Source organism: Micrococcus sp. IITD107 (assembly GCF_041927415.1).
In the GTDB taxonomy this organism is placed as follows: domain Bacteria; phylum Actinomycetota; class Actinomycetes; order Actinomycetales; family Micrococcaceae; genus Citricoccus; species Citricoccus terreus.
In genome coordinates, this window is sequence record NZ_JBHFFN010000005.1 from 113363 (window position 1) to 225409 (window position 112047).

A 112047-nucleotide genomic window follows, 5' to 3' on the forward strand; every position below is an offset into this window, starting at 1 on the left:
CATGATGATCCCTTCAAGACTGTGATCCGACTCACGTCGGTGCGACGACACCCAGTCTTCACTCGATATCCGCACAGTTCAGCCGACCGATGCCCCTTATTGAGCTCACTGAATTGGGCATGTGCACATATACTGGCCTGTATGGCGGACTCACCCCTGTTGGCGGAACCACTGCCAGGAGATCAACGGCGTTGGTCAGCGCTCCTGGACCGGATGGATCTGACGGCCCTGACTCATCGGTTTCTGGAGCAGGTGCGCGGGATCCCGGACTACGCGGACCCGCCTCTGCCGTGGGCCCAGATCTCGCAGGACGCTCTGGAGTCGTTCTCCCAGTTGGTCTCCTGCCTGCGCACCGGTGACTCGTCCCATTTGGCGAGCGTCGCCACCCAGGTCGGCGTGACACGGGCCCGCGCGGGGATCCCGTTGGCCTCGCTGCTCACCGCCATCCGCCTGGACTTCTCCCTGCTGTGGCAGGAGCTGATCGCGGTGGGCCGTCCGGATGAGGCGGCCATCCTGCTGCGGCATGCCTCGGTGGTCTCCGAGGTGGTGGAGAAGTACATCCAGCAGACCCAGCACGCCTATCTCACCGAGGAGAGGAGGATGGCCGACGATGTGGCCTCGGTCCGCCGCGGCCTGGTCGCTGAACTGCTCTCAGACCAGCCTCAGAGCCAGGACCGGCTCCTGCAGGTGGGTCAGCAGCTGGAGATCGGAGTGAACTGGAAATTCACGGTCTTCGCTGCCTTCGAGGATCAGACGGCGGGACTGCGCGTGGAGTCGGCCAATCTGGAGCGTCAGGGAGCTCAGGTGTTGACCGCTCACCATGGCAGTGCTCTGGTGCTCATCGCTCCGCACAACCCGGCTCAGGCTCCCCGCGAGCTGACGGCGGTCCAGGCGTTGCGGGTAGGCATGGTCGATCAGGTGACCGGGCTGTCGCGTCTGGGTGCTGCCGCACGCATGGCGGAGCAGTTGGCAACAGTGTTCGAGCCGCACGAGACCGGTGTGATGACCCCGGTGCGCGGTTGGTCCCGGCTGGTCCGACAGCAGGTCCTGCAGACACCGCTGGCGGGGATCATCACGCTGGACGGCTTCCAGTCGGCCTGCGGCCCGGCGGAGCGGGAGGCGATCGAGTCCACGGTGCGCTCCTTCCTGCTCACCGGCAGTGTGGCGGCCACGGCGGCCCAGCTGTACTGTCACCGCAACACGGTCACCAACCGTCTGCGCCGCTTCGCCGAGCTGACGGGGATCGACCTGATGATCCCGGCTCAGGCGGCGCGCGCGGTCATCGCCTTCGCCTGAGTCCTGGACGGACCTTCGTCCGGGGAGCGCACCGGGCGTGCACCTGGACGGCCTTCTCGTAGTGCCGCACCAGCGCCTCGGTGGACGCCCGCCAGGAATGCAGCTCGGACTCGGCCCGCGCCGCGGCGGACATCCTCGAGCGCAGACCACCGTCCGTGAGCACGCGGCTGAGGCGGTCCACCCAGCCCGGCACATCGGCTGGCTCCACCAGGAAGCCGGTGGCGCCGTCGTCGATCACGAAGGGGATCCCGCCCGCCCGGGCTCCCACCACCGGCACGCCCGAGGCCATGGACTCCAGCGCCACCAGACCCAGGGTCTCCGTGGTGGAGGGGAAGGCGAACACGTCCGCGCTGGCATAGGCCGCCGCCAGATCCGCCCCGGACAGGTACCCCGTGAAGGTGGTGGAGGCCGGATCCAGCAGGCGCTCGAGCTCGGCGCGGTGCGGGCCCGAGCCCACCATGGCCAGGCGGGCACCCGGCACGCGCTCGCGGACGCCGCGCATCACCTCCGTCAGGGTGTCCAGGTCCTTCTCCCGGCTCATCCGCCCCACGTACATCACCAGCGGCGCGTCCGGGTGACCGTCGGTGAGCCGGACGCGCATCTGCTCGGAGCGGTGCTGCGGACGGTAGCCCACGGTGTCCACGGCCTTGGGCCACAGATCCACCCGGCGGATGCCGACCTCCCGTGCGGCCTGGACCATGGGGCCGGAGGTGCACAGGTTCACCTCGGCCTGGTTGTGGAGCATGCGGATCCAGCTCTCGGCCGGATGCCGGGACCACCCCACCCGCAGCGACTCCGTGTACTGCGGGACATCGGTGTGGAAGCTGGCCAGCAGCGGAAGATCGCGCCGCCGGGCCGAGAGCACCCCGTAGGCGGCCAGCCACACCGGGTTCACCGTGTGCACCACGTGGGGGCGGAAGGACTGCATCCGGCGGGCGATGTTCGGCGTGGGGAAACCGACGGTGATCTCCGGGTAGAGCGGACGCAGTGAGGCACCGCGCACCCGCACCACCTCGAACCCGGCGTACTGGGCCGGCGGATCCCCCGGCGCGAAGAGCAGCACCTCGTGTCCCAGCTCGGCCAGCTGCTCCAGGGTGCGGGTGACCCGGGTGACCACCCCGTCGATCTTGGGGAGGAACACCTCGGTGAACATCGCGATCCGCATGGTCTCCTCGGTCCGGGGTGGGCAGGCACGGCGAGCCGACGGCGTCAGGCGCCGGCCGCCGTCGGGACGATCTCAGCCGGCCGGCTGGGCGGTGACCGAGGAGGGGATGCCCGCCTGCTGGTTCCGGGTCCAGGTGCTGGTGGCCGGGATGCGGTCCAGGTCCGCGCGGTCCCGGTACCGGCGGGCGATCTGCTCCACCTCGCGCAGCAGCCCCTCGGAGAGCGTGGTCGGTTCCAGGCCCAGGTCCAGGAACGCCTGGTTGACCACGTGCAGCTCGTTCTCGGCCGACTCGTGGCGCGGGTTGGGCACCATCTCCACGGTGGCCCCGGCGATCCGGGCGACCATCTCGGCCAGGTCCCGCACGCGGTGGGTCTCGGTCATCTGGTTGAAGATCTTGACCCGATCTCCGGCGGCCGGCGGGTTCTCCAGGGCGATCTGCACGCAGCGGACCATGTCCTGGATGTGGATGAACGCCCGGGTCTGACCGCCGGTGCCGTGCACGGTCAGCGGGTAGCCCACGGCGGCCTGCATCAGGAAGCGGTTGAGCACGGTGCCGTAGTCGCCGTCGTAGTCGAACCGGTTGATCAGCCGCTCATCCCGCTGGGTCTGCTCGGTGTGCGTGCCCCAGATGATGCCCTGGTGCAGGTCGGTGATGCGCAGGGCGTCGTTCTTGGCGTAGTAGGCGAACAGGTGCTGATCCAGGACCTTGGTCATGTGGTAGATCGAGCCCGGGTTGGTGGGGTACAGGATCTGCTGTGGGATCCGCTGCGGCTGCTCCTGGGTGGAGTCCTCCGCGCGCACCTCCACGTCCAGGTAGCCCTCGGGGATCTTCATCCCGGCGGTGCCGTAGCCGTAGACGCCCATGGTCCCCAGGTGCACCACGTGGATGTCCAGACCGGACTCCACCACGGCGCAGAGCAGGTGGTGGGTGGCGTTGACGTTGTTGTCCACGGTGTACCGCTTGGTGCGCGGAGACTTCATGGAATAGGGCGCCGCGCGCTGCTCGGCGAAATGCACGACGGCGTCCGGTTGCCACGAGCGCAGGAAGTCCAGCAGCGCCTCATAGTCCTGGGCGATGTCGATGAACTCGAACCCGATCCGGTTCCCGGAGACCTCCTCCCAGGCCGCTCGACGCTCGGAGAGCGGGCGGATGGGGGTGAGCGACTGGACCTGCAGCTGCTCGTCGATGGTGCGCCGGGAGAGGTTGTCCACGATGGTGACCTCATGGCCGAGGTCGGACAGGTGCAGGGACGCGGGCCAGCCACAGAAGCCGTCCCCTCCCAGGATCGCGATCTTCACAGCTGGACTCCTCTGCGCGTGGGCGGTGGGACTGAGACTAGCCAAGGCACGGTGGGGGAACGGTGAACCGCAGGTGTCCGCGCGATGGCGTTCTCGGACTCGATGCTCTCACCCCTGGTCAGGAGGGGGTGATCAGTGTCACAGGCGATGCGGAATAGATCCGGCGGGAGTACAGTTCTATTCAAAGTTGAACAAAACCGAGCGGCCGACGTGGTCGCCGATCTCACGAGGAGAACACATGACCACCCTGACCCCCGGCACCTGGAACCTGGACCCCACCCACACCGACGTCGCCTTCACCGTGCGCCACGCCGGCATCTCCAAGGTCCGCGGCACCTTCACCGCCGTGGAGGGCAACCTCACCGTCAACGATTCGTTCTCGGCCTCCTCGGTGGACATCACCATCGACATGGGCTCGATCAACACCGGTGAGCCCAACCGCGACGGCCACGTCAAGGGAGAGGACTTCTTCGATGTGGAGAAGAACCCCACCATGCGCTTCGTCTCCACCGAGGTCCGTGGCGAGGGCGAGGAGTTCACCCTGGTCGGCGACCTGACCATCAAGGGCATCACCCGCCCGGTCGAGCTGGAGGCCGAGTTCGGCGGCCAGACCGTGGACGCCTTCGGCATGACCCGCGCCGGCTTCGAGGCCAAGGGCGAGATCTCTCGCAAGGACTTCGACATCACCTGGAACGCACCGCTGCAGTCCGCCGCCGGCGGCGTGCTGGTCTCCGACAAGGTCAAGATCGAGATCGACGCCTCCTTCGTGCTCCCCGGTGAGGACGCCGCTCAGGCCTGATCCGAGTGCAGTGAGCTGAGCTGATCAGCTCGCCCCCGCAACTGGAGGTCAGTTGTCACGCCCATCGCCCCGTTCTCGGGACGGTGAGGTGGACAACTGACCTCCAGTTCGTTCTGGGGTGGGCGGGGGTGCGCCCTGGCGGTGGGTTGACGGCAGGTCTACTGTTCACGCTGTGCATGAGCACCCGAGCACTCTGAGGTCCTGGTGGCTGGCCGATCCCGTGCAGGATGAGGCGGGACCGAGCGGCCCGGGGGCCCGTCCGCACCCTGACCCTCACGAGGGGCATCCGTGGTGGCAGGTGATGTGCCTGTCCGGCCTCGACTACTTCTCCACGCTGGGCTACCAGCCGGCCATCGCGGCTCTGGCAGCCGGACTGCTCTCTCCTGTGGCCACGTTCGTGCTGGTGCTGGTCACCTTGGGTGCCGCTCTGCCCATGTACCGCCGGGTGGCGCGGGAGTCCCCCCATGGACAGGGCTCGATCGCGATGCTGGAGCGGCTGCTGCCCCACTGGCGCGGCAAGCTGCTGGTCCTGGTCCTGCTGGGCTTTGCGGTCACTGACTTCATGATCACCATCACGCTCTCGGCCGCGGACGCCTCTGCGCACCTGATCGCGAACCCCTTCGCTCCTCAGACTCTGGAAGATCACCAGCTGGGCGTCACGCTGGTCCTGATCCTCGGTCTGGTACTGGTCTTCCTGCGTGGGTTCCGGGAGGTCATGGGCCTGGCTGTCGTCCTGGTGGCCGGATTCCTGACCGTGAACGCCGCCGTCATCCTCACCGGCCTGTGGCGCATCGCCACCCAGCCGGCCGTCGTCGGGAACTGGTGGGAGAGTCTCTCCGCCGCCCAGGGCGACCCGGTGATGGCCGTGGCGCTGGCGCTGATCGTGTTCCCCAAGCTGGCGCTGGGACTGTCCGGGTTCGAGACCGGTGTGGCGGTGATGCTGCAGATCAGGGGAGGTGTGCACGACACCCGTGAACGGCCGGCCGGGCGGATCCGCGGGACCCAGCGGCTGCTGACCACCGCGGCCGTGACCATGTCCGGCTTCCTGTTCTCCTCCTCCCTCGTCACCACGCTGCTCATCCCGCACGAGCGGTTCCTGCCGGGAGGAGAGGCGAACGGGCGGGCGTTGGCCTATCTGGCCCACGAGTTCTTCGGTGACCTGTGGGGCACGGTGTACGACGTGCTAACGATCGGAATCCTCTGGTTTGCCGGTGCCTCCGCGATCGCCGGTCTGCTGAACCTCATTCCGCGGTACCTGCCCCGTGACGGCATGGCCTCGGAGTGGGTCCGTACCCCACGCCTTCTGGTGCTGATCATCGCCGTGGCCGCCGTGCTGATCACCGTGGTGTTCGACGCCTCCGTGGATGCCCAGGGCGGGGCCTATGCCACGGGGGTCCTGGTGCTGATGACCATGGCGGCGCTGGCCGTCACGCTCTCAGCTCGGCGCCGGGGGGAGCACCGAGGCGCGGTCTTCATGGGCGTGGTGACCACGGTGTTCGTCTACACCACGGTGGCCAATGTCATCGAACGGCCGGATGGCCTGCGAGTGGGATTGGCGTTCATCGGGGTGATCGTGGTGCTGTCCTTCCTCTCCCGGTTCCTGCGGACGGCAACCGTCCGGGGCATCGCCGTGGAGCTGGATCCGACCGCGGTGGCCTGGCTGGCGGAGGCTGCAGGGAAGGGACAGGTGCGGCTGATCGCCCACGAGACACGCCTGTCCCGGACGGAGTCGGCCAGCCGGTACCGGCAGAAGCTGCACCACATGCGCCTGGCCGCCAACATCCCCCATCCCTCCCGGGCACTGTTCCTGGAGGTGCGGGTTGCCGACTACTCCGACTTCATCACGCACACCACGGTTCGGGGTGTGGAACGCAGGGGCTTCCGCGTGCTCAGTGTGGACGGGACCAGCGTGCCCCGGACCACACCCGCCGACCGTGGGTGCACGTGGGCTGAGGCGGGTTGCGGGCCCGGGCGTGTGGGAAGGCTGTGGCGGTGCAGACGGGATGTCGGTAAAATTCTCCCGTTGACCTGTCCCCGAACACGGAGTTGAGAAACCCCAGATGAATCGATCACTGCCGCGCACCGGGTCGTCCGACGACCCGGGCGACAGTTGTAGTTGCACGTACGCCGAACCTGCTGATCTGACGCAGTCCGGCCCGAGGATCGGGGGCCGGAGGTGATCGACTCCATCCTGCTCCTGGTGGGCGGCCTGGCCGTGATCGGCGTGATCATCGCCGCCAACGGCTACTTCGTGGCCCAGGAGTTCACGTACATGTCCGTGGACCGGGTCCGCCTCCGGGCCGAGGCCAAAGCCGGAGACGCCGCCGCCGAACGGGCCCTGAAGGTCACCGGCCGCACCTCCTTCATGCTCTCCGGCGCCCAGCTGGGCATCACCGTGACCGGCCTGCTGGTCGGCTATGTGGCCGAACCGATGGTCGGCCAGGCCCTGTCCGACATCCTCGGCGGTGCGGGCATCCCGGCGGCCGTGACCATCGGCGTCAGCACCGTGGGCGTGCTGGCCCTGGCCACCGTGGTCCAGATGATCTTCGGTGAGCTGTATCCGAAGAACCTGGCCATCGCCAACCCCGGTCCGCTGGCCCGGGCGCTGGCCCGCTCCACGCTGATCTACCTGAAGGTGTTCGGCTGGCTGATCGTGGTCTTCGACAAGTCCGCCGATGCCCTGCTGCGTCTGCTGCGGATCGAGCCCGTGCATGACGTGGACACCACGGCCACCGCCGAGGACCTGGACCGGATCGTGGCCGACTCCCGTGAGAGCGGAGACCTGCCGGAGGAGTTCTCCATCCTGATCGACCGCATCCTGGACTTCCCGTCCGAGGACGTGGAGCACGCCATGATCCCGCGTGCCCGGGTGGATGTGGTCGGCCCGGAGACCACCGTGGGAGAGGTCCGTGCGCTCATGGCGCAGGCCCACACTCGCTACCCCGTGGTGTCCGCCCAGCAGGAGCCGCTGGGTGTGGTGCACCTGATCGACCTGCTGGAGCGTCCCGTGGACGACCCGGCCCCCGTCACGGAGCTGATGCGGGAACCCCTGGTGGTGCCCACGCTGATGCCCCTGCCGGACGCCCTCGAGGAGCTCTCCAGCACCCGGAATCAGATGGCTTGTGTGATCGACGAGTACGGCGGCTTCGCCGGGGTCCTCACCGTGGAGGACCTGGCCGAGGAGCTGGTCGGCGAGCTCACCGACGAGCATGACACCGACCCGGCCCCCGAGGTGGAGTCCGAACGCGATGACACCTGGCGCCTGGCCGGCGACGTCCACGTGGACGAGCTGGAGCGGGCCGTGGGACACCCGTTGCCGGAGGGTGACTTCGAGACCGTGTCCGGACTCGTCATCGCCGAACTGGGCGAGTTGCCCGAGGAGGGTCAGCAGGTGAGGATCGCGTTGCCGGACGATCCACGGGACCTGTCCCTGGACGAGCCGCTGCACCGCGACCTCATCGTCGAGGTGACCGAGGTCAGCCGTCACGTCCCCAGTGAATTGGTGGTGCGCCTGGAGGAGATCCCCGGCGCCCGGCCGGAGCCGTCGGAGATGGCGGACAGCGCAGATGAGAGCGAGGCAGGACGATGATGCAGAATCCCCTGATCGTCACTGCGGTGACCGCGGCGCTGATCGTGCTCAGCGCGATGTTCGTGATCATCGAGTTCTCGCTGCTGGGTGCTCGCCGCCATCGGCTGGAGGAGGACGCGCAGACCAGCCGCTCGGCCCGGTCTGCCCTGAGCAGCATCAATGAGCTCACTGTCATGCTCGCCGGGGCCCAGCTGGGCATCACGGTGTGCACCTTCGCGCTCGGTGCCGTGACCAAACCCGCTGTCGATGCCTGGCTCGGACCGGTCCTGAGCGGCTGGGGTGTGCCGGAACAGATCGCGGACACTGCCGCGTTCCTGCTCTCCCTGCTGTTCGTGACCTTCCTGCACCTGGTGGTCGGCGAGATGGCGCCCAAGTCCTGGGCCATCGCGCATCCCGAGACCGCGGCCAAGGTGACGGCCGGTCCCACCCGGGCCTACATCTGGTTCCTGCGTCCGCTGCTGATCTGGGTCAACAAGGTGGCCAATCGCCTGGTGGCCGCCAGCGGCGTGACCCCGGTGGATCGCGCCGCCGTGGGAGGCCAGGACGCGGAGACCATCCGCCATCTGGTGGAGCATTCGGCCTCAGAGGGCGCGCTGGAGCCGGAGTACCACGGTCAGCTGGCCGGGGTGTTCGAGCTGCAGGACCGGACGTTGGGTGATCTGCTGGACCGGCAGGCCACGCCCACGGCGGTGCTGCCGGACGCCACGGTGGCGGACCTGCAGGCCGCGGCCTCCCGCACCGGACACCTGCGCATCCTGATCGCCGACCCCCAGGGCGGTGCGCCGGGCGTGGTGCATGTACGCGACACCCTGATGGAACCCGTCGATCGCAGGGCCTCCGAGCTGGCTCGCCCGGCCTTCACCCTGCCTGCGCAGACCCCGCTGCATGAGGCCCTTGCGGCACTGCGTCAGCAGGGCGAGCAGCTGGTGGCGGTGATGGACCAGGACCGGTTCGTGGGTGTGGTCACCGTGGCCGACTTCCTGCAGCGGATCCTGGTGACCCCCAACGGGTCCGCCGGAACGGTCTGATCAACCACCTCAACCCAGAGGAACGACGACGGCCACGGCCTGACAGATCAGTCAGGCCGTGGCCGTTCGGTCACCAGGGTGAGGTCACCGGGGCGAGATCACTCGGCCCAGTCGGACTCCTGGATGACCTTGACGAAGTCTCCGCGCTCGAAGCCGGGCAGGAAGTGCTGGAGCACATCGGCCTTGACGTTGCCGAAGGTGGTGTCCGGGCGGTCCTTGAGGCCCTCGGTGAAGGCGGCCAGGATCTCCTTCTTGAAGTTCGGGCGGGGGTGGGCCTCCACCACGGAGGCGCGCTGCTCGTCGGTGATGGCGTCGTAGCCGATCCCCAGCACGTCCAGCTCCACGCCGCGGGTCACCAGGGCGACCTCCGGGGCCATGTGCAGCGGGATCTCCGGGGTGGTGTGCAGGGCGATGGCCTGCCAGACCTTGTCCGCTGCGTCCTCGGCGATGCCGTGGCCGGTCAGGAACTCGCGGGCCACGTCGGCGGCGTCGATCTCGAAGCGCTGGTGGGTGGTCCGGTACTTCTCGGTCAGGCCCAGGTCGTGGAACATGGCGCCCACGTAGAGCAGCTCGGGATCGTAGTCGAGGCCCTGCTCCTGGCCGCGCAGGGAGCCGAACAGGTAGACACGGCGGGAGTGGTTGAACACCAGGTCGGTGGCCACGTCGCGCACGAGCTCGGTGGCCTCACGGGCCAGGGTGCTGTCGGGGATGGTGATGCCGGCGATGGTCTCCGCCATGGCGGTCCTCCTTGAGTCATCGGGTTGCTGGACTGGTTCCAGCATGACTCGGGCGGCTACCGTGTTGCCATGTCTGATCGGCCAAGAGCACCTCGGAATCGGACATGACGCACCGGATCGGGATCGTCGTGTTCGACGGCATGACGCTGCTGGACGCCAGCGGTCCGGCCGAGGTCTTCCATCTGGCCCAGTGGTCGGGCGGACCGTACGAGGTGGAGTTCGTCTCGACCTCTGGTGGGCCCGTGGTCTCCACCTCCGGCGTCACAGTCGACTCGAGCGCCGTCGCGAACACCCCCGCCGGCCTGGACACCGTGCTCGTGGCCGGTGGACCCACCCTGGCCACCGACCCCGTGGATCCCTCCCTGCTGCAGACCGTGCGGCAGCTGGCCGAGCACGCCGGGCGAGTCGCCTCGGTCTGCACCGGAGCGTTCGTCCTGGCCGAGCTGGGCCTGCTGGACGGGCGTCGGGCCACCACGCACTGGCGCCATGCCGCCACCCTGGCCCGGCGATACCCGCGGATCAGCGTGGAGCCGGACGTCATCCACATCCGCGACGGACGGTTCCTCACCTCCGCCGGCATCAGTGCCGGGATCGATCTGGCCCTGGCCCTGGTGGAGGAGGACGCCGGGGCGGAGGCGGCCCGTGCCGTGGCGCAGGAGCTGGTGATGTTCATGCAGCGGCCGGGCGGCCAGTCCCAGTTCTCCGCCGCGCTGAGCGGTCCGCTCGCCCAGGACAGTGTGCTGCGCGAGCTGATGGAGTCCGTCCAGGCCGATCCTGCGGCCCAGCACACCGTCTCCGGGATGGCCGACCGTGCCGGGGTGAGTGTGCGTCATCTGAATCGGCTGTTCCGCGCGGAGACGGGGACCACGCCGTCCCAGTGGCTCGAGCGTGTGCGGCTGGATGCCGCCCGGGCGCTGATCCTGGAGGGGCACACCGTCACTCGGGTGGCCCAGCGCAGCGGATTCGGCTCGGATGAGACTCTGCGCCGGGCCTTCGCCCGCCAGTTGGGCACCACCCCCACGGCGTTCCGAGAGCGCTTCGCCACCACGGCACCGGGTGCCCGCTGGACCCTAGACTGACATCCGAGCCGACCGCACCCCACCCAGGAGGACCCGATGGCGCGCCGATCCGGCAAGCCCGCCCGCAGCGCCCGCCCTGCTCGGCCGGGCCGGTCCACGCAGGCGTCCCAAGCGCAGCGGCAGCTTCAGCAGAGAACCGCCTCGCGGAAGATCGGCTCGCCAGCTGTGCCGGACATCGTCCCGGAGACGCTCTTCCTGACCACCATCCCGGGCGCCACGCCCTCCAAATGGGTGGACCGGTTCACCTCGCGGGAGCGCCGGATCCAGCAGCTCCACCACGACGACGGCGCGCAGTTTCTCCTGCTGGCTCCCGGTGAGGAGGGGGCTGGGCAGCGAGGGCTGCCGATGGTCGGCTACCTCCGGTGGCCCCTGGACTCCACGCCGCAGGAGCACCTGCAGGCCGGCGGGATCGATCCGGACACGGTGCATGTGGTGCAGTTCTACGAGGAGTCCCCGGTGGTCTGCGTGGGCAAGGAGCACCTGCTCGCCGCGTGGGACGTGGAGACCGACGGCCCCGTCCCGGCCAGCGAGCTGGACCCGGAGGAGCTGATGGACCCGGCACGGTTCGCCCCGCCCATCCCAGAGGATCCCCTGGACGCCCCGGAGACTCCGGGTTCGGGCGAGCGGATGGCCGTGGAGATCGTCGCCACCGGCGTGGGGCACACGGTGCTGCCGGCCTCGGTGGCCCGCCAGTTCGGCCGCAAGGACGTGGTGGTCCTGCCGATGGTCCAGGCAGAGGCCCCGCAGGGGCACCCCGGCTGGCAGGTGGGCCTGGCCTGGCTGCGCGAGCTGGACTCGCAGCTGATCCAGGACTTCGTAGGGGCCGCCAAGGGCCGCCGCCCGGGCTCCTCGAGGGGCTGACATCAGCCGTCGAACACAGCAGATGACCACAGGAGGGGACGCCGTGGATCAGACGGTTCACACCACACCTTTGATCAGACCACAGTGGGGACGGGCGCTGTTCCTCGGCGCCCTGGGCCTGACCGTGGCCAGCATCATCACCATGCTGGTGGCCGCTCCGGACGGGGTGATCGCCTCCTCAGACTCCACCGCCGCCACCCCGGCCCTCTGGACGCTGCTGCTGCCCTCCGCGGCAGGCATCATGCTGACCCTCCTGCTGCCTCGGCGCCCTGAGCCTTTGCCGGCACAGGCCGTTGATCGCGGCCGGCTGATCGTCTCCAATTTCGGACTGCTGGTGCTGTTCCTGGTGTTCACCGCCGGCGCCGCCATGGTCCCCTGGCGCAACGAGGACTACATTCTGGCCAAGGCCGCCCTGCTGATCGCGCTGCCGGCACTGCTGGTGCTCACGGTGCGCCGATCGGTCCGCATCCACCGCGGATCCGGCGCCTGGCGCTGGTGGGCGCCGGCCGTCGTCGTGGTGGTCTGGTTCCTCCTGGCAGAGCTGGCACCGTGGAATCCGATCTACGACCCCGGGGAGGTGGACCCCACCTTCCTGATCATCGGTGCCACGGCCACGGCCCTCACGGCCGGCGTGGGGGAGGAGCTGTTCTTCCGCCGATGGCTGCAGACCCGGCTCGAGGCGGGGCTGGGAGTGTGGGCCGGGATCGGGGTGACCTCAGTGTTGTTCGGACTGATGCACCTGGGCAGCCACGGGACCGGGCAGATCTGGCTGGATGTGGCGCAGGTGATCGCCGTGCAGGGCACCTTCGGCTGGTTCGTGGGCGTGCTGTGGTGGCGCTACCGCAACCTGACGATGGTCATCCTGGTGCACCTGTTGAACAACGGCTGGGGCGTGCTGGTCCACCTGGCGCGCGGCTGAGTCAGTCCAAGCCGCCGTCTCTCACCCCCGGCCCGGATCCTCACCTCCCTGGGGAGGGGTGAGTTTCCGGGAAGAGGGTGCAAGACCGGACCTTCAGGTCCCTCCCGCCAGAGGTGGAGCCGATCGCGGCGAACCGGGCCCTGACCACCATGGACTTCTTCGAGTTCGCCGACGCCGGAGACTCCGACGGGGTGTTCTGGGGTTCCCAGACCGAGCGCTCGAGCCGGCCCCCTGCCGTCACCGCCGGTCAGCCCGGATCCAGAGCCGTCAGCACAGCGGCCGCGGTGGACTGCGCGTCTGCACCGGTCGGCACGGAGACGCCGTCCTCGTCCGGTTCGAGCGGCTCCATCAGCGCGATCTGGCTGGCCAGCAGGGAGGTGGGCATGAAGTGCGCTCGCCGGGCGGCCACCCGGGCGGCCAGATCCTCCGGGGAGACCTGCAGCTGCACCACCGTCACTGGGTGCCCGCAGCCGCGCAGCACGTCGCGGTAGGACCGCCTCAGCGCCGAGCAGGCGAGGACGGCGGGCAGCCCCAGATCGCCGAGCCGGCGCAGCTCCTGCGCAAGCCGGTCCAGCCACGGTGCCCGGTCCTCATCGGTGAGCGCGATCCCTTCGGCCATCCGGTTCCGGTTCTGCACCGTGTGGAACGCATCCCCCTCCAGCCACACGCGCCCCAGCTGTGTGGCCACCAGCCGCCCCACGGTGGACTTGCCGGAGCCGGACGGACCAGAGATGACCAGGTGCGCGCGCATCGACTCAGCCCAGGCGGCCCGGCTCGGAGGCGGTGTAGGTGTCCTCGTCCTCGGGGGAGACCGGCTCGGTGCCGCGGGCCCGGGCGATCGCGCTCATCAGGTGGTAGACGATCAGGGCCGCCGCAGTGCCCAGAGTGATGCCGCCGAACGTCATGCCGAAGGCCACCAGCTGGGGGTCGGCGATCGCGATGATCAGGCCGGCGCCGGCGGTCATCAGGAAGATGCTGTTGGAGAAGTCCACGCGGTTCTGCACCCAGATGCGCGCACCCATGATGCCGATCATGCCGTAGAGGATGATGCCCGCACCGGCGGCCACTCCTGCGGGGATGGTGTTGATCAGTGCGCCGAACTTGGGCAGGAACGCCAGTGCCAGCGCGGTGAACCCGGCCACCCAGTACGCGGCGGTGGAGTAGACGCGTGAGGAGGCCATCACCCCGATGTTCTCCGCGTACGTGGTGGTGCCCACGCCGCCGCCCAGGCCGGACAGGGTGGTGGAGAGACCGTCGGCCATCAGGGCCCGGCCATTGGAGGAGTCCAGGTCCCGCCCGGTCATCAGGCCCACCGTGCGCACATGGCCGATGTTCTCCGCGACCAGCACCAGGACCACCGGCAGGAACAGGAACAGCACGTCCGGGTGGAAGCCAGGGGTGTGGAACGGGGGCAGGCCGAACCAGTCCGCCTCGCCCACGGGGGTGAAGTCCACCTGGCCCTGCGCCAGCGCGATCAGGTAGCCCACCACGATGCCCAACAGGATGGAGAGCCGTCCCAGCAGCCCGCGGAAGAGCACCGCGCAGACCACGATCGCCAGAGCGGTGCCGAAGGTGGTCAGCGGGACGTCCTGCATGCCGGCGGTGGTGGCGCCGGCCAGATTCAGGCCGATCAGCGCCACGATGGTGCCCATCACCACCGGCGGCATCAGCGCGTGGATCCAGCCCACGCCAGCCCGCTGCACGATCACCCCGACGATGAACAGCGCAACGCCCGTGGACAGCACCCCGAAGAGCGCTCCACCCATGCCGTGCTGGTTCATGGCCGCACCGATGGGGGCGATGAACGCGAAGGAGCTGCCCAGGTAGGAGGGCACGCGTCCGCGCGTGATCAGCAGGAACAGCAGGGTGCCCACCCCGGAGAAGAACAGGGCTGCGGTGACGGGGAATCCGGTCAGCGTGGGCACCAGCACGGTGGCGCCGAACATGGCCATCACGTGCTGGACCCCGACGCCGGCCGTCTGGAACCAGCCCAGTCTCTCGCCAGGTGCCACCACCTCGCCAGGGGTGATCCGGCGGCCGTCTCCATGGACGGTCCAGGCCACGCCGAGGCGTTGGGCGAGGGTGCGGTTCTGCTCGGTCATGATGGCCTCTCGAGGGGACTGGGGAGGGCGGTCAGGCACGGTTTCGCGGCCCATCGGTAGGGTACCGTTGAAGCGTGGCAGACGTGGTGGCGGTGATCGGTGAGGCACTGGTGGATGTGGTGGTCTCAGACACCGCCGATCCCCGGGCCCACGTGGGCGGAAGCCCCCTGAACGTGGCCGTCGGACTGGCCCGGCTCGGCGAGGAGGTCCTCTTCGTGGGGCGCTGGGGTCAGGATGAGTACGGCACCATGATCGAACAGCACCTGCAGGCCAACTCCGTGCGCAGCGTGCTCGAGGCTGACCAGGCCCCCACCTCTGTGGCCACGGCCCGGCTGGACCCCACCGGCGCCGCCAGCTACGGCTTCACCATGGACTGGACCCTCCCGGCTGCGGCCGAGGTGGAGCACGGGCTCTCCGTGGACGGGGGTCTGACCCACGTGCACACCGGGTCCATCGCCACCATGCTCGAGCCCGGGGCCAGCACCGTGATGGAGCTGCTGGAGCGGATCGAACCCACGGTCACCATCAGCTACGACCCCAACTGCCGTCCCACCCTGGTCCAGGACCGTGCCGCCGCCCGGCGCCGGGCTGAGGAGATCGTGGCCCTGACGGACATCGTGCACGCCTCGGACGAAGACCTGAAGTGGCTCTACCCGGACCGCACCATCGAGGAGTCGATCGTGGCCTGGCAGCAGGTGGAGCCCGCCCTGGTGGTGGTGACCCGCGGTGCCCAGGACATCCTGTGCGCCACCGCCGAGGGGATCGTGCAGGTGCCCACCGTCCCCGTGGAGGTCGAGGACACCGTGGGTGCCGGAGACTCCTTCACCGCCGCGCTGCTCACCGCCCTGAAGGACCGGGGCCTGCTGGGCGCGGCCCACCGGGAGGCGCTGAACCGGATCAGCGTCCAGGACACGGAGGACGTCCTGCGCTATGCCGCGCGGGCTGCCGCGGTGACCTCCTCACGCCCGGGTGCGGACCCGCCGTCGCGCGCTGAACTGGACGGCTGAACCGCCGCCGGGCAGAAGCCCACCTCGTGCTGACGCCGATTGATGCCGTCCTGTCGCTCTGAGCGGGACGAGACCGGTCAGAGCGACATCTTCGCGACAATCCGTGCCGGTGGTGCTGCGCGGACGGAGAGCCGCTCCGTCAGCCCAACAGGCCCAGCAAACGCACTGCGTCCCGCTCGGACTCCAGTTCGGCCACCGTGGTGGCCAGGCGCTCGCCGGCCCCGGGCAGCAGCTCCTCGTCCGGCTCCAACCCGGGGACGATCTGCCACGCACCACCCTCGCTGACCACCGGGAACGAGCTGATCAGCCCATCGGGCACCCCGTAGGAGCCGTCGGAGACGATCGCCGCCGAGGTGCGCCGCCCCTGGGTGCCGTTGACCCAGTCGTACACGTGATCGATCGCCGCACTGGCCGCGCTGGCGGCGGAGGAGGCACCGCGCACCTCGATGATCTCCGCTCCACGCTTCGCCACCCGGGGGATGAACTCCTCGTCCACCCAGGCCCGCTCCACCAGCTCCAGTGCTGGGCGTGAGGACCCGTCCACGGTCACCGTGGCGTGGGTGAGATCGGGGAACTGTGTGGCGGAGTGGTTGCCCCAGATGGTGATGCCCTCGATGTCCCGCACGGCCGCACCGGTGTGTGCGGCGAGCTGGGAGACCGCGCGGTTGTGGTCCAGCCGGGTCATGGCGGTGAACCGCTCGGCCGGCACGTCCGGAGCATGCGCGGAGGCGATCAGCGCGTTGGTGTTGGCGGGGTTGCCCACCACCAGGACACGGATGTCATCCGCGGCGTGGTCGTTGATGGCCCGGCCCTGAGGACCGAAGATCCCGCCGTTGGCCTCGAGCAGGTCGGCGCGCTCCATGCCCTTCCCGCGCGGCCGGGCACCCACCAGCAGTGCCACCCCGGCGCCGTCGAACGCGCGCTCAGCGCGGTCGGTCACCGTGACGGAATCCAGCAGGGGGAACGCAGAGTCGGCCAGCTCCATGGCCGTGCCTTCAGCCGCACGGACGGCGTCCGGGATCTCCAGCAGGTTCAACCGAACCGGCACGTCCGGGCCGAGGAGTTGGCCGGAGGCGATCCGGAAGAGCAGGGCGTAGCCGATGTTCCCGGCGGCACCGGTCACGGTGACGGTCACGGGGCTGGCGGAGGATCGGGTGGCTGCATCAGTCAGGGTCATGGCCCCATCATTGCAGTCTGCTCTCGCCGTCGGTCCGGGGCAGGGGCCGTACGGCACACCTAGGATGGTGTGCATGCCTCCGACCGTCCCCGCAGCTCGCCCAGACCCCACGTCCACGGGTGCTCAGGACGTGCTGCGCCGCCGGCCCCGGATGATCGCCACGGACCTGGACGGCACCATCATCGGCTACGACCACACCCGGTCCGGGTTCATCACGCCCCGCACGGTGGAGGCCTTCCAGAGCGCGCACGACGCCGGCATCCAGGTGGTCTTCGTGACTGGCCGGCCGGTCCGGTGGCTGGCACCGCTGGAGGATGCCCTGGGACACGCCGGTCCGGTGATCTGCTCCAATGGCGCTGTCATCTACGACATGGCCGATCACACGGTGCTGGAGTCGCACCCCATGCAGCTGGAGACGGTCATGCAGGCGCGGGATCTGATCGCCACCCTGGATCCCAGTGCCGCGTTCGGGGCGGAGACCCCCTCCGGGTTCCACCTGGACTCCGGGTTCGTGGACCGGGAACGTGCCCACCCCGGGGACGACCGCGCCTGGTCCTACCACGTGGGACTGACCCTGGAGGACGTCCTGCCGGATCAGCCGGAGATCGTGAAATTCCTGGCCAAGACCCGGACTCAGGACCCGGACGCGTTCCTGGCCGACGTGCGGGACGCCCTGGGCGAGCTGCTGGCCGTCACCCACTCGGCTCCGGGGATGGCCCTGGTGGAGATGTCCCGCCCGGATGTGAACAAGGCCTCCACCTTGGAGCACTTCGCCGCCTCGCACGGCATCAGCGCCGCTGAGGTGGTGGCCTTCGGGGACATGCCCAATGACCTGGAGATGATCCACTGGGCCGGCACGGGAGTGGCCGTGAGCTCAGGTCACCCCACGCTGGTGGGTGCGGCGGATCTGGTAGCCGGTGCCTGTGATGACGACGGCGTCGCCCAGGTGATCGAGCATCTGCTCGCCTTGGACTGAGGTCGGGTGGGGTCAGGGGGGTCAGACCCCGCCTCGACTCACCGTTCGTGGGTGTAGGCCACGTGGACGTCGCAGGGGGCGTGGGCGATCACGTCGCGGGCGATGCTGCCGAGCACGCGGGTGAATCCCTGCACGCGCTTGTTGCCCACCACGATCATGTCTGCTTTGAGCGACTCGGCGGACCGGACCAGGGCCACGGCCGGGCTGCCGGGGGCGGCCTCGGGGACGATCTTCACCTCCGGCACCTGGGCCTGGACCTTGCGGGCCACCGCGCGGGCGGTCTTCAGGGCCTCGGTGTCACTGCTGTAGTGGAACTCGTCGTACCCGCTGTGGAAGACCTCGGACTCGAGCTTGCCGTAGGCGCAGATCAGGTGCAGCTCAGCGTCGAGGGCGACAGCCAGCTCGGCGGCCTTCTGTGCTGCGCGGAGGGCGGTGGCGCTGTCGTCCACGCCGGTCACGATGGTCTTGGTCACGGTGGTGCTCCCGTCGGTTCTCCCCGGTCAGGGGTGGAGGTTCTGCGTGCTCACGCCGGCGTGCGTCAGGGTGCGCACACGGCGGCGAGTACCGACCATCCTACTGTGACGCAGAGCACTCTGAAGCCTCTGCTTCGAGCTGACCGGGAGGTGGCGGCTCAGGTGTCCTCGCGGGCCAGTCGCGGTACGGTGCGCAGCTCCGGGCGCAGTCCGGCCTTGTCCGCGTAGAACCCACGGATCCGGTCCATGTCGGCGGCCACGTCTCCGGTCAGTCGAAGGGTCGGTCCCAGGCCGGTGGTGCCGGTGGTGGCATCCACGAACCCCAGGGTGACGGGCAGGTCCGCGGCGCGGGCGATCCGGTAGAAGCCGCTGCGCCAGCCGTTGCCGCTGCGGGTGCCCTCGGGGGTGACCACCAGCGCGAAGTCCTTCTCGGTGCGAGCCCGCTCCACCACGGCGTCCACCAGGCCGGCGGGGTTCTTCCGGTCCACGGGGATGCCGCCCAGGGCGGTCATGATCGGTCCGCCCAGGCCGCGGAACAGCTCCTCCTTGCCCAGCCACCGGACCTGGAGCCGGGCGTCCCAGGCGATGGCGAGCATCAGCACGAAGTCCCAGTTGGAGGTGTGGGGTGCACCGATCAGCAGGCGTGAGCCGCTCACGCGGGGGGACTCCCGGACCAGGGTCCATCGGCTGAACCGCCAGAAGGTCTCGGCCACGGCGGCCCGGATGGGCATGCGCGGGCGCGGGGAGGAGGATTCGGCGGGCTGCACGGGCAGCGGCGCATCGGGGGTGTTCACGCACTCACAGTAGTCGTGGCGGCCCCGCTAGGGTGACAGCGTGATCCGCCGCTCGCATCAGCCCTATCTCACCCAGTCCGTGCCCGGTCGCCAGGGATGGCCGCTCGCCTTCGCCCATCGCGGGGCGGACACCACCCGGGAGAACACCCTGGCCGCCTTCCGTGCGGCGGTGGAGCGCGGCTACGGCTACCTGGAGCTGGATGTGCGCACCTCGGCGGACGGGGAGCTGGTGGTCTTCCACGACGAGACCCTGGACCGCACCACCACGGGCACCGGGCCGCTCAGCGAGCGCACCTGGGCCGAACTCTCCGAACTGCTGGTGGTGCAGGACGAGGACGGCAGCCGGGTGGGCGGGGGAGAACCGCTGCTGCGGTTCGAGGACCTGCTGACCGCCTGGCCGGACGTGCACCTGAACGTGGACCTCAAGGATGACGCCGCAGCGCCGGTCATCGCCGAGCTGCTGGCCCGGCATGGGGCCTGGGACCGCGTCCTGGTCGCCTCGTTCCATGATTCCCGACGACGTCACTTCACTCGAGCGGCCGGCCGCCGGGTGGCGATGTCAGGAGGGGCCGCGGCCATCGCCGCCATGGTGCTGGCCGCCCCGGTGGGGCTGGCGCACTGGGTGGGGAGGCGTCTGGCTCACATCGACTGCGTCCAGGTCCCGGTGCGGCAGGGGCCGATCCCGATCGTGACGCCCCGGTTCGTGGCGCGCTGCCACGAGGCCGGACTGCAGGTGCACGTCTGGGTGGTGGACGAGCCGGCCGAGATGGAACGGCTGCTGGAGATGGGCGTGGACGGGCTGATGACCGATGACGTGGACGCCCTGGCCCGGGTGATGGAGTCCCGAGGCTTCTGGCCTCAGCACTGATCGTCCTCTGGCAGCAGGCCGTTCTCATCGAGCGCCCAGGCGCCCCGGTTAGCGTGGGACCATGCCTGAACAGTCACCCCAGACCGAGCACCCCGATCTCTCCTCGCTGCCGCAGATGCCCTTCGGCACCTCCTCGGGCAGCGCCCAGCACGATGACGATGAGCTTGAGGTGCCGGTGGACCCGGCCGTCCTCGCCCTCCCCGTGCCCCCTGAGGAGGCCGCCGTGGGGCAGGAGAGCCCGGTGGCCGCCGTCGGGAGGATGCGGCAGGCCGCGAAGGCGCGCCTGGCCCACCCGCGCCGGCACCGGGTGGAGCAGCTCAAGGGGCTGCGCCGGATGCTCGACGAGCGGTCCGAGGAGATCTGTACGGCGCTGAAGCAGGACCTGGGCAAGTCGGCCACCGAGGCCATGGTCACCGAGGTGCAGGTGACCCGGTCCGAGGTGGAGCATGCGCTGCTGCATCTGACGGACTGGATGGAGCCGGAGTCGGTCAAGGTGCCGTTGGCGCTGCAGCCGGCCAGCGCGAAGATCGAGCATCGCCCGTTGGGAACGGTGCTGATCATCGCTCCGTGGAACTACCCGGTGCAGCTGCTGCTGGCACCCCTGGTCGCGGCGCTGGCCGGAGGGAACACCGTGGTGCTCAAGCCCAGTGAGAAGGCCCCGGCCTCGGCCGAGCTGCTGGCCCGGATCATCCCGGAGTACCTGGACCCGAGGTCGGTGTCCGTGGTGCAGGGCGGTGCCGAGGTGGTGACCGAGCTGCTGGAGCAGTCCTTCGACCACATCTTCTACACCGGCGGGGAGAAGGTCGGGCGGATCGTCTACGAGGCCGCCGCGAAGCAGCTCACCCCGGTGACCCTGGAGCTGGGCGGGAAGTCGCCGTGCGTGGTGACCGAGTCCCGGCAGTGGGCCACGGTGGCGCGACGGATCGCCTATGGGAAGTTCACCAACGCCGGTCAGACCTGTGTGGCTCCGGACTATGTGCTGGCCGTGGGCGCGGAGACCCAGGCGGCGGTGGAGAAGCACCTGCCCCAGGTCATCCAGGAGTTCTACGGATCTGATCCGGCGGCCTCGGCGGACTACGGGCGGATGATCTCCGTGGAGCACGCCGAGCGGCTGGCCGGACTGCTGCAGGACGCGCTGGACGGCGGCGCACGGCTGGTCTCCGGCGGGACCGTGGACGTGCAGGGCAGGTACATCGAGCCGACCGTGCTGGCGGACGTGGACCCGGCCAGCGAGCTGATGTCCGAGGAGATCTTCGGCCCGATCCTGCCGATCCTGCGGGTGGAGACCTTCGAGGAGGCGATCGAGTTCATCACCGCGCGGCCCCACCCGCTGGCGGCCTACCTGTTCACCGATCGGCACCGCTACGCCAAGGCGTTCCAGGAGCGGGTGACCGCCGGAGGCATGGCCCTGGATGCCTGCCTGATCCAGCTGGCCCTGCCCACCCTCCCGTTCGGCGGCGTGGGCGCGTCCGGGATGGGCAACTACCACGGCAGGGCCGGTTTCGAGACGTTCACCCAGGCCCGCCCCGTCATGACCAAGACGGATCAGGTGGACACCCTGCGCATGGCCTACCCGCCGTACGGATGGATGAAGCGGCAGGCCCTCAGGCGGATGCTCTGACCGCGGGCCGCCCGGTCGGTCCTGGCCAAGGGCAGCGGCTGCGGCCATCCCGGCCCTCGGTGCGCTCGGCCAGTTGGTCGCAGTCAAGTTGGGCGAAGGCCGACATCGCCGTGAGCATCGACTTGTCCATAGATCCCCTGAAGGCGATCCCCTCGTTCGGGGACCGGAAGTGAATTCTCCGGATTCGAGGCGGTTGACGAGGTCGCGCACGCTGCCGCGGTGGGCGCCCAGTTCGACCGGCTGCTGGACTACGTGAGCGAGAAGCTCCCGGCGGTGGCCGAGCACCTCGGTGATGCCCGGGCGGATATCCTGGCCTTCACCACGTTCCCCAAGGACGTCTGGACCCAGATCTGGTCGAACAACCCGGCCGAGCGGCTCAACCGGGAGGTCCGTCGCCGCATCGACGCGGTGGGCATCTTCCCCCACCGGACGGCCATCGTCAGGCTGGTCGGGGCGGTGCTGGCCGAGCAGACCGAGGAATGGGCTTCAAGGGCGCCGCTACCTCGGCCTGGAGGCCTTGGCCCGCTGCCGCCTCACCCCCGTCGACGACACCGGAGACGAGGTGGACCCCGGCACCGACACGGCCCTCCAACTCAGCGCCTGGCCCCAGGAAGGATCCAACCGCTACACCACTACAAGGGACTTGACCCCATAGCCTCTGTCAGTCCCAGAGGGGCGGGTGACTATGCAACTTGATTCGGCACCGGCGTGACGGCTTGGAGCAAGCTGCCGTAGTCAGCGAGTTTCACCCTTGAATTCCGGCTGTCGCCGCCGAGGTGATGAGCGGAGGCCACCGCGGGTCTGGACTCGTCGGGGTTAGGAGAGCAGGATGACGTCGAGCCGGCGTGGGCCGTGGACGCCCTCGACACGTTCGAGCTCGATATCTGAGGTGGCCGAGGGTCCGGAGATCATGGTGATCGGCGCGGTGGGCTCGACCCGGGCCAGGGCCTCGGGGATCAGTTCCACCACCGATGCGGCCGGCACCACGCAGATGTGGTGGTCCGGGACCAGGCTGATGGCCCGGCGTCCCTCGTCGGGGCGGGCGGTGAGGAAGATCGTGCCGGTCTCGGCGCAGGACACGGTGGAGGAGGTGACCACGGCGTCCACGGCATTGAGTTCTCGGACCCCGAGCACCTGTCCGCGTTCATCCGTGGACTCCCGGATCATCTGGAGGGTGTCGGTGTCGGCCGGCAGCCAGGATGGGTCCAAACCAGCGGGGACCACGTACCGGGCGGATGAGCCCAGCAGCTCGGTGATGCGTGCCGGTAGGGTTTCCACGTTCTCGTGGTGGACCGTGGCCTTGTAGTCGACGAGCCGGTCCTCGAGCATCTCCAGGACTTCCGCGGCGGGCCGGTCTGAGACGGTGCGGTAGATGCGTTCCACCGTCCGGGCGGTGGGCTGGTCGGCCAGGGCGCCGCGGATGCGGGCCAGGATCTCGGTCTTGGCTTCGGTGCTCATCGGTCGCCCTCCTTCAACTGGTGCGGGTCGGTGGGTTGGGCTGGGTCGCCGCCGGGTACCGTCCCGTCTGCGCGGACCCGGTCCTGCGTTTCATCGGCGTGTTGGGCCCACCAGTTGCGGAACGACTCACGAGGCGGTGCTGGGATGTCGCGGACGTCGGTCCAGCCGCCGGCCATGCCGGGCAGCCAGCCGATGCGTCGGTCGTGGCCGGCCACGGCCCGGCCCAGGGGCAGGGCCCGCTCGGCCAGGGCCATGCGCCGTCCGGAGGACATCACCATCGAGGCGCCCTTCATCATCAGGTCCATCTCGGACGGCGGGTGCGGCAGCCGCTGGAACAACCGGCGCAACCGGCCCGGGGCTGGTCCCGACGCCGGTCCGGTGTTGCGGCCACCGCCGGTGTTCTCGGCGGCGGCTTGGGGGCCGGCCGGAGTTTGAAGGGCGGCGGTGGCGCCGTCTTCGGTGGGGACCGCGTCGACGGCGGGGCGCTGGCCGTGCTTGGTGCGCACGTCCTCGTCGCGCAGGTGCACGAGGATCTCGGGGATGTTGATTTTCACCGGGCACACGTCGTAGCAGGCCCCGCACAGGGTGGAGGCGTACGGCAGGGAGGCGTTCTCCGCCGAGGTGATCCCGGTCAGCTGGGGCGAGAGGATCGCCCCGATCGGGCCGGGGTAGGTCGAGCCGTAGGCGTGTCCGCCAGCCTGTTCGTAGACCGGGCACACGTTCAAGCAGGCCGAGCAGCGGATGCAGTGCAACGCCGAGCGGCCGGCCGGGTCCGAGAGCACCGCGGAGCGGCCGTTGTCCAGCAGCACCACGTGCACGTCTTGGGGCCCGTCCCCGGGGGTGACCCCGGTCCACATCGAGGTGTAGGGGTTCATCCGCTCACCCGTGGAGGACCGCGGCAGCAACTGCAGGTAGACCTCCAGGTCGGCGAAGGTGGGGACGAGTTTCTCGATGCCCATCACGGTGATCAGCGTCTCGGGCAGGGTCAAGCACATCCGCCCGTTGCCCTCGGACTCCACCACGGTCAGCGTGCCGGTCTCGGCGACTCCGAAGTTCGCCCCGGAGATCGCGACCTTGGTGGAGAGGAACTTCTCGCGCAGGTGGGCGCGGGCGGCCTCGGCCAGGTCGCGCGGCTCGGAGGTGAGGGTCTCGTCGGTCTCGGTCATCTCCCGCAGGAAGATCTCGCGGATCTCGTGGCGGTTCTTGTGGATGGCCGGGACCAGGATGTGAGAGGAACGGTCGTGGCCCAGCTGGACGATCAGTTCGGCCAGGTCGGTCTCGGTCGCGGTGATCCCGTGCTCGGCCAGGTGGCGTTCCAGGTCGATCTCTGCGGTGGCCATGGACTTGATCTTGATGGCCTCGGTGCTGCCGGTGGCCTGGACCAGGTTCGTGATGATCCGGTTGGCCTCGGCGGCGTCCCGGGCCCAGTGCACGGTGCCGCCGCGGGCGGTGACATTGGCCTCGAACTGCTCCAACAGCTCGGGCAGGTTCGCCATCACCGACTCCTTGAGGGCCGAACCGGCCGAGCGCAGCGCCTGCCAGTCCGGGAGCTCGTTGACCACGTTGGCGCGCTTGCCGCGGATCGTGTGGGTGGCGTGGCGGATATTGGCCCGCATCTGGGTGTTGCCCATCTCGGCCCGGGCCGCGGCCGGGAAGGCGGTCTCGGCGTGCAGGTTCCCCTGCCCGTGCACGGGGCGGACGGCGGGCATCCCGAGGGCGGTGCGGGTCATCGGCTCTCTCCTGAATCGGCGGCCACGGCCGCGGGGGCATCAATACTGGCCGAACCGGTGGCGGCTTGGGTCCGGTGGCGTCGTCCGGTCGGGCCGGGGATGGACAGCTCCACCGGCCCGGTCACCTCCAGCGGGTTCTGCCGGGTGGAGGCCAGGATCTCGGCGAAGTGCACGGTGGCAACCCCCGCACCGGTGCGGGAGATCGCCCCGCCCAGGTGCATCAGGCAGGAGGCGTCCCCGCCGGTGCAGACCTGGGCGCCGGTGGCGGTGATGTTGCCGATCTTCTCCTCGGCCATCGCCGCGGACACGTCCGGGTTCTTGAACGAGAACGTGCCGCCGAACCCGCAACACTCCTCGGCGTCGGGCAACTCGGTGAACTCCACCCCGGCCACCGAGCGCACGAGGTCCTTCTGCCGGTCACCCAGGCGCAGCAACCGCATCCCATGGCAGGACGGGTGATACGTCACCGTGTGCGGGAACCACGACCCCAGTTGCTCGGCGGCATCGGACACCCCGAGCACGTCCACCAGCAATTGGGAGAGCTCATACGTGGTCCCGGCCACCGCCTCGGCCCGTCGAGCCAGGTCCTCGTCCCCGCCGGCCCGGGCGACCATCGGTTGCTGGTGCCCCAGGGAGGCCACACAGGACCCCGAGGGCGCCACCGCGACGTCATAGTCCGCGGCACTGAAGGCCTTCACGTGGTTGCGCACCACCGGCAGCGCGTCCTGTAGGTAGCCGCTGTTGACGTGCATCTGGGAACAGCACCCCTGCCCGGGCGGGAACACCACCTCGTGGCCCAGCCGCTCCAGGACCCGCACGGTCGCCAGGGCGACCCGCGGGTACATCGCGTCCACGATGCACGTAGCAAACAAGGCGATTCTCATGGGACCTCCGTTGGCAAAAGAGGGGCTGGGACCGATCGAGCTCCTGTGGTCAGACCACTCTAGGCGAGTGATGGTCGCCACACAATCGCCCGCGTCGGGGCAGCCGCCCATTTCGGTGGGACGCGCGGGGGAGGTGCGGGCCTGCCGCGAGAGGGGAATCGGAGGGCGGTTGACGCGTGTGACTCACCTCATATACCGTCTGTGGCCTGACCACTGTGGTCAGTCCACATCTGACCGGTGTTGCCGGTTCCCCGACCGGCCCATCCAGGAGATCCGCGTGAGCACATTCATCGCGATGCCCGACGCCGTAGCCGGGAGCGTGGCGCTCTCTGCCCTCGTCGGCTCCCTGCCTCTGATCACGTTCTTCGTGCTGCTGTTGGTAGTGAAGGCCCGGGCGTACGTCTGTGGCGGGGTCGCCTTGCTGGTCGCCCTCGCCGTGGCCGTGGTCGGCTTCCACATGCCCGGGGACCTTGCCCTGCTCTCGGCCACCCAGGGGGCCGTGTTCGGGCTCTTCCCGATCGTGTGGATCGTGGTCCTGGCGCTGTGGTTCTACCAGGTGACCGTGCTCAGCGGACGGTTCGAGGACCTGCGGACCCTCTTCGATACCATCGGCGGCGGGGACCTGCGGATCCAGGCCATCCTCATCGCGTTCTGCTTCGGCGGCCTGTTGGAGGCTCTGGCCGGTTTCGGCGCTCCGGTGGCCATCACGGCCACCATGATCCTGGCCCTGGGGCTGAAGCCGTTGAAGACGGCCACCGCGGTGCTCATCGCCAACACCGCCCCCGTGGCCTTCGGCGCCGTCGGCATCCCCATCACCACCGCCGGCGTGCTGACCAACTTGGACCCGGCCAACATCGGTGCGGTCGTCGGACACCAGGCCCCGTTCTTGGCCCTGCTGGTTCCCTCCTTCCTGCTGCTGATCATCGATGGCTTCCGGGGTCTGCGCGAGGCCTGGCCGGCCGCCCTGGTCATCGGCGTCACATTCGCCGTCGCCCAGTGGTGGAGCGCCACCTACTTCTCCTACGAGCTCACCGACGTCGTCGCCTCGCTGGCCGGGCTGGCCGCCGCCGTAATATTCCTGCGGTTCTGGAAGCCCAAGGGCGCCGACGCGGTGCGCGACCGCCTGGGCGTGGCCAAGCCGGCCTCCCCGGAGTCCCTGACGCCGGCGCGCATCTGGATGGCGGTGCTGCCCTATATCCTCGTGGTCGCGGTCTTCGGCACCGCCAAGCTGTGGACGATCGGAGTGGATATCCCGGCGGCGCTGGCCGCCACGGACATCGCCATCCCGTGGCCCGGACTGGACGGGCGGCTGCTCAATGCCGACGGCGAGCCCATCACCAACACGGTCTACCAGTTCCAATGGCTCTCCAGCCCGGGCACCCTGCTGCTGATCGCCGGGCTGCTGGTGGGCCTGATCTACTCCCTCTTCAACGCCCACGGCAAGTTCCGGCTCTCCCTGGGCAACGCCGTGGCGGAGATTGGCAGGACGTTCTGGCGGATGCGCTTCGCGGCCCTGACCATCATGGCCGTGCTGTCGCTGGCCTACGTGATGAACTTCTCCGGCCAAACCATCGCCATGGGCACCTGGGTGGCCGGACTCGGTGCCGCCTTCGCCTTCTTCTCACCCGTCCTGGGCTGGATCGGCACGGCCGTGACCGGATCCGACACCTCGGCCAACGCACTGTTCGCCAACCTGCAGAAGACCGCCGCCCTGGAGGCAGGCCTGGACCCGCACCTGATGACCGCCGCGAACACCTCCGGCGGGGTGGTCGGCAAGATGATCTCGCCCCAGTCGCTGGCCATCGCGGCAACCTCGGTGGCCATGGAGGGCAAGGAATCGGCCATCTTCCGCTCCGTCATCTGGTGGTCGGTCGGCCTGCTGCTGCTGCTGTGCACCCTCGTGTTCCTGCAGTCCAACGTGCTGGCCTGGATACTGCCGGGCAACTGAGAACGTGCCCACAGCCAGTACGATGAGTCGGTCCACCTAGGCCCCGGAGATACCCATGCCCCCCACGTCCCGTACTTACACCGTCGTGCTCGAGTGGCTGGAGCAGCGGTTGAGGTCCGGGGAGGTCTCCGTGGGGGACAAACTACCCAGCGAACGTCAGCTCGCCGAGGAGTTCGCCATCTCCCGGGCATCGGTCCGCGAGGCCGTGCGGATCCTCGACGTCATGGGCTTGGTCCGCTCCGCGACCGGCTCCGGCCCCAGCTCAGGGGCCGTGGTGATCTCCGAACCGTCCTCCGCCCTGGCGTGGGCACTGCGGATGCACATTGCCACCCGGTCCCTTCCGGTCCGGGACATCGTCCAGACCCGACTCCTGCTGGAAACCCAGTCGGCCCGCCACGCCGCCGCCGCCCCGGACACGGAACAGCGCTCAGAAATCCTGAACCAGGCCGCCGAGCTGCTCGACACCATGGACGACCCGGACCTGCCTTCCGGGTGGTTCCACGAACACGACACCCAATTCCACACCCTGCTCAGCTCCCTGGCCGGAAACGTGGTGGTCGAAACCATCATGGATTCCCTCCGTCAGGCCACCATCAGCTATGTCCAGGAAACCGTCGCAGGCCTACCCAACTGGGCTGACGTGCGGTGCACCCTTCAAGACCAGCACAAGACCATCCTGGAAGCTTTCCGTGACAGACGAGGCCAGGACGCCGCCGCCGCCCTACACCACCACATCGCCTGGTTCTACAGCCTTAGCGAGTACCGCAACGGCACAAAAGACCAGGCCACCCCTGCTCCGTCGGCACGGATGTGCGAGCGGACGGCATAGAGGATCTGCCGGGACAACCAGTGGTGGTCAGTGTTCGGGAAGAAGCGCGGCAAGAACGGGAAGCGTCCTGGGCCGCCGGTCCACGACGAACTTGTGAAGCGGGACTTCTCCGCCGATGACGTCAACGAGCTGTGGCTGACCGAGATCACAGGGCACTGGGCTGACGAGGGAAAGCTCTACCTCTGTGCCATCAAGGACGTGTTCTCAGGCCGGATCGTGGGCTACTCCACGGACTCCCGGATGAAGGCGCCACTGGCGGTGAACGCCCTGGACAACGCCGTCGCCCGCCGCGGTGACGTCGCTGGCTGCATCGTGCATTCGTATAGAGGGTGGCAGTTTCGGCCGCGGAAGTTCGTACACGCTCTGAACCGTCACCACCTCATCGGCTACATGGGGCAAGTTGGTGCGGCCGGCGACAATGCGGCGATGGAGTCCTTCTTCGCGTTGCTCCAGAAGAACGTCCTGGACCGGAAGCGGTGGCGGACCCGCGACGAGCTCCGGATCGCGCTCGTTACCTGGATCGAACGCAAGTATCACCGCCGCCGTCGACAGGCCCGTCTGGGTCGATTGACCCCCATCGAATACGAGACAATCATGAACCCGGCCGTGAGCCTCGCGGCCTCACACCCCAACTGTCACCTGTTCGTGCGGCAGTCCCAAGCGTGAGGCCCGGTAGTTCGCACCCCAGAGGCCCGTTCCTTCATCCCCGGTTGGTGACTACAACGTCATGACCCACAACACCTAGGTCAGCTGATGACGGCGTCGACGATCGCCTGGGCCTCCTGCTGGACCTGCTTCAGGTGCTCGGGTCCGCGGAAGGATTCGGCGTAGATCTTGTAGACGTCCTCGGTCCCGGAGGGGCGCGCGGCGAACCAGGCGTTCTCCGTGGTGACCTTCAGTCCGCCGATCGCCGCGCCGTTGCCGGGGGCCTCGGTCAGCTTCGCCGTGATGGGCTCGCCCGCCAGCGTGTCCGCGGTGACGTCCTGCGGGGACAGCTTCTTCAGGGTGGCCTTCTGCTCCGGGGTGGCCGCGGCGTCGATCCGTGCGTAGGCCGGCTGCCCGTACTGCTCCACCAGCTCGGCGTAGTACTGCGAGGGGGACGTGCCGGTCACGGCCTGGATCTCGGCAGCCAGCAGGCACAGCAGCAGCCCGTCCTTGTCCGTGGACCACGGGGAGCCGTCGAAGCAGACGAACGAGGCCCCGGCAGACTCCTCCCCGCCGAACACCCCGGTGCCCTCCAACAGTCCGGGCACGAACCACTTGAAGCCCACGGGCACCTCGTTCAGGTCTCGTCCCAGCCCCGCGGCCACGCGGTCGATCATGGAGGAGGAGACGAGGGTCTTCCCGACGGCGGCGCTCGCCGGCCAGTCCGGCCGGTTGCGGTAGAGGTAGTCGATCGCCACCGAGAGGTAATGGTTGGGGTTCATCAGGCCACCGTCAGGGGTGACGATCCCGTGCCGGTCGGCGTCGGCGTCATTGCCGGTGGCGATGTCGAAGGGCGCCGCGGCGCCCGGGGCGACGTGCTCCGGATCCTGCGCGACGTCGTCGTGTCCGTCCTCGGTGGACTGGCCCGGGGTCATCCGCTCGATCAGCGAGGCCATGGCGTGGGGCGAGGAGCAGTCCATGCGGACCTTCCCGTCCCAATCCAGGGTCATGAAGCCCCACTGGGGGTCCACCTCCGGGTTCACCACCGTCAGGTCGAGCCCGTGGCGCTCGGCGATCTCCGCCCAGTACTCCACCGAGGCTCCGCCCATGGGGTCGGCGCCGATCCGGATGCCGGCCTCGCGGATCGCGGCCAGGTCCAGCACCTGCGGCAGGTCGGAGACGTAGCGATCCCGGAAGTCGTAGCGGCCCAGCGCCTCGTGCGCGAGGGCCTGCTCCAGCGGGATGCGCTGTACGTCCTTCAGGCCGCCGGCCAGCAGCTCGTTGGCGCGGGCGGCGATCCAGTCGGTGGCGTCCGTGTCCGCCGGGCCGCCGTGGGGTGGGTTGTACTTGAACCCGCCGTCCGTGGGCGGGTTGTGCGAGGGGGTGATGACGATCCCGTCCGCCGCGCCGGAGGGTTCGCCCGCACCGGCGTTGAGCACGAGGATGGCGTGGGAGACGGCCGGGGTGGGGGTGAAGCCGTCCCGGGAGTCGATCAGCGTGTGCACGCCATTGCCCATCAGCACCTCGAGTGCCGTGTCCTGCGCCGGACCGGAGAGCGCGTGGGTGTCCTTGCCCATCAGCAGCGGCCCGGTGATGCCCTGCTCGGCGCGGTACTCCACGATCGCCTGGGTGATGGCGGCGATGTGATCCTCGTTGAACGAGGTCTTCAGCGAGCTGCCGCGGTGGCCGGAGGTGCCGAAGGAGACCTTCTGCCCGGGATCGGCCGGATCCGGATGCTGCGCGAAGTACGCCGCGCGCAGCGCCTCCAGGTCCACGAGGTCCTCCGGCCGGGCCCGTGTGCCGGCGCGCTCAGCGGCCGGGGGGACGGTCTCTGCCGGGTTCTGCACGGTCTCCGGGGTGCTCTGCTCGCTCATGTCTCAACTCTTCCACGTCCGGGAAACTCCCGGTAGACATTGCGTGACCTGCGGCGATCATGACCGTGGGCTCAACGCCCAGTGCAGGATCACGCCCAGCTGCACGAACCCGGCCACCACGGCAGCCAGCGCACCGAGCGGCGGGCCGGCCAGCCAGGCTGCCACGATCCCCGCCAGGCCCACCCCTCCCACGGCCACCGCCAGGCGCAGCAGCATGGGCTCGCGGAACGCCACGGCGAACGGCGCGAAGTGGGCACCCACCACGCACGCGATGACGGCCGGCAGCACATCAGCCCGGTCCGCTCCCTCCAGCAGTGTCCGTCCCAGGGAGATCAGGCCGAGCATGGCGGCCACGGCGAGCAGGTAGATCAGCCCGGCCAGTCGATGCGGACGCTGCGGCTCGCCCAGGGGCAGCGGGCGCAGGAACAGCCGCCACAGGCAGGATGCCGCCAGGATCACCGCAAGGACGCTCAGGATCACGGACCACGGTGAGCCGAGTTCCGCCGAGTAGGACAGCACGAACACGACCCCGCCGATCAGACCGACCAGGGACCCCAGTCTGCGGGGATCTGCCGGGTGCACCCCGCGCCGCATGCGCTCGTGGAATCCGTGGTGTCCCACGGTCTCGGTCTGCAACTTCGTCATGGCCCCTCCTGGCGTGCGGCGGGCCCTTCTGGCCGGCCCCGGTCCATACTGCCCTGGAGGGGCGTGCAGGCGCACCTTCACTGGGTCCTGACGAGCCACCGAGGCACCCGCAGGCCGGCTCAGTCGCAGTGGCAGGCGCCGGAGGCGGAGCGCTGGGTGAAGCAGGACGTGCAGACGCCGTGGTCCCTCTCGGCGGCGCGGGCCGCGGCCGACCGTTCATGGGTGCGGTTCACCGGGTGGGTGAACCCCCACAGGTTCTTGCGGGAGGCCGGCCAGACGTCCTGCTCGGGTCCGCTGAAGGTGCGGGCCTCCTCCTCGCTGACGAAGCCGGTGCTGTAGCCGTAGCGGATCTGCAGGGGTGGCCCGTCTGGGCGGACGGCCTTGAGGTAGCCGGCGCGGTCTTCATAGTGGGTGAATCCGAGGGCCTGGGCGTAGGCGCGGATCAGGGGGCGGTTCTCCAGGGGGATGTTCCACTGCTCGAGGGCGTGGTCCAGGTTCTCGTACCGACGATGGGAGTCTTCGGAAGTGCCCATGTCAGCAGGCCAGGCAGGGCCGGGCCGGGTGCCACCCTCCGGTGGTCTGCCCGGTCACGGCGTCCACCAGGGCAGCCAGGTGGGCGTCCCGACGGCGGCCCTCCTCGTCACAGCGGACCTCACCGTCTCCACAGCGCAGGGTCCACAGGAACCCGTCGCGCACCGGGGACGGAGGGAGGGTCTCTGCGGTGGTCTCCCGCCCGGCGATCCGGTGGACGGCCTGGGCGGCAAGCAGGTCTCGAAAGTAGCGTGGGGCACGTCGGGGTTTTTCAGATGGGCAGTGTAGGAACTCCCATCTTCGGAAGACCTCGACCTCTGACCAGCTACCGACGTGCCTCCCTGTACAGAAGCACCGCCTTCACCTCGGATTGTGAAGAGCCCCCAATCCACCGATTCATGAGCCAAGTCGGCCCCAAGACTCGTCCTGGCACTCCGTGACGGACCAGGTCGTCCTATATACCCCGCCTGGGTATCCGTCCCACTAGCGTGATCCGGTGGCGTGCATCACGGCGCGGCACCGCAGAACCGGCAGAGGGAGACGCTGATGGGCACGGCCGCCAGCACAGCATGGGTGAGCCTGGACGGGGCGGGTCCTGTCTGGGCCGGGCGAGAGGAGTCCCCCGCCTGGGCCGCACCGTTCCTGGACGCCGCCGCCTCCGCCCACGGCTCTGCCGAGCCCATGATCGAGGCCGTCCGAGCGCTCTCCGCCCAGGACACCGCCGCCCTCCCGTTCCCCGGCGAGGGCCGCACCCTCGAGCTCTGGGAGCTGCTGGCCAGCACCGCCGCCGTGGACCTCAGCTCCGCGCGCGTGCTCGAACCGCACCTGGACGCCCTGGCCATCCTCCGCCAGGCCGGGATGGACGCCCCCACGGGCCTGCTCGGCGTGTACGCGTCCGAGTCCGGTGGGATCACCCCCACCGCGAGCCCGACGACGGCCGGAGACTTCCAGGTCAGCGGCACCAAGCCCTGGTGCTCGCTGGGCGCCGAGTGCTCCGCCGCGATCGTCACCGCCCAGGAGTTGGGCGCGGAGGCGGACGGTGAGCTGCTGGAGGTGGGCCGCCGCGCCTTCCTGGTGGACCTCTCCCACCCCGGGGTCTGCCACGGTGACGGGGTATGGCCTGCGCTCGGGCTGGCCTCGATCGTCAGCACACCGCTGGAGTTCGAGCAGGTCCCCGCCGCCCCGGTGGGCGGGGCCGGCTGGTACCTGACTCGGCCCGGTTTCGCCTGGGGCGGGATCGGGGTGGCCGCCGTCTGGTTCGGCGGCGCCGTGCACCTGGCCCGGACCCTGCACCGCTCCCTGGTGAAGGCCCAGTCCTCCGGCCGCACCCCGGACCAGGTGGGCCTGGCCGCCCTCGGCCGGGTGGACCGCCTCCTGAGTGGAGCCGCCGCCCAGCTGTCCGCGGCGGCCGCCGCCATCGACTCCGGCGCGCTCATCGGCCGCGCAGCCGAGTTGGCCTCCTTCCGCCTGCGGGGCGCCGTGGCGGACCTGTGCGCCGAGGTGATGGACGTCGTCGGGAAGGCCACCGGCCCGGGGCCGCTCACCGCGGATGCGGACCATGCCCGCGCCGTGGTGGACCTGCAGGTCTACATCCGCCAGCACCACGCGGACCGGGACGACGCCCACCTGGGACGGCTGCTGCTGGAGGACACGGACGCCGGCGGGGAGGGTGCATGAGCTTCTCCCATCTGGACGACGGGACGCCGGAGACCGCCTGGCAGGACGCCGGTCTGGCTGAGCTCGAGGAGGTGCCGGGCTGGAACCAGGCCGGGCCGGACACGCTGCTGGTCCTGGCCGTGGCCCACCCGGACGATGAGACCCTGGGCGCCACGGGGCTGATCCGCAGCGTGCTGTGCGCCGGCGGTCGCGTGGAGCTGATCCTGTGCACCGCCGGCGAGGGCTCCCACCCGGACTCGCCCACGCACACCCCGGAGCAGCTACGCCGGATCCGCCATGCCGAGATGCTGGAGGCCGCCGAGGCGCTGGGCCGGGATGCCGAGGGACGGCTGGAGCTGCACCAGCTCGGCCTGCCGGACGGGCGGCTGGCTGAGCACACCGAGCAGATCGAGGCCGCCGTGCACCGTGCCCTGGACCGGGACCGCTCCGGCGCAGACGCGGCAGGATCCTCTGCCGGCCCCGGCCCCGCCGCCAGCCAGCCGCTGCTGGCCACCCACTACCGTCTGGACGGCCACACCGACCATGAGGTGCTGGGCCACACCCTGGCCGCCGTGGCCGCCGAGCGCGGACTGGCCCTGTACGAGTTCCCCGTCTGGTACTGGCACTGGGCGGACCCGCAGACCGAGCACGCCTGGCGGCACTGGACCCGGTGGCCCCTCGACGAGGAGGCCCAGGCCGTCCGGCTCGCAGCCCTGCACGCCCATCAGAGCCAGACCCGGCCGCTCTCGGACGCCCCCGGGGACGAGGCGATCGTGGGCGTGGGCATGTTGGAGCACTTCCTGCGGCCCTTCGACGTGGTCCGCCGCACCGCCCCGGACAGCGCCGACTCCTCCCGGGCCGCGCGGATCTTCGACCAGCTCTACCGGGACCACGAGGACCCGTGGAGCTACCTGACCAGCTGGTACGAACGGCGCAAACGGCTGATCACCATGGCCGTGCTGCCCCAGCGGCGGTACGGGACCGTGGTGGAGGTGGGCAGCTCGATCGGCGTGCTCACCGCCGAGCTGGCCGGCCGCGCCGAGCGGGTCCTGGCCCTGGAGGCCTCCGAGCTGGCGGTGGAGCGCTCGCGGGCGCACCTGGCCGAGCACCGGCACGTGGAGGTCCGCCAGGCGGTGCTGCCGCAGGACTGGGCGGCGGCCGTGCCGGAGGGCCGGCGGGTGGACCTGGTGGTGCTCTCGGAGGTCGGGTACTTCCTGCAGCCCGATGAGCTGCGGACCGTGCTGGACCAGGCCGAGTCCGCCCTGACCCTCTCCGGTCAGCTGGTGCTGTGCCACTGGCGCCATCCCATCCAGGGCTGGCCGCTGGACGGGGACAGCGTGCACGGGCTCATCAGCGCCGACCCCCGGTTCCGCCGCGTGGTGGAGCACCGGGAGCGCGACTTCACGGTGGAGGTCTACGCCCGGGTCTCCGCCGCGCAGCGGGCCGTGGTGGTGGTCCCGGCGCACAACGAGCAGGACCTGCTGCCCCGCTGCCTGGCCGCCCTGGCCCGCGCGGCGGACCGGTGGGAGGACGTCCACGGGCAGGGCACCGTGCTGGTCACCGTGGCGGTGGACCACTGCACGGACGCCACGGTGGAGCGCGCCCGTGAGGTGGCCGCGGGGGACGGCCGGTTCCACGTGCTGGAGCTGGATGCGCGGTCCGCCCAGGAGACAGGCCTTCCCGACGGCGGCACGGTGGGTGCCGCTCGGGACGCCGGCCTGCGCTGGGGCGTGGCTCGCATGGCCGGGGCCGGTCTGGCTCCGGAAGGGACCGAGGCGGACCACGCGGACGGACCGGAGGTGCCGCAGGACCTCTGGGTGGCCAGCACGGACGCGGACACCGTGGTCCCGGCGGACTGGCTGGTGGCGCAGGCCGCCCTGGCCGCCCAGCAGACCGGTGCCGCCGCAGCGCCCGGAACCGAGCCCGCCACGGACCCCCGCGTGCTGGTGGCCGGCACGGTCATGCCGCACCCCGGGGACCTGGATGACGACGTGCAGCGCCGGTGGTACGCGGACTACGAGCACCGCGAGGGGCACCGGCACATCCACGGGGCCAATCTGGGGATGCCCTGGGCGGTCTACCGGGAGCTGGGCGGGTTCCCGCATGTCGCGGCGGACGAGGATGTGGCCCTGGTGGACGCCGCCCGGCGCGCCGGCGTCCAGGTGATCGCCACGGACCGCACCCGCGTGGTGACCTCCGGCCGGACCGACGGCCGCACGCCGGCCGGATTCGCCGGTTTCCTGCGCGGCCTGGTGTTCGGGGACGGCTCCGCGCCAGTGCCCGCCGAGGACGAGACCGCCGCCGAGGAGGGGCCCGTCCTGGGGCTCACTCCGTAGACTGAAGGGGTCCAGCGAGAGCCGCAGGCCGCAATCCGAGCTGCCGTGGTCCGCCGGACCGACCGCCCGCCCGCCGCCGACCGTCTCTGACGGAGGAGAACCGTGTCCGACTCATCCGGTGACCACCGCCCGTTCCGCGATCCGAAGCACCCGTCCTGGTACAGCCACCCCGGGGCGGACTCGTCCGGGAGCGGCAGCTCGGCGGCCCAGCCGCAGAACCCCTACGCTCCGCAGAGCCCGTCCGGTGCCCCCGGTTCCGGCGATCCGCACTACGCGCTGCAGGGCCAGTACCCCATGACCGGCCGGCCCCGGGGGATGTACGAGCAGGACGGCCGGGTCGTCGGACAGCCGCACCCGTATGCCGGTCAGCAGTCGCCCTCCCTGAGCATCGTCGCCATGGTGTTCGGCATCCTGGGCGTGCTGTCCGCGGGCACCATGTTCCTGCCTCAGCTCGCGGCGATCGTGCTGGGCCACATCGGTCTGCGCAAGGAGCCGAACGGCCGTGGCTTCGCGATCGCGGGCCTGGTCATGGGCTACGTGGTGACCTTCGGCTGGATCCTGCTGATCGTGCTGATGATGATGTTCGCTTTCACCGTGCCGTTCATGGGCATGTGATCCCTTCCCGCCTGGGTGGTCCAGGACTGACGCGGAGGGGGCGGCTGACTCAGCCTCGCCCGGCCAGCAGCCCCTCGAGCTGAGCGGCCAGCGCCGTCAGCTGCACCTCGGTGCCCTCACGTCCGATCAGCTGCACGGACCAGCTCAGCCCGCCCTCGTCCCGCAGCACCGGCACGGACACCGCAGGCAGTCCCATCACGTTGACCATGGACGTGTACGGGGTGAACCGGCACTGCAGCTCATAGTCCTCCGCCGGGGGCAGGGCGGTGAAGGTGCCGATCGGCGGGGGAGCGAACGCCAGCACCGGCGTCATCACCACGTCCACGGCGTCCAGCCGGCCCCGCGCGTCCGCAGCCCACGCCTCCAGCCCGGCCACCGCCTCCGTGACCTGGTCCTCGGAGTACCCGCGGACCAGCTCCAGGAAGTTGGCGGCCAAGGGTCCCAGCAGCGTCTCGGCCTCCTGCGGCAGGGGGATCCGTGCCAGCGCGGAGGTCCAGACGGTGCGGAACATCCGGTGGTAGCCCGGCTGGAACCCCACCTCGACCTCAGACACCTCGTGCCCGGCATGCGCCAGGGCGGTGGCCGCCGCGGTCACGGCACTCACCGCCGCCGGGGCCAGCGTGATCTCCAGGTCCGGTGCGAACGGCGACTCGGTGCTCACCCCCACGCTCAGCCGCCCCGGGTCGGCGTCCACCGCCGCGGTCTGCAGGGGCCCCCGGTCACCGGGACCGGACCACTCGGCACCGAGCATGGCGTCCAGCAGCAGCCCGGCGTCCTCCACGGTGCGGGCCAGCGGGCCGGAGCACGTGAGGTTCCGCACCGAGCCGGCCTCCGGTCCGCCCAGCTGGGCCGTCATCTGCGCGGCGGCCCGGTCTGCAGGGACCACGTTCCTCCCGGGCTTGAAGCCCACCAGCCCGCAGGCCGCCGCCGGAATGCGGACCGAGCCGCCGCCGTCGTTCCCCGGAGCGACCGGAAGCATCCCGGAGGCCACCGCGGCCGCGGCCCCACCGGAGGAGCCGCCGGCCGTGCGCGCGGGGTCCAACGGATTCCGCGTGGGCGGGGCGATCAGGTTCTCGGTGTGGCAGGGCAGCCCGAACTCGGGGACGTTGGTCTTGCCCACAGAGACCGCTCCGGCGCCGTGCACCGTGGCCGCCAGCGCGTCGTCCTGGTCGGCCGGCTCAGCGTCCTGGGCGATCCGCGAGCCGAAGGTGGTGCGCATCCCGGCCACATCGGTCAGGTCCTTGAACGCAGTCGGCAGCCCGTGCAGCCGCCCGGTGGGCCCGTCCTGCGCGAACCGCTCGTCCAGTGCGGCCGCCCGCTGCCGGGCCAGCACGGGCGCCACGGAGAGGAACGCCCCCAGGCGAGGGTTCTCCCGTTCGGTCACCTGCAGAACGTGCTCAACGGCGTCACGCGCTGAGACCTCCCCGCTCGCCAGCGCGGCGGTCAGCTCAACGGCAGTGAGGCCGGACAGATCCACAGAACCACTCATCCCCCCACCCTAATCAGCCAGGTGCCGCCCTCTGCACGGCTCGTCACCGGCAGACCGTCCCGCCCGCCCGTGACTACGGGCGTCACTTGTCCTGCAGCGAGGCAGGGATGTCTCTGGAGGTGTGGAGTACTCGATGGATCCGAACCGAATCGGTGTCGTCGGTATAGAAGACCAGATCGGGGAATCGACGAAGCGCCAACGTGCGGACGTGTGGCATGTCCACTTCTGCAGCCAGCCGGGTTGACCCGACCTGCGGGAACTCGGCGATGAGCTTCTGAGCATCGTCCAAAGCGTCGATGAATGCGAGTGCCGCACTCTCAGAACCACTTGTCGCGTACCCGTCGAGGACTGCCTCGATGTCTTCGTCCGCCCGATGGGTAGTGACGACGATGCGTGCAGTCATGCGATGTCAGCGCGCCGGACTCGGTCGCGGAGTCGATTGAAGTAGGCGCCATCCACTTCGGACCCGTGACCGGACTCCATGCCGTCCACGAGCAGGGCACGCAGTTGAGTGCGGTCCTGCTGACGCCGAATCAAATCTCGAATGAATTCGCTGCTGGTGCCGTATCCTCCGGCCTCGACCTGCGACTCGACAAAGTCCTTCAGGGTGTCCGGAAGTGAGATGTTCATGGTGGCCATAGAGTCAGTCTAGGGTGGTATGGCAAACTTTGTCATCAGCTCGGCCGCGTCCTCTGCAGGGCCCGTCACCGGCAGACCGCCTCGCCCGCCCATGACTACGCTGGACCCATGAGCATGTTCGAGACCGTCACCGTCAACGACGTCCCTGAGGGCGCCGCCATCCTCGATGTCCGCGAGGACGACGAGTTCACCCTCGGCCGCGCCGCCGGCGCCCAGCACATCCCGCTCGGCCAGCTGCCGGACCGCCTCGAGGAGCTGGACCCGGACACGGACTACTACGTCATCTGCCGCACCGGTGGACGCTCCGCCCGCGCCGCGGACTTCATGGTCGCCCGCGGCTACTCCGCCTTCAACGTCGCCGGCGGCTCCGGTGCCTGGCTCGAGGCCGAGAAGCCCATGGAGGCGGACGGCGGCGCCGAGCCGCGCGTCAAGTGAGCCGTCCCGACGACGGCCCTCAGGTTCCCCGGTACACCTACCTCGGACCTAAGGGAACCTTCACCGAGGCCGCGCTGCGGCAGGTCCCCGGTGTGGAGGACGCCGAGTGCGTCCCTGCCGGTTCGGTGATCACCGCGCTGGCCGCGGTGCGTTCCGGCACCGCGGACTACGCCATGGTGCCGATCGAGAACTCGGTGGAGGGCGGGGTCTCCGCCACCCTGGACGACATCGCCGAGGGCGAGCCCCTGCAGATCCTGCGCGAGGTCCTGGTGCCCATCAGCTTCGTGCTGGTGGGCCGCCGCGAGATGGAGCTCTCCGAGGTCCGTTCGGTGGCCACCCACACGCATGGCTGGGCGCAGGTGCGCAACTGGGCCGCCGAGCACATCCCGCAGGCAGAGTTCATCCCTGCCTCCTCCACCGCCGGAGGTGCGCGCGGGCTGCTGGACCCGGACACCACCTACGACGCGGCGGTCTGCGCTCCGCTCGTGGCCGCCCAGACGGGACTGCCGGTGCTGGCCTCGGCCATCGAGGACACGGCCGGGGCCGTCACCCGGTTCGTCCTCGTCTCCCGCCCGGGGGCACTGCCGGTGCCGACCGGCTCGGACAAGACCACCGTCGTCGTGCCCCTGTCGGAGGACCGGCCTGGCGCGCTGATGGAGATCCTGGACCAGTTCTCCACCCGGGGGATCAACCTCTCCCGGATCGAGTCCCGGCCCACCGGGGCCGGTCTGGGCAGCTACTTCTTCTCGATCGACCTGGAGGGACACCTGGGGGAGGAACGGGTCTCGGCCGCGCTGGCCGGGCTGTACCGGCTCATCCCGGGGATCCGCTTCCTGGGCTCCTACCCGCGGGCCGACCACCGCCGGTACGAGGTGCGCGAGCACACCACCGACCAGGCCTACCGCGCCGGCCAGGCCTGGGTCCAGGAGATCCTCAACCGCTGAGCCAGCTGAGCCAGAGGAGAGCTCAGCTGGTCAGTCCTTGACGACCTCGGCGTCGTCCTCGGTCATGGCCGGGGCGGCCAGGGAGTCGGGGACGGCCGCGGCCGGGGTCTGGACCTTCAGGGCGTCCGGGCGGATACGGGCGTCGATCGCCACCACGTCGCCGGTGGCGTCGCCGTCCAGCTGGGAGATCATCGGCTCATCCAGCTGCACGCGCACGCGAGTGGCCTGGTGGGTCTCCATGATGGGGATCGTCCGGTTGATCTTCAGAGCCGTCTTCGCAGCGATCCGCAGCCAGTCGAAGGCGTTGCGCGGGGAGAGCATGACCACGTCCAGCAGGCCGTCGTCCAGGCGAGCCTCCGGGATGAAGTCCAGCCCGCCGGTCAGCTCGCCGCAGTTGGCGATCATGATCGAGCGGACCTTGCGCCGCTGCGGCGCCCCGCCGTCCAGTGAGAGGGTGATGTCCTTGCGGTGGCCCGGCAGGTGGCGCACGCCGGCCTCGCCGTAGGCCAGCCAGCCGGCCTTCTCCTTCAGGTCGTCGCGGGTGTCGCCCATGACCTCGGCGTCGATCCCCGCACCGGCGATCACCAGGAACGTGTTGGTCACGGTCTGGCCGTCCTGACGCTCCAGGCGGATGTCCACGGCGTCGATGTGCCGGGTCGAGCCGTGCACAGCCGTGTTGATGCAGGCCTCGATGTTCCCGATCGGCATCTTCAGGTTGCGGGCCAACAGGTTGCCGGTGCCCAGCGGGACCAGGCCCAGCGCGGTGTCGGTGCCCGCCAGCTCCTCGGCCACGAAGCGCACGGTGCCGTCGCCGCCGGCCGCGATCACCACATCGGCACCGTCGGCCAGGGCGTCCCGGGCCATCTGCTGTCCGGGGTCCTCGGCGGTGGTCTCGTAGACCGTGACGTCCGGCAGGCCGGCGTTGCGCACGGCGGCGGACACCTGCAGGCGGACCTGATCGGCGTTCTGCTTGATCGGGTTGATCACCAGGGCAATCTTGCGCGGGTGCTCCAGGGCACGGGCGATCAGCGGTGCGTCGGTGAGCTCGTGGATCTGTCCGTCCAGTTCCCCGATCCGTCCGTCCAGCGCCTTGAGCTGCCCGGCGATCCCCTCCAGCTCGCCGAACGGTGCGGCGCCCATCTGGCCGGTCAGCTGCTCCACGGAGCCGCGCACGGTGCGCACCTCTCCCTGGACCTCCTGCACGTCATCGGTGAGGCGGCGCTGCCCGGTCCGCAGTCCGAGGGTGAAGGCCAGCGCGACGACGGCCACCACCACAGCGAGAAAGGCGAGGATCAGTTCAAGGGGCATAGCGCGAGTCTACGGGGCGCCGGCCCGGCTGGTGCGGGTCGCCTCGGTGAGATGCGGCGCATCGGTGAGGCGCCGTCGTCGGGACCTGCCGGGTGCCCGCGTTCCGCGGGCGCTCAGTCGGCCCAGATGGACTCTGGATCGTAGGAGCAGCCTGTCATGGGCAGCCACACCAGACGGGTGAGGTCCAGGTGTGCCGCCGCTCCGGAGGCCTCCAGGACGAGCGTCTCGAGGGAGTCGGTGTCCTCGGAATCCCAGGAGGACTCGTCCCCCACGGGCTCGCCCTCCTCCGTGACCTCGCCCTCCATGGTGCGCAGCACGCGCAGACAGGATGAGCCGTCCCACACCTGGTAGTCGCCCACGGAGGCGACCGAGGACATGGATCCCACCCAGCGCCGGCCGGGCAGCGGCCGGATGAGCAGTTCGGAGAGCTCGACGTCCGGAGAGACCAGCAGGGTCTGCTCGCCCACGGGCGCCACGGCGATCTGGCCGGCGCTCCCGTGCTGGGAGGCCTGCTCATAGGTGGACGTCAGGGTGGGCCCGTCCAGACCCAGGTCCGTGAGCAGCTGCGGGGTGAGGGGTCGGGCCCAGACGGCGAGGGTGTGGTTCATTCCCATCAGGCCAGTGTGACAGCGCGGTTCGCTAGGCTGGAAGGCGTGATCGACGTCAAGCACCTTATCGAGCAGCCCGAGCAGTACCGAGCCTCCCAGCGCGCGCGTGGAGCCGATGAGTCCCTGGTGGACCGGATCATCGCCGCCGATGCCGAACGGCGCTCCTCGATCGCCCAGTTCGAGCAGCTGCGCGCCGAGCAGAAGGCCTTCGGCAAGAAGGTCGCCGCCGCCCAGGGCGATCAGAAGCAGGCGCTGCTGGCCGAGGTCAAGGAGCTGGCCGCCCAGGTCAAGGCCACCGAGGCCACCGCGAACACCGCCCAGGAGGAGCTGACCGCCCTGCAGCGCTCCTTCCCGAACCTGATCGAGGAGGGCGTGCCCGCCGGCGGTGAGGACGACTTCACCGTGGTCAAGCATGTCGGGCAGATCCGGGACTTCGCCGCCGACGGCTTCGAGCCGCGCGACCACCTGGAGATCGGCGAGAAGACCGGCGCGATCGACATGGAGCGCGGCGCCAAGGTCTCCGGCTCCCGCTTCTACTTCCTCAAGGGCGTGGGCGCGCGCCTGGAGATCGCCCTGATGCAGATGGGACTGGATCAGGCCGTGCAGGCCGGCTTCACGCCCATCATCACCCCCACGCTCGTGCGCCCCGAGACCATGCAGGGCACCGGATTCGACGTGGAGCACGACGACGAGATCTACCGCCTCGAGCGCGACGACCTCTACCTGGTGGGCACCTCCGAGGTCGCCCTGGCCGGCTACCACGCGGACGAGATCCTGAACCTGGACGATCCGCTGCGCTACGCCGGCTGGTCCACCTGCTACCGCCGCGAGGCCGGTTCGGCCGGCAAGGACACCCGCGGCATCATCCGCGTCCACCAGTTCAACAAGCTGGAGATGTTCGTCTACACCACCCCGGAGGAGGCCGCGGCCGAGCACCGCCGTCTGCTGGAGTGGGAGGAGCAGATGCTGGCCAAGGTCGAGCTGCCCTACCGGGTGATCGACACTGCGGCCGGAGACCTCGGCATGAGTGCTGCCCGCAAGTTCGACTGCGAGGCCTGGGTCCCCACGCAGGACGCCTACCGTGAGCTGACCTCCACCTCCAACTGCACCACCTTCCAGGCCCGCCGCCTGAACATCCGTGAGCGTCAGACCAACGAGGACGGCACCCCCGGATCCACCCGGATGGTCGCCACCCTGAACGGCACCCTGGCCACCACCCGGTGGATCGTGGCGATCCTGGAGAACCACCAGAACCCGGACGGCTCGGTCAACGTGCCCCAGGCCCTGCAGCCCTACCTGGGCGGCCTGGAGGTCCTGCCGGTCCTCTGATCGGCTGTGTGGGACCGGTCACCCGGGTGAACACTCACAGCGTGGACAACCCTGTGAGTGTTCACCTGCCGTCCACCGGCTGACGCTGAGCGCGTCCGGGCTGTCTGGTTGACTGGTGTGCATGAGAAACAGCAGTGAGATCGGCATCGAGGACCGATCAGACCAGACCATTCCCTCCCCGCAGCATCAGTCCGCCAGCGAGGCAGAGCAGGCTCAAGCACTGGACCAGGACCGCACCGGTGGCCGCACCGAGCCGGTGGGTCCGAACGGCCGCGGACCGGCTGGGTCCAACATGACCGACTCCGGCATGATCCCCGCGGTGGGACGGCGCAAGATGATCTGCCTGGACGTGGACGGCACGCTGGTGGACCATGACGGGCGCATGCATGAGGACGTCCGCTCCGCCGCCCGCGCCGTGGTGGCCGCCGGACACCACGTGATGATCGCCACCGGACGGTCTCTGGGCGCCACCCTGCCCATCATCCAGGCGATCGGTCTGGAGGAGGGGTACAGCGTGTGCTGCAACGGCGGCGTCACCCTGCGTCTGACCTCCGACCTGGAGGAGGGCTACGAGGTGATCGACCGCAAGACCTTCGATCCCCGCCCCGCGCTGCAGGCGCTGCGGCACCGGCTGCCCAACGCCAAGTACGCGATCGAGGACGATCAGGGCAACTTCCTGTCCACCGAACGGTTCCAGGACGCCAGCTTCGGCGTGGTCGCCGAGGGCGTGACGTTCGAGGAGATGATGCAGGCCACCGCCGTGCGCCTGGTGGTCTTCTCCACCGACTCCTCCGCCGAGGAGTTCGGCGAGGCCGTGGAAGCGATCGGCCTGCAGGGCGTGACCTACTCCGTGGGCTGGACCGCGTGGCTGGACATCGCCGCGGCCGGCGTCACCAAGGCCTCAGGACTCGAGGTGCTGCGCGACCGCCTGGGCGTGCACATCGACGACACCGTGGCGGTGGGCGACGGCCGGAACGACATCGAGATGCTGGCCTGGGCCGGGCGCGGCGTGGCCATGGGCCAGGCCCCGCCGGAGGTGAAGAAGGTGGCGGACGAGGTCACCGGCCACGTGGACGAGCACGGCGCCGCCACGGTCCTGCGTTCGCTGCTCTGAGGCTCAGGCGGTGGTCATCAACCGGCAGGCAGCCGCTCTGGGCCGGCCACCAGGGTCAGGAGACGTGCCGCCGCGGGCCGGCAGGCGTGCTCCTCGGTCCAGAAGGAGCGCTGCACCGCCTTGGACACCGCCTGCACGGTGACACCGAGCTCGGCGGCCACCAGCTTCTGCTGTCCCCGCACGCCGGGCACCATCAGATCCAGCACGTTCCATTCGGCCTCGGTGCGCGTCCAGACGAGCTGACCCACCAGGCGCAGCACCGCCTCGGCCTGCTCTGCGGCCACCGTGTCCGGACCGTCCACGGCCACCGGGATGCGCACCCCGTTCTTGGCGGCCTCCTCCACCGCGGCGCGGGCATAGGCCAGAGCCGGCCCGCCGACGTCGCGCAGGTCCTGGGTGTCCGGAAGCCCTGGCGTCCCATCCGCCGCGTCCAGGGAGCCGACCCCCACGCCCACGTTCCACCGGCGTTCGCGCAGGGCCCGCAGGGCGGCGTCCACGGCGGCGTGCGCGTCCGAGACCACACCGATCGCCTCGTCGCCCACCGAGCGTTGGAACTCGATCACCGTGTCCACCGGGTGCAGGGCACGCAGCAGCTCGGGGACCATGTCGCCCACCTCACGCGAGTCGCGCTGGTTGACGGTCAGGACGAAGTGGGTCATGGAGGGATCTCTCGAGGACGGTGGGCAGACGACAGGGTGCGGATGAACGTCAGGCTGGAAATCCGTGGTCACCACGTGGGCGCACCGCGGATTTCCAGCCTGACAGTGGTCATCGGGGCCGGCTGAGGCTCAGCGTCCCTGAGGCTCGTTCCGGTCGACCTCTTCGGTGGCCGGGACCGGCTCCTTGGTGTCCACGTCGCGGCCCTGAGGCTCATCGGACGGGGTGTGCTCGCCGGCCTCGTCGAAGCGCTTGATGGAGGCCTCCAACTCGGCCTCGGCGGCGTCGCGGTCCTTCCAGCCCTCGGCCTTGACCCACTTGCCGGGCTCCAGGTCCTTGTACCGGGTGAAGAAGTGCTCGATCTCCTTGATCAGCCACTCGTCCACATCGGCCAGGCCCTGGATGTGGTCGAAGCGCTTGTCCGAGGGCACGCACAGGACCTTGTCGTCGCCGCCGCCGTCGTCGGTCATGGAGAACACGGCGATCGGACGGGCCTCCACGAGCACGCCGGGGACCAGGTCGAAGCCCGGCAGCCACACCATGGCGTCCAGCGGATCGCCGTCCTCACCCAGGGTGTTCTCGAAGTAGCCGTAGTGCGTGGGGTACTGCATGGAGGTGAACAGCACGCGGTCCAGGCGCAGGCGGCCGCTGTCGTGGTCGAACTCGTACTTGACGCGGGATCCGGACGGGATCTCGATGGTGACGTCGTGGTTCATCGGGGCACGCTCCTTGCCTGTGGCGTTGACGGGGTCTGCCGCCGCCGGACAGGGGGCGGCCACTAGACTCCAGGGTACCGCCACCCCACCCCGCGAAAGGTCTGCCGTGCGCTCTTGGTCCGCGCCTGTGCGCCCTGCCCGACGCACCGTGGCCGGGGTGGGCCTGTCCCTGGCCCTGCTGCTCACCGGCTGCTCTGCTGGTGGGTCGGCTCCTGCGGTCAGCGCCACCGCAGGAACACCGGCCGTCCCGACGGCGGCCACCTCCTCCCAGCCCGCCTCGCCGAGCACGGCGGCCGGGGAGGCGTCCGCGCCGAAGTCCTCTCGAGTGCCGCTGCTGCCCGGGGCGGTCTCGGACGCCCCCGCACCGGACCCCGATGCCCTGGCCGCCGAACTGGACGAGATCCTGGCCGGGTCTCCGGGAACCGTGGGGGCCGCCGTCGTGGATGTCCAGACCGGAGAGCTGCTGTACGGGCTGGAGGAGGACGAGCCGCTCATCCCCGCCTCCACGGTCAAGATCCTCACCGCCACCGCGGCCCTGTCCGTGCTGGGTTCGGACCACACCTACGCCACCCGGACCTATGCCGTGCCCCAGGAGCAGGGGACCACCGTGGTGCTGGACGCCGGTGGAGACGTGCTGCTGGGTGCGGGGGAGTCGGACCCGGGAGCGGTGCTGGGCCGAGCCGGGCTGGGCACCCTGGCTGAGCAGACCGTGGCGCAGCTGCAGGAGCAGGAGATCTCCGGGCCGGTGACCGTGCAGGTGGACGACTCCGGGTATGACGGCCCCGCCGTGCTCGAGCAGTGGCCGAGTGCGGTGGTGGATGTGGACATCGCCCGGGTGATGCCGATCGCCACGTACGGCGGACGTGAGATCGGGCAGAAGTGGGGAGGGCTCACGCCTGACCCTGCCCTGCACGCTGCCCAGGTGTTCCGCCAGCAGCTGGTGGCCCAGGCCCAGGCCCAGGGCGTGCGGCTCAGCGTCTCACCCCAGATCGCCGGCGGGGCGGCGGAGGACTCGGACCGCACAGGCTCGTCGACCCGAACGCCCCTGAGCCTCGCGGAGGTCCGTTCGGCACCGCTGGCCGAGCAGGTGCGGTTCATGCTGCACGAGTCGGACAACCTCACCGCGGAGGCGATGGCTCGGAACACGGCGCTCGCCGCGGGGCATCCCGGCAGCTTCGAGGGCGCCACAGCGGCAGTCCGCGAGGTGCTCGAGGAGGAGACGCGGGACCTGACCGGACTGGACCTGACGGACGGCTCCGGCCTCTCCGGGTACACCACCATCACTGCCGAGCAGCTGGCCCGGGCCGTCCGGCTGGCCGGAGAGCGGGAGGAGACGGTGGCCGCCGTGGAGAGCTTGCCGGTGGCCGGACGGGAGGGGACGCTGAAGGACCGCATGGTGGGCACCGCCGCTGAGGGCTCGGCGCGGGGCAAGACGGGGACCTTGGGCACGGTGGCCACCCTGGCGGGGGTGGTGGTGACGCAGGACGGGCGCGAACTGGCGTTCAGCATCCTGGCCAATGACCAGCGCGGCCGGATCCCCCAAGCGCGGGAGATGATCGACCGCGCCGTGGTGACCCTGGCTGAATGCGGCTGCGGGGGAGACTGAACGGATGGGACAGGTGATCGCCGGGCGTTTCGAGCTGGCCGAGCACATCGCCTCGGGCGGCTCGGGCTCGATCTGGCGCGCCTGGGACCGGCGCCGGGCCGCCTGGTGCGCGGCCAAGGTGCTGCGCCAGAAGGACTCGGCCGAGCTGCTGCGGTTCGTGCGGGAGCAGGGCATCCAGCTGGACCACACCCACCTGGCCACCCCGTACGGCTGGGCGGCGGTGGACGAGGACGTGGCCATCGCCATGCCCCTGGTGGCCGGTGGGACGCTGGGCGAGGCCCTGAACGACCACGGCGCCTTCTCCTCGCCTCTGGCCGCCCAGCTGCTGCTGCAGCTGCTGGACGGACTGGCCCACGTGCACGCCGCCGGCTGGATCCACCGGGACGTCAAACCGGCCAACATCCTGCTCGAACCCACTGGCGAGGGCACCCCGCACCTGCGCCTGGGCGACTTTGGCATCGCCGTCCGCGAGGACGATCCCCGGCTGACCTCCCTGGGCTGGGTGAACGGCACCCCGGGCTACCTCGCCCCGGAGGTGACGGAGCTGGCGGCCCCCGCGCCGGCCCAGGACCTGTACGCGGCCGGCGTCGTGGGCCTGCGCATGCTCGCGCCCACCCTGGCGGGGGAGCGGGAGCTGACCCGCGCCCTGCAGGATCCGGCAGGGACCCTGGCCCAGATTCCCGACGTCGACCCCTCCTTGGCCTCCACCCTCACCTCCCTGCTGGCGCGGGATCCGGAGCAGCGGGTGCGCGCTGCGGCCGCGGCCCCGGGGCTGCTGGGCACGCTCGCCCGGCCGACGACGGCCACCGGCGGGTACCTGACCGCCGTGGGAGAGCCCTTCGCGGTGTTCGATGTGCTGGGTGCCGAGGAGACCCGGCGGCGGGAGGAGCCGTCTGGGGCGCCCCCGGTCCCCACCACTGTCCCGGCACCGCCGACCCGCACCCCTCAGGTCGGTGCGGTGGGTGCCGAGTCCGCCGGCTCAGCTGCCGCGCCGGACACGGGGTCGAGGGCGGCGGGCGCCGCGCCGTCCGGAAGGCCGAGCCGTTCGTGGGTGTCCCTGCTGCCCTGGCTGCTGATCGTGCTCGGCCTGGTGGGCGTGGTGATGGCGGTGGCACTGCTCTGGCCGCGCGGCGGCGGGGGCACGGGGACCCAGGAGAGCCCCTCGCCCACCGTCAGCGCCACCAGCCAGACCGCACCCCAGACGCCGGATCCGAACGCCACGTCTCCTGGACCGACTCAGACCACGGAGACCACCACCCCCCAGCCCCGTCCCTCGCCGAGCTCGCCGTCTGACACGACCCCGGAATCGGCCACCGCGTCACCGACCGCCAGCCCCCCGCCGCAGAGCACTTCCGGGGCGCCGATCCGCAGCTCTGTACGGGAGGGGGACTCCTGCACCTGGTTGGAGGAGGGCCTGGTGGTCACCGGTGCGGACAGCCAGCGCCTGGTCTGTCAGGAGGGCGGCTCGGGAACGGTCTGGACCGCGGCGGACTGAGACAGTTGCTCAGGCCTGCTGTCCGCGGCGGCGCAGCAGCAGCCAGGCCACGCCGGAGAGCAGCGCGCCGAGCCCGATCCCTCCGGCCAGCGCGCCGAACTCGGCACCAGTGGGCATGCCGCCGCCCGAACCGGCGGCCTGCGGCTGGCCGCCGTTCTCACCGTTCTCGGCCCCATCGCCAGCAGCCTCAGCGGCCTGCTCCTGTGCGGCAGTCACCCAGTCGGTGGTGCCGCCGGGCTCGCCGGTCAGCTCCACGGCCAGCTGGTACCGGAAGGGCTGGGAGCCCTGGCGGTTCGCGCGGGCGTTCGAGGCGGACACCACGATGTAGTAGTCCCCGGCGATGCTCAGACTCCCGTAGCTGTAGCTCCCGTGGTTGTCCGGGCTGGTGGTCACCGAGGTGCTCTGGGTGACCACCTCTCCCACGGTGTCGTAGAACAGGTCCACATAGCTGTTGGTCGAGTCCGGGCGCCGCAGCAAGGGGGTGAAGATCCTGCCCTCCACCCGCGCCACGCTGGCGTCCTGGTTGTTGCCCTGAGCCAGCCGGTAGTTCAAGCGCTGGCCGTACTCGACCGGGACCTTGAAGTACTGCACCTGACTGGGGCGGATCTCCACCTCGTGGACCTGGCCCGGGGTGGCCTCCACGGCGGTGGCGAAGGAGGAGCCGCCCTCCAGCGGGGTGGCCTCCCCGGTGATCGTCACCGACTGGGGCGCTTCGGCACTGGTGGGGGCCGCATTCAGCTGGCTCTCATCCACGGGGGGCGCCACCCAGAAGTGCAGCTCCACCGGCATGGGCGTGTCTGACTGCCAGGTGCCCGTACGCTGCACCTGGGCCGCCACGATCCCGGAACCGTCCTCGAAGCAGCCGTAGCTGCGCTCGGGATCCATGGGGTCGGTGACGGCGGTGACCACTGGGTGCCCACTGGGACTGGACGCCGAGTGGTTGGTCGTGTCCCGGCTGCTGCAGCTCTCACCCTGCTGGTTGACCAGCTGGAACTCCAGGCCCACCATGCCGTTGGAGTCGGTGCGCTGCTGGGTGTCCACCGCCAGCACGGCCGCCGCGTACAGCCGTTCGCCCTCCTGCAGGGCGGGGAGCTTGTAGAACCGCTGCGTGCCGTCCCCGGAGACGCCCTCGGAGTCGCCGGCCTCGAGGGTGTCCCAGTGGACCCCTGGCTGGATCTCCACGGCCCCGGCCAAGTCGGATCCGCCGGTGACCTGCTCCCCGGTCGGCTCGTAGACCGGCACCGGTCCGCGGGGGTTGGCGTCAGCACTTCCCGACGACGTCGCGCTCGCGCTGGGCGTCGCGGCCGCCGGGAGGGCGGTGGCCAGCGGGTACGTGGCCAGGGCTATGGCCAGGGCGAGCCCGGCGGCTCGCCGAGGTGCCCGGCCAGGCCGGCCGGACCGGACAGCGAGACCGGCCCGGTCGGATCGGGACATGCGGTGCTCGACCGTGGGGTTCTGCGTGCTCATCGTTGCGGTCCTTCCTGGCCGTAGGGGTTCTGCGGGGAGCTGTTCGGGTACGGGGGCTGCGGCTGCCCGTTGATCAGGGTGCCGCGGCTGTCCCCGGGGTGGCCCATGGGGGCCGTGGGTCCGGTGTGAGCCACACCCGAGGCCCCACCGGCGGCGGCAGGTCCGCGGCGGGTCAGCAGGGCCACCAGGACGCCGCCGAGCAGGGCGCTGCCGGCCAGGCCGCCCAGGAACCAGGGCAGCGGAGCGCTGTCCCGGACAGAGGACGCAGCCTGCGGCTCACCGTCACCCGGTGCTGCGGCGTCATTACCGCCCGCACCGGCCACGGGGGCCTCGCTCTCCTGACCCGCGCCCTCGGTGGGCTGGGCGCTCTGGTCCGTGCCGTCGTCGGGAGACTGGGTCTCCTGCCCGTCCTGCACTGTGGAGGGATTCTGGCCGAGGCCCGGGTCTGCGACCATGGGTCCGTCCTGCTCCTCGCCGGTCACCTCGAGGGCGAGGTCGTAGGGGTAGGGCTCGCGATTGCGGTCCCCGGTCCACTTCCGCGCAGAGACCACCACGTAGTAGTCACCGGCCAGGTAGGCGTCGCTGCCCACGGAGCCGTCTCGGTTGGACTGGCTGACCGGCACCCGCATGCTCTGGGTGGCCGTCTCACCGGTGCCGCTGCGGTAGAGGAGGTCATCGCCCACAGTGCGGACGGGGCTGCGCACGGCGGAGTACACATCCACGTGGATTCCATCTGGGCCGGCGTCGTCCACATTGGCCTGGGAGGCGCGCACGTTCAGTCGCTGGCCGTACCCGACGTGGATCCGGTAGTAGCGGCTCTCCATCGGCATGGTGGAGTCGGTGAGGACCGTGCCCGAGTCCACCTCGGTGGCGTCGTTGAAGCTGCCGCCACCGGCGATCGCCTGCGGGGCGTCGGAGAGGGTCACCGACTGCACCGGCTCGGCCTCGCTGGCCGGGGTGTCCAGGGTGGACTCGTCCACGGCCGGCTCCAGCACGTACTTCAGCTCCACCGGCAGGGCCAGGTCGCTCTGACGGTTGCTGGTGCGCATCACCTTGGCATAGAGCTGACCGGAGCCGTCGGAGTAGCAGCGGTCACTGCTCTCCTGGGCGTAGTCCTTGCTGCGCACATAGCCGGCGATCGGCCGACCGCCGTCGTCGTCGCCACGGTAGGCGGAGTCGATGCTGGAGCAGCTGACGCCCTGGCCGTTGACCAGTTCGACCTTCAGGCCGGCGTAGGAGGCCCCGCGCTCGGCCGGTGCGGACTGGTCCGGGATCAGCAGGGCGGAGAAGTGGGCGCGTTCTCCGGGCTGGATGGTGCCCAGGTTGTAGAACTTCAGGGTGCCGTCATCGGCGTGGATCTTCGACCCGCCCTTCTCGTACTCGTCCAGGTACTGCCCGGGGGCGAGCTGCGGAGAGGCGTGCAGGGTCTCGCCGCCGGTGACGGGGGTGCCCTGCGGGACGTAGCCCTGGAAGGCGCGGACCGTCTTGGTCTCGAGCCTGCTCTCCAGCTCCTCGGCGTTCTCGGCCTGCACATAGGTTCCGCCGGTGGCCTCGGCCACGCAGGTCAGCTCATCACGGGCCTGGTCGTTCACCTTGAACCCGATGGTGTGCACGGTCAGGTCGATCCCGCGGTCAGCCAGGTCCTGGGCGGCCTCACAGGCCGGGGGCTGGGAGCAGTTCTCCTCGCCGTCGGAGACCAGGATGATCGACTTCTCGCCGTCGTGGTCCTTCAGCTCGTCCGCCGCGTGCAGCAGGGAGGCGCCGATCGGGGTCTCGCCCACGGCGTTGAGGGCCTCGATCTTCTTCTTGAGGTCACCCTTCTTCAGCGGCGCCACCGACTGCACCGTCTCGATGTCCGCGCAGTCCTCCACAGTGTTGGCGCCGTAGACCACCACGCCCAGGTCAGCACCGTCCGGGGCCTTGTCGATCAGGTTGAGGGTGGCGGCCTCAGCGGCCTCCAGCCGGGTACTCCCGTCCTCATCGGCGTCGGCCTGCAGCATCGAGGAGGAGTAGTCCATGACCACCACCACCGGCTGCAGCTCGGATCCGCCCTCCGGTGCGTCCGGGGTGGCGGAGGGACTGGTCACCACGGGAACCACTGCGGCCGTGGAGGCGGGCATCAGCCCGGCCATCCCGACGACGGCCAGCAGGGTGGCGAGGGCGGTGGCCAGTGCCGCTCGGGTCACCCGCGCCAGCGGGGCCCGGTGGACGGGGTGGGAGCCGGGGGCGATCCCCGGGCCTCCCATGGTCTGGGTGCGATGCGATCCGTTCATGATTCCCCTTGGACGTGATCGGGACAACAGATTTGCTGGTGCAAATGTACCCCACTTGTTCGCAGTTGCAAACCTCTCATGGGGCGGGATACGTCCCGTGGTGGCGACGGCCCCGATGCTCCACGGTCCAGTGTGGCAGACCCGACCGGTTGCCCCGAGGTCGGTGGTCGGCCGCGAGTGTCTCGAGAGATGACCTGTCCTTTTGCGTCTGCAAACACTCAAGTGCACAATCAGGACATGCGTTCCGCCCCGGATGACCACCGCGACCAGCAGCGTGCCCTGTACGGCATGCCCCTCTCCGAGCGGTTCGGCGCCGTGATGCAGGCCTATGGGCTGAGCCAGCGGGCGCTCGCGGGCGTGCTCGGACTCTCCGCGCCCATGCTCTCCCAGCTGATCAGCGCCCAGCGGATCAAGATCGGCAACCCGGCGGTGTACGAGCGGCTGGTCATGCTGGAGGAGCGCCAGGACGAGACCGATCTGCCCGCCGTGCTCCAGCAGGTGCAGGACTCCGATCCCGTGCTGTCCACGGGCGTCTCGCGCGTTCGGCCCGCGGGGGAGTCCTCCCCGTCAGGATCTCCCGACGACGACCCCCGCCTCCCGGCGACCCTGGCCTCCCAGCTGGCGATGCTGGGCACCGCGGACCAGCTGCGCGCGGTGGTGGCCACGGCGCGGGCCGTGCAGGCCGAGGAGCTGGCGGGTCTGCTCCAGGCCGCCGCCGACCACGCCGCGGGCGCCTCGCCGGGCCGCTGAACTGCACTGAGCAGTTCTGAGCTGTTCTGACCGACGCCGGACCCACCCCACCTCCAGACTCCTGTGGTGGGATGGAGTCATGCAGACCACCCCCGCCCCGCAGTCCCTGGTCAACTGGGACCTGGCCGCCGCCACCGCCGCCCGTCTGAGCACCGCCGGACCCCGGTTCACCCGCCGCCAGGCGCTCAAGGAGGCCGACGGTCTGCGCTGGGCCGCGGACGCCTCCGTGGAGCACGTGCACCGGCTGACCGGACTGGACGCCGCCCGGGACCTGCGTGACTCCGAGGTCCTCGTGGTGGACCGTCCCACCTGGGCGCAGGCCAATGTGCAGGCCTTCTCCACGCTGCTCACTCCGGCGTTCGGACACCTGCGGCAGACCCGCCCGGAGGAGTTCGCCCGCGCCTCCACCGCCCTGGGCACCACCGCCACCGGGGTGGAGGCCGGCACCGTCCTGGCGTTCATGGCCTCCAAGGTCCTGGGCCAGTACGAGCCCTTCTGCGCCCTGCCCGGCCCGGACGGCACCGCCCCGGGACCGGAGGGTGGACGGCTGCTGCTGGTGGCACCGAACATCGCCGAGGTCCGGGTGGAGCTGAACGTGGACCCGGAGGACTTCCGCCTCTGGGTCTGCCTGCATGAGCAGACCCACCGCGTGCAGTTCGCGGCCGCCCCCTGGCTGCGCGAGCACCTGCGCACCGAGATCACCGCACTCGTCTCCGGCATGTTCGACAAGGCCGAGACCCTCCCGGACCGCCTCACCTCCGGGCTGCGCTCCCTGGCCGGCAGCGCCCGTTCCGGGGGGAGTCCCCGCCACCAGGTTCCCGACGACGGCCCCTCACCTGAGGCCTCGGGTTCCGGTGACGCTGAGGTCCCGTCCGCCTCCATGGGACTGTTGGACCTGATCCAGGACCCCGAGGACAAGGCTCGCCTGTCCCACCTGACGGCCGTGATGTCCCTGCTGGAGGGGCATGCCAACGTGGTGATGGACGGGATCGACTCCTCCGTGGTGCCCACCGTGAAGACCATCCGGCAGCGCTTCGACCATCGCTCCGCCCACCGTTCGGCCCTGGACCGGTGGATGCGCCGCCTGATGGGGATGGACGCCAAGATGCGCCAGTACCGGGACGGCCAACGGTTCGTGAAGCACGCCGTGCAGCAGATGGGGATGGACGCGTTCAACATCGTCTGGGACGGGCCCGAGCACCTGCCCACCGAGACCGAGCTGCACCACCCCCAGCAGTGGGTCGAGCGGATGCGGGGTCGGTCCTGAGCACCCCGTCCGGCCCGGATCTCTGGCCGCCGCCGACCCGATGGCCGCAGCCGCTGCAGCGCGCCGTGCGTGCGGTGCAGGAGATGATCCGCGGCCAGTGGAGTGTGCTGGTCGGGCTCTCCGGCGGTGCGGACTCCCTGGCGCTCGCGGTGGCGCTCGCCGAGGTCCGACGTCTCGAGGAGAACGCACGGTCCGGCGGCTGCGCCCTGTCCCCGGGGGACATGCCTCCACCGCTGCACACCGGGGCGCTGGTGGTGGACCACGGACTGCACCCGGACTCGGCCCAGGTGGCCCAGCGTGCCGCCGCATGCGCGCGCCGATTGGGGTTCGAGGACGTTCAGGTGCGCCGGGTCCAGGTGCCCGTGGGACGCGAGCCGGGGGCTGAAGCGGGTCCGGAGGCGGCCGCGCGGAGGGTCCGCCACGAGGTGTTCGACCAGGCCGTGGTGGAGTCCGGTGCAGACGCCCTCCTGCTCGCCCACACCCGGGACGATCAGGCCGAACAGGTGCTCCTGGGGCTGGCCCGCGGCTCCGGCACCCGGTCCCTGGCCGGGATCCCCGAGCGCAGAGGAGCCGTGCTGCGACCGCTGCTGGAGCTGACCCGTCAGGACACCGAGCAGATCTGCCGTTGGGCCGGACTGCAGTGGTGGGAGGACCCCGCCAACGCCGACTCCGCCTACCTCCGTTCGCGCGTGCGCACGCAGATCCTGCCCGCCCTCGAGGACCCCGAGACGGGGCTCTCGCCCGGGCTGCGGGGGGCGCTCGCTCGCACCGCACAGATCGCCGCCGAGGACGCCGAGGCCCTGGACCTGTGGGCCGAGGACGAGCTGGCCCGTCTCACCCTGCCGGGGGGCACCCCCGGTGAGCTGGAGGGGGAAGGCGCCGGCCGTCGTCGGGAGGGTGTGACTCTGGACTCACTGGCCCTGGACCTGGAGGGACTGGCCGCCCTGCCCACCGCCGTGCGGCTGCGCGTCCTCCTCTCCGCCGCCCGGGCCTGTGGGGCGCGGGACCTCACGCGGGAGCGGGCGCAGGCCGTGGATCGGCTGGTCGCGGCGCGCTCGCAGGGGGGAGGCTCGGCCGGTCCGGTGCAGCTGCCGGGTGGGGTCGTCGCCCACCGTGAGCGGGCTGCGGGGTATGCGAGACTGGTGCTCTACGCCCCCGGCTCGGCCACAGAGCGTGCGCCCAGCTGACCCCGTCCCCCTCGGCCCACCGCGGCCACTCGACACTGCAGGAGCAGCCCCCATGGATGCACAGGACGTTCACGGCGACCTGGACCACGTGCTCATGACCCAGGAGCAGATCCAGGAGACCGTCCAGGGCCTGGCCGCCCAGATCGATCGCGACTACGAGGGCAAGGACGTCCTGCTGGTGGCCGTGCTCAAGGGCGCCGTGATGATCATGGCCGACCTCTCCCGGGCCATGCACTCCCACGTCACGCTGGACTTCATGGCCGTCTCCTCCTACGGCTCCGGCACCCAGTCCTCCGGCGTGGTCCGCATCCTCAAGGACCTCGAGACCGACCTGATGGGCCGCCACGTGCTGATCGTGGAGGACATCATCGACTCCGGTCTGACCCTGTCCTGGCTCAAGACCAACCTCGAGTCCCGCGGCCCGGCCTCGGTGGAGATCTGCGCGCTGCTGCGCAAGCCCGAGGCGATGAAGGTCGAGATCGACGTGAAGTACGTGGGCAAGGACATCCCCAACGAGTTCGTGGTCGGCTACGGCCTGGACTTCGCCGAGAAGTACCGCAACCTGGACTTCATCGGCACCCTGGCGCCGCACGTCTACTCCTGATCCGGGGGCGGGCAGGCCGCCCTCAGACGAGGTGGTGTGGATGAGGAGCCGGTGAGGAGGACGAGAGCATGTGGTTCGATTCCTGGGCAGACCTCGCCCGCATCCTGTTGGTCGGACCACTGGCCTACGCCGTGCTGGTGGTGGTGCTCCGGCTGTCCGGCAAGCGCACGCTCAGCCAGCTCAACGTGTTCGACTTCGTGGTCACCGTCGCCCTGGGGTCGACCTTCGCCACCGTCGTCGTCAGTTCAGACGTCTCGCTGGCCGAGGGCGCCACGGCGCTGGCTCTCCTGGCCGGGGTGCAGTACCTGGTGGCTCTGGTCTCAGCGCACTGGCCTCGATCCCGGACAGCCCTGACCGCCCGACCGGTCCTGCTGCTGAAGGACGGCCGCATCAGGCAGGAGGAGCTTCGTCGACACCGGCTGACCGTGTCCGAGCTGCGGCAGGCCGTGCGGATGCAGGGTGTGGGCGACCTGGCCCAGGTCAAGGCGGTGGTCCTGGAGACCAACGGGAAGCTCAGCGTGGTCACTGACGGCCAGTACGGAGCGGGCACCGCGCTCGAGGACGTGCTGGGAGATCCGGACGGAGCCTGAACGCAGACGACCTGGCGTCGCTGTGTCCTGTCCACCGGTCGCGAACGGGAGAGCGAGTTCTCAGACGGTGCCGGTACCGTGGACGCGTACCGCTGTGCCCTGTGCCGCCTGACCGTCGGTGGATGAGGGGCCGGCGTCGTGATGTCAGGAGAGCTGTTGGACGCCAAGAAGATCTTCAAGGGGCCGATCATCTGGATCGTGCTCGCCTCCCTGCTGCTCCTGCTGATCGTGCCCGCATTGACCCAGGGCAGCAACGCCCGCGTGGACACCAACGTGGGCATCCAACTGCTCAAGGACGACAAGGCGTCCCAGGCCAAGATCGAGGACGGCGAGCAGCGGGTGGACCTCACCCTGCGGGAGGACCTGGAACTGGACGGCCGGGACCTGGGCAAGAACGTCTACTTCTACTTCTCCGAGGCGCGCGCCGAGGACGTGGTGCAGGAGGTCAACTCCTCCTCCCTGGACGGCTTCACGGACCAGCCGGTGCAGAGCAACTGGCTGCTCTCCATGCTCGGCTTCATGATCCCGTTCATCCTGATCGCCCTGCTCTTCTGGTTCCTGCTCTCGCGCATGCAGGGCGGCGGCGGCAAGGTCATGCAGTTCGGCAAGTCCCGGGCCAAGCTGATCACCAAGGACATGCCCCAGGTGACCTTCGCGGATGTGGCCGGCGCCGAAGAGGCGGTGGAGGAGCTGCATGAGATCAAGGAGTTCCTCGCCGAGCCGGCCAAGTTCCAGGCGGTGGGCGCCAAGATCCCCAAGGGCGTGCTGCTGTACGGCCCTCCCGGCACCGGCAAGACCCTGCTGGCCAAGGCCGTGGCCGGTGAGGCCGGCGTGCCCTTCTACTCCATCTCCGGTTCGGACTTCGTGGAGATGTTCGTGGGTGTGGGCGCCTCTCGTGTGCGTGACCTGTTCGAGCAGGCCAAGACCAACGCCCCGGCCATCATCTTCGTGGACGAGATCGACGCCGTGGGACGTCACCGCGGTGCCGGCATCGGCGGCGGCAACGACGAGCGCGAACAGACCCTGAACCAGATGCTGGTGGAGATGGACGGCTTCGACTCCACCACCAACGTCATCCTGATCGCGGCCACCAACCGCCCGGACGTGCTGGACCCGGCTCTGCTGCGTCCAGGACGCTTCGACCGGCAGATCCCCGTGGAGGCCCCGGACCTGAACGGCCGCGCCAAGATCCTCGAGGTCCACGCCCAGGGCAAGCCCATGGTGCCCGGCATCGACCTGCGCTCCCTGGCCAAGCGCACCCCCGGGTTCACCGGCGCGGACCTGGCCAACGTGCTGAACGAGGCCGCACTGCTCACCGCCCGCTCCAACGCGCAGCTGATCGACGACCGCGCTCTGGACGAGGCCGTGGACCGCGTGATGGCCGGGCCGCAGAAGCGCACGCGCCTGATGAAGGAGCACGAGCGCAAGGTCACCGCCTACCACGAGGGCGGTCACGCCCTGGTGGCCGCTGGCCTGCGCAACTCGGCTCCGGTCACCAAGATCACCATCCTGCCGCGCGGCCGGGCCCTGGGATACACCATGGTGGTCCCGGAGGACGACAAGTACTCGGTGACCCGCAATGAGCTGCTGGACCAGCTGGCCTATGCCATGGGCGGGCGCGTGGCCGAGGAGATCATCTTCCACGACCCCTCCACCGGCGCCTCCAATGACATCTCCAAGGCCACGGACACCGCACACAAGATGGTGACCGAGTACGGCATGAGCAACCGGGTCGGTGCGGTGAAGCTCGGCTCCGGCGGGTCCGAGCCGTTCGTCGGACGGGACATGGGCTCCAGCCGGGAGTACTCCGAGCAGGTCGCCGCCCTGGTGGACGAAGAGGTCCGGATCCTGCTGGACAACGCCCATGCCGAGGCCTACTGGATCCTCAATGAGAACCGGGACATCCTGGACCGTCTGGCCTATGAGCTGCTGGAGAAGGAGACCCTGAACCAGGAGCAGATCGCGGAGATCTTCGCCGAGGTGCGCCGCCGCGAGCCCCGCCCGGTATGGCTGAGCGCCGAGGACCGTCCGGTCTCGGACATCCCCCCGGTGCTCTCCCCGTCCGAACGCCGCGCCCAGCTGGCGGCCGGACAGTCCGGTGAAGGCGGCTCAGAGACCCCGGTGGACCCGGAGTCCACCTCGGATTCCCTGGGTCCCACCGTGGATCCCACCCCGGGCGGTCAGCTTCCCGGAGACGGCGACGGCGGCGCCCCGGGTGGACCGTCCACCGGCCCCACCCTGCCCTGAGGGCATGAGACGCAGAAGGCGAGAGGCAGCAGATGAGCGCTGAGACACCTGAGCAGGCCGAGTCGGCCCAGAGCACGCCGAACCCGGTCGACCTGCCCCGGATCGAGGCTGCCGTCCGCGAGATCCTCGAGGCCGTCGGCGAGGACCCGGACCGTGAGGGCCTGCGGGACACCCCCGCGCGGGTGGCCCGGGCCTACGCCGAGTTCTTCTCCGGGCTGCACCGGGACCCGTCTGAGGTCCTGGGCACCACCTTCGACCTCTCCCATGAGGAGCTGGTCCTGGTGAAGGACATCCCCTTCTACTCCACCTGTGAGCACCACCTGGTGCCCTTCCACGGGCGGGCGCACATCGGCTACATCCCCTCCAAGCAGGGTCACGTGACCGGGCTGAGCAAACTGGCCCGGCTCGTGGAGATCTACGCCCGGCGTCCGCAGGTCCAGGAACGGCTGACCACGGAGATCGTCGAGGCGCTGATGAGCCACCTGCACCCCCAGGGGGCGATCGTGGTCATCCAGGCCGAGCACATGTGCATGTCCATGCGAGGCGTGCGCAAGCCCGGCGCCCAGACCGTCACCTCCGCCGTTCGTGGCCAGCTGCGGGACGCCACCACCCGTGCCGAGGCGATGAGCCTGATCCTCAACGGCTGACCGCCTCTCGAAAGGAGACCTCATGGACTCGATGGCAGCAGGACCGGGCACCGGCCCGGCCACCGGAGCGATGACCGTGGTGCGCAAGGTCAGGCGCCGCACCCTGGCCGACCTCCCCACCGACCGCACCCTGGTGATGGGCATCCTCAACGTCACCGAGGACTCCTTCTCCGACGGCGGGGCGTACCTGGACCAGGAGGCCGCCATCCAGCACGGCCTGGCCCTGCACCACGCCGGAGCGGATCTCATCGACGTGGGCGGTGAGTCCACCCGTCCCGGGTCTGAGCCGATCGCCTCCGCCACCGAGCAGGCTCGAGTGCTGCCCGTGGTCGAGGCCCTGGTCACGGCGGGCGCCGTGGTCTCCCTGGACACCCGTCACACGGACACCGCCGAGGCCGCCCTGAAGCTCGGCGAGGTGATCATCAACGACGTCTCCGGGTTGCAGCACGAGGAGGCCATGCCAGAGCTGATCGCCCGCACCGGGGCGCACTACATCCTGATGCACAACCGGGGCGACTCCCGCACCATGGACTCCCTGACCGACTACGACGACGTGGTGCAGGACGTGATCGCGGAGCTCACCGAGGTCCGAGACCGGTTCCTGGCCGCTGGGGTGAAGCCCGAGCAGATCATCCTCGACCCGGGACTGGGCTTCGCCAAGACCGGCGAGCAGAACTGGGAGCTGCTGCGCGGGCTCGAACAGATCCAGCAGCTGGGCCACCCGGTGCTGGTCGGGGCCTCCCGCAAGCGGTTCCTGGGCACGCTGCTCACTCAGCGTCCCGGTGGCGCTCGGCAGGAGCCGGCCCCGGCCGAGCGGGACCACGCCACGGCCGCCGTCACGGCCCTGAGCGCCGCGCACGGTGCCTGGGCGGTGCGCGTGCACGATGTCCCCGCCTCGACCGACGCGGTGCTCGCCGCAGCCGCCTGGACCGGCCAGGCGGAGCAGGGCTGAGCATGACCGGGACCGAGGCCGCACCGGACACCATCGCCCTGCGCGGACTGCGTGCGCGCGGATTCCACGGTGTCTTCGAGCATGAGCGCCGGGAGGGACAGGACTTCATCACCGATGTCCTGCTCCACCTTGACGCCGGCCCGGCCGCGTCGCAGGACGACCTCGCCTCCACCGCGAACTACGCGGAGGTGGCCGCCACCGTGGAACGGATCGTCACCGGTGATCCCGTCGACCTGATCGAGACCGTCGCCCTGCGGATCGCCACCGCCGTCCTCCAGGAGCAGCCCGTGGCGGCCTCGGTGGAGGTCACCGTGCACAAGCCCCAGGCGCCGATCCCCGCCGACTTCGCCGACGTCTCGGTGACGGTCCGCCGGAGCCGGACTTGAGCGGCACCGCCGACGCGCTGGGCCAAGCGCCTGATCAGCCAGTCCACGCCGTGCTCGCCCTGGGTGCGAACCTCGGAGATCCCGCCGCCACGCTCAGTCAGGCCGTCCAGGACCTGGCGGACACTCCCGGGATCACGCTGACCGGAACCTCACTGCGTGCGGTGACGGCCGCCGTCGGGGGGCCTGCCGGTCAGCCGGACTACCTGAACCAGGTGCTCACCGTGTCCACCACCCTCTCACCTCGCGCCCTGCTGGCCGCCTGCCAGGCGGTGGAGCAGGCCCACCACCGGACCCGGGACGTGCGGTGGGGGCCGCGGACCCTGGACGTGGACGTGATCGCCTACGGGCAGCTGCGCAGCGAGCACCCGGAGCTGACCCTGCCTCATCCCCGCGCCCGTGAACGGGCGTTCGTGCTCGCGCCCTGGTCCTGGCTGGACCCCGAGGCCATGCTGGAGGGAGCACGTGTGGCCGAGCTGGCTGACCAGGCGGCGGACGCGGGCACCGTGCGCCGGGAGGAGAGCCGATGAACACCATTCGCCCCCTGTGGCTGCTGATCATCCTGGGCGCGGCCGGAGTGCTGGGCTGGTGCGCCACCCTGATCACCGCCGGTGCCGGACTGAGCGCCCCCGTGCTGGGCCTGCCCTCGGTCATCACCCTGGCCGCGGTGGGGCTGATCGTGCTGGTGCTGGGCCTGCGGGTCCGCCGTGACCAGGATCGCCCGGCGGGGGCACGGATGGACCCGCTGGCGGCCGCACGCACTTTGGTCCTGGCTCAGGCCGGGGCCTACGCTGGATCACTGATCGCCGGGTGGCACGCCGGAGTGCTGGTGCATCTGCTGGGCGCCACCGGGCCGGGCAGCCGCACCACGAACGACGCCTGGGTCATGGTGATCGCCGGACTCGTGCTGGTCATCCTGGGATACGTGGTGGAGCAGTTCTGCCGCATCCCCCCGGAGGACGGGACCGGGGGAGGCAACGGTGTGAACGGGACGCCGCGCCAGGGCATGCCGCGCACCGACCAGGGGCCGGCCTACGGACGGGAAGGGGACCACGGACATGAGCACTATGGACCGCACACCAGACGCACGCGAAGCTGATGCGGCAGGGCAGGGGATCGAGCTGCACGGGGTGCAGTGGACTCCGGTCTCCCCGAAGCTGATTCCCGCACGCTTCATCAGCGCCATCATCAACACGGTCATCTGGACCGCCCTGTTCTCCGTGCCGCTCGTGCTGCACCTGCTCGGTCCCTGGTCGGGGTACCCCGCCTGGCTGGCGTGGGGCGTTCCGGCCGTGGTGCTGGCGATGTTTCTGGTCAACCTGGCCCTGATCCCGCGCCGCGTCCGTGCCCTGGGCTACGCCGAGCGTGAGGACGACCTCCTGCTGCGCTCCGGGCTCTGGTTCCGCCGCGTGATGGCCGTGCCGTACGGCCGTCTGCAGTACCTGGATGTCAAGGACGGGCCGGTCCAGCGCCGTTTCGGCATCCGCACCCTGGAGTTCCAGACCGCCTCTGCCGCCACCGACGCCACCCTGCCCGGCATCCCCGCCGCGGAGGCCGACCGCCTCCGGGAGGAGCTGGTGGCCCGCGGCCAGACCCGTCTGGCCGGACTGTGAGCGCCCCGCACCCCGCCCCGGGACCAGGGCCGATGCAGAGCACCCACGGGACGCATGGCGTCCAGACCGCCCAGACCGCCGACGGCGCATGGCACCGGGTCCATCCCATCAGTCCCCTGGTGCGCGGCTGGTTGGTGCTGGCCGGTCTGCTCTTCTTCTTCATCCAGTCCGCCGGTGAAGACGTCGTGCAGGTGCTGTTCGAGGGTGGACAGTTCCGCGCCGCCCGGGGTCTGGGCATCTCCCTGGCGATCTTCGGCGGCATCTTCGTGCTCGCTCTCATCGCCTTCTTCCTCTCTTGGCGGTTCACCCGCTACCGCCTCACCCCGGAGACCGTCCAGCTGCACACCGGCATCATCTTCCGCCAGCGCCGCGAGGTCCGGCTGGACCGCGTGCAGGCGGTGGACCTGCGCCAACCACTGCTCGCGAGGATCGTGGGCCTGGCGGAGCTGAAGCTCGAGGCGGCCGACGGCGGCTCCTCGGCCATGGCACTGGAGTTCATCAAGCGCGACGAGGCCGAGGCCCTGCGCCGGGAGATCATGGGCCGCGCCTCCGGCATCCAGTCCGGAGTGGACCCTGACGTGGCCGCAGATCCCCAGGCCCGCGCCGTCGCGGGCCCGTCAGATCCTGCGGATCCTTCCGGACACCCCCATCCCGACGACGGCCGGGACCTGGCGCTGGAAGGCGCCGGGGCCGTCGTCGGGCAGGTGGGCAAGGGCCGCTCCGGCCTGCCCGAGGCGCCGGAGCAGGTGATGCTCAAGGTCCCTGCCGGACGGCTGATCGGCTCGGTGCTGCTGGGCACCGGCATGACCACGCTGGTGGTCGCGGTGCTCCCCCTGGGCGTGGTGCTGGGCGTGATCTGGTGGTTCAACGGTCAGGAGCTGCCCCCGGAGGCCACGCGCGGCGTGCTGCTGGGCTCGATCCCGGTCGCGATCTCCTCGGTGGGTGCCGTGTGGTCGCAGTTCAACTCCGGGTACAACTTCACCGTGGCCACCGCGTCGGACGGGCTGCGCCTGCGCTACGGGCTGTTGGAGACCAGTCAGCAGACCGTGCCGCCGGGGCGGGTCCAGGCGATCAAGGTGCACCAGCCGCTGCTGTGGCGTCCGTTCGGCTGGCACCGGATGGTGGTGAACGTGGCCGGGTACGGCAGCCTGTCCGAGGCCGCGGACGCCAAGAAGTCACTGGTGCTGCCGGTGGGTCCGTTCGAGGACGTCCTGCGCGTGCTGAGCGTCGTGGCCCCGGATCCCGGCGTGCGGGAGGGCGAGGAGGCGGCGCAGATCATCCGCACGGGCGTGGTGGGCTCCGGCGAGGACCAGGGCTACCGTCATTCCCCGCGCAGCGCCCGCTGGGTGGATCCGCTGACCTGGCGGCGCAACGCCGTGCGCAGCACGCAGACCATGATGCTGATCCGCGGGGGCAGGCTGACCCGCCGGCTGACGCTGATGCCGCACGAGCGTGTGCAGTCGCTGTCCGTGGAGCAGGGGCCCTTGGAGCGTCGGCTCGGTCTGGCCGACCTCAACCTGCACTCCACCATGGGTCCGGTCACGCCCGGCCTGCGGCACGCGGATGTCTCGGTGGCGCTGGAGCTGTTCGAGCAGGAGTCGGCCATTGCCGCGGTCTCGCGCCGGTTGAGCGACCGCAACCAGTGGATGCGCCCGGAGGAGCGGGCCCGGTTCGAACGGCGCACCGTGGAGGCCGTGGAGAAGGTCGAGGAGCTCTCCGACGAACGCCCGTCCGCCGTGGCTGTGGATGCAGCCCCGTCCCCACCTCAGGAGCCCGCCCGATGACCTCCACCCCGGACCAGCGCCCTGGCCGTCTCGGCGTCGGCGTGATCGGCGCAGGCAAGGTCGGTGCCGTGCTGGGCGCCGCCCTGCGCAACGCCGGCCACGTGGTGACGGGTGTCCACGCCGTCTCGGAGGCCTCCCGCACCCGCGCCGAGGCCCTGCTGCCGGACGTGCCGATCCTGGAGATCCCCGAGATCCTGCGCCGCTCCGAACTGGTGCTGCTGGCCGTCCCGGACGACGTCCTGCCCGATCTCGTCTCCGGTCTGGCCACCGCCGGTCACCTGCAGGCCGGGCATCTGCTGGTGCACACCTCCGGCCGCTACGGCACCTCCGTGCTGGATCCTGCGCGCGCCTCCGGGGCCATCCCGTTGGCCATCCACCCCGCCATGACGTTCACCGGACTGAGTCTGGATCTGGCCCGGCTCAAGGACTGCATGTTCGGGGTGAGCGCGGACGGGATCGTGCTGCCGGTGGCACAGGCGCTGGTGGTGGAGATGGGCGGGGAGCCGGTGGTCATCGCCGAGGCCGACCGCGGGACCTATCACGCCGCCCTGGCGCACGCCTCGAACCACCTGGTCACCCTGACAGCGCAGTCCCGCCAGCTGCTGGAGTCGATCGGCGTGGAACAGCCCGACCGCATGCTCTCCCCGCTGATGCACGCCGCCCTGGAGAACTCACTGGTCAACGGCGATTCGGCCCTGACCGGACCGGTGGCTCGGGGTGATGTGGGCACGGTGCGTCGTCACCTGGACGTGCTCTCCGAACTGGTGCAGGACGGCCTTCCCGACGACGTCCGCCTCGCCTACCAGCAGATGGCGCGGGTCACCGCGCTCCGTGCCGGCCGGCGCGGGGCGCTGAAGGACTCGGTGGTCCAGGAGCTGCTGCAGGTCCTCGGCGGGGAGGCCTGAGCGTTCCTCGCTCAGGCGCCGTGGCGCTGGACGGTCTCCTCCAGGGAGCCGTCCTGCAGGGCGGCCACCAGGCCGTCCACGGCCTCCTCGATCTGGTCGTACATGGAGACATAGGCCTCCCGCGGGTGGCCGTAGGGGTCCGGCACCGCGCGGGCTCCGGACTCGGCCGCGTCCGAGGCGAAGGCGCCCAGCGACACCACCTTGGCCCGATCCCTGGCCGTCCGGGCCAGCGCCCGCACGTCCTCGCCGTTGGACTCGTCCATCACCAGGATCAGGTCCGCGGTGTCGAAGTCCTCGGCGCTGAACTGCGCGGCCACCGTGGTGAACGCGTAGCCGCGGGACTCCCCCTCGGCCTGGCTGAGCTCATGCGGGGGCCCACCCAGGTGGTAGTCGGAGGTGCCGGCCGAGCTCACCGTGACGTCCTCCAGCCCGGCCTGCTCGAGGCGGTGCAGCAGCACCGCCTCCGCGGCAGGCGATCGGCAGATGTTCCCCAGGCAGACGGTCATGATGTGCATGCCCCCAGTCTGGCCCATCGGGCCCGGTCGAGGGCTCCCATACCTCAGGCTCCCCCCGGCTTGCATAGGGGGGTTCACTGTCTGCGTACAGCCGCTCGGCCCCTGGTGAGGAGCCGGTGCCGGGCCTAACGTCAGAACGGAGGCCGCCTGCTCCTGTCCGTGGGGCTCGGCGGCCGGGATCGGAAGGACACCCCATGACAACGAACCCGGATCAGTCGGCGAACGTGCCCGGCACGGTCAGCAAGAAGGACGCGGCCCAGGATGCGGCGCGTCAGGAGGCCGGTCAGCTCGGCCACGAGGCCAAGGACGCCGCGCGTGACGTGGCGGGAACCGTCCGCGAGGAGGCCGGCCACGTCAAGGACGAGGCCGTCCAGCAGGTCAAGTCCCTGGCCGGATCCGCCAAGGACGAGGTCGGGTTCCAGCTCTCCGCCCAGCAGGAGCGCCTGGCCGGCCAGTCCCGCACCGTCTCGGATGACCTCGAGCGCATCTCCCGCGGCGAGAAGCCCGAGTCCGACCTGGTCAACCAGGCCGTCTCGATGATCTCCCAGCGGGCACGGACCCTGACCGAGCAGCTGGAGACCAAGGAGCCCCAGGACCTGCTGGAGGACGTGCGCCGCTTCGCCGCGCGCCGGCCCGGCACGTTCCTGGCGATCGCCGCCGGCGTCGGACTGCTGGCCGGTCGACTGACCCGCGGGCTGAAGGACGCCCAGGACGACTCCCAGACCTCCGGTGAACTGGTGCCGCGCCGCACCTACGGCTCCCCGGCTCCGGTGCCCGCTGCCGCCCCGCCGGCCTACGCTCCCCAGGACACCCTGGACTCCCAGCCCGGCATCCAGACCGGTGCTCCGGCCGTGGACGGCACCCCCGGTCTTCCGCCCACTCCCGGCGCCCCCGGCACTCCCGGCACGCCGGGAACCCCGGACACCCCGCGTGTCCCGGGCACCCAGTACCCGGACACTCCGGGAACCCAGAACACGGGAGGCCGCTCGTGACCACCGACCCCCGTCACTTCGGACCGCCGGTCGGCGGCGTGGGCGCACCGGGGGAGCAGGCCAGCGGCGTGGGGTCCACCGAGGCCCCCCTGCCCGAGGCCGAGCACCGGGCGCGCACCGAGTCCCTCGGTGAGATGTTCACCAGCTTCGCCGACCACCTGACCACGCTGATGCGCCAGGAGATCACCCTGGCCAAGGCCGAGGCCACCGCCGAGGCCAAGAAGGCCGGCACCGGCGCAGGCATGCTCGCCGGAGCCGCTGTGGCCGGGTTCCTGCTGCTGCTGTTCCTGTCCATGGCGCTGATGTGGGCCCTGGGCTCGCTCATGCACCTGGGCTGGGCCGCGCTGATCGTGGCCGTGCTCTGGGGCATCGCCGCAGCCGTGCTGGCCCAGATGGGCAAGAAGCACTTCGACCGCATGAAGGGTCTGCCGCAGACCCAGGAGACCGTTCAGGAGATCCCTGCGACCCTGAACCCCAGCAAGGAGACCCCATGAGCAACAACCCCGATGAGATTCGCGCCGACATCGAGCGCACCCGCCAGGAGCTGGGCCGTGACGTGGACGCCCTGGCGGAGAAGGTCAATCCCACCAAGGCCGCCCATCGTCAGGGCGATCGCGTCCGCGAGGGCGTGCGCAACCTCAAGGAGTCGGTGATGGGAACCCCGGACCCGTACGCACACCAGGCCCCCACGCTGGGCGCCAAGGCGGAGAACGCCGCCTACGACGTCCAGCACGCCGCCGAGGGCGTGGCCCACGATGTGCGCGACCGCGCGGAGGACGCCGTCCACGCCGTGCAGAACGCCCCGGCCACGGTGCGCCGCAGCACGCGCGGCAACCCGCTGGCCGCCGGGCTGATCGCCCTGGGCGCCGGCTGGCTGGTCGGCTCCCTGATCCCGGCCTCCCAGAAGGAGCAGGACGCTGCGGAGCGGCTCAAGGACCAGGCCGGCCCGGTGGTGGACGAGGCCAAGTCCGCGGCCCAGGAGATGGGCCAGAGCCTGAAGTCCGAGGCCCAGGAGGCCGTGGAGTCCGTCAAGGAGACCGCCGCCGAGGGCGCCGAGCACGTCAAGGGCGAGGGCCAGCAGAAGGCCGGCGAGCTCAAGGACGACTCCACCCGTGCCGCCCAGCACGTCAAGGGAGCCGCCCAGGACGGGAAGTGACCGCCTGAGCTCCAGACCGAGGCCCCCTCCGGACCCGTCCGGAGGGGGCCCCGTTGCGCCTGCCCCCTGGGCGCCCCAGGAGGCGTCGCGGAGGATTCATTCCGACGTCGGCCACTCGCCTTACCGGCGTCGTCCGGCGGCCACGGTGGGAGAGGTTCACTGGTCCCCGTAGACCGGCGCCCCCACCGTCCCACCGCTACACCGACTTCCGGACCGGGGCCGACCCGAACCCCCACGGCGACCTGGAGGGCATGGTCCTCACCTTCCTGCGGGGACCTAGACTCGAGCCGTGACTCCGCTCGACCGCGTCCCCGACCGCACCCCCGTCCCCACCGGCACCGGCCTGACCCTCGAGGACACGGCACGCCCGCTGGCCGCGGGGCAGACCCGGCCGCAGATCACGACGACGAAGGCCGAGTTCCGCGCGGCCCTCGCCGAGCGCGTGGGGCAGGCGGTGCAGGACGGGGTGGAGGCGCCCACCGTCGGTCTGGTGCCCACCATGGGCGCCCTGCACGGCGGTCATGCCGCCCTCGCCCGTCAGGCGCGGGCGGAGAACGACATCGTGGTGGCCAGCGTCTTCGTCAACCCGCTGCAGTTCGGGGACCCCTCCGACCTGGAGCACTACCCCCGCACCCTCGAGGCGGACGCGGACCTGCTCGGCGCCGAGGGCTGTGACCTGGTGTTCGCCCCCTCGGTGGAGGAGATGTACCCCGGATACCCGGACGGGCCGATCATCCGGGTCTGCTCCGGCCGGATGGGCGCCGTGCTCGAGGGCGCCTCCCGGCCCGGGCACTTCGACGGCGTCTGCACCGTGGTGGTCAAGCTCTGGAACCTCGCGCTGCCCGTGGAGGCCGCGGCCCCGACCCGGCTGCGCAGCTACTTCGGCCAGAAGGACGCCCAGCAGCTGGCCATCCTGCGCCGCACCGCCCAGGACCTGGACCTGCCGGTGGAGATCCGCCCGGTGGCCCTGGTGCGCTCCCCGGAGGGGCTGGCCCTGTCCAGCCGCAACACTCGCCTGGACTCGGCCGGGCTGGACGCCGCCCTGGTGCTCTCTCGGGCCCTGCAGTCCCTGCGGGACGCTGCCGAGGCCGGGCGCCCCCTGGACGTGAAGGCCGCCCGCCGGATCATCGAGGCCGAGCCGCTCGCCAGCCTGGACTACCTGGAGGTCGTGGACCACGACACCCTGGAGCCGCTCACCGCAGACCAGCTGACCGCGCCCCTGCAGCGTGAGGCGCTGGCCCTGGTCGCGGCCACCGTGCAGCCCGTGCGGCTGATCGACAACATGATCCTGCCTGCGGCCGCCGCCTGAACCACACCCTGTCTCCTGCCCGAGCCCAGCGCGTCCGTTCGCTGGTGGCACAAGAGGCGACCGTCCGTCGTCGTGCCCTTGAAAACGTGTCCGGGCCAGCCGCTAGGTTGGGACCATGGCTACCAATGAGACCGCCCATGGCGAGAAGAAGCAGAGCGTGACCCGCACCATCGAGGCCCCGGCCAAGGACATTTTCGACGTCCTGACCCTCCCGGCCCGTCACCACGAGTTCGACGGCTCGGAGATGGTCCGGTCGGACGAGAAGTCCCAGCGGATCCAGCAGGTCGGCGATGTGTTCACCATGAACATGCACGCCGAGGCTATGGGTGGGGATTACCAGACAGACAACCATGTAGTGGCGTACGACGAGAACAAGTTGGTCGGCTGGAAGCCCGCCCCGGCCGGCGAGGTGCCCGGCGGCTGGCAGTGGGTCTACACCCTGCAGGCCGTAGATCAGGACACCACCGAGGTCACCCTCACCTATGACTGGGAGCAGGTCACCGACCAGAAGCTGCTGGACAAGAACCTGTTCCCCATGGTCAGCGAGTCCCAGATGGAGGACTCCCTGGCCCGTCTGTCCTCGGTGGTCTGATCCTCCGCCTGCCCTGAGGATCGCTAGGATCGTCAGACACTGCAGCGTCCGGTGGCCATGGCTGCCGGACGCTGGTCTGCATCGACGGCCGGCCCAGCGCCAGCGCCGCCGGATGCCCCTGCATCGCCCGCACCCCTGAGACCGCACCAGGAGCACTCGTGACCGAGACCGTGAACGCCCAGCCCACCGCCCGCGAGGACCTCTTCCGTCACGTGAACGGTGCGTGGCTGGACTCCGTGAGCATCCCCGCTGACCAGGGTGCCTACGGGTCCTTCCAAGAGCTGCGGGACGCCTCTGAGCTGGCCGTGCGGCGGCTGTGCGAGAGCGCCGCCACCGGGGTTGACACCTCCTCCGGCCCGTTCACCGCCGGGCATGACGAGGACGGTGCTCGCCGCCGGATCGGCGCGCTCTACGCCTCGTTCATGGACGAGGAGCGGGTCGAGGGACGTGGCCTGGAGCCGATCCTGGCGGACCTGGCGGAGATCGAGACCGTCACGGACCTGCCCGGCTTCCTGGAGCTGAGCGGGCGGTTCCAGCGTCAGGGCATCAGCGGGCTGGTGCAGACCGGTGCGCTGAACGACGCCGGCAATCCCGAGCGGATGCTGCTGCACCTGCTGCAGGACGGACTGGGACTGCCGGACGAGTCCTACTACCGCGAGGAGAAGTTCGCCGAGATCCTGGCCGCCTACCGGGTGCACGTGGCGCGGCTGTTCACCCTGGCCGGGATCGGCGGGGACTCCGGGGAGACCCAGGCGGACGCGGACCGCGTGGTGGAGCTGGAGACCCGGATCGCCGCCCACCACTGGGACGTGGTGAAGGTCCGGGACGCCGTGGCCCGCTACAACCTGATGGACCGGTCTGGCCTGATCGAGCTGTTCCCGCTGGCCGAGCACTGGCTGCGCGGCGTGGGCGTGGACGGGGACCGCAGCGCCGAGGTGGTCGTCTGGCAGCCGGACTTCCTGACCGGACTGCAGCAGGTGCTGGAGGACACCGACCTGGCCGACCTCAAACTCTGGCTGGACCTGCAGCTGCTGCGCTCGCGTGCACCGTACCTGGCCGCAGCGTTCCAGGAGGAGCACTTCGACTTCTACGGTCGCCGTCTGGCCGGCACGGAGGAAGACCGTCCTCGCTGGAAGCGAGCGGTGGCCTTCGCCAACGGTGCCGTGGGTGAGGACATCGCCCGGCTCTACGTGGCCCAGCACTTCCCGGAGACCCACAAGGCCGTGATGGACCGGCTGGTGAACACGTTGATGGAGGCCTACCGCCGCTCCATCTCCACCCTGGAGTGGATGGGGGAGCAGACCCGCCAGAAGGCGCTGGAGAAGCTGTCCATGTTCACCCCCATGGTCGGCTACCCGGTGAAGTGGATCGACTACTCCGCGCTCACCGTGGACCCCTCGGACCTGGTGGCCAACGTCCGCGCGGCCTCCGCCTTCGCCTTCGAGCGGGACCTGGCCAAGATCGAGACCGGCCCGGACCCGGAGGAGTGGCACATGACCCCGCAGACGGTCAACGCCTACTACTCCCCGCTGGAGAACGCCATCGTCTTCCCCGCGGCCATCCTGCAGGCCCCGTTCTTCGACCCCGAGCGCAGCCCGGCTGAGAACTTCGGCGCGATCGGCGCGGTGATCGGCCATGAGATCGGCCACGGCTTCGACGACCAGGGCTCCCACTACGCCGGTGACGGCTCGCTGAAGAACTGGTGGACGGACGAGGACCGGGCCGCCTTCGAGGAGCGCACCGCCCGCCTGGTGGACCAGTACGACTCCCTGCGTCCTGCCGAGGCCCCGGACCACACGGTCAACGGCCGGCTCACCCTGGGGGAGAACATCGGTGACCTGGGCGGTCTGGGCATCGCCTACCAGGCGTTCACCATCTGGCGGGAGGAGAATCCCGACGACGACGCCCCGGAGAGCGCCTCGGATCCCCTGGACCAGGTCTCGCCGGAGGAGCGGGCCGCCGAGCAGGACCGCGCCTTCTTCGCCGCCTGGGCCGAGTGCTGGCGCCAGCTGACCCGCACCGAGACCGCGATCACCCGGATCACCTCGGATCCGCATTCCCCCAACGAATTCCGCTGCAACCAGGTCGTGAAGAACCTGGACGCCTTCCACGAGGCCTACGGCACGCAGCCCGGGGACCCCATGTGGATGGAGCCGGAGGAGCGCGTCACCATCTGGTGAGCCTGGTCGGTCAGCTGGGGACCGGGGCCGGCCCGGGGGCGCCCCCGGGGCTGCCGCCGCCCTGTCCGCCCGTAGACTGGACGACTGTGACGACCCAGAACCAGCCTGCCCAGACCCCCGCCGCCCCCGCCTCTGCCGAGCAGAGTGCCGAGTCCCGCGACCAGCGCCAGGTGCGTCTGGACAAGCGCGCTGAGATCCTGGCCGCTGGTCAGGACCCGTTCCCGGTGGCGGTTCAGCGCACCCACTCTCTGGAGCAGGTGCGCGAACGCTTCCCGGACCTGGAGCCTGGTGCCGAGACCGGTGAGAAGGTCGGGGTCGCCGGCCGCGTGGTGTTCCTGCGCAACACCGGCAAGCTCTGCTTCGCCACGCTGCAGGAGGGAGGCTCGGACGGGTCCGGCCAGCGCCTGCAGGTGATGGTCTCCCTGGCCAACGCTGGCGAGGACTCCCTGGCCCGGTGGAAGCACCTGGTGGACCTGGGCGACCACCTCGTGGTGCAGGGTGAGGTCATCTCCTCGCGCCGCGGAGAGCTCTCGGTGATGGCCGACTCCTGGGAGATGGCCTCCAAGGCGTTGCGTCCGCTGCCGGTGCTGCACGCCGACCTCAATGAGGAGACCCGCGTCCGCCAGCGCTACGCGGATCTGATCGTGCGCCCTGAGGCTCGCCAGATGGTCCACACCCGGGCCGCCATCATCCGCTCCATCCGCCGCACCCTGGAGGACCGCGGCTACGTGGAGGTGGAGACCCCCATCCTGCAGCTGATCCACGGTGGTGCCCAGGCCCGTCCGTTCGGCACCCATCTGAACGCCTTCGATCAGGACATGACCCTGCGCATCGCCACCGAGCTGTACCTCAAGCGCGCCGTGGTGGGCGGGATCGACCGGGTCTTCGAGATCGGCCGGGTCTTCCGCAACGAGGGCGTGGACTCCACGCACTCTCCGGAGTTCACCACCCTGGAGTCCTACGAGGCGTGGGCGGACATGTACGTCATGGCCGAGCGGATGCAGGAGATGATCCTCAACGCCGCTGACGCCATCGGTGCCGGCCGTCAGATCGAGACCCCGCGCGGCACCGTCAACCTGGATGGAGAATGGCGCTGGCTGGCCGTCTACCCGGGGCTGTCCGAGGCCGTGGGCCGGGAGATCACTCCGGACACCCCCGCTGAGGAGCTGCGTGCCCTGGCTGCCGAGCACGAGGTCTCCGTGGACCCCGCCTGGGGTGCCGAGAAATTGGTCATGGAACTCTTCGGGGAGATCGTCGAACCCACCCTGATCGACCCGACCTTCGTCTACAACTACCCGCCGGCGGCCCAGCCGTTGGCCCGCCAGCACCGGTCCGAGCCCGGCGTGATCGAGGCCTGGGACCTGATCATCGGCGGCATGGAGCGCGGGACCGCCTTCTCCGAGCTGATCGACCCGGTCATCCAGCGTGAACGCCTCACCCAGCAGTCCCGGGCGGCCGCGGCCGGTGACGACGAGGCCATGCAGCTGGACGAGGACTTCCTGCGGGCCCTGGAGTACGGGGCACCGCCCATGGGCGGCATCGGCCTGGGCATCGACCGGCTGGTGATGCTGTTCACCGGCGTCGGCATCCGCGAGACCATCCTGTTCCCCCTGCTGAAGCCGGAGGCCTGACCTCGTGGACACCTTCTGGGAGTACTTCTCCGTCCTGGCTCCTTCTGTGGGGCTGGCTCTGATCTTCTGGCTCGTCATGCGCTCGCTGTTCCGCGCTGATGCCGGGGAGCGCAGCGCCAAGGCCGCCGCAGAGGAGCGCGAAGCCCAGGAATGGGCACGACTGCGTGACCAGGGTGAGACACCGGATTCCGAACCCCGTCTCTGAAGGGAATTCACGATCGCTCTCCCCTGAGGGGATTGATCGGTTGCCCGAGGCGGGATTCTCGAGGCGAGTTTCCCTCATTACCTGAATCTGTATACGATGAGGTGGATGGTGAGCCCGATGCCGATAATCGGGGGTTGAAAGTCTCGCTGAACTCATCGAATGGAACGAACGGATTCTTACGGTGAGAGTTCGCCATCCTTCACCCACCAACAGAGTAGGAATCCATGGCGCAGAAAGTGGAAGTGGTTCTCGTCGACGATTTGGACGGCCAGCCGGCCGATGAGACGGTTCAGTTCGCGATTGACGGACGGCATTACGAGATCGACCTGTCAGCCGATCATGCCAAGGAGCTGCGTGGTGTCCTGAAGCCGTACATCAAGAAGGCTCGTGCTGTGGCGCCCCCGGCGCCCTCCACCGAGGCCGCCAAGATCCGCGAATGGGCCCAGAAGAACGGCTACGAGGTCTCCCAGCGAGGTCGCCTGCACCGCGACATCGTCGAGGCCTACCGCAACTCCAAGAAGTGACCGGTGCCCCCGCCGCGGGACATCGACGATGCGCCGGACCGTGACGGTTCCGCGCGTTCGGGCGTCCTCCGGGCGGCTGTTCTCCCAGTGGCGAACAGTCGCCCGGTGGCATGTGTGGGTGCGTAGCATCGGAGGCACAGTCAGCAAGGAGTGTGCCCATGTTTGAGAGATTCACGGACCGTGCCCGGCGGGTGGTGGTGCTCGCGCAGGAAGAAGCGCGGATGCTCAACCACAGCTACATCGGTACCGAGCACATCCTGCTCGGACTCATCCACGAAGGCGAGGGCGTCGCCGCCAAGGCCCTGGAGTCGATGAACATCTCCCTGGGAGCCGTCCGCGAGCTCGTCCAGGAGACCATCGGCCAGGGGCAGCAGACCCCGTCCGGCCATATCCCCTTCACCCCCCGTGCCAAGAAGGTGCTGGAGCTCTCGCTGCGAGAGGCCCTGCAGCTGGGGCACAACTACATCGGCACCGAGCACATCCTGCTCGGACTCATCCGCGAAGGCGAGGGCGTGGCCGCCCAGGTCCTGGAGAAGCTGGACGCTGACCTCAACCGCGTGCGCCAGACCGTCATCCAGCTGCTCTCCGGCTACCAGGGCGGAGCCGGTGGCAAGGAGACTGCCGGAGCCGGCGTCTCCTCCGGCGGACAGTCGGAGGGATCCCCTGCCGGCTCGGTGGTGTTGGACCAGTTCGGCCGCAACCTGACCGCCGCCGCCCGCGAGGGCAAGCTCGATCCGGTGATCGGACGCGAGCACGAGATGGAGCGGGTCATGCAGGTCCTCTCCCGCCGCACCAAGAACAACCCGGTCCTGATCGGTGAGCCCGGCGTCGGCAAGACCGCCGTGGTGGAGGGCCTGGCCCAGTCCATCGTGCGCGGCGATGTCCCGGAGACCCTCAAGGACAAGCAGCTCTACACCCTGGATCTGGGCTCACTGGTGGCCGGCTCCCGGTACCGCGGTGACTTCGAGGAGCGCCTGAAGAAGGTCCTCAAGGAGATCCGCACCCGCGGTGACATCATCCTGTTCATCGACGAGATCCACACCCTCGTGGGCGCAGGTGCCGCGGAGGGCGCCATCGACGCCGCCTCCATCCTCAAGCCCATGCTGGCCCGTGGAGAGCTGCAGACCATCGGCGCCACCACGCTGGACGAGTACCGCAAGCACATCGAGAAGGACGCCGCGCTGGAACGCCGCTTCCAGCCGATCCAGGTCAACGAGCCCTCCGTGGAGGAGGCCACCGAGATCCTGCGCGGGCTGCGTGACCGGTACGAGGCCCACCACCGGGTCTCCATCACGGACGACGCCCTCAAGGCCGCGGCCACCCTGGCCGCACGGTACATCTCGGACCGCTTCCTGCCGGACAAGGCGATCGACCTGATCGATGAGGCCGGTGCCCGTCTGCGCATCAAGCGCATGACCACCCCGCCGGAGATCAAGGCCTACGACTCGCGCATCGCCGACGTGCGTGCCGAGAAGGAGGCCGCGATCGACGGCCAGGACTTCGAGGGGGCCGCGCGCCTGCGCGACCAGGAGCAGAAGCTCCAGGACGAGCGTGCCCAGAAGGAAGAGGAGTGGCGGTCCTCCGTCACTGACGGCATCGCCGAGGTGGACGAGGATCTGATCGCCGAGGTGCTCTCCAAGTCCACCGGCATCCCGGTCTTCAAGCTCACCGAGGAGGAGACCGACCGCCTGCGGAACATGGAGGCCGAGCTGCACCAGCGGGTCATCGGCCAGGACGAGGCGATCAAGTCCCTGTCCCAGGCCATCCGTCGCACCCGCGCCGGCCTGAAGGATCCGAACCGGCCCTCCGGCTCGTTCATCTTCGCCGGCCCCACGGGCGTGGGCAAGACCGAGCTGGCCAAGGCGCTGGCCGAGTTCCTGTTCGGGGACGAGGACGCCCTGATCACCCTGGACATGTCCGAGTTCCAGGAGAAGCACACCGTCTCCCGGCTCTTCGGCGCCCCTCCCGGCTACGTCGGCTACGAGGAGGGTGGACAGCTGACCGAGAAGGTCCGTCGTCGCCCGTTCTCCGTGGTGCTCTTCGACGAGGTCGAGAAGGCGCACGCGGATCTGTTCAACTCGCTGCTGCAGATCCTGGAGGACGGCCGCCTGACCGACTCCCAGGGCCGAGTGGTGGACTTCAAGAACACCGTGATCATCATGACCACCAACCTGGGCACCCGGGACATCTCCAAGGGCGTGATGACCGGCTTCCAGTCCACCTCGGACACCCAGACCGGCTACGAGCGGATGAAGGGCAAGGTCCAGGAGGAACTGCGTCAGCACTTCCGGCCCGAGTTCCTCAACCGCGTGGATGACGTCATCGTCTTCCCGCAGCTGTCCAAGGACGAGATCGTGCAGATCGTGGACCTGTTCATCGCCCGCCTGCAGAAGCGGCTGACCGAGCAGGAACTGGTCATCGAGGTGGACACCGCCGCCAAGGAGCTGCTGGCCGATCGCGGCTACGACCCCGCCATGGGTGCTCGTCCGCTGCGCCGGACCATCCAGCACCTGGTGGAGGACCAGCTCTCCGAGAAGATCCTGTTCGGCGAGATCCTCCCCGGCTCCACCATCCACGTCAGCGTGGAGGGCGAGGGCGAGACCGCCAAGCTCAGCTTCCGCAGCGAGAAGACCGAGGAGGGCGAGCCGGCCGTCGAGGCAGCACCGGCCCGCGAGGCGATCGAATCCTCCCCGTCCGACCCTGCTCAGGAGCAGCACAGCGCCTGACCCTTCGCCCCCGGCGGCTGTCCGCCGGGGGCGAAATCAGTCTCCGTTTTCGTCCGGAGATCTGGCGCACTCCGGTCCCTCCGACCTAGGTTGGGGGGACCGTCGCGGTGACGGTGCGGGGAAGGGTCCGCAGACAGGGCCACGCCCCGTGTTCCCGATCGAAGGAGTTGCCCATGTCATTCGCAGAGAACCTCGGCAACATCAAGGACCAGCACGGAGACCAGATCAACGAGCAGGTCGACAACCTGCAGGAGCAGCACGGCGAGAAGCTGGGCCAGCACCAGGATCAGGTCAACCAGGGGATCGACGGCGCACAGGAGAAGTTCCTGGACAACGCCGGCGAGAACCAGCAGGACCAGAAGTAAGACCGAGTCAGAACCGACCGCACCGCTCAGGCCACACGGCCTGACCTGACATCAGGACCCGTTCCCGGTTTCCGGGGACGGGTCCTGTGCATGCGGGCAGCACTGTGGACTCCGGGTCCGAGCGGCAGACCTAGACTGGAGCCATGACCACCGAGGGACTGACCGTGCGCCCGGCACGCACCAGCGATGTGGCCACCATCCGATCCGTGGTCGCCCCGTTGGCGGAGCAGCGGGTGCTGCTGGACAAGGAGGCCGTGGTCTACTTCGAGTCCATCCAGGAGTTCCAGGTGGTCCAGGCCCCGGACGGCCAGATCGCCGGCTTCGGAGCCCTTCACGTGATGTGGGAGGACCTGGCTGAGGTGCGCACCCTGGCCACCGCCCCGGCGTGGCGTGGACACGGGGTGGGACACCTGCTGCTGGATGCGCTGATCGACCGCGCCGTGCAGCTGGGAGTGGACCGGGTGTTCTGCCTGACCTTCGAGACCGAGTTCTTCGCCCGCCACGGCTTCGAGGTGATGGCTGACCAGTCTGCGGTGGATCCGGAGGTCTACTCTGAGCTGCTGCGCTCCACCGACGAAGGCGTCGCCGAGTTCCTCGACCTGGCCCGCGTCAAGCCGAACACCTTGGGCAACACCCGGATGATCCTGGATCTTCAGTCTCGCGTCCATCCGTGATTGACTCGGAGGCACCAGGGGGCCACACCCGGGTTGCCCCCGCAACTGGTCAAGGAGGTTCCCTATGGGAGTCGGAGACCGCATTGAGAACAACGCCGAAGAGGCGAAGGGCAACGTCAAGCAGGGCCTCGGCGAGGCGACGGACAACGATCGTCTGAAGAACGAGGGCGGTGCCGACGAGGCCAAGGGCAAGGTCAAGAACGCCGTCGAGGATGTCAAGGACGCCTTCAAGGGCGACAAGTGACCTGTTGACCTGCGTGCCTGGGCATCCCAGGCGCCACTGACGACGGTCCCGCAGACCCCTCAGCCGGGCAGGCTGTAGGTGGTCTCGGGGCCGTCGTCGTCTGCGTCGGCAGGTCGGCGCTCCGCCAGCTGGTCGGCCACCAGGGAGGACAGACAGCGCCGCCACTGGTCCAGCTCCGGCGTGTGCTCTCCGAGCCGACCGGAGGAGGCGACCACGCTCTGCAGCTCAGAGCCAGTGGCGGATCCGTTCTCGCGCAGCACCGCCATGATCTCCCCGCGCAGCTGGCGGTCCGTCCCGGCCCAGGACTGGCCTCGCGGCTGATAGTGAGGCTCAGGCATGCCGGCGGTGCGCCAGGCGCACAGCTCTGCCACCGGACACTCACCGCAGCGGGGCGAGCGAGCGGTGCACACCAGGGCTCCGAGCTCCATCACCCCTGCGTTCCAGGCGCACGCGGTCCCGGGATCCTCGGGCAGGAGGGTCTGTGCCAGGGCGGATTCGGCACGGGTGAGCGACTTCTCCGGCAGCGCCCGCCCCGAGACCAGCCGGGCATGGACCCGCCGGATGTTGGTGTCCACCACCACGGTCGGGATCTCGAAGGCGAAGCAGGCGATCGCCGCGGCCGTGTAGGCGCCCACTCCCGGCAGGGCCAGCAGCTCCGCCTCGGTGTCCGGCACGTGACCGTCGTGCTGCTCCACGATCCGCTGGGCGGCCGCCTGGAGCCGCAGCGCCCGGCGTGGGTACCCGAGTCGCCCCCAGGCACGGATGACCTCGGCGGTGGGTTCGGCGGCCAGGTCGGCCGGCGTGGGCCAACGGCGCATCCACTCCGTCCAGACCGGGAGCACGCGCACCACCGGGGTCTGCTGGAGCATGAATTCGCTGACCATCACTCCCCAAGGGCCGCAGTCCGGGTCGCGCCAGGGCAGATCCCGGGCCTCATGGTGGAACCAGTCCGTGATCCTGCGGTGCAGGGTGGGCAGGGATCCGAGCTCAGGCATGGGCACCACAGTAGTGCTCGCTCGAGTCCTCTACACGCCGTCTGGCGGCCCTGCGGCGTGCCAGCGGCCGACCCTGCGGCGCGCTCTCTACCCTGGAGTCATGGCCGGCACACCCCCTGACGATCCCTATGACCACGATCTCTCCGCGGAGGATCCGGAGGAGTTCGGGGGCCCCTCGGAGCTGGACCGTCAGCCGGGGCGTCCCTCGGCGGAGGTGTACCGCCGGCGTCGTCTGGCCGCCGGCATCGCCGCCCTGGTGGTGCTGGCCCTGCTGATCGGCCTGGTCGTCTGGATCGGCAGTCTGCTGGGCGGCGGCCAGGAGGATCCCGACGACGCCCCCTCACCCGCGGTGAGCACCTCACCGGCCGCCTCGCCCACCTCGAGTGCGCCCACGAGTCCCGAGCCCTCCACTGAGGAGTCGGGCTCTGCATCCGCCAGCCCGACGGCGAGCGGCACGCAGTCACCGTCACCGTCGGTGTCGGAGTCTGGGTCCGCCTCCGCCTCGGCCGACGCAACAGCGTCCGCGTCGCCCTCGGCCACCCCGGTGGCCCAGGACTGCCAGCCGCAGGACCTGAGCGTCTCCGGCGCCACCGATCAGACCTCGTACGGGGCGGAGCAGGATCCGGTTCTGGAGCTGCGGATCGAGAACGTGGGGGAAGACCCCTGCCGGGCCAATGTGGGGACCTCGCAGCAGGTCTTCACCGTGACCTCCGGATCAGACCGGATCTTCTCCACGGAGGACTGCCAGGTCGAGGGGGAGGATGTGCAGATGACCCTGGAGCCGGGCATCCAGGAGTCGGCGCGATTCACCTGGGACCGCACCCGGTCGGCCCCGGAATGCGCCGAGGTCTCCTCCACGCCGGGTGCGGGCACCTATCGGCTCGTGGTCTCCCTCGGGGAGATCACCGCGCAGCCGGTGGCCTTCACCCTGCAGTGAGGGGTGCGTGCCGATCCCGAGACGGCGGGGTCCAGGATGTCCGGATCATGATCGCCTCCTGCAGCGTGGAGACCTGAACCACCTCGATCCCGTCCGGGAGCGTGCCCAGGTCCTCGGGTGAGACGGGGACCAGGGCGCGCTTGAAGCCAAGCCGGGCGGCCTCCCGGATGCGACGCGCGATCCCCGGCACGGGTCGGACCTCGCCGGCCAGACCGATCTCCCCGAAGGCGATGGTCCCGTGCGGCAGGGGGGTGTCGTCATGTGCACTGGCGACGGCCAGCGCCACGGCCAGGTCGGAGGCCGGTTCGCTCAGCCGCACTCCGCCCACCGTGGAGACGTAGGCGTCCTTGGAGGTCACGTTCAGATGCGCGCGGCGATGCACCACGGCCAGCATCATGTTCACCCGTGAGGTGTCCAGGCCGTGCACGGTCCGGCGCGGACTGCCGCCGCTGCTCTCGGTGAGCAGTGCCTGGACCTCGGCCAACAGTGGACGCCGCCCCTCCAGAGTCACCGTCACGCAGGTCCCGGCCACCGGGGTGGCGGTCCCGGAGAGGAACAGCCCGGAGGGGTCCTCCAGGGACCGGATGCCGGTGTCGCCCAGATCGAAGCAGCCGACCTCGTCCGTGGGGCCGTACCGGTTCTTCACCGCCCGGACCATCCGCAGTCGCGAGTGCCGTTCTCCCTCGAACTGGCACACCACGTCCACCAGGTGCTCGAGCAGCCGCGGTCCGGCGATCGACCCGTCCTTGGTGACATGCCCCACCAGCACGGTGGTCATGTTCCGTTCCTTGGCCGCACGGATCAGGCTGGCGGCCACCTCCCGGATCTGGGTCACTCCGCCCGCAGTGCCGTCCACCTCCTGGGACTGCAGGGTCTGCACGGAGTCCACGATCAGCAGGGCCGGGTCGGTCTTCTCCACCTGTCCCAGCGCCTGGCCCAGGTCGGTCTCCGCCGTCAGGTACAGGGTGTCCGCCACGGCGCTGATCCGGTCGGCGCGCAGCCGCACCTGGGCGGCGGACTCCTCCCCGGTGACGTACAGGACGGGGCGGGTGGCGCCGTCAGGCCGCTGGGTCCGGGCCACCTGCGCGGCCACGTCCAGCAGCAGGGTGGACTTGCCGATCCCGGGCTCACCGGCCATCAGGATCACCGCGCCTGGGACCATGCCTCCGCCCAGCACCCGGTCCAGCTCATCCACCCCGGTGGGATGGAAGCGTGCCTGGGAGGCGTCCACCTCACCGATCCTCGGGGCAGGGGAGGTGACTGCCGAGGCCGTGGTGCGTCCCGCCGTCGGGTCGGAGCCGGCCTCCACCACCGTGCCCCAGGCTTGGCACTCCCCGCACCGGCCCACCCACTTCACGGTGGTCCAGCCGCACTCGGCACAGCGATATCCGGGGGTGGTCTTGCGCGTCGACTTGGTGGCCATCACCTCAGCGTAGTGATGCGGGCGGACGTGTTAGCCCAGTGCGCACCCGGCTGTGGTCAGGCCAGGTCCGGCAGGTAGGACACGGCCTCCGCATGGGAGGCGCCGGTGGCCTCGAGCAGATCGACCATCATCGGCCGCAGCAGCATCACCAGGGCCTCCGAATGCAGCGTGGTGGCGCCCAGAGCGGCCGGATCCAGCTGCGCGGCGGCCGAGCCGAGGGCGTCCCGGGCCACCGAGAGGGAGCGGTGCCGGCCGGCGGCCTTGGGCTCGGAGAGGGAACGGCCGAGGATGGAGGCGGCGTCGGCGGCCTCGTCGAACCAGTCGGCCAGAGCCCGCATGCCCTCCTCTCCCAGCTGGGCAAAGTCGATCACGGTGATCACGCGCCGGGCCACGATCCGCAGGCTGCGCACGGCCAGGTCGGTCTTCTCGGCGGTGACCGCCGTGGCATCCAGCTCGGGCCGCATCCCGCGTTTGGTGGGGGAGTAGGTGGCCACCTCACGGGCGTTGCGCACGTCCTTGTGCAGGTTCTCCAGGTCCGTCTGGGTCCCACGGCAGGCCACCAGGCCCATCCACGCACTGCGTGACTCATGCTCCCGCATCGCCTCAGCGCAGTCCCGCAGGACGGAGGTGATGGTCCGGTAGAGCTCCCGCAGCCCCGTGGCGGTGTCCTTGTGCAGGCTCCGGGGAGACAGCAGGGTCACCACCAGGGCGATCAGACCCCCGACGACGGCATCCTGGCTTCGCGTGAACGGCCCGCCTTCCGCGGCGGGCAGCAGGACGACCAGGATCGACTGCAGGCTCATCTGCAGGGTGAACGCCGCGCCCGAGTCCAGGAATCGGGCCACCATGATGGAGGTGAACACCACGACCACCGCCTGCCACAGGCCCTGCCCCAGCACGGCCTGCAGGAGGTCGCCGATCAGGATGCCCAGGGTGCAGCCCACGGCCACTTCGAACACCTTGCGGACCTTGGGGTCGCGATTGAAGCCCAAGGCGATCAGTGCCGCTGTGGCCGCGAACAGCGGTTCGTCATGCCCCAGCACGTTCTGGGCGAAGGCGTAGGCGCCCACGGCGCAGACGGCGGAGATCAGGGCCGGCACCACGGCAGAGCGCACTCGGCTGGCGCCGGCTCGCACCCGGCGGCGCAGGAACTCACCAGCGCGGACGCGGCGGGGCAGCTGTTCGCTCTGCTCGCCTGCGCTGCGCTCGTCCATGGGACCAGCGTAGGCAGTGCGGGCTGGCCGGGGGAGTGGTCACTAGTCCAGCGTGCCGGACATCACAAGCAGACTGTCTCACAGTTCACCCGTCGTTCACCTGCGGCGGACCGTGGCTTCACCTGCCCCGCATAGCTTTCAGTGTGGATCGAGACCGTCGGCATCCCCTGCCGCGCGTGCTCACGCTCCTCCGGCTCGCCGGGACGGACTCGACGCACTGTCATCCCATACTCGAAAGAGGCACTTCCGTGAAGGCATTCCGCTTCGGCCGCTCCGCAGCCGTCCTGTCCATCGCCGCTCTGGCCCTGACCGCCTGCGGCGGCAATGACTCCGGTTCCGGGGACTCCACCTCCCCGGCCGGCGAGGGCTCGGGCAACGGCGAGTCCGTCGCCCAGGTCGAGGGCACCCTGCGCGGCGGCGGCGCCTCCTCGCAGGAGTCCGCCATGAACGCCTGGACCGAGGGTGTCGTCGACTCCCAGCCCGGCCTGACCATCCAGTACGACCCGGTGGGCTCCGGCTCCGGCCGCGAGGGCTTCATCGGCGGTCAGTACTCCTTCGCCGGCTCTGATGCGGCGATGGAGGAGGAGGAGGTCACCGAGGCCGAGGCTGTCTGCGGTCCCGACGGCGTGTTCCACGTTCCGGCCTACATCTCCCCGGTCGCCGTGTCCTTCAACCTCGAGGGTGTGGACACCGTGAACATGGACGCCGAGACCATCGCGGCTGTGTTCGCCGGCAAGATCACCACCTGGAACGATCCGAAGATCGCCGAGCAGAACGAGGGCGTCGAGCTGCCCGACACCAAGATCACCGTGGTGCACCGCTCCGATGACTCCGGCACCACCGAGAACTTCACCGAGTACCTCACCGCCGCCGCTCCGGAGAACTGGACGTACGACGTCGTTGAGACCTGGCCCTCCGAGATCAACGCCGAGTCCGCCCAGGGCACCACCGGCGTGGTCCAGCTGGCCTCCACCACCGACGGCGCCATCACCTACGCCGACGCCTCGCAGATCGGCCAGCTCGGCACCGTGTCCGTGAAGGTCGGCGAGGAGTACGTAGAGTACTCGGCCGATGCCGCCGCCAAGGCCGTGGAGACCGCCGAGGAGGGCGAGGCCGGCGCCGTGGAGCTGGACCGCACCACCGAGGAGGCCGGTGTCTACCCGATCGTCCTGGTGTCCTACCACATCTACTGCAACAAGTACGCCGACCAGGAGACCGCTGACCTGGCCAAGGCCTTCGCCACCTACGTGGTGTCCGAGGAGGGCCAGACCGCGGCTGAGGATGTGGCGGGCAACGCGCCGATCTCCGAGGCCACCCGCGAGAAGGCCATGGAGTCCATCGACGCCATCGGCCTCCAGGGCTGATCCACTGCTCTCGCAGTCGACACCGTGGTGATGCAGTTGCCGGTCGTTCCTCGACCGGCAACTGCATCGTCGTGTGACACACTGTTCCTCACTTCCCCCTCCAGGCTGACCGCCTGACCACCGCATTGATCCCTCTGGAGTGTCATGGTGACCGAATCCGCAGTTGAGCCGCAACGGAAGAGCTCACTCACAGCCCCGCGCGGCGGTGCCGCGGGAGACAAGGTCTTCTCCGGCCTGTCCCTGACGGCAGGCATCCTCATCCTGGTGACCCTGGCTTTCGTGGCGGTCTTCCTGGTGGCCGAGTCCCTCCCTGCCCTGGCGCCGGAGGTCTTCTCCGACCAGGACTCGATCGAGAGCGCCGACAACTTCTTCGAGTACGTCTGGCCGCTGATGGCCGGCACGCTGATCGCCTCAGCGATCGCGCTGCTGCTGGCCACCCCGGTGGCCATCGGCGTGGCCCTCTACATCTCGCACTACGCACCGCGTGCCATCGCCACCCCGGTGGGCTATGTGATCGACCTGCTGGCCGCCATCCCCTCCGTGGTCTACGGTGCCTTCGGCATGTTCATCCTGGCTCCGGTGATGGGCCCCATCTACGCCTGGCTCACCGAGAACCTCGGCTTCATCCCCTTCTTCAGCGATGGATACTCGGCCACCGGCCGCACCCTGCTGACCGCCAGCATCGTGCTGGCCGTGATGGTGCTGCCGATCATCACCTCCCTGTGCCGGGAGATCTTCATCCAGACACCCAAGCTGCACGAGGAGGCCGCCCTTGCTTTGGGCGCCACCCGCTGGGAGATGATCAAGATGACCGTCTTCCCCTTCGCCCGTGCCGGCATCATCTCCTCGATCATGCTCGCCCTGGGCCGTGCTCTGGGTGAGACCATGGCCGTGACCATGGTGCTCTCGCAGGGTGTGTTCAGCTGGAACATCATCTCCGCCGGCAACAAGACCATCCCGTCGGAGATCGCGCTGAACTTCCCGGAGGCGTTCGGCATGCGTCAGAGCGAGCTGATCGCCGCCGGCCTGATGCTGTTCATCATCACGCTCATCGTCAACATGATCGCCCGGTGGATCGTCAGCCGCCACAAGGAATTCTCGGGAGCGAACTGATGTCACACACCGCACAGAACGCAGCTGAGACTGCGCGCACGCAGAACGCCCCCCGCCCCCGCGGGAAGTCCACCCTGACCGCCGGTCAGATGCCCTCCTGGGTGTGGCTCGCCGTGCTGGCCGGGGCCCTGGTCCTCGGCGCAGGCATCGTCGCCCTGATGGGCGGCGGGGACTTCAACATCGTGGGCTGGCTGATCATCTCCGCGATCCTGTACGTCCTGGGCATGTACATCACCACCCGGGTGATGGAGAACAGACGCAAGGCCACCGACGGTCTGTGGCGGAACCTGGTCTGGGCGGCCTTCATCATCGCCCTGATCCCCCTGGTCGCGGTGATCTGGTCCGTGCTGGCCAACGGCCTCTCCACGCTGATCGCCAACCCGCATCTGCTCTGGGAGGACATGGGCGGTGCCGCCGGCGGTGACGTGAAGTTCATGCGTGAGGGCGGGGCGGGTCCGATCGCCGGCGGCTTCGGCCACGCCCTGGTCGGCACCCTGATGATCACGCTGTTCGCAGCTCTGATCTCGGTCCCGATCGGCCTGCTCACCTCGATCTTCCTGGTCGAGTACAGCCGCGGGGGCTGGTTCTCCCGCGCCATCACCTTCTTCGTGGACGTGATGACCGGCATCCCCTCCATCGTGGCCGGTCTGTTCGCCTTCGCCCTGATGGAGCTGGTCATCACCACCTTCATCGGTGACACGCCACGCCACCTGCAGATGGTCAAGATGGGCTTCACCGCATCTGTCGCCCTGTCCGTGCTGATGATCCCCGTGGTGGTCCGCTCCACCGAGGAGATGCTGCGCGTGGTGCCCAACGAGCTGCGCGAGGCCTCCTACGCCCTGGGTGTGCGCAAGTGGCGCACCATCACCAAGATCGTCATCCCCACCGCCATCTCCGGCATCGCCTCGGGCATCACCCTGGCCATCGCCCGCGTGGCCGGCGAGACGGCACCGATCCTGGTGACAGCCGGGTTCGTGGCGAACTTCAACTGGAACGTCTTCGACGACATGATGACGGCCCTGCCGGTCTACATCTACCGTCAGATGATCTTCCCGTCGGCCGCACAGGCCCCGGACCCCTCCATCGACCGTGCGTGGGCCGCAGCGCTGATGCTGATCCTCATCGTGATGGCGCTGAACCTCATCGCCCGCATCATCGCCAAGGCGTTCGCGCCGAAGAAGACCGGCCGCTGAGCCGCGCCGAACGACCGACAGACAGACAAGGAACCACCTCATGTCCAAGCGCATCGACGCCATCGACCTGAACGTCTACTACGGCAACTTCCTCGCGGTCGAGGGCGTGAACATCAGCATCGAGCCCCGCTCGGTGACCGCCTTCATCGGCCCCTCCGGCTGCGGCAAGACCACCTTCCTGCGCACCATCAACCGCATGCACGAGGTGCTGCCTGGTGCCCGCGCCGAGGGCCAGCTGCTGCTGGACGGCGAGGACATCTACGGCCCCGGCGTGGACCCGGTCCGCGTGCGCACGATGATCGGCATGGTCTTCCAGCGCCCCAACCCCTTCCCCACCATGTCCATCCGGGACAACATCCTGGCCGGTCACAAGCTCAACGGCACCCGCATGTCCAAGGGGGACGCGGACGCGATCGTGGAGAAGTCCCTGCGCGGAGCCAATCTGTGGGAAGAGGTCAAGGACCGCCTGGACAAGCCGGGCTCCGGTCTCTCCGGCGGCCAGCAGCAGCGCCTGTGCATCGCCCGCACCATCGCCGTCTCCCCGGACGTGATCCTGATGGACGAGCCCTGCTCGGCACTGGACCCCATCTCCACCCTGGCTGTGGAGGACCTGATCAACGAGCTCAAGGACGAGTACACGGTCGTCATCGTCACGCACAACATGCAGCAGGCCGCTCGCGTGGCGGACAAGACCGCGTTCTTCAACATCGCCGGCACCGGCAAGCCCGGCAAGCTGATCGAGTACGACGACACCAACGTCATCTTCAACAACCCCGCCAACAAGCAGACCGAGGACTACGTCTCCGGCCGCTTCGGCTGATTCCCGACGACGCCCCTCACCTTCTCCGTTCAGCCCCCTGAGCTGGCCCGCTGGGTCAGATCAGGGGGCTGAACGCTGCCGCCAGGATCAGGGCGACCACGAAGCAGACCACCACGGTGGCCAGGGAATAGAGCACCACCCGGATCACCTGCGGCCAGCGCACCGCGGTGTAGGGCTGGCGCTGACCGGCGCCGACGATCGCGGCCACTGCAGTGTGGGTGGAGGACAGGGGCAGGTGCAGGGCGAACGAGCCCAGGAAGAGCAGCCCGGCACTCACGCCGGAGGCGACGGCTGAGCGCATCGGGTCCAGTTGCACCAGCCGTTCGGTGAGCGTGTGGGCGATCCGCCAACCGCCCATCAGGGTGCCGCCGGCCAGGACCAGTCCGCAGGCCACCGGGATCCACCAGCCCTCGAACGCTGAGAGTCCTGCGCTGGCCAGGGCCAGGCTGGTCAGCAGCCCCAGGCGTTGCCCGATCTGGACGCCGTGGCCCAAGGCGTTCGCCGCCCCGGAGAGGGCCAGGGTCATCCGTGCGCGGTGGTTGACGGCCCCGGGCGCGGCATTGCGGCTGATCCACACGGACGGGGTGACGATCAGCCAGGCCAGCAGCCAGGCCACCAGGGGGGAGATCAGCAGCGCCAGGACGATCAGCAGGACCATGTCCCACAGCTGATGGTCGACCCGGTCCAGGTCACCGGTGATCCACAGGGCCAGTGCGGCACCGCCCAAGGCCGTGGTCAAGGCGTGGGTGGAGGAGATGGGCATCCCCTTCCACCAGGCGCCCACGGCCCAGGCGGTGGAGACCAGCAGTCCGACGGCCAGCAGCATCAGGCCGGTGCTGGACTCAGGGATCAGGTCCAGCACGCCCTCGGTGACGACCATGACCATGCCGCCGGCCAGCACCGCCCCGAGCAGGTTCATGGCCGCAGCGAGCCAGAGGGCCGCCGGGGCGGTCAGGGCGCGGGTGCGCACGGGCAGGGCCACGGCGTTGGGCGCGTCACGCATCCCGGTCACCAGACCATGGGTGGTCAACAGCAGCACGGTGATGACCAGCATCACCATCACGAACGGGTCCACGGGGTCAGGACTCCCGGACCAGGACGCGTCCCAGGTGGCTGACCAGGTCACGCAGGGTGTCCACGGTGCTCTCCAAGGAGTGAGCGACCTCACGCTGCTGGTGGTAGGTGCGCTGCAGCAGATCCCCACTCATGCCCGAGATCCAGGTGGTCAGGATGCGATCGGAGCGTTTGCAGGCGCGCTGCATCTGGATCCAGGTCTCCTCCACGGCATCCAGATCGCGGAACTGGCCGGTGGCGGCGGTGAACAGCTCCGCCTGCCTCCCCAGGATCTCCAGCAGGTCCATCGCGGGCGCCGGGAGGCGGAACTGCTCGGTGGCGCGGATCAGCAGACCGGCGTTGCAGACCTGCTCCACGGCGCGGTTGAGCAGGTCAGAGAACTGGTAGAGGTCCTGCCGGGGCAGGGGCGAGATGAAGGCGCTGCGCAGGCTGGTCATCAGGGCCATGTGCCGCGAGGTGGCGTCGGCGTCGATCGAGTTCAGGGCGACTTCGAGATCTGCGGACTGGCCGGTGGTGGAGCCCAGCATCTGGGCCACGCGGTCCACAGCGGCACCGAGGGACTCGGAGAGGGCGGCGAGGTGCTCCAGACTGGCCATGTCCGGAGCCAGTCCGCGGCGGAGGCGGGAAAGGGAGTAGTCCATCACGGGCAGGATACCCGGGGAGTGAGGTGGGGGCGGTGCCGGACCGGGAACGCCTCTCGGCGGAAGGCCGCTCGCAGCGGCTGAATGTTGGAGCCCGGGGTTACCGCGGCCCGGCACCGTCATCCAGTGTGGGGCCACCAGACCATCACTGTCCACCGTTGAGGGGGGTGACTCGGCTCTCGGCGAAACCAGCTGTCCGGAGGCGCACGCTCCTCCGGATCAGTCCAGGGTCCCGCCTCGCCAGGCGGCTGCCGCCTGCTCCAGATCCTCGGCCGTGCCCAGGAGCCGTTGGGCCCGCTGCAGCATCGAGGCGGCGGGCTCGGGTCGGCTGACCTCCAGCGCCTCCGCGTGGTGGGACTGCCCCAGGCTGATCACCCGGCAGAACGCAGCTGCCCGCTCCAGGGCCATGTCGAAGTCACCGCGGAAGGCGCCGGAGAGCACCGAGTCGGCCATCTGGACCATCTGGTCGGCGCCCGGGGGCTCGGCGGCACCGGCCACGAGGCGTGCCACGGGCGCGGCGTGCCGGCCGTCACGGAACAGGACCGCGGCGCGGTGCGGATCGGCCAGGATGGCGCTGCGCAGGGCGTAGAGGCGCCAGAGTGCTCCGGGCAGGGAGACCGCCGGGCAGTGGGACCAGAGCTCGGCCACGGCCTCCAGCCCTTCTCGCTCGGTCAGATGCACCAGGCGCTCATGAACCGCTGGGTCCTCCGCATCCCGTCCACCCTGCACCAGAGCCCGAGCGGAGAGATGAGCAGCCTCGGAGACCCGGGCCGGATCCGGGCCGCCCTCGAAGGGTTCGAAGGCGCGTGGTTCGAACGCGACCGGGCGGCGGTGCCGTTGTCCGTCGGTGTGGTGATTGCGGTGCGCCGTCATCTCAGCGACGATACCGCCCGCCCTCTTGCTGGCACCGCGGGCGAGGGAACAGGGGCCGAGCGATGAACTACCATGGAACGGTGAATCGCCGGGCTCCGTCCCTGCGCTTCCCGGGCCTTTAGCTCAGCTGGCAGAGCATCGGACTTTTAATCCGCTGGTCGCGGGTTCGATCCCCGCAGGGCCCACCACATGCGCACGGCCTCCCGGTGCGACCAGTCATTCCGCTCCGGGGCGGACCAGGGGACGATCAGGACCGAGACGGTCAGGACGGCTCGAGGGGCAGGACGGCCTCCACCAGGAAGCCGAAAGAAGCGGATGGTCCCGCCCAGCCATGGCCTCCGATCCTGACGGCACCGCGGTGGACCGGTGCTGCTGGCGTTCGTCCTGGTCGAGTTCGTGGGCAGCAACTTCACCCAGTGGGCGACCTACCTCTCCGGCCTGCTCGTGGTCCTCGCCTGTGGCGGACTGGCGTGGGGAGTGCTCCGCCCGAGCTGGCGTCTCGAAAGTGACGAAACGGTCTCGACGCCTCGGGAGCAGGTCAAGATTCGGTAACTGTCTGGGGTTGACTGGCGGACCGGTGCGGGGCGTCTCGAGGTGTGGTGATGCCCCGAGCACCCGCGTGGGACCGGCGGTCCCTGGACGGCAGGGCCCCGCCAGAAGGGTCTGCAACGACGGCTTCACACATGATCACGGGCACTTCTCACCATCCGGGAGCCGTCTTAGGGTGGGTGCGTGAGCGCTTTCCCCCGAGCTCTCCGCCGCCGTTCGCTGTCCGACCGTCGCCCCGGAGCCCTGATGCCCACTGCCGCCACGGCAGTGCTGATCGGTGCGCTCGGATGCGGACTGGCCGTTCCGGCCCATGCAGTCCTGACCGGCGCCCCGGAGCCCAGCTCGGACCAGGAGAACTCCGCGGCCGCCGGCCCCGCGCGGTTCAGTCCGGGCGTGATCCCCGCTGACCCGCGCCACCATGCCGCCTTCCAGATCACCTTGACCGGTCAGGTGCCCGAGCGGGCTGAGGGCGATCTGCGGGTGGGCTCCTTCCAGGCTGGACTGACCCGCGCAGAGCCCGGCGAGCTGCTCGAGGAGCTCTCGGAGCCCGGGTCCGAGCAGGCCCAGCAGGTGGCTGAGGCCGTGCAGCAGGTGCGGCCGGACGTGCTCCTGCTCTCCGGGATCGATGTGGACGAGGGCCTGCAGGTGGCGGCGGCCCTGCAGACCAACTACCTCTCCACTGGCTCCGCGCACACCGCTGGCATCGACTACCCCCACGTCTATGTGGCCCCGGTGAACGCCGGAGTGGACACCGGTGCGGATCTGGACGACGACGGCATGATCGGCGGGCCGGGCGACTCCTTCGGCTACGGCGAGTTCCCCGGACAGGCCGGCATGATGATCCTCTCCCGGGTGCCGTTGGAGACCGATCAGGCCCGGACCTTCCAGGACTTCAAGTGGCAGGACATGCCCGGCTCGGCCCTGCCCACCGAGCAGTTCACCGAGCTGGAGGCCTCCGTCCTGCGACTCTCCAGCTCCTCGCACTGGGACGTCCCGGTGAGCGTGGGCGGCCGCACCGTCCATCTGCTCGCCTCTGCTCCGGCCGACCCGCAGACGGCCCCGGCCGGTGCGGAGCGCAACCATGATGAGGTGCGCTTCTGGGCGGACTACATCGCCGGGGCCGGCTATCCCGTGGACGACGACGGCCGCGCAGGAGGTCTGGAGGCCTCCAGCGACTTCGTGGTGCTCGGATCGCTCGGGGCCGACCCGGCAACGGACACGGGTGCAGACCCCGCCACCATCGGCCATCTGACGGACCTGTCTCACGTGCAGGACACCCATCCCACCTCGAACGGAGCGCTGCTCTCGCAGACCCCGGAGGACACCGCGGTGGTGCAGGACGCCCAGGGCGAGCCGACCACGGCGCGGCTGGACTATGTGCTGCCCTCCAGCACCCTGACCGCCTCGAACTCCGGCGTGTTCTGGCCGGCGGCCGGGCAGCCGGGGCACTCCGCTGCCACCGACCACCGTCTGGTCTGGGTGGACATCACCCCGGACCTCTGAGGGGTCCCGCTGCGGTCCAGTCCCGCAGGGCTCTAGCGCCCCAGCAGCCGCCGCAGGTGGGAGCTGCCGAACACTCCGTCCGGGTCCACCCGGTCCCGCACACGCAGGGCATCGGTGAATCGCGGGTGACGCTCCGCCAGCTCCGCCGCCCTGAGTGTGTGCATCTTCCCCCAGTGCGGCCGCCCGCCGAGCTCGCCGAACAGCCGTTCCACCGGCTCGAAGTACGGCTGATGCTCGTGGGTGAAGAACTCATGCACCGCGAGGTACACGCGAGGTGAGCCGTAGGCGGTGCTCAGCCAGACGTCGTCGGGGGCCGCAGTCCTGACCTCCACGGGGAAGCCGACCAGATGACCGGAGGCGCGCGCGTCTGCCAGGATCCGCTGCAGGCCGGACATCGCCGGGGCGAACGACTCCAGGGGCAGGGCATACTCCATCTCGCGGAAACGCACGCGGCGGGAGGAGACGTAGACGCGGTGCCAGTCGTCCGTGACCGCCGGCCCGGGCATGCCCCACGCGGCGAGCCGGTTCAGCGCGGGCTGCAGTGCGGGGACGGCCCGGCCCGCACGGCACATCGCGGCGTAGGCGGTGTTGCCCAGGACCTCCTCGCTCACGAACCGGCGGACAGGACTCGGACGGTGCACGGGAGCATCCGCAGGCAGGTGCGTGAGGGTCTTGACGAGCGCTTGGCGTGTGTACGGGAACCAGAAGAACTCCAGGTGATCCTGCGCGGCCGAGCGCTCCAGGAACGACTCCACCACGGACTCCAGGGGCTCCAGCCGCTCCTCGCACCGCAGGCGGTAGGCCGGGACGCACTGGATCTCCACCTCGGTGAGCACCCCGAACGCGCCCAGGCCCACCCGCGCGGCGTGGAACAGCTCCGGATCGGACTCCGCGCTGACGGTCACGGTGGAGCCGTCGGCCAGCACCAGCCGCAGGGACACCACGGTCCCGCTGAGCCCGGTCAGCCCCAGCCCGGTCCCATGGGTCCCCGTGGAGATCGCCCCGGCCAGGGTCTGCCGGTCGATGTCCCCCATGTTCTGCAGGGCCAGGCCCTGCCGGGCCAGTTCCTTCCCGACGACGGCCAGGGGCGTCCCAGCGCGGAAGACGGCACGGTGGGTGGCTGGGTCCACGGACACCAGCCCGGTGACGTGCTCCAGGGAGAGCTGGAGTCCGTCCGTGGCGGCGACGGGGGAGAAGGAGTGGCCGGAGCCGATCGGGCGCAGGGTGCCGCCGCACTCGGCGGTCTGGCGGACCAGGTTGGCCAGCTCCTGTTCGGTGCGGGGAGCCGCACACTCGGCGGGCGTCCAGGCAGCGGTGCCGGCCCAGGTGCTGCGGGTGTGCTGGGGGTACCCGCTCTGAGGGTGCTGGCGGTTCTGCTGGACCTGCGGAGAATGGTGGATGAGCTTCACAGGAACGCCTGCCCTTCACCGCGGTAGGTGGGCCAGACATCGGTGATCCGACCCCGGGAGTAGACGAGGGTGCGCTGGACATGCTCGGCGGGCTCGCCGGCCTTGGCGTGGCGCAGGAACACGGTGTCACCGAGCTGCAGACCCGCGGCGGCAGTGCCGGTCAGCGGGGTCTGGACCTCGCCGGCGCCCTCCGCGCTGGAGTAGGACAGCCCCTCCGGCCAGGCGATCGTGGGCAACCGGTCCTTGCCGGGGACCCCGGAGGCCACCCAGCCGCCGCCCAGCACGGTCACCGTGCGCGGGCCGGGACGGCGCACCACGTCCGTGAGCAGGTAGGACGCCGGGGCGGGGCGGAACCCCACGAAGCGGTCGAAGCTCGCCGGTCCCATCAGCCCGGACCCGGCGGCCACCTCGGTCACGCACTCTTCGGCGCACGTGGACTCCAGGGACCCCGTGCCTCCACCGTTGACGAACTCCAGGTCCGTGCCTGCAGTGTGGGCAGCCTCGCGCACCGCGTGGACCACCTGCGCTCGCCGTTCGGCCAGCTCGGTGCGGGAGAACCGCTTCATCCCGCGCACCAGGGTGCCGCGCAGTCGCCCGGCGTCCGGCACCCCGGCCACCTGGCCCTCGTACGCCATCAGTCCCACCAGGGACAGTCCCTCGCGGTGCAGGATCTGTTCGGCCAGCTCCTTCGCCTGCTCGGGCGTGCGCACTGGGGAGCGCAGCGCCCCGATGTGCACGCCTCGGACCGGACGCCACGCGGCGTCCACGTCGATCGCCACACGCAACGGGGCCGTCGTCGGGAAGGTCTGTGTCGGTGCAGTGCTGGACTGGATGAGGTCCAGATGCTCAGTGCTGTCCACCATGACGGTGATGACCTCACGGGCGCGCTCGGAGGCGGCCCAGCCAGCGAGGGCGGCGCGGTCGGCGGTGGGGTAGGCCACCACGAGGTCCGTCAGTCCGCACTCGGCCAGCCACAGAGCCTCGGGGAGGGTGTAGCAGAGCACTCCGCGGAATCCGGGCTGCTCCAGCGCAGTGGTCACGGCCCGGCGGATGCGCAGGGACTTGGAGGCCACGCGGATGGGTGTGCTGGCGGCGCGGCGGGTGAGGTCGGCGGCGTTGGCCAGGAACAGGTCCAGGTCCAGCAGCGCGACGGGGCCGCTGCGCTCGGCGGGAGGCAGCTCGTGCAGGGCGGTGAGGTAGCCCTGGAACCGTTCGGCGGTGCTCACCCTAGGATCCTGTCATGACCACTTCGCCTGGCACCGGCTCTGCCCCCTGGACGCGCACCCAGCTCGACTCCGGACACCACGTGATCTGGAACCGCCCCGCAGGGGAGCGGGACGGCACTGATCTGGTGGTGGTCATCCACGGCTACGGCTCCAACGAGCTGCGGGCCGCCCAGGGCTACTTCAGCATGCTCCCGGAGGGCGTGACCGGACTGGCGGTGCGCGGCGGGTTCGAGATCGACGCGGCGGCCGCTCCGGTGACGGACGGCCCCGTGGGGGACGGATCCGGCCCCGGCGGGCCCGACCCGGGCGCCTGGGGATGGTTCCTGCTGGACTACTTCCTCACCAACGACTTCGCCGAGGTGATCGCCGCAGCCCACCGGATCTACGACCTGCTCGAGGCCGAGGAGGTCAAGGGCCACCGGTTCCGCTCGGTCTCGGTGCTCGGCCACTCCCAGGGCATGGCCATGGCCTCCACCGTGATGCGGCTGCGTCCGGAGGCGTTCACCTGCGTGGTGGGGCTGAGCGGGTTCGTGCTCTCCAACCAGCTGCTCGAGACCCTGGACTCGCCGGCCGAGGGGCCGGGGCCGCGCCCGTTCTTCTGGGGCCGGGACCCACAGGACCTCGTCATCCACCCGGACGCCGTGGCCTATACCGCGGACTGGCTGGACCGCCACACCCTGCTCACTGCACGGCGGTACGAGGGCATGGGACACGGGATCAGCGCCGAGGAGGCCCGCGACGTGCGGATCTTCCTCCAGCACACCCTGGCCGCCGCGCACTGACCGGAACCTCCCTGTGGGAGGTGCGGGGCCGTCGTCGGGAAGGCTGTCCGAGCAGGGCGAGGCCGCTCAGAGGTCCCGGGTCTCGTTGCGGGTGACGGACTCGCCGGTTCCGGGATCCCGCACCGACCGGGACTCGGTGACGCGGCCGCGTGAGGAGTTCGCCCCCATCTGGACCAGGGAGAGCAGCAGGAGCAACGCGCCGGCGCCCATCAGGATGTAGCCCACGATGGTCAGGTCCACGCCGGGGACGGCGTCGTTGACGGCGAAGGAGAGGATGGCGCCCAAGGCGATCAGGACGACAGAGGTTCCAAGACGCATGAGAAGGCCCTTCGTTCGAGGTTCCGACCGGGGGTGCGGCCGATGTGGCCCAGCTTACATTCCTGGCCGGACGCGTTCCGCTGAGAGCGGGACAGCGCCGATTCCCATGGTCGAGGCCCGGAGCCGTGGTGTTTCATGGAGACCTACACCCCGTTGTCCCGGAGCGGTGGACGGGCTGGACCGGTCCGCGCCGCACACAGGAGGAGCAGCATGGCCAAGAACAGCAAGATGTCCCTGAAGAGCGTCGCGGGCCAGAAAGCCACCGACTTCGCCCTCAACCAGGCGATCGACGAGGACGGCAACCCCACGCCGGCCTTCCAGACGGCCGTGCTCAAGGCCCTGGACATCCAGCGGCCCCTGGTGCTGATGAACCTGAACCGGCTGCGCACGAAGCACCCGGATGAGACCCCCGCGCAGCTGTCCGATCGGCTCACCAAGCAGTACCTGCTCAGCGTGACCGGCGGTGGGGCGGCTGTGGGCGGCACCGCCGTGGTCCCCGGGATCGGCACCGTGGCCGCTCTGGGCCTCTCCGCCGCCGCGACGGTCGGCTTCCTGGAGGCCAGCGCGCTGTACGCCCAGTCGATCGCCGAGCTGCACGGCATCGCCACCGATGACCCGGAGCGCTCCCAGGCGCTGGTCATGGCCGTCATGCTCGGCGAGGATGGCCGCAAGATGATCAAGGAGTTCGCCAACCAGGGCCGCGGTGGGCTCAACAGCCTCACCGGTCCCGGCCCGGCCGCCGGTGCCGCCGCTGTGTTCACCGGCTCGGCCGGCGTCTCCGAGGTGCTCTTCCAGCAGCTGCGCCGCAGCTTCTTCCGCAAGATCCTGGTCCGCCAGGGCGCCGGGTTCCTGGGACGCCTCATCCCGTTCGGCGTGGGCGCCGTGATCGGCGGCGTGGGCAACCGGGCCATGGGCAAGGCCGTGGTCAAGTCCGCTCAGCACCTGTTCGGCCCCGCTCCGGTCCAACTGCCCGAGGAGCTGCGCGGCGAGCTCACGGAGCTGCCCGAGGGCAAGGAGGCCCGCAAGGAGGCCCGCCAGCTGGTCCGCCAGGGCGTGAAGGACGACGCCGAGGACATGGCCGCCGAGGTCCGTGCGGCCCGCGAGCGGCACCGGTCCGAGCGCGGCGAGGCCTGATCAGCTGAGCAGGAGGCTGGCCACCGTGTGGATGGCCAGCCCTGCCAGCGCTCCGACAATGGACCCGTTGATCCGGATGAACTGCAGGTCCCGGCCCATGTAGAGCTCGATCGTGCGCGAGGCCTTCTGGCCGTCCCACCGCTGGATGGTCTCGCCGATCACGCCCACGATCTGCGGTCCGTACTGGCGCAGCACATGGTTGGCCGCGGTGCCGGCCCAGCCATCCACCCGGGCAGAGAGCTCCGGGTCCTCCTGCAGCCGCGCGCCCAGGTCCTGCAGCGCGGAGACCAGGGCCAGATGCAGGTCCGACGTCGGCTCCTTCAGCTGGGCCAGCAGCGTCGCCTTGGCATTGGCCCAGGCCTTGCCCGCCCACTCCTGCATGCGCGGATCGTTGAACAGGCTGGTCTTGAGTGACTCCACCTTGGCGCGGGTGTCCGCATCCGAGCGCATGTCCCGGACCAGGTCCTGCAGCCATTGGTCGATGGACCGGCGCAGCTCGTGGTCCGGGTCTGCGCGCACGGCGGCCAGGTACTTGAGCAGCTCGGCGTGGATCCGTTCGGCCAGCAGGTGGTCCAGGGCCTCCGGCACCCAGCCCGGGGAGCGGGAGCGCACCGTGGAGACGAAGAAGTCCGGGTGGGCGGCCACCCAGTCCCCGGTGTGTGAGACCAGCAGGTCGACCACGCGGTCGTGATGGCGCTGGGTGACCACGTTCTCCAGCACGGTGGCCAGGGTGGGGGACCACTCCGGCTCCACCATGTGCCGTTGGACCAGGGAGGCGATCAGGTCCCGGACGGCACCGTCGTCGGTGGCGCTGAGCAGCCCCTCAGCCGCCGTGGAGACCTCTCCGGCCACCCGTTCGGCGTGCGGACGCTGACGCAGCCACGCCCCGGTGCGTTCGGAGAGGGCCAGCTGACCGAGCTTCTCCTCCACCACCTCGCCCTCCATGAAGTTCTGGTGGACGAAGTCCCCGAGGGTCTCGCCGATCATGTCCTTCTTGCGGGGGATCAGCGCGGTGTGGGGGATCTTCAGGCCGAGGGGGTGCCGGAAGATCGCGGTGACGGCGAACCAGTCCGCCAGGGCGCCGACCATTCCTCCCTCTGCGGCGGCTCGCACGTAGGAGAGCCACGGGTACTGGTCCTGCAGCAGGAAGGCGATGGTGAAGATGACCGCCATGACCACGAGCAGTCCCGTGGCCACCGTCTTCATCCGGCGCAGGGCCGCTGCCCGCTCGGCCTCGGTGGGGCCGCCGGGCTGCAGCCGCAGGTCGGGGGCGCCGCGTTCGGGTGTGGGGTGCATGAGACCTTCCGGGCCGTGCAGTCGAGGTGTCATCACCAGTTAACCAGTCGGATGCCCACGGTCCGTGTCGGCGTCCTCCCGCCAGGAATACTCTCTGGGGTGTGCAGTCGATCCGGACCCTGTCCCCCCGCACGTCCTCGACCCAGCTGACCGGTGTCACCGCTGCGGAGGAGGCCCTGCCGGCCCGACCTCTGGTGATCGCCCACCGGGGGTCCTCGGCCGCCTACGCCGAGCACACCCGTGCCGCCTATCTGCATGCTCTGGCCGAAGGGGCCGACGGTGTGGAGTGCGATGTGCACCTGACCAAGGACCGCCAGCTCGTCCTCTGGCACGACTCCACCGTGGACCGCACCTCCGACGGCAGCGGGCGGGTGGCCGACCACACGCTGGCCCAGCTGAGCCGACTGGACGTGCGCTCCTGGCATCCCGCCGAGCTGCCGACCGAGTTCGGCCGAGCCGAGGACCAGCTGCTCACCCTGCCCGAGCTGGTGGATCTGCTCGTCGCCGCCGATCGGCCCGTCCGGCTGGCCGTGGAGTTCAAGCACCCCAGTCCCTACGGCCATGAGCTCGAGGAGCGGGCCCTGAGCTGGCTGATCGGGGCGGGCTGGGATCCGGAGACCTCCCGGATCGGGCAGGTCCAGATCTCCTTCATGAGCTTCTACGCGGGATCGCTGCAGTACCTCAGCCCCACGGTGAGCACCGAGATGCTGTGCGCACTCGTGGACCTGGTGCCGGCGGACCCGATCCCCTCCCGCCTGGCCTGGAGCCCGTTGAGCAGGGCCGCGGTGCGGGCGACCCTGCGGCAGGCCGCGGCGGACTCCGAGCGGATCATCTGGGACGGACGGGCCGGGATGGCCGGCCCCGGCGTGGAGTACGTGCGCAGCCACCTGGCCGATGTGAAGGCCTGGTTGGCCGCCGGACGCCGACTGCGCGTCTGGACCGCGGATCACCCCGAGGACGTGGAGCTGCTGGCCGGACTGGGAGTCCAGGAGATCACCACCAACCGGCCGGGTCAGGTGCTGGCGCAGGTGACGGATCGAGCACGGCGTTGAGCCACTTCTCCGACCAGTTCACCGGGATGTTTCAGGTCTGAAAACACTCCTGCACACCTGGCGCTGACGGCGTGTGGCGTGTATCCGGTGTCCGGAGGAGTGAGTATGCTCACCATCAAGCACCGTGGTGTTCCATACGTCACAGTGTCCACTCGCCACCTACATGGGAGGGACCATGTCCTTTACTCCACGCCGCCGGCGCCTGTCCGCTGTGACCGCCGCCGCCGCAGCCGCCGCGCTGCTGCTCTCCAGCTGCGCCCAGAGCCAGCGCGATGACTCGGGTGACAACGGGGGCTCCGGCTCCGAGTCGTCCGTGGACGGCAACTTCATCTTCGCCGCCTCCTCCGATCCCAAGAGCCTGGATCCCGCCTTCGCCTCTGACGGCGAGTCCTTCCGCGTCTCCCGCCAGATCTTCGAGGGCCTGGTCGGCGTCGAGCCCGGCACGGCGGACCCCGCACCGCTGCTCGCCGAGTCCTGGGAGTCCAGTGAGGACGGCCTGACCCATGAGTTCACGCTCAAGGAGGGCGTGAAGTTCCACGACGGCACCGACTTCAACGCCGAAGCCGTCTGCGCCAACTTCGACCGCTGGTACAACTTTGAGGGCATCCAGCAGTCCGAGACCCAGGCCTACTACTACGGCAAGCTCTTCCGCGGCTTCTCCGACTCCCCGGACACCGCCGTCTACAAGTCCTGCGAGGCCACGGACGAGGGCACCGCCACCGTCACCCTGAACCAGCCCTTCGCCGGGTTCATCGCCTCCCTGTCCCTGCCGGCCTTCGCCATGCAGTCCCCCGCCGCCATGGAGGAGCACGGCGCGGACGAGGCCAGCGGCACCGCCGAGGCTCCGGAGCTGACCGAGTACGCCCGCGCGCACCCCACCGGCACCGGCCCCTACAAGTTCGACTCGTGGGCCGTGGGCCAGGACATCAAGCTCTCCAGCTTCGATGACTACTGGGGCGAGAAGGGCCAGGTCACCAACATCACCTTCCGCGTGATCGATGACCCGGTGGCTCGCCGCCAGTCCCTGGAGGCCGGCCAGATCGACGGCTACGACCTGGTCTCCCCGGCCGATGTGGGCTCCCTGGCCGACGCCGGCTACAACATCGTCAACCGCGAGCCCTTCACCATCCTCTACCTGGGCATGAACCAGGAGGTCGAGGAGCTCAAGGACCTCAAGGTGCGCCAGGCGATCTCCTACGCGATCGACAAGGACGCGCTGATCCGCCAGACCCTGCCCGAGGGCACCAAGAAGGCCGTGACCTTCATCCCGGACATGGTCAACGGCTACACCGAGGACGTGGAGAAGTACGAGTACGACCCGGAGAAGGCCAAGCAGCTGCTGGCCGAGGCCGGCTACGAGGACGGCTTCACCGTGGACTTCAACTACCCCACCGGCGTCTCCCGTCCGTACATGCCCACCCCTGAGCAGGTCTTCTCGAACCTGTCCGGCCAGCTGGCCGAGGTCGGCATCAAGGTCAACGCCAAGCCGGAGAAGTGGTCCCCGGACTACCTGGACCGCGTCCAGGGCTCGGCCAACCACGGCATCCACCTGCTGGGCTGGACCGGCGACTACAACGACACCGACAACTTCGTGGGTGTGTTCTTCGGCGGCGAGAAGCCCGAGTTCGGCTTCAACGATCCGGACCTCTTCGAGGCCCTGAACGAGGCTCGCCAGGTGCCGAACCTGGAGGAGCAGACGCCGATGTACGAGGAGATCAACAAGCAGGTCTCCGAGCTGGCACCGGCTGTCCCGCTGGCCCACCCGGCTCCGTCGCTGGCCTTCGCCGAGCGCGTGGAGTCCTACCCGGCCAGCCCGGTCAACGACGAGGTCTTCAACCAGATCAAGCTCTCGGAGTGATCTGAGGGTCTGGCACCTCACGCATCACCTCGCCTCACCCGTGGGGCACCTGAGTGAGGATCACGACGACGGCCCCGCGCCGTCGTCGTGATCCTCACCTGATCCACGTCTCCCGCACCTGAAGGGAAGCCTCGTGCTTCGACTCATCGGCAAGCGCCTGCTGCTGCTGATCCCCACCCTCTTCGGACTCTCCGTCCTGCTCTTCCTCTGGGTCCGCTCCCTGCCCGGCGGCCCGGCCACCGCGCTGCTGGGGGACAAGGCGACCCCAGAGGCCGTGGCTCGCGTCAACGCGGCCTATGGGTTCGACAAGCCCCTGGTGGAGCAGTACTTCCAGTACATGGGCCGGATCCTCTCCGGCGACTTCGGCAGCAGCCTGCTGACCAACCGCCCCGTGCTGGAGGAGTTCGCCGCTCGGTTCCCGGCCACCCTGGAGCTCTCCGCCTTCGCGATCGTCTTCGCGGTGGCGCTCGGCATCCCGCTGGGCTACTGGGCCGCCCGCCACGTGGGCAGGTGGCAGGACCAGCTGGCCGTGCTGCTCTCCCTGATGGGCGTGGTGGTCCCGGTGTTCTTCCTGGCCTTCATCCTCAAGTGGGTGTTCGCCGTGCAGCTGGGCTGGCTGCCCCCGGACGGCCGGCAGAACCCGCGCATCGACGCCACGCACTACACGAACTTCTTCGTATGGGACGGGCTGATCACCGGTGAGTTCGACGCCGCCTTCGACGCCTTCACCCACCTGGTGCTGCCGGGCATCGCCCTGGGCACCATCCCGCTGGCGATCATCGCCCGCATCACCCGCGCCTCCGTGCTGGAGGTGCAGAACGCGGACTACGTGCGCACCGCCAAGGCCAAGGGCCTGGCCCCGAACCTGATCCGCAACCGGTTCGTCATGCGCAACGCGATGCTCCCGGTCATCACCACCCTGGGCCTGCAGCTGGGCCTGCTGATCTCCGGCGCGGTGCTCACCGAGACGGTGTTCGCCTTCAACGGGATCGGCAGCTTCCTGTGGGACGCCATCTTCAATCTGGACTTCCCGGTCCTGCAGGGGTTCATCATCTTCATCGCGCTGATCTACTCACTCATCAACCTGGTCGTGGACGTCTCCTACGGCCTGATCGACCCCCGGGTGCGTGTCTCATGAGCATGAATCCTCCTCCCACACCAGGCGGCGGACCCTCCGCCGAGATGACCCCGGGCGCTGCCCCGGTGGGCGCGCCCGTGGAGGCCGACGGCGCCCCCGTGGCCGCCGGGCAGACCCAGTCCACGTCCGAGCCGGGCATGGACACCAAGGGCACCTCCGTCTGGAAGGACGCCTTCCAGCGGCTCAAGCGCAATCCCGCGGCGATCGCCGGTGCGATCATCGTGGTGCTGTTCTTCCTGGTCGCGATCCTGGCTCCTGTCCTCGCCCCGTATCCCGGCGAGTCCGTTCCCGGTGCACGGGAGATCACCCCGGGCAATATCCCGGGACCGGGCGAGATCGGCGCCTACCCGTTGGGCCTGGACCGCTTCGGCGGTGACGTGCTCTCCAAACTGATCTGGGGAGCCCAGGCCTCGCTGACCATCGGCATCGTCTCCACGGCCATGGGCCTGGCGGGCGGCATGCTCCTGGGCCTGCTGGCCGGCACGTTCGGCGGCTGGGTGGACGGCGTGGTCATGCGGATCGTGGACATCCTGCTCTCCGTGCCGAACCTGCTGCTGGCCGTGTCCATCGCCGCCGTGCTGGGCCAGGGACAGTACGCGGTGATGATCGCCATCGGTGTCTCCCAGGTGCCGATCTTCGCGCGTCTGCTGCGGTCCTCCATGCTCACGCAGAAGGGGTCGGACTACGTCCTGGCCGCCCAGACGCTGGGTCTGAGCCGCAGCACCATCACCATGAGCCACGTGCTGCCGAACTCGGTGGGACCGGTGATCGTCCAGGCCACGCTGACCCTGGCCACCGCGGTGATCGACGCAGCGGCCCTGTCCTTCCTGGGTCTGGGCGGCGGACGCCCGGAGACCGCCGAGTGGGGACGCATGCTCACCTACGCCCAGGCCGAGCTGGGCATCGCCCCGTGGCTGGCCTTCCTGCCGGGCATCTGCATCGCGGTGACCGCCCTGGGCTTCACCCTGCTGGGTGAGTCCCTGCGTGAGGCCCTGGACCCGAAGTCGAGGAGACGGTGATGAACCAGCACCCTGAGCAGACTGAGAACTCTGAGAAGTCTGAGATGACCGAGATGTCGACCGAGCCCGTCCAGGGCGAGCCGCTGTTGAACATCACCGACCTGCAGGTCGCCTTCTCCACCATGCACGGCAGCGTGCAGGCCGTGGACAACGCCTCCATGGAGCTGGCCGCCGGCAGGACGCTGGCGATCGTGGGCGAGTCCGGTTCGGGCAAGTCCACCACGGCCATGGCCGCCATCGGCCTGCTGCCGGGCAACGGCAAGGTCACCGGAGGCTCCATCCGGTTCGACGGCCAGGAGCTGGTCGGCATGCCGGAGTCCAAGCTGCGCCGGATCCGCGGTGAGCAGATCGGGCTGGTCCCGCAGGACCCCATGTCCAACCTGAACCCGGTCTCCAAGATCGGCACGCAGATCGCCGAGACCCTCCTCACCCACCGTCAGGCCACCAAGAAGGATGTGGACCAGAAGGTGGTGGCGGTGATGGAGCAGGCCGGCATCCCGGAGGCCGCCCGCCGCGCCAAGCAGTATCCGCACGAGCTCTCCGGCGGTCTGCGTCAGCGTGCTCTGATCGCGATCGCCCTGGCCTGCCGGCCCCAGCTGCTGATCGCCGATGAGCCCACCTCCGCCCTGGACGTCACCGTCCAGCAGGTCATCCTCGATCAGATCGGGGAGATGACCCAGGAGCTGGGGACCGCCGTCCTGCTCATCACCCACGACCTCGGCCTGGCCGCCGAACGTGCCCAGAACCTGGTGGTCATGCACCGTGGTCTGGTGGTGGAGACCGGTCCGGCCGAACAGCTGCTCAACGACCCCCAGCACCCGTACACCCAGTCCCTGGTCCGTGCGGCACCGTCCGTGGCGGCCGTGCGGCTGGCACCGGACGCGTTCGCGGCACCCAGTGGCACCTCCGGCAGCCACGCGGCAGGTGAGCCGACCGCGGACGGTGACCGGCCGTCGTCGGGAACTGCTGTGGAGGGGGCGCCGAAGCGCACCGCGGAGCCCCTGGTGACCATCACCGACCTGACGAAGGTGTACCCCAAGAGGGGCCAGGCCGACTTCTACGCCACCCGGGATGTGACGCTGGAGATCCCGCGGGGCTCCACGGTGTCGATCGTGGGCGAGTCGGGCTCCGGCAAGACCACCACGGCGCGGATGCTCCTGAAGCTGATCGAGCCGACCTCGGGGTCCATCACGTTCGAGGGCAAGGACGTGCTGAACCTGAACAAGGCGGACCTGAAGGACTTCCGGCAGCGCGTGCAGGCGGTGTTCCAGGACCCGTACTCCTCGCTGAACCCCATGTTCACGGTGGGGCGGATCATCGAGGAGCCGCTGGTCGCGTACAAGCGGGGCAACGCCCGGGAGCGGCGCGAGCGCGTGCTGAAGCTGATGGACCAGGTGGCCCTGCCGGCGCACATGTTCCGGCGGTATCCGGCCGAGCTCTCCGGTGGTCAGCGGCAGCGCATCGCGATCGCCCGAGCCCTGGCGCTGAACCCGGACCTGATCGTGTGCGACGAGCCGGTGTCCGCGCTGGACGTGCTGGTGCAGGCCCAGATCCTGGACCTGCTCAAGGACCTGCAGCAGGAACTGGGGCTGAGCTACCTGTTCATCTCCCACGACCTCGCCGTGGTGCGGCTGATCTCCGACTACGTCTGCGTGATGAAGGACGGCGAGCTGGTGGAGGCCGCGACCTCGGAGGAGATCTTCACCAACCCGCGGCACCCGTACACACGGAAGCTGCTGGCCTCGATCCCGGGCAACGAGCTGGAGATCGACGCCGACGCCGAGGTGGCCTGAGGCTCAGCGGGGGGAGACCCACATGGTGATCTCGGCATGGACCACCACGGTGCCGGACGGGTCGGTGACGTCCACCGGGACCACCACGTCACGGGACTGATCTGCTGTGAGCATGCTCAGGTCCTCCACGGTGGCCACCGCGGTCAGGGTGCCCTGGGCCTTCTTCCGGTACTCCACCGTCATGCCCTTGGGGATCCAGCGGTGGCTGGCCGGCATGGACATGTCCGCCGTGGATCCAGCCACCAGCTCCGCCAGGTTGCAGCAGGCGATGGCGTGGACGGTGCCGAGGTGGTTGCGCACACCCCACCAGTCGGGCATCCGTGCCTCCCCGCGACCGGGCTCCAGGGAGATCACTCGGGGAAGGATGGTCCGGAAGTACGGTGCCTTCAGGCACAGCGCGGCGCTGAACAGCTGCTTGCCGAGTGGGCGGCCCTGCAGAGCGGCATAGGTCTTCTGGAGTGCGGTGGGCATGGTGTCCCTCTCGTCCGGCGGCGGATGGTTACGGAACGGTAACATTCGGGCGTGCGGCGGGGAAGGAACGGACCCCTCGGCTCAGAGCCTCCCGTGCTGCTGGGCCACCTGGAGGGTGAGGGCGCCGATCGCCTGCTCCTCGTCCGTGGGAACCACCAGGACCGGGATGGCCGAGTCCGGTGTGGAGATCACGCGCGGCTCCCCGGAGCGCTGCTCGTTCAGCTCCGCGCTGTACTGCACGCCCAGCGCGCCCAGTCGGTCCAGCACCGCAGCCCGGAACGGGGCCGAGTTCTCCCCGATGCCGGCGGTGAACACGATCGCCTGCGCACCGTCCACGGCCACGTGGTATCCACCGACGTACTTGGCCAGACGGTAGGAGGCCACCTCCAGTGCGGTCCGCGCTGCGGTGTCCCCGGCCTCAGCCGCCTCCACGACCTCACGCATATCCGCGTTGCCGGACAGCCCCAGCAGGCCCGACTCCTTGTTCAGCAGGTGGTCCATCTGCTCCGCGGTGTAGATCCCGCGCGAGATCAGCTGGGTGATCACCGAGGGGTCCACGTCCCCGGACCGGGTGCCCATCACCAGTCCGGCCAGCGGGGTATAGCCCATGGAGGTGTCCACCGACTTCCCGTCCCGGATGGCGGTGGCTGAGGCGCCGTTGCCCAGGTGCAGGACCACCGCACGGAACTGATCGCGCTCGATCCCCAGGGTCTGGGCGGCCACCCCGGTCACCAGGTCATGGCTGGTGCCGTGGAAGCCGTACCGGCGGATGCCGTGCTCGGTGTACAGCGCGTCCGGCAGGGCGTACCGCCAGGCCTCCTCCGGCATGCTCTGGTGGAAGGAGGTGTCGAAGACGACCACCTGCGGCATCTCCCGCCACCGTGCCGTGATGGCGCGCAGCCCCTGTGCCGCCGCGGGGTTGTGCAGCGGGGCCAAGGGGGCCAGCCGTTCGATCGCCCGGATGACCTCCATGGTCACCAGGGCCGGTGCGCTGAACCGCTCGCCGCCGTGCACCACCCGGTGTCCGGCCGCGTCGATCGTCCGTCCCGCCAGCACCTCCTCCAGGTGGGCGTCCACCTGCTCCAGTGCCGCGGCGTGATCCGGGATCCCCGAACCAGGCACGCCGATCCTCTCCACCAATCCCTTGGTGAGGATGGGCTGGTCAGGCTCGGAGCCGTCGTCGTGGATCTCCCGCACCTGGTACTTCAGGGAGGAGGAGCCGGAGTTGATGATCAGGATGAGCATGGTGGTCCGTTCCGTCAGGCTGAGTGGGGCTGCTGCGACTGCTGGGACTACTGGGACTGTGCCTGGATGGCGGTGATGGCCACCGTGTTCACGATGTCCTCCACGGTGCAGCCGCGGGAGAGGTCGTTCACCGGCTTGTTCAGACCCTGCAGCACCGGTCCCACGGCCACTGCCCCGGCCGACTGCTGCACGGCCTTGTAGGTGTTGTTGCCCGTGTTCAAGTCCGGGAAGATGAACACCGTGGCCTGCCCAGCGACCTCCGAGTCCGGCATCTTCGAGGCCGCCACGGACTGGTTCACCGCGGCGTCATACTGCAGCGGTCCGTCCACCTTCAGCTCCGGATGCGCGCCGCGGACCAGCTCGGTGGCCTGGCGGACCTTGTCCACGGCCTCGCCCGAACCGGAGCCGCCCGTGGAGTAGGAGAGCATGGCCACGCGCGGATCCACGCCGAACTGCTCAGCGGTGACCGAGGAGGCGTAGGCGATGTCCGCCAGCTGCTCCGCGTTCGGATCCGGGTTCACCGCACAGTCGCCGTAGACCAGGGCGCGGTCCGGCAGCAGCATGAAGAACACGGAGGAGACGATCGAGACGCCAGGGCGGGTCTTGACGAACTCCAGGGCCGGGCGAATGGTGTTCGCGGTGGTGTGCGCGGCGCCGGAGACCATGCCATCCACATCGCCCAGCTGGACCATCATGGTCCCGAAGTACGCGCCCTCGAGCATCACCTCGCGGGCGCGCTCCAGATCCACTCCCTTGTGGGCGCGCAGCTTCGCATACTCCTCTGCATAGCGCTCGCGGTCCGGGGAGGTGGCCGGGTCCACCAGCTCCAGTCCGGTCAGGTCCACGCCCTCACGCGCGGCCAGCTCCTTCAGGGCGGCCTCCGGTCCCAGCACCACCAGGTCACAGACATCACGACGACGCAGGATCTCCGCGGCCCGGAGGATGCGCGGATCCTCACCTTCGGGCAGCACGATCCGCTGGCGGTCGGACTGGGCCCGTTCGATCAGATCGTGCAGGAAGCGCAGCGGGGTGATCCGGGAGGTGCGTGGGATCTCGATCCGCTGGAGCAGCTCGTCCCCGTCCACCCGCTGATGCCAGGCGCCCAGGGCGGCAGCGGTCTTGCGGGGCTGGGCACTGGAGAGCTCGCTGCGCACGGTGGAGACGTCCCGGGCAGTGGTGAAGGTGTCCGCCATGGTGACGAAGATCGGGAACGCAGCGTCCCGGTAGAGCCGCTGGACGCTGTGATTGGGCAGGATCCCGTTGGTCAGGATCATGCCGGCCGGCACCGGGAAGTCCGGGGTCAGGGCCGAGGCCACGGTGGCCAGCACGGCGTCGGAACGGTCACCGGAGACGATCACCAGGGCGGCCTCGCGCAGGATCTCCAGGAAGTTCCCGCCCTCCATGGACACCGCCTTGACCTCGGAGACGTCCCGGTCCAGGTTCTCCTGCCCGGCCACCTGGGACAGATCCAGAGCGTGGGCGATCTCCGAGACGGAGGGCAGAGCCAGTTCGGGCAGCTCCGGCAGGACGTAGACCGGCCAGGAATGGCGGCCGGGCCGAATGGCGTCGTGGATCTCGTCCAGCTGAGTGGGGTCGGCCCGGTTGACCATCATGGCCAGCAGGTCCACGCCGGCCTCGTCCAGGGAACGGCGGGCCAGGTCCACGGCGTCTGCGGCCTGGGATGCGGACAGTCCGGTCCCGGCGACCACCCCGATGACGGGCGTGCCGAGGTTCCGGGCCAGATCGGCATTGAGCTCCAGCTCCACGGCGGGGTCGGCGGCGGCCAGGTCGGTGCCCTCGACCACCACGATCCCGCACTCCTGGGCGATCGCGTCGAACAGGGCCACGCAGCGTTCCTGCACCTGGTCGCCGTGGCCCTCGGCGATCAGCGCGCGCGCCTCGGCGGCGGTGAGCCCACCCCGGGACCGTTCAGCGCTCAGGCCGAACTGCTCACGCATCAGCTGGACCATCGGGTCGGCGTCCGGATCGTCCCCGGGGACGATGGGCCGGAAGTAGCCGATGGAGCCGGACCGCTTGTACAGCGAGTCGGCCAGGCCGAGGCTGACCAGGGACTTCCCGGCGCCGCTCGTGGTGGTGGTGACGAAGATGCCCTGGGGCATGGTGCGCCTCTCCTCGGGGGTCGAGTCGTCCGCGTCTGACGAGTGTCAGTCGGACCTGCCTCCACTATAGGGAGCGGGATACAGATGGTTCGTATACCCTCCATGCGCTACAGTTCGTTCATCACACTGGTGATGCCGGACACAGCTCATGGGGATCTGCATCACCGCTTCCATCGCACCATCTCCAGCCGACACCGTGGGGCGTCGGCCGATCCGCACAGAGGGGAATGGAGAACCATGTCACAGCACGCGCATGCTGGCAGAGGACATCCGGTCCACAATCCGGACATCGTCGGGTTCACCCAGGCCGAGATCAATGAGACTCCGGTCAAGCCCAAGTGGAACTCGCTGGGCCCGGGCATCGTCGCCGCCGCCACGGGCGTGGGCGCCGCTGACCTGGTGGCCACCCTGACCGCCGGCTCCCGCTACGGCTACATGCTGATGTGGGCCGTGGTCCTGGGCGTCATCCTGAAGATCGTGCTCGTGGAGGGCACCGGACGGTACTACCTCTCCACCGGCAAGACGATCTTCCAGGGCTGGCGCACGCTGGGCCAGTGGACCAGCTGGTACTTCGGCATCTACATCATCGTCTGGGGCTTCGTGTACGGCGCCACCGCCATGAGCTCCACGGCGTTGCCGCTGGCGGCCCTGTTCCCGGGCGTGGACTCCAAGATCTTCGCCATCGCGGCCGGTCTGATCGGCATGGGCCTGGTGTGGCTCAACAAGTACCGCCTGGTCGAGACCCTGATGACGGTGCTGATCGGCATCATGTTCGTCACCGTGCTGCTCTCCGCAGCCATGACCACTCCGAACATCGGCGAGATCCTCACCGGACTGGTCCCGCGCCTGCCCACCGAGGACGGCGCCATGTTCTACGTCCTGGGCCTGGCCGGCGGCGTCGGCGGCACCATCACCCTGGCCGCGTACGGCTACTGGCTGCGTGAGAAGGGGTGGAACACCCCCAAGTGGATGCGCGTGATGCGCTTCGACAACTCGGTCAGCTACATCCTCACCGGCATCTTCGTGATCGCCACCATGATCATGGGCGTGGAGCTGCTGCACTCGGCTGACATCGCCATCTCCGCGGGCGACCGCGGCCTGCTGGATGTGGGCAACGTGCTGGCCGAGCGCTATGGCGAGGCCTGGTCTGTGGTCTTCCTGGTCGGCTTCTTCGCCGCGTCCTTCTCCTCGCTGCTGGGCGTGTGGCACGGCGTGTCCCTGATGTTCGCCGACTTCTGGACGAACTTCCGCCGTCCGGCCGACGAGCTGGACCAGGACGATGCCCCGTCGCTGGCCTCTAAGCCCGCACGCTTCTACCTGATCTGGCTGACCATCCTGCCGATGTCCCTGCTGTTCCTGGACCGCCCGATCTTCCTGATCCTGCTCTACGGCACGCTCGGCGCGCTGTTCATGCCGTTCCTGGCGATCACTCTGCTGTTCCTGAACAACCAGAAGAAGCTGGTCCCGGAGAAGTTCCGCAACAAGTGGTACCACAACGTGCTGCTGGGCCTCACCGCGCTGATCTTCATCGTGCTGGGCGGCAGCGAGCTGATCAAGGCTCTGACCCCGCTGTTCGGCGGCTGATCCAGCCGGCACTCCGGGCAGACGTCAGCAGCGTCCTGCACAGCTGACACAGGCCCTCGAGCCCTCCACCCGGGAGGTTCGGGGGCCTGTTCGCGTTCTGGGACGTGGGGCAGACTGGAGGACATGATCGTCGCATTCTCTGTCGCTCCCTCTGGCCAGCCCAGCCTGTCGAACCATCCGGAAGGGGCCGTCGTCGGGAACACCACCGCCGGCGCCGAGGCCGATGGCTCGGTGCATGAGGCGGTGGCCGCCGCGGTGAAGGTGGTCCGGGACTCGGGCCTGCCCAACCGCACTTCCTCGATGTTCACCGAGATTGAGGGGGAGTGGGACGAGGTGATGGCCGTGGTGAAGGCAGCCGTGGACGCGGTCTCCCCGTTCGGTTCGCGCATCTCCCTGGTGCTCAAGGCGGACATCCGCCCGGGGCACACGGGTGAGATCGATGGGAAGGTGCAGCGCCTGGAGGCCGCACTGGAGGATCTGTGATCCGCTCCGCCCGCACGGAGCACAGCTACTACGTTCGCGACGCCGCCCAGGCCGACCTCCCTGCCGTCCTGACCATGAAGGCCGCCGCCTGGCGGGAGGCCTACGGACACCTGCGGGATGAGCAGTTCTTCCAGCGTGCCGAGGCCACCCTGGACCGGCAGATCGAACACTGGCGCGGGATCGTGGACCGGGGGACCACCGTCTGGATGGCCGAGGACGAGCGCGGGACCTGCGTGGGCATGGCCTGTGCCGCGCCGGCTCGTCCGGAGCGGATGCACGGGCGGACCGACCTGCCCGACCTCGAGCTCACCGCCCTCTACGTGCTCGCCTCGGCGCAGGGCACCGGGGTGGCCGACG

The 112047-nt window shown here is 69.9% G+C and carries 105 protein-coding genes, 1 tRNA gene and 3 pseudogenes (2 of these 109 only partly in view); 71 read left to right on the top strand and 38 right to left on the bottom strand.

Annotation, left to right across the window (positions count from 1 at the left end; translation table 11 throughout):
- Positions 1-3, bottom strand: the 5' end (the start) of a protein-coding gene (locus ACEXHE_RS10120; protein WP_374785706.1) for an MFS transporter. 1332 nt of this gene lie to the left of the window's left edge; the window shows 3 of its 1335 coding nt (coding positions 1-3); its start codon is at positions 1-3; its stop codon lies beyond the left edge, outside the window.
- A gap of 210 nt (positions 4-213) precedes the next feature.
- On the opposite strand from ACEXHE_RS10120, the gene ACEXHE_RS10125 reads away from it, so the two are divergent.
- Positions 214-1296 (top strand): PucR family transcriptional regulator, encoded by a 1083-nt coding sequence (locus ACEXHE_RS10125; RefSeq protein WP_374785707.1) that lies wholly within the window; start codon positions 214-216, stop codon positions 1294-1296.
- Here the strand turns inward: ACEXHE_RS10125 and ACEXHE_RS10130 are convergent.
- Together ACEXHE_RS10130 and ACEXHE_RS10135 are read right to left on the bottom strand one after the other, a co-directional pair.
- The gene (locus tag ACEXHE_RS10130; protein ID WP_374785708.1) at positions 1280-2461 is read right to left on the bottom strand and encodes a glycosyltransferase family 4 protein; all 1182 of its coding nucleotides are present in this window, start codon (positions 2459-2461) and stop codon (positions 1280-1282) included. The genes ACEXHE_RS10125 and ACEXHE_RS10130 overlap by 17 nt on opposite strands.
- Before the next feature lie 72 nt (positions 2462-2533).
- Positions 2534-3760 carry an NAD-dependent epimerase/dehydratase family protein gene (locus ACEXHE_RS10135; RefSeq protein ID WP_374785709.1) on the bottom strand — a complete coding sequence of 409 codons (1227 nt, stop codon included), beginning with the start codon at positions 3758-3760 and terminating at the stop codon, positions 2534-2536.
- Between the two features lie 238 nt (positions 3761-3998).
- On the opposite strand from ACEXHE_RS10135, the gene ACEXHE_RS10140 reads away from it, so the two are divergent.
- The 4 genes from ACEXHE_RS10140 (at position 3999) to ACEXHE_RS10155 (ending at position 9176) form a co-directional block, all read left to right on the top strand.
- Positions 3999-4559 carry a YceI family protein gene (locus ACEXHE_RS10140; protein WP_260060742.1) on the top strand — a complete coding sequence of 187 codons (561 nt, stop codon included), beginning with the start codon at positions 3999-4001 and terminating at the stop codon, positions 4557-4559.
- A 172-nt stretch (positions 4560-4731) separates the two neighbouring features.
- Positions 4732-6609: an amino acid transporter gene (locus tag ACEXHE_RS10145; RefSeq protein ID WP_374785710.1), complete on the top strand. Its 1878-nt coding sequence runs from the start codon at positions 4732-4734 to the stop codon at positions 6607-6609.
- Between the two features lie 126 nt (positions 6610-6735).
- On the top strand, positions 6736-8148 hold the full coding sequence (locus ACEXHE_RS10150; RefSeq protein WP_374785711.1) for a hemolysin family protein: 1413 nt from the start codon (positions 6736-6738) through the stop codon (positions 8146-8148).
- A complete protein-coding gene (locus ACEXHE_RS10155) occupies positions 8145-9176 on the top strand; it encodes a CNNM domain-containing protein (protein ID WP_374785712.1) in 1032 nt (343 codons plus the stop codon). Before ACEXHE_RS10150 ends, ACEXHE_RS10155 begins: the two co-directional genes overlap by 4 nt.
- A gap of 98 nt (positions 9177-9274) precedes the next feature.
- Here the strand turns inward: ACEXHE_RS10155 and ACEXHE_RS10160 are convergent, their stop codons facing one another.
- On the bottom strand, positions 9275-9913 hold the full coding sequence (locus ACEXHE_RS10160; RefSeq protein WP_285178555.1) for an HD domain-containing protein: 639 nt from the start codon (positions 9911-9913) through the stop codon (positions 9275-9277).
- A 104-nt stretch (positions 9914-10017) separates the two neighbouring features.
- Between ACEXHE_RS10160 and ACEXHE_RS10165 the strand changes: the two genes are divergently transcribed.
- The 4 genes and pseudogenes from ACEXHE_RS10165 to ACEXHE_RS10180 form a co-directional block, all read left to right on the top strand.
- Complete coding sequence (locus ACEXHE_RS10165) at positions 10018-10992, top strand: GlxA family transcriptional regulator (protein ID WP_374785713.1); 975 nt, start codon at positions 10018-10020, stop codon at positions 10990-10992.
- A gap of 36 nt (positions 10993-11028) precedes the next feature.
- Positions 11029-11853 (top strand): LysR family transcriptional regulator substrate-binding protein, encoded by an 825-nt coding sequence (locus tag ACEXHE_RS10170; protein ID WP_374785714.1) that lies wholly within the window; start codon positions 11029-11031, stop codon positions 11851-11853.
- Positions 11854-11896: 43 nt separating this feature from the next.
- The gene (locus ACEXHE_RS10175; RefSeq protein WP_374785715.1) at positions 11897-12772 is read left to right on the top strand and encodes a lysostaphin resistance A-like protein; all 876 of its coding nucleotides are present in this window, start codon (positions 11897-11899) and stop codon (positions 12770-12772) included.
- Between the two features lie 77 nt (positions 12773-12849).
- Positions 12850-12963: pseudogene (locus ACEXHE_RS10180) on the top strand (hypothetical protein); the annotation flags it as partial.
- A 56-nt stretch (positions 12964-13019) separates the two neighbouring features.
- Here ACEXHE_RS10180 and ACEXHE_RS10185 read toward each other — a convergent pair.
- Positions 13020-13523: a gluconokinase gene (locus ACEXHE_RS10185; RefSeq protein ID WP_374785716.1), complete on the bottom strand. Its 504-nt coding sequence runs from the start codon at positions 13521-13523 to the stop codon at positions 13020-13022.
- Between the two features lie 4 nt (positions 13524-13527).
- Positions 13528-14874, bottom strand: a complete 1347-nt coding sequence (locus ACEXHE_RS10190) for a uracil-xanthine permease family protein (protein WP_374785717.1) — start codon at positions 14872-14874, stop codon at positions 13528-13530.
- Between the two features lie 74 nt (positions 14875-14948).
- Between ACEXHE_RS10190 and ACEXHE_RS10195 the strand changes: the two genes are divergently transcribed.
- On the top strand, positions 14949-15881 hold the full coding sequence (locus tag ACEXHE_RS10195; protein ID WP_245760789.1) for a carbohydrate kinase: 933 nt from the start codon (positions 14949-14951) through the stop codon (positions 15879-15881).
- 139 nt (positions 15882-16020) lie between these two features.
- On the opposite strand, the gene ACEXHE_RS10200 is transcribed toward ACEXHE_RS10195, so the two are convergent.
- The gene (locus ACEXHE_RS10200; RefSeq protein WP_374785718.1) at positions 16021-17058 is read right to left on the bottom strand and encodes a malate dehydrogenase; all 1038 of its coding nucleotides are present in this window, start codon (positions 17056-17058) and stop codon (positions 16021-16023) included.
- A gap of 73 nt (positions 17059-17131) precedes the next feature.
- On the opposite strand from ACEXHE_RS10200, the gene ACEXHE_RS10205 reads away from it, so the two are divergent.
- The gene (locus tag ACEXHE_RS10205) at positions 17132-18034 is read left to right on the top strand and encodes an HAD family hydrolase (RefSeq protein WP_374785719.1); all 903 of its coding nucleotides are present in this window, start codon (positions 17132-17134) and stop codon (positions 18032-18034) included.
- A 38-nt stretch (positions 18035-18072) separates the two neighbouring features.
- Here ACEXHE_RS10205 and ACEXHE_RS10210 read toward each other — a convergent pair whose 3' ends face one another.
- Complete coding sequence (locus ACEXHE_RS10210; protein WP_374785720.1) at positions 18073-18507, bottom strand: universal stress protein; 435 nt, start codon at positions 18505-18507, stop codon at positions 18073-18075.
- Positions 18508-18665: 158 nt separating this feature from the next.
- A complete protein-coding gene (locus tag ACEXHE_RS10215) occupies positions 18666-19238 on the bottom strand; it encodes a 1-acyl-sn-glycerol-3-phosphate acyltransferase (RefSeq protein WP_374785809.1) in 573 nt (190 codons plus the stop codon).
- Between the two features lie 103 nt (positions 19239-19341).
- Between ACEXHE_RS10215 and ACEXHE_RS10220 the strand changes: the two genes are divergently transcribed.
- The 3 genes and pseudogenes from ACEXHE_RS10220 to ACEXHE_RS10230 all read left to right on the top strand — a co-directional run.
- A complete protein-coding gene (locus ACEXHE_RS10220; protein WP_374785721.1) occupies positions 19342-20169 on the top strand; it encodes a glycerophosphodiester phosphodiesterase in 828 nt (275 codons plus the stop codon).
- 61 nt (positions 20170-20230) lie between these two features.
- Entirely contained in the window at positions 20231-21790 is a 1560-nt protein-coding gene (locus ACEXHE_RS10225; RefSeq protein WP_374785722.1) for an aldehyde dehydrogenase family protein, read from the top strand.
- Between the two features lie 147 nt (positions 21791-21937).
- Positions 21938-22445 (top strand): annotated as a pseudogene (locus ACEXHE_RS10230) (transposase); the annotation flags it as partial.
- Positions 22446-22606: 161 nt separating this feature from the next.
- On the opposite strand, the gene ACEXHE_RS10235 reads toward ACEXHE_RS10230, so the two are convergent.
- From ACEXHE_RS10235 to ACEXHE_RS10245, 3 genes are read right to left on the bottom strand one after another with little or no spacing between them, the layout of a single operon-like run.
- Positions 22607-23248, bottom strand: a complete 642-nt coding sequence (locus ACEXHE_RS10235; RefSeq protein WP_374785723.1) for a lactate utilization protein C — start codon at positions 23246-23248, stop codon at positions 22607-22609.
- Positions 23245-24978 carry a lactate utilization protein B gene (locus tag ACEXHE_RS10240; RefSeq protein ID WP_374785724.1) on the bottom strand — a complete coding sequence of 578 codons (1734 nt, stop codon included), beginning with the start codon at positions 24976-24978 and terminating at the stop codon, positions 23245-23247. Before ACEXHE_RS10240 ends, ACEXHE_RS10235 begins: the two co-directional genes overlap by 4 nt.
- Positions 24975-25862, bottom strand: a complete 888-nt coding sequence (locus tag ACEXHE_RS10245; protein WP_374785725.1) for a (Fe-S)-binding protein — start codon at positions 25860-25862, stop codon at positions 24975-24977. Before ACEXHE_RS10245 ends, ACEXHE_RS10240 begins: the two co-directional genes overlap by 4 nt.
- Positions 25863-26139: 277 nt before the next feature.
- Here ACEXHE_RS10245 and ACEXHE_RS10250 point away from each other — a divergent pair, with 277 nt between their 5' ends.
- From ACEXHE_RS10250 to ACEXHE_RS10260, 3 genes and pseudogenes are all read left to right on the top strand, one after another.
- Entirely contained in the window at positions 26140-27810 is a 1671-nt protein-coding gene (locus tag ACEXHE_RS10250; protein ID WP_374785726.1) for an L-lactate permease, read from the top strand.
- 55 nt (positions 27811-27865) lie between these two features.
- A complete protein-coding gene (locus ACEXHE_RS10255) occupies positions 27866-28639 on the top strand; it encodes a FadR/GntR family transcriptional regulator (RefSeq protein WP_374785727.1) in 774 nt (257 codons plus the stop codon).
- A pseudogene (locus ACEXHE_RS10260) lies at positions 28640-29305 on the top strand (IS3 family transposase); the annotation flags it as partial.
- An 80-nt stretch (positions 29306-29385) separates the two neighbouring features.
- On the opposite strand, the gene pgm reads toward ACEXHE_RS10260, so the two are convergent.
- The 3 genes from pgm to ACEXHE_RS10275 form a co-directional block, all read right to left on the bottom strand.
- On the bottom strand, positions 29386-31158 hold the full coding sequence (gene pgm / locus ACEXHE_RS10265) for a phosphoglucomutase (alpha-D-glucose-1,6-bisphosphate-dependent) (RefSeq protein WP_374785728.1): 1773 nt from the start codon (positions 31156-31158) through the stop codon (positions 29386-29388).
- Positions 31159-31215: 57 nt separating this feature from the next.
- A complete protein-coding gene (locus ACEXHE_RS10270) occupies positions 31216-31803 on the bottom strand; it encodes a hypothetical protein (RefSeq protein ID WP_374785729.1) in 588 nt (195 codons plus the stop codon).
- Between the two features lie 119 nt (positions 31804-31922).
- Positions 31923-32336 (bottom strand): hypothetical protein, encoded by a 414-nt coding sequence (locus tag ACEXHE_RS10275; protein WP_374785730.1) that lies wholly within the window; start codon positions 32334-32336, stop codon positions 31923-31925.
- Between the two features lie 544 nt (positions 32337-32880).
- Here ACEXHE_RS10275 and ACEXHE_RS10280 point away from each other — a divergent pair.
- The 3 genes from ACEXHE_RS10280 to ACEXHE_RS10290 all read left to right on the top strand — a co-directional run bounded on the left by ACEXHE_RS10280 (position 32881) and on the right by ACEXHE_RS10290 (position 36941).
- Positions 32881-34011: an acyl-CoA hydrolase gene (locus ACEXHE_RS10280; RefSeq protein ID WP_374785731.1), complete on the top strand. Its 1131-nt coding sequence runs from the start codon at positions 32881-32883 to the stop codon at positions 34009-34011.
- Positions 34008-36326: a PIG-L family deacetylase gene (locus tag ACEXHE_RS10285; RefSeq protein ID WP_374785732.1), complete on the top strand. Its 2319-nt coding sequence runs from the start codon at positions 34008-34010 to the stop codon at positions 36324-36326. The genes ACEXHE_RS10280 and ACEXHE_RS10285 overlap by 4 nt, the downstream gene beginning before the upstream one ends.
- A 102-nt stretch (positions 36327-36428) precedes the next feature.
- Positions 36429-36941 (top strand): DUF4190 domain-containing protein, encoded by a 513-nt coding sequence (locus ACEXHE_RS10290; RefSeq protein WP_374785733.1) that lies wholly within the window; start codon positions 36429-36431, stop codon positions 36939-36941.
- A gap of 49 nt (positions 36942-36990) precedes the next feature.
- Here the strand turns inward: ACEXHE_RS10290 and ACEXHE_RS10295 are convergent, their stop codons facing one another.
- The 3 genes from ACEXHE_RS10295 to ACEXHE_RS10305 all read right to left on the bottom strand — a co-directional run bounded on the left by ACEXHE_RS10295 (position 36991) and on the right by ACEXHE_RS10305 (position 39069).
- The gene (locus tag ACEXHE_RS10295; protein WP_374785734.1) at positions 36991-38430 is read right to left on the bottom strand and encodes an amidase; all 1440 of its coding nucleotides are present in this window, start codon (positions 38428-38430) and stop codon (positions 36991-36993) included.
- Between the two features lie 82 nt (positions 38431-38512).
- Complete coding sequence (locus tag ACEXHE_RS10300) at positions 38513-38833, bottom strand: type II toxin-antitoxin system RelE/ParE family toxin (RefSeq protein ID WP_277246219.1); 321 nt, start codon at positions 38831-38833, stop codon at positions 38513-38515.
- The gene (locus ACEXHE_RS10305) at positions 38830-39069 is read right to left on the bottom strand and encodes a type II toxin-antitoxin system ParD family antitoxin (protein WP_374785735.1); all 240 of its coding nucleotides are present in this window, start codon (positions 39067-39069) and stop codon (positions 38830-38832) included. The genes ACEXHE_RS10300 and ACEXHE_RS10305 overlap by 4 nt, the downstream gene beginning before the upstream one ends.
- Positions 39070-39177: 108 nt before the next feature.
- On the opposite strand from ACEXHE_RS10305, the gene ACEXHE_RS10310 reads away from it, so the two are divergent.
- The gene (locus ACEXHE_RS10310) at positions 39178-39504 is read left to right on the top strand and encodes a rhodanese-like domain-containing protein (protein WP_356969245.1); all 327 of its coding nucleotides are present in this window, start codon (positions 39178-39180) and stop codon (positions 39502-39504) included.
- Positions 39501-40448 (top strand): prephenate dehydratase, encoded by a 948-nt coding sequence (gene pheA, locus ACEXHE_RS10315; RefSeq protein ID WP_374785736.1) that lies wholly within the window; start codon positions 39501-39503, stop codon positions 40446-40448. The genes ACEXHE_RS10310 and pheA overlap by 4 nt, the downstream gene beginning before the upstream one ends.
- Before the next feature lie 30 nt (positions 40449-40478).
- On the opposite strand, the gene ACEXHE_RS10320 is transcribed toward pheA, so the two are convergent.
- On the bottom strand, positions 40479-41756 hold the full coding sequence (locus tag ACEXHE_RS10320) for a diacylglycerol/lipid kinase family protein (protein ID WP_374785737.1): 1278 nt from the start codon (positions 41754-41756) through the stop codon (positions 40479-40481).
- A 113-nt stretch (positions 41757-41869) separates the two neighbouring features.
- Positions 41870-42370, bottom strand: a complete 501-nt coding sequence (locus tag ACEXHE_RS10325; protein ID WP_143109494.1) for a hypothetical protein — start codon at positions 42368-42370, stop codon at positions 41870-41872.
- A 39-nt stretch (positions 42371-42409) separates the two neighbouring features.
- On the opposite strand from ACEXHE_RS10325, the gene serS reads away from it, so the two are divergent.
- Together serS and ACEXHE_RS10335 are read left to right on the top strand one after the other, a co-directional pair.
- On the top strand, positions 42410-43693 hold the full coding sequence (serS, locus tag ACEXHE_RS10330) for a serine--tRNA ligase (protein WP_374785738.1): 1284 nt from the start codon (positions 42410-42412) through the stop codon (positions 43691-43693).
- A 292-nt stretch (positions 43694-43985) separates the two neighbouring features.
- Positions 43986-44807, top strand: a complete 822-nt coding sequence (locus ACEXHE_RS10335) for an HAD family hydrolase (protein WP_374785810.1) — start codon at positions 43986-43988, stop codon at positions 44805-44807.
- 17 nt (positions 44808-44824) lie between these two features.
- Here the strand turns inward: ACEXHE_RS10335 and ACEXHE_RS10340 are convergent, their stop codons facing one another.
- Together ACEXHE_RS10340 and ACEXHE_RS10345 are read right to left on the bottom strand one after the other, a co-directional pair.
- Positions 44825-45466, bottom strand: a complete 642-nt coding sequence (locus ACEXHE_RS10340) for a hypothetical protein (protein ID WP_260060708.1) — start codon at positions 45464-45466, stop codon at positions 44825-44827.
- 129 nt (positions 45467-45595) lie between these two features.
- On the bottom strand, positions 45596-46180 hold the full coding sequence (locus ACEXHE_RS10345) for an inorganic diphosphatase (RefSeq protein ID WP_374785811.1): 585 nt from the start codon (positions 46178-46180) through the stop codon (positions 45596-45598).
- Between the two features lie 106 nt (positions 46181-46286).
- Between ACEXHE_RS10345 and dacB the strand changes: the two genes are divergently transcribed.
- Positions 46287-47786: a D-alanyl-D-alanine carboxypeptidase/D-alanyl-D-alanine-endopeptidase gene (gene dacB / locus ACEXHE_RS10350; protein WP_374785739.1), complete on the top strand. Its 1500-nt coding sequence runs from the start codon at positions 46287-46289 to the stop codon at positions 47784-47786.
- A 4-nt stretch (positions 47787-47790) separates the two neighbouring features.
- Positions 47791-49281, top strand: coding sequence for a serine/threonine-protein kinase (locus ACEXHE_RS10355; RefSeq protein WP_374785740.1), 1491 nt, complete (start codon positions 47791-47793; stop codon positions 49279-49281).
- Positions 49282-49290: 9 nt separating this feature from the next.
- Here the strand turns inward: ACEXHE_RS10355 and ACEXHE_RS10360 are convergent, their stop codons facing one another.
- Together ACEXHE_RS10360 and ACEXHE_RS10365 are read right to left on the bottom strand one after the other, a co-directional pair.
- A complete protein-coding gene (locus tag ACEXHE_RS10360) occupies positions 49291-50748 on the bottom strand; it encodes a hypothetical protein (protein WP_374785741.1) in 1458 nt (485 codons plus the stop codon).
- The gene (locus ACEXHE_RS10365) at positions 50745-53021 is read right to left on the bottom strand and encodes a VWA domain-containing protein (RefSeq protein ID WP_374785742.1); all 2277 of its coding nucleotides are present in this window, start codon (positions 53019-53021) and stop codon (positions 50745-50747) included. Before ACEXHE_RS10365 ends, ACEXHE_RS10360 begins: the two co-directional genes overlap by 4 nt.
- Before the next feature lie 237 nt (positions 53022-53258).
- Here ACEXHE_RS10365 and ACEXHE_RS10370 point away from each other — a divergent pair, with 237 nt between their 5' ends.
- The 14 genes from ACEXHE_RS10370 (at position 53259) to ACEXHE_RS10435 (ending at position 65950) form a co-directional block, all read left to right on the top strand.
- Positions 53259-53771, top strand: a complete 513-nt coding sequence (locus tag ACEXHE_RS10370; RefSeq protein WP_374785743.1) for a DNA-binding protein — start codon at positions 53259-53261, stop codon at positions 53769-53771.
- Positions 53772-53850: 79 nt separating this feature from the next.
- A complete protein-coding gene (locus ACEXHE_RS10375) occupies positions 53851-55038 on the top strand; it encodes a zinc-dependent metalloprotease (protein WP_091698783.1) in 1188 nt (395 codons plus the stop codon).
- A gap of 83 nt (positions 55039-55121) precedes the next feature.
- Complete coding sequence (tilS, locus tag ACEXHE_RS10380) at positions 55122-56225, top strand: tRNA lysidine(34) synthetase TilS (RefSeq protein ID WP_374785744.1); 1104 nt, start codon at positions 55122-55124, stop codon at positions 56223-56225.
- Positions 56226-56277: 52 nt separating this feature from the next.
- Positions 56278-56829 (top strand): hypoxanthine phosphoribosyltransferase, encoded by a 552-nt coding sequence (gene hpt, locus ACEXHE_RS10385; protein WP_356969217.1) that lies wholly within the window; start codon positions 56278-56280, stop codon positions 56827-56829.
- 68 nt (positions 56830-56897) lie between these two features.
- Positions 56898-57419 (top strand): DUF421 domain-containing protein, encoded by a 522-nt coding sequence (locus ACEXHE_RS10390; RefSeq protein WP_374785745.1) that lies wholly within the window; start codon positions 56898-56900, stop codon positions 57417-57419.
- A gap of 141 nt (positions 57420-57560) precedes the next feature.
- Positions 57561-59666, top strand: a complete 2106-nt coding sequence (gene ftsH / locus ACEXHE_RS10395) for an ATP-dependent zinc metalloprotease FtsH (RefSeq protein WP_374785746.1) — start codon at positions 57561-57563, stop codon at positions 59664-59666.
- A 32-nt stretch (positions 59667-59698) separates the two neighbouring features.
- A complete protein-coding gene (folE, locus tag ACEXHE_RS10400) occupies positions 59699-60313 on the top strand; it encodes a GTP cyclohydrolase I FolE (RefSeq protein WP_091698775.1) in 615 nt (204 codons plus the stop codon).
- Positions 60314-60335: 22 nt separating this feature from the next.
- Complete coding sequence (gene folP / locus ACEXHE_RS10405) at positions 60336-61265, top strand: dihydropteroate synthase (RefSeq protein WP_374785747.1); 930 nt, start codon at positions 60336-60338, stop codon at positions 61263-61265.
- Between the two features lie 2 nt (positions 61266-61267).
- On the top strand, positions 61268-61651 hold the full coding sequence (folB, locus tag ACEXHE_RS10410) for a dihydroneopterin aldolase (RefSeq protein ID WP_091698773.1): 384 nt from the start codon (positions 61268-61270) through the stop codon (positions 61649-61651).
- Positions 61648-62178: a 2-amino-4-hydroxy-6-hydroxymethyldihydropteridine diphosphokinase gene (gene folK, locus ACEXHE_RS10415; protein ID WP_374785748.1), complete on the top strand. Its 531-nt coding sequence runs from the start codon at positions 61648-61650 to the stop codon at positions 62176-62178. The genes folB and folK overlap by 4 nt, the downstream gene beginning before the upstream one ends.
- Positions 62175-62747: a DUF3180 domain-containing protein gene (locus tag ACEXHE_RS10420; protein ID WP_091698769.1), complete on the top strand. Its 573-nt coding sequence runs from the start codon at positions 62175-62177 to the stop codon at positions 62745-62747. The genes folK and ACEXHE_RS10420 overlap by 4 nt, the downstream gene beginning before the upstream one ends.
- The gene (locus ACEXHE_RS10425; protein ID WP_374785749.1) at positions 62707-63261 is read left to right on the top strand and encodes a PH domain-containing protein; all 555 of its coding nucleotides are present in this window, start codon (positions 62707-62709) and stop codon (positions 63259-63261) included. Before ACEXHE_RS10420 ends, ACEXHE_RS10425 begins: the two co-directional genes overlap by 41 nt.
- A gap of 32 nt (positions 63262-63293) precedes the next feature.
- Positions 63294-65045, top strand: a complete 1752-nt coding sequence (locus tag ACEXHE_RS10430; RefSeq protein ID WP_374785750.1) for a PH domain-containing protein — start codon at positions 63294-63296, stop codon at positions 65043-65045.
- Complete coding sequence (locus ACEXHE_RS10435) at positions 65042-65950, top strand: Rossmann-like and DUF2520 domain-containing protein (RefSeq protein ID WP_374785751.1); 909 nt, start codon at positions 65042-65044, stop codon at positions 65948-65950. Before ACEXHE_RS10430 ends, ACEXHE_RS10435 begins: the two co-directional genes overlap by 4 nt.
- Positions 65951-65961: 11 nt before the next feature.
- Here the strand turns inward: ACEXHE_RS10435 and ACEXHE_RS10440 are convergent, their stop codons facing one another.
- Positions 65962-66465, bottom strand: coding sequence for a low molecular weight protein-tyrosine-phosphatase (locus tag ACEXHE_RS10440; protein ID WP_374785752.1), 504 nt, complete (start codon positions 66463-66465; stop codon positions 65962-65964).
- A 194-nt stretch (positions 66466-66659) separates the two neighbouring features.
- On the opposite strand from ACEXHE_RS10440, the gene ACEXHE_RS10445 reads away from it, so the two are divergent.
- The 13 genes from ACEXHE_RS10445 to ACEXHE_RS10505 all read left to right on the top strand — a co-directional run bounded on the left by ACEXHE_RS10445 (position 66660) and on the right by ACEXHE_RS10505 (position 79063).
- A complete protein-coding gene (locus tag ACEXHE_RS10445) occupies positions 66660-67457 on the top strand; it encodes a hypothetical protein (protein WP_374785753.1) in 798 nt (265 codons plus the stop codon).
- A 134-nt stretch (positions 67458-67591) separates the two neighbouring features.
- Complete coding sequence (locus ACEXHE_RS10450; protein ID WP_336705160.1) at positions 67592-67951, top strand: phage holin family protein; 360 nt, start codon at positions 67592-67594, stop codon at positions 67949-67951.
- Positions 67948-68613 carry a DUF3618 domain-containing protein gene (locus tag ACEXHE_RS10455; RefSeq protein ID WP_374785754.1) on the top strand — a complete coding sequence of 222 codons (666 nt, stop codon included), beginning with the start codon at positions 67948-67950 and terminating at the stop codon, positions 68611-68613. Before ACEXHE_RS10450 ends, ACEXHE_RS10455 begins: the two co-directional genes overlap by 4 nt.
- 289 nt (positions 68614-68902) lie before the next feature.
- The gene (gene panC / locus ACEXHE_RS10460; RefSeq protein ID WP_374785755.1) at positions 68903-69922 is read left to right on the top strand and encodes a pantoate--beta-alanine ligase; all 1020 of its coding nucleotides are present in this window, start codon (positions 68903-68905) and stop codon (positions 69920-69922) included.
- Between the two features lie 115 nt (positions 69923-70037).
- Positions 70038-70514, top strand: a complete 477-nt coding sequence (locus tag ACEXHE_RS10465) for an SRPBCC family protein (RefSeq protein ID WP_091698750.1) — start codon at positions 70038-70040, stop codon at positions 70512-70514.
- A gap of 158 nt (positions 70515-70672) precedes the next feature.
- Positions 70673-72694 carry a M13 family metallopeptidase gene (locus ACEXHE_RS10470; RefSeq protein ID WP_374785756.1) on the top strand — a complete coding sequence of 674 codons (2022 nt, stop codon included), beginning with the start codon at positions 70673-70675 and terminating at the stop codon, positions 72692-72694.
- 86 nt (positions 72695-72780) lie between these two features.
- Positions 72781-74325 (top strand): lysine--tRNA ligase, encoded by a 1545-nt coding sequence (gene lysS / locus ACEXHE_RS10475; RefSeq protein WP_374785757.1) that lies wholly within the window; start codon positions 72781-72783, stop codon positions 74323-74325.
- A 4-nt stretch (positions 74326-74329) separates the two neighbouring features.
- Entirely contained in the window at positions 74330-74530 is a 201-nt protein-coding gene (locus ACEXHE_RS10480; RefSeq protein WP_091698743.1) for a hypothetical protein, read from the top strand.
- A gap of 224 nt (positions 74531-74754) precedes the next feature.
- The gene (locus ACEXHE_RS10485; RefSeq protein WP_091698741.1) at positions 74755-75054 is read left to right on the top strand and encodes an Lsr2 family protein; all 300 of its coding nucleotides are present in this window, start codon (positions 74755-74757) and stop codon (positions 75052-75054) included.
- 158 nt (positions 75055-75212) lie between these two features.
- Positions 75213-77780: an ATP-dependent Clp protease ATP-binding subunit gene (locus ACEXHE_RS10490; RefSeq protein WP_374785758.1), complete on the top strand. Its 2568-nt coding sequence runs from the start codon at positions 75213-75215 to the stop codon at positions 77778-77780.
- A gap of 173 nt (positions 77781-77953) precedes the next feature.
- The gene (locus ACEXHE_RS10495; RefSeq protein ID WP_091698737.1) at positions 77954-78145 is read left to right on the top strand and encodes a hypothetical protein; all 192 of its coding nucleotides are present in this window, start codon (positions 77954-77956) and stop codon (positions 78143-78145) included.
- A 143-nt stretch (positions 78146-78288) separates the two neighbouring features.
- Entirely contained in the window at positions 78289-78819 is a 531-nt protein-coding gene (locus ACEXHE_RS10500) for an amino-acid N-acetyltransferase (protein ID WP_091698735.1), read from the top strand.
- Between the two features lie 64 nt (positions 78820-78883).
- Positions 78884-79063, top strand: a complete 180-nt coding sequence (locus ACEXHE_RS10505) for a CsbD family protein (RefSeq protein ID WP_091698733.1) — start codon at positions 78884-78886, stop codon at positions 79061-79063.
- Between the two features lie 59 nt (positions 79064-79122).
- On the opposite strand, the gene ACEXHE_RS10510 is transcribed toward ACEXHE_RS10505, so the two are convergent.
- The gene (locus ACEXHE_RS10510) at positions 79123-80058 is read right to left on the bottom strand and encodes an A/G-specific adenine glycosylase (RefSeq protein ID WP_374785759.1); all 936 of its coding nucleotides are present in this window, start codon (positions 80056-80058) and stop codon (positions 79123-79125) included.
- Positions 80059-80158: 100 nt separating this feature from the next.
- Between ACEXHE_RS10510 and ACEXHE_RS10515 the strand changes: the two genes are divergently transcribed.
- Positions 80159-80995: a hypothetical protein gene (locus ACEXHE_RS10515; RefSeq protein WP_374785760.1), complete on the top strand. Its 837-nt coding sequence runs from the start codon at positions 80159-80161 to the stop codon at positions 80993-80995.
- Here the strand turns inward: ACEXHE_RS10515 and radA are convergent.
- On the bottom strand, positions 80982-82418 hold the full coding sequence (gene radA / locus ACEXHE_RS10520; RefSeq protein ID WP_374785761.1) for a DNA repair protein RadA: 1437 nt from the start codon (positions 82416-82418) through the stop codon (positions 80982-80984). The two genes, ACEXHE_RS10515 and radA, sit on opposite strands and share 14 nt — an antisense overlap.
- Positions 82419-82474: 56 nt before the next feature.
- The gene (locus ACEXHE_RS10525; RefSeq protein ID WP_374785762.1) at positions 82475-83632 is read right to left on the bottom strand and encodes an aromatic acid exporter family protein; all 1158 of its coding nucleotides are present in this window, start codon (positions 83630-83632) and stop codon (positions 82475-82477) included.
- Between the two features lie 248 nt (positions 83633-83880).
- Between ACEXHE_RS10525 and ACEXHE_RS10530 the strand changes: the two genes are divergently transcribed.
- The 4 genes from ACEXHE_RS10530 to pstB all read left to right on the top strand — a co-directional run bounded on the left by ACEXHE_RS10530 (position 83881) and on the right by pstB (position 88122).
- Positions 83881-84996 carry a phosphate ABC transporter substrate-binding protein PstS gene (locus tag ACEXHE_RS10530; protein WP_374785763.1) on the top strand — a complete coding sequence of 372 codons (1116 nt, stop codon included), beginning with the start codon at positions 83881-83883 and terminating at the stop codon, positions 84994-84996.
- 144 nt (positions 84997-85140) lie between these two features.
- On the top strand, positions 85141-86109 hold the full coding sequence (gene pstC, locus ACEXHE_RS10535) for a phosphate ABC transporter permease subunit PstC (RefSeq protein WP_277245395.1): 969 nt from the start codon (positions 85141-85143) through the stop codon (positions 86107-86109).
- Positions 86109-87302, top strand: a complete 1194-nt coding sequence (pstA, locus tag ACEXHE_RS10540) for a phosphate ABC transporter permease PstA (RefSeq protein ID WP_374785764.1) — start codon at positions 86109-86111, stop codon at positions 87300-87302. The genes pstC and pstA overlap by 1 nt, the downstream gene beginning before the upstream one ends.
- Before the next feature lie 40 nt (positions 87303-87342).
- Positions 87343-88122, top strand: coding sequence for a phosphate ABC transporter ATP-binding protein PstB (gene pstB, locus ACEXHE_RS10545; protein ID WP_260060675.1), 780 nt, complete (start codon positions 87343-87345; stop codon positions 88120-88122).
- Positions 88123-88177: 55 nt separating this feature from the next.
- Here the strand turns inward: pstB and ACEXHE_RS10550 are convergent, their stop codons facing one another.
- The 3 genes from ACEXHE_RS10550 to ACEXHE_RS10560 form a co-directional block, all read right to left on the bottom strand.
- Positions 88178-89248, bottom strand: coding sequence for an anion permease (locus tag ACEXHE_RS10550; protein WP_374785765.1), 1071 nt, complete (start codon positions 89246-89248; stop codon positions 88178-88180).
- A complete protein-coding gene (locus ACEXHE_RS10555; RefSeq protein WP_374785766.1) occupies positions 89202-89837 on the bottom strand; it encodes a hypothetical protein in 636 nt (211 codons plus the stop codon). Before ACEXHE_RS10555 ends, ACEXHE_RS10550 begins: the two co-directional genes overlap by 47 nt.
- A gap of 219 nt (positions 89838-90056) precedes the next feature.
- On the bottom strand, positions 90057-90710 hold the full coding sequence (locus tag ACEXHE_RS10560; protein ID WP_374785767.1) for a hypothetical protein: 654 nt from the start codon (positions 90708-90710) through the stop codon (positions 90057-90059).
- 112 nt (positions 90711-90822) lie between these two features.
- Here ACEXHE_RS10560 and ACEXHE_RS10565 point away from each other — a divergent pair.
- The 3 genes from ACEXHE_RS10565 to ACEXHE_RS10575 all read left to right on the top strand — a co-directional run bounded on the left by ACEXHE_RS10565 (position 90823) and on the right by ACEXHE_RS10575 (position 92762).
- A tRNA-Lys gene (locus tag ACEXHE_RS10565) sits at positions 90823-90898 on the top strand.
- Positions 90899-91076: 178 nt separating this feature from the next.
- Positions 91077-91262, top strand: a complete 186-nt coding sequence (locus ACEXHE_RS10570) for a hypothetical protein (protein WP_260060671.1) — start codon at positions 91077-91079, stop codon at positions 91260-91262.
- Between the two features lie 180 nt (positions 91263-91442).
- Positions 91443-92762 carry an endonuclease/exonuclease/phosphatase family protein gene (locus tag ACEXHE_RS10575; RefSeq protein WP_374785768.1) on the top strand — a complete coding sequence of 440 codons (1320 nt, stop codon included), beginning with the start codon at positions 91443-91445 and terminating at the stop codon, positions 92760-92762.
- Between the two features lie 32 nt (positions 92763-92794).
- Here the strand turns inward: ACEXHE_RS10575 and ACEXHE_RS10580 are convergent, their stop codons facing one another.
- Complete coding sequence (locus ACEXHE_RS10580) at positions 92795-94171, bottom strand: D-arabinono-1,4-lactone oxidase (RefSeq protein WP_374785769.1); 1377 nt, start codon at positions 94169-94171, stop codon at positions 92795-92797.
- Complete coding sequence (locus ACEXHE_RS10585; protein WP_374785770.1) at positions 94168-95397, bottom strand: alanine racemase; 1230 nt, start codon at positions 95395-95397, stop codon at positions 94168-94170. The genes ACEXHE_RS10580 and ACEXHE_RS10585 overlap by 4 nt, the downstream gene beginning before the upstream one ends.
- A gap of 14 nt (positions 95398-95411) precedes the next feature.
- Here ACEXHE_RS10585 and ACEXHE_RS10590 point away from each other — a divergent pair, with 14 nt between their 5' ends.
- Positions 95412-96179 (top strand): alpha/beta hydrolase, encoded by a 768-nt coding sequence (locus ACEXHE_RS10590; protein WP_285179150.1) that lies wholly within the window; start codon positions 95412-95414, stop codon positions 96177-96179.
- 66 nt (positions 96180-96245) lie between these two features.
- On the opposite strand, the gene ACEXHE_RS10595 is transcribed toward ACEXHE_RS10590, so the two are convergent.
- Positions 96246-96497, bottom strand: coding sequence for a DUF6458 family protein (locus ACEXHE_RS10595; RefSeq protein ID WP_091698673.1), 252 nt, complete (start codon positions 96495-96497; stop codon positions 96246-96248).
- A 210-nt stretch (positions 96498-96707) separates the two neighbouring features.
- Here ACEXHE_RS10595 and ACEXHE_RS10600 point away from each other — a divergent pair, with 210 nt between their 5' ends.
- The gene (locus ACEXHE_RS10600) at positions 96708-97631 is read left to right on the top strand and encodes a hypothetical protein (protein WP_374785771.1); all 924 of its coding nucleotides are present in this window, start codon (positions 96708-96710) and stop codon (positions 97629-97631) included.
- On the opposite strand, the gene ACEXHE_RS10605 is transcribed toward ACEXHE_RS10600, so the two are convergent.
- Complete coding sequence (locus ACEXHE_RS10605; protein ID WP_091698671.1) at positions 97632-98927, bottom strand: DUF445 domain-containing protein; 1296 nt, start codon at positions 98925-98927, stop codon at positions 97632-97634.
- Between the two features lie 176 nt (positions 98928-99103).
- On the opposite strand from ACEXHE_RS10605, the gene ACEXHE_RS10610 reads away from it, so the two are divergent.
- The 5 genes from ACEXHE_RS10610 to ACEXHE_RS10630 all read left to right on the top strand — a co-directional run bounded on the left by ACEXHE_RS10610 (position 99104) and on the right by ACEXHE_RS10630 (position 105787).
- Positions 99104-99979, top strand: a complete 876-nt coding sequence (locus tag ACEXHE_RS10610) for a glycerophosphodiester phosphodiesterase family protein (RefSeq protein ID WP_374785812.1) — start codon at positions 99104-99106, stop codon at positions 99977-99979.
- 175 nt (positions 99980-100154) lie between these two features.
- A complete protein-coding gene (locus ACEXHE_RS10615; protein ID WP_277245491.1) occupies positions 100155-101837 on the top strand; it encodes an ABC transporter substrate-binding protein in 1683 nt (560 codons plus the stop codon).
- A 133-nt stretch (positions 101838-101970) separates the two neighbouring features.
- Entirely contained in the window at positions 101971-102975 is a 1005-nt protein-coding gene (locus ACEXHE_RS10620; RefSeq protein ID WP_091698669.1) for an ABC transporter permease, read from the top strand.
- Positions 102972-103994 carry an ABC transporter permease gene (locus ACEXHE_RS10625; protein WP_374785772.1) on the top strand — a complete coding sequence of 341 codons (1023 nt, stop codon included), beginning with the start codon at positions 102972-102974 and terminating at the stop codon, positions 103992-103994. Before ACEXHE_RS10620 ends, ACEXHE_RS10625 begins: the two co-directional genes overlap by 4 nt.
- A gap of 44 nt (positions 103995-104038) precedes the next feature.
- Positions 104039-105787: an ABC transporter ATP-binding protein gene (locus ACEXHE_RS10630; protein ID WP_374785813.1), complete on the top strand. Its 1749-nt coding sequence runs from the start codon at positions 104039-104041 to the stop codon at positions 105785-105787.
- Between the two features lie 3 nt (positions 105788-105790).
- Here the strand turns inward: ACEXHE_RS10630 and ACEXHE_RS10635 are convergent, their stop codons facing one another.
- The 3 genes from ACEXHE_RS10635 to pta all read right to left on the bottom strand — a co-directional run bounded on the left by ACEXHE_RS10635 (position 105791) and on the right by pta (position 109623).
- A complete protein-coding gene (locus ACEXHE_RS10635) occupies positions 105791-106258 on the bottom strand; it encodes a hotdog fold domain-containing protein (RefSeq protein WP_091698663.1) in 468 nt (155 codons plus the stop codon).
- Positions 106259-106339: 81 nt separating this feature from the next.
- Positions 106340-107503 carry an acetate/propionate family kinase gene (locus ACEXHE_RS10640; protein ID WP_374785773.1) on the bottom strand — a complete coding sequence of 388 codons (1164 nt, stop codon included), beginning with the start codon at positions 107501-107503 and terminating at the stop codon, positions 106340-106342.
- A 47-nt stretch (positions 107504-107550) separates the two neighbouring features.
- A complete protein-coding gene (gene pta, locus ACEXHE_RS10645; protein WP_260060660.1) occupies positions 107551-109623 on the bottom strand; it encodes a phosphate acetyltransferase in 2073 nt (690 codons plus the stop codon).
- 237 nt (positions 109624-109860) lie between these two features.
- Here pta and ACEXHE_RS10650 point away from each other — a divergent pair, with 237 nt between their 5' ends.
- The 3 genes from ACEXHE_RS10650 to ACEXHE_RS10660 all read left to right on the top strand — a co-directional run.
- Positions 109861-111207, top strand: a complete 1347-nt coding sequence (locus ACEXHE_RS10650; protein ID WP_374785774.1) for an Nramp family divalent metal transporter — start codon at positions 109861-109863, stop codon at positions 111205-111207.
- Between the two features lie 123 nt (positions 111208-111330).
- Positions 111331-111690 (top strand): thiamine-binding protein, encoded by a 360-nt coding sequence (locus tag ACEXHE_RS10655; RefSeq protein ID WP_277245959.1) that lies wholly within the window; start codon positions 111331-111333, stop codon positions 111688-111690.
- Positions 111687-112047: the 5' portion of a GNAT family N-acetyltransferase gene (locus ACEXHE_RS10660; RefSeq protein ID WP_245760779.1), read on the top strand. 194 nt of this gene lie beyond the right edge of the window; only the first 361 of its 555 coding nucleotides appear in the window; it begins with the start codon at positions 111687-111689; its stop codon lies beyond the right edge, outside the window. The genes ACEXHE_RS10655 and ACEXHE_RS10660 overlap by 4 nt, the downstream gene beginning before the upstream one ends.

What these genes read in the sequence shown, in the direction of transcription:
- tilS (WP_374785744.1), top strand. Translation starts at nt 55,122, where the DNA reads ATGATCCGCGGCCAGTGGAGTGTGCTGGTCGGGCTCTCCGGCGGTGCG.
- ACEXHE_RS10555 (WP_374785766.1), bottom strand. Translation starts at nt 89,837, where the DNA reads ATGGACTACTCCCTTTCCCGCCTCCGCCGCGGACTGGCTCCGGACATG.
- ACEXHE_RS10245 (WP_374785725.1), bottom strand. Translation starts at nt 25,862, where the DNA reads ATGAGAATCGCCTTGTTTGCTACGTGCATCGTGGACGCGATGTACCCG.
- ACEXHE_RS10375 (WP_091698783.1), top strand. Translation starts at nt 53,851, where the DNA reads ATGCAGACCACCCCCGCCCCGCAGTCCCTGGTCAACTGGGACCTGGCC.
- ACEXHE_RS10420 (WP_091698769.1), top strand. Translation starts at nt 62,175, where the DNA reads ATGAACACCATTCGCCCCCTGTGGCTGCTGATCATCCTGGGCGCGGCC.
- ACEXHE_RS10505 (WP_091698733.1), top strand. Translation starts at nt 78,884, where the DNA reads ATGGGAGTCGGAGACCGCATTGAGAACAACGCCGAAGAGGCGAAGGGC.
- ACEXHE_RS10310 (WP_356969245.1), top strand. Translation starts at nt 39,178, where the DNA reads ATGAGCATGTTCGAGACCGTCACCGTCAACGACGTCCCTGAGGGCGCC.
- ACEXHE_RS10560 (WP_374785767.1), bottom strand. Translation starts at nt 90,710, where the DNA reads ATGACGGCGCACCGCAATCACCACACCGACGGACAACGGCACCGCCGC.
- pta (WP_260060660.1), bottom strand. Translation starts at nt 109,623, where the DNA reads ATGCCCCAGGGCATCTTCGTCACCACCACCACGAGCGGCGCCGGGAAG.
- ACEXHE_RS10445 (WP_374785753.1), top strand. Translation starts at nt 66,660, where the DNA reads ATGACAACGAACCCGGATCAGTCGGCGAACGTGCCCGGCACGGTCAGC.
- ACEXHE_RS10465 (WP_091698750.1), top strand. Translation starts at nt 70,038, where the DNA reads ATGGCTACCAATGAGACCGCCCATGGCGAGAAGAAGCAGAGCGTGACC.
- folP (WP_374785747.1), top strand. Translation starts at nt 60,336, where the DNA reads ATGGACTCGATGGCAGCAGGACCGGGCACCGGCCCGGCCACCGGAGCG.
- ACEXHE_RS10235 (WP_374785723.1), bottom strand. Translation starts at nt 23,248, where the DNA reads ATGAGCACCGAAGCCAAGACCGAGATCCTGGCCCGCATCCGCGGCGCC.
- ACEXHE_RS10495 (WP_091698737.1), top strand. Translation starts at nt 77,954, where the DNA reads ATGTCATTCGCAGAGAACCTCGGCAACATCAAGGACCAGCACGGAGAC.
- ACEXHE_RS10285 (WP_374785732.1), top strand. Translation starts at nt 34,008, where the DNA reads ATGAGCTTCTCCCATCTGGACGACGGGACGCCGGAGACCGCCTGGCAG.
- ACEXHE_RS10640 (WP_374785773.1), bottom strand. Translation starts at nt 107,503, where the DNA reads ATGCTCATCCTGATCATCAACTCCGGCTCCTCCTCCCTGAAGTACCAG.
- ACEXHE_RS10125 (WP_374785707.1), top strand. Translation starts at nt 214, where the DNA reads ATGGATCTGACGGCCCTGACTCATCGGTTTCTGGAGCAGGTGCGCGGG.
- ACEXHE_RS10615 (WP_277245491.1), top strand. Translation starts at nt 100,155, where the DNA reads ATGTCCTTTACTCCACGCCGCCGGCGCCTGTCCGCTGTGACCGCCGCC.
- ACEXHE_RS10595 (WP_091698673.1), bottom strand. Translation starts at nt 96,497, where the DNA reads ATGCGTCTTGGAACCTCTGTCGTCCTGATCGCCTTGGGCGCCATCCTC.
- ACEXHE_RS10450 (WP_336705160.1), top strand. Translation starts at nt 67,592, where the DNA reads ATGTTCACCAGCTTCGCCGACCACCTGACCACGCTGATGCGCCAGGAG.
- ACEXHE_RS10525 (WP_374785762.1), bottom strand. Translation starts at nt 83,632, where the DNA reads ATGGACGAGCGCAGCGCAGGCGAGCAGAGCGAACAGCTGCCCCGCCGC.
- ACEXHE_RS10365 (WP_374785742.1), bottom strand. Translation starts at nt 53,021, where the DNA reads ATGAACGGATCGCATCGCACCCAGACCATGGGAGGCCCGGGGATCGCC.
- ACEXHE_RS10440 (WP_374785752.1), bottom strand. Translation starts at nt 66,465, where the DNA reads ATGCACATCATGACCGTCTGCCTGGGGAACATCTGCCGATCGCCTGCC.
- ACEXHE_RS10215 (WP_374785809.1), bottom strand. Translation starts at nt 19,238, where the DNA reads ATGCCCATCCGGGCCGCCGTGGCCGAGACCTTCTGGCGGTTCAGCCGA.
- ACEXHE_RS10435 (WP_374785751.1), top strand. Translation starts at nt 65,042, where the DNA reads ATGACCTCCACCCCGGACCAGCGCCCTGGCCGTCTCGGCGTCGGCGTG.
- ACEXHE_RS10325 (WP_143109494.1), bottom strand. Translation starts at nt 42,370, where the DNA reads ATGGGAATGAACCACACCCTCGCCGTCTGGGCCCGACCCCTCACCCCG.
- ACEXHE_RS10240 (WP_374785724.1), bottom strand. Translation starts at nt 24,978, where the DNA reads ATGACCCGCACCGCCCTCGGGATGCCCGCCGTCCGCCCCGTGCACGGG.
- ACEXHE_RS10305 (WP_374785735.1), bottom strand. Translation starts at nt 39,069, where the DNA reads ATGGCCACCATGAACATCTCACTTCCGGACACCCTGAAGGACTTTGTC.
- ACEXHE_RS10655 (WP_277245959.1), top strand. Translation starts at nt 111,331, where the DNA reads ATGATCGTCGCATTCTCTGTCGCTCCCTCTGGCCAGCCCAGCCTGTCG.
- ACEXHE_RS10490 (WP_374785758.1), top strand. Translation starts at nt 75,213, where the DNA reads ATGTTTGAGAGATTCACGGACCGTGCCCGGCGGGTGGTGGTGCTCGCG.
- ACEXHE_RS10205 (WP_374785719.1), top strand. Translation starts at nt 17,132, where the DNA reads ATGCCTCCGACCGTCCCCGCAGCTCGCCCAGACCCCACGTCCACGGGT.
- folB (WP_091698773.1), top strand. Translation starts at nt 61,268, where the DNA reads ATGACCGGGACCGAGGCCGCACCGGACACCATCGCCCTGCGCGGACTG.
- ACEXHE_RS10165 (WP_374785713.1), top strand. Translation starts at nt 10,018, where the DNA reads ATGACGCACCGGATCGGGATCGTCGTGTTCGACGGCATGACGCTGCTG.
- ACEXHE_RS10140 (WP_260060742.1), top strand. Translation starts at nt 3,999, where the DNA reads ATGACCACCCTGACCCCCGGCACCTGGAACCTGGACCCCACCCACACC.
- ACEXHE_RS10335 (WP_374785810.1), top strand. Translation starts at nt 43,986, where the DNA reads ATGACCGACTCCGGCATGATCCCCGCGGTGGGACGGCGCAAGATGATC.
- ACEXHE_RS10635 (WP_091698663.1), bottom strand. Translation starts at nt 106,258, where the DNA reads ATGCCCACCGCACTCCAGAAGACCTATGCCGCTCTGCAGGGCCGCCCA.
- ACEXHE_RS10515 (WP_374785760.1), top strand. Translation starts at nt 80,159, where the DNA reads ATGGCCGGCACACCCCCTGACGATCCCTATGACCACGATCTCTCCGCG.
- ACEXHE_RS10170 (WP_374785714.1), top strand. Translation starts at nt 11,029, where the DNA reads ATGGCGCGCCGATCCGGCAAGCCCGCCCGCAGCGCCCGCCCTGCTCGG.
- radA (WP_374785761.1), bottom strand. Translation starts at nt 82,418, where the DNA reads ATGGCCACCAAGTCGACGCGCAAGACCACCCCCGGATATCGCTGTGCC.
- ACEXHE_RS10200 (WP_374785718.1), bottom strand. Translation starts at nt 17,058, where the DNA reads ATGACCCTGACTGATGCAGCCACCCGATCCTCCGCCAGCCCCGTGACC.
- ACEXHE_RS10625 (WP_374785772.1), top strand. Translation starts at nt 102,972, where the DNA reads ATGAGCATGAATCCTCCTCCCACACCAGGCGGCGGACCCTCCGCCGAG.
- ACEXHE_RS10270 (WP_374785729.1), bottom strand. Translation starts at nt 31,803, where the DNA reads ATGACGAAGTTGCAGACCGAGACCGTGGGACACCACGGATTCCACGAG.
- ACEXHE_RS10295 (WP_374785734.1), bottom strand. Translation starts at nt 38,430, where the DNA reads ATGAGTGGTTCTGTGGATCTGTCCGGCCTCACTGCCGTTGAGCTGACC.
- ACEXHE_RS10345 (WP_374785811.1), bottom strand. Translation starts at nt 46,180, where the DNA reads ATGAACCACGACGTCACCATCGAGATCCCGTCCGGATCCCGCGTCAAG.
- ACEXHE_RS10605 (WP_091698671.1), bottom strand. Translation starts at nt 98,927, where the DNA reads ATGCACCCCACACCCGAACGCGGCGCCCCCGACCTGCGGCTGCAGCCC.
- ACEXHE_RS10155 (WP_374785712.1), top strand. Translation starts at nt 8,145, where the DNA reads ATGATGCAGAATCCCCTGATCGTCACTGCGGTGACCGCGGCGCTGATC.
- ACEXHE_RS10275 (WP_374785730.1), bottom strand. Translation starts at nt 32,336, where the DNA reads ATGGGCACTTCCGAAGACTCCCATCGTCGGTACGAGAACCTGGACCAC.
- ACEXHE_RS10355 (WP_374785740.1), top strand. Translation starts at nt 47,791, where the DNA reads ATGGGACAGGTGATCGCCGGGCGTTTCGAGCTGGCCGAGCACATCGCC.
- ACEXHE_RS10280 (WP_374785731.1), top strand. Translation starts at nt 32,881, where the DNA reads ATGGGCACGGCCGCCAGCACAGCATGGGTGAGCCTGGACGGGGCGGGT.
- ACEXHE_RS10370 (WP_374785743.1), top strand. Translation starts at nt 53,259, where the DNA reads ATGCGTTCCGCCCCGGATGACCACCGCGACCAGCAGCGTGCCCTGTAC.
- ACEXHE_RS10600 (WP_374785771.1), top strand. Translation starts at nt 96,708, where the DNA reads ATGGCCAAGAACAGCAAGATGTCCCTGAAGAGCGTCGCGGGCCAGAAA.
- pstC (WP_277245395.1), top strand. Translation starts at nt 85,141, where the DNA reads ATGGTGACCGAATCCGCAGTTGAGCCGCAACGGAAGAGCTCACTCACA.
- ACEXHE_RS10650 (WP_374785774.1), top strand. Translation starts at nt 109,861, where the DNA reads ATGTCACAGCACGCGCATGCTGGCAGAGGACATCCGGTCCACAATCCG.
- ACEXHE_RS10130 (WP_374785708.1), bottom strand. Translation starts at nt 2,461, where the DNA reads ATGCGGATCGCGATGTTCACCGAGGTGTTCCTCCCCAAGATCGACGGG.
- ACEXHE_RS10455 (WP_374785754.1), top strand. Translation starts at nt 67,948, where the DNA reads ATGAGCAACAACCCCGATGAGATTCGCGCCGACATCGAGCGCACCCGC.
- pgm (WP_374785728.1), bottom strand. Translation starts at nt 31,158, where the DNA reads ATGAGCGAGCAGAGCACCCCGGAGACCGTGCAGAACCCGGCAGAGACC.
- ACEXHE_RS10500 (WP_091698735.1), top strand. Translation starts at nt 78,289, where the DNA reads ATGACCACCGAGGGACTGACCGTGCGCCCGGCACGCACCAGCGATGTG.
- ACEXHE_RS10185 (WP_374785716.1), bottom strand. Translation starts at nt 13,523, where the DNA reads ATGCGCGCGCACCTGGTCATCTCTGGTCCGTCCGGCTCCGGCAAGTCC.
- ACEXHE_RS10300 (WP_277246219.1), bottom strand. Translation starts at nt 38,833, where the DNA reads ATGACTGCACGCATCGTCGTCACTACCCATCGGGCGGACGAAGACATC.
- ACEXHE_RS10225 (WP_374785722.1), top strand. Translation starts at nt 20,231, where the DNA reads ATGCCTGAACAGTCACCCCAGACCGAGCACCCCGATCTCTCCTCGCTG.
- ACEXHE_RS10425 (WP_374785749.1), top strand. Translation starts at nt 62,707, where the DNA reads ATGAGCACTATGGACCGCACACCAGACGCACGCGAAGCTGATGCGGCA.
- ACEXHE_RS10590 (WP_285179150.1), top strand. Translation starts at nt 95,412, where the DNA reads ATGACCACTTCGCCTGGCACCGGCTCTGCCCCCTGGACGCGCACCCAG.
- ACEXHE_RS10190 (WP_374785717.1), bottom strand. Translation starts at nt 14,874, where the DNA reads ATGACCGAGCAGAACCGCACCCTCGCCCAACGCCTCGGCGTGGCCTGG.
- ftsH (WP_374785746.1), top strand. Translation starts at nt 57,561, where the DNA reads ATGTCAGGAGAGCTGTTGGACGCCAAGAAGATCTTCAAGGGGCCGATC.
- ACEXHE_RS10430 (WP_374785750.1), top strand. Translation starts at nt 63,294, where the DNA reads ATGCAGAGCACCCACGGGACGCATGGCGTCCAGACCGCCCAGACCGCC.
- ACEXHE_RS10320 (WP_374785737.1), bottom strand. Translation starts at nt 41,756, where the DNA reads ATGCCCCTTGAACTGATCCTCGCCTTTCTCGCTGTGGTGGTGGCCGTC.
- ACEXHE_RS10160 (WP_285178555.1), bottom strand. Translation starts at nt 9,913, where the DNA reads ATGGCGGAGACCATCGCCGGCATCACCATCCCCGACAGCACCCTGGCC.
- hpt (WP_356969217.1), top strand. Translation starts at nt 56,278, where the DNA reads ATGGATGCACAGGACGTTCACGGCGACCTGGACCACGTGCTCATGACC.
- pstA (WP_374785764.1), top strand. Translation starts at nt 86,109, where the DNA reads ATGTCACACACCGCACAGAACGCAGCTGAGACTGCGCGCACGCAGAAC.
- ACEXHE_RS10340 (WP_260060708.1), bottom strand. Translation starts at nt 45,466, where the DNA reads ATGACCCACTTCGTCCTGACCGTCAACCAGCGCGACTCGCGTGAGGTG.
- ACEXHE_RS10360 (WP_374785741.1), bottom strand. Translation starts at nt 50,748, where the DNA reads ATGAGCACGCAGAACCCCACGGTCGAGCACCGCATGTCCCGATCCGAC.
- ACEXHE_RS10255 (WP_374785727.1), top strand. Translation starts at nt 27,866, where the DNA reads ATGCCCCCCACGTCCCGTACTTACACCGTCGTGCTCGAGTGGCTGGAG.
- ACEXHE_RS10390 (WP_374785745.1), top strand. Translation starts at nt 56,898, where the DNA reads ATGTGGTTCGATTCCTGGGCAGACCTCGCCCGCATCCTGTTGGTCGGA.
- ACEXHE_RS10630 (WP_374785813.1), top strand. Translation starts at nt 104,039, where the DNA reads ATGACCGAGATGTCGACCGAGCCCGTCCAGGGCGAGCCGCTGTTGAAC.
- folE (WP_091698775.1), top strand. Translation starts at nt 59,699, where the DNA reads ATGAGCGCTGAGACACCTGAGCAGGCCGAGTCGGCCCAGAGCACGCCG.
- ACEXHE_RS10510 (WP_374785759.1), bottom strand. Translation starts at nt 80,058, where the DNA reads ATGCCTGAGCTCGGATCCCTGCCCACCCTGCACCGCAGGATCACGGAC.
- ACEXHE_RS10485 (WP_091698741.1), top strand. Translation starts at nt 74,755, where the DNA reads ATGGCGCAGAAAGTGGAAGTGGTTCTCGTCGACGATTTGGACGGCCAG.
- pstB (WP_260060675.1), top strand. Translation starts at nt 87,343, where the DNA reads ATGTCCAAGCGCATCGACGCCATCGACCTGAACGTCTACTACGGCAAC.